Raw genomic sequence first — 115,343 nt, forward strand, 5'->3', positions numbered from 1 at the left:
CCGGAGCCGGTGGTGACAGCGGCAGCGGCGGCGGTGGCAACACCGGCGGCGCGGGCGGCAGCGCTGGCACCACCAGCGGCGGCATGGCCAATGGCGGTGCGGGTGCGGCAGGCACCGGCGGCATGGGCGGCACCAACAATGTCAATGCCGGCACCTTCAATATGTCCAACACGATGAGCAATGTCGGCCAATCGGCAGCGGGCATCATGGTCATCAGCCAGAACAACGGCTTCTCCTCGCTGATCCAGCAAAGCGTCAACGTTCAGGCCAACCTGGCAGTTGGCAAGTAAGGGTAAGTAAGGGCAAGTAAGCCTCAGCAACCAGGCGGCCTGCAATGGGCTGCCTGGCACAGTAATGAACGGGAGGACACCATGCATCAATTGATCTACCGTGGCTGTATCGCCATCGTTGTGGTTGCCGTACTGACGGGAGCCAGCGCGCAGGCCGCCGAAACGGCGGTGCCGCCAGCCGAGGCTGCGGCCGACGCCAAGCCAATGCCAATGACAACAGCCGACAGCAAGGCCACCACCGCGCCATTTAGCGTCACACCGCGCCAGGATGAGCGGCGGCTGGAACAGCTGCGCGGCGGCAGCGAGCCGGTCTGGAATGACATGAAACTTAACGGTACAGTAGGCGCCAACAGTGCGCAAAACGTGGTCACTGGCGCCAACACCATCACCGATGGCGCCTTCGCCAACGCCGTCGGCCTGCCGACGGTGATCCAGAATTCCGGTGCGAACGTTCTGATCCAGAACGCCACCATCGTCAACGTGCAAATCCGATGAACGCGCTGGCGCCAGTCCTGATGGTGGCACTGGGCGCAGGCACGCCCTTGGCTGCCGGCGCCGCCGACATCATGGGCCTGGGCAACGCCAATTTGCGGGTGCACGTGACCAGCCTCAAGGAGGCCCGTTTCGCCGCCACCATCCGCCAGCAGTATGACTTCAGCTGCGGCTCCGCCGCGCTGGCCACCCTGCTCACCTATCACTACGGCTATGCCCTCACCGAGCAGCAAGCCTTTGAAGAGATGTTCCGCAACGGCGACCAGCAAAAAATTCGGCGCGAAGGTTTTTCGCTGCTGGACATCAAGCGCTTCCTCGAACGGCGCGACTTTCACGCCGACGGTTTCGAACTGCCGCTGGAAAAACTGCGCAGCGCCGGCTTTCCAGCAATTGTCCTGTTGGAGGAAAACGGCTATCACCATTTCGTGGTGCTGAAAGGCGTCGACGACACGCGAGTACTGATCGGCGATCCGGCTGGCGGCACCCGCGCCATGAGCCGCCCGGCATTCGAGGCACTGTGGCGCAGCAAGCTGCTATTCGTGATTCATGCGGCGCCCCGGTCCGCCCAATTTAACGATCCCAATGAATGGCGCGTGGCGCCGCGCGCAATGCTGGGCAGCGCGGTGTCGCGTGACAGCCTGTCCACGCTGACCATGGCCAAGAATGGCCTGGGCGACTACTGAATAAAATCAAGGAGACTGGCATGCACAAACTCATGTGGTACCTGGCACTGCTGCTGGCCATGCCGGCCCGTGCCGCCGAGATGCCGCCGGACTGGCAGCCGGTGGAAGAAATGGTGCTGGCCAGCCTGCGCGGCGGGCTGGACACGGGCCAGGGGCTGATGGTGTCGATCGGCATCGAGCGGCTGGTATCGATCAACGGCAGCACTGTCTCCAGCGCCAGCTTCAGCGTCGGCGCCAATGCCCAGGCGGACGCGCAAACCCAAGGTCTGCTGCCCTCGAACTACACCGTGGTGCAGAACGGCGTGGGCAACCAGGCCATGCCGGGCGCGATGCCAGGTGCGATGGCCGGGCTGGTGCTGCAGAACAGCGCCAACGACCAGCTGCTGCGCAGCCAGACCACCATTAGCGCCTCGGTCAACAGCTTGTCGGCGCTACGCAATATCAATTTCGAAGGAAGCTTGCGCCAGGCCTTGGCGTATGGAGTCGGGCCGCATTGACGCGCCCGCATGACAAAGGACATCACTATGGCGCTTACCCGACCATTGTGCACTGGGGCAGCGTTGCTGCTGTTGACCAGCTGCGCGGCACAGGCCCAGGAGCAACCCATCGCCATCGACGCCCTCAGGGCGCGGCTGGCAGCCATGCAGCAGCAATTGGACGAGCAGCAGCGCCTGCTGCAACAGCTCGTCGCGGCGACACCGGCCGCGCTGGCCAAGCAGCGCGGCGCCGGCCAGGCCAGTGACACGGTCGGCCAGGCGCCGCCGCGCGACAGCCGGCCGCCGGAAGTGGCGCCCTTGTTCGAGCAGCCTGGGGTGCTGACCGCTAAAGGCCAGTTCGTGCTGGAGCCCTCGCTGCAGTTCGGCTACTCGTCCAGCAACCGGGTCGCGCTGGTCGGCTATACGATTATTCCGGCACTGCTGATCGGCCTGGTCGACGTGCGTGAGGTCAAGCGCAACACGCTCACCGCCGCGCTGACCGGGCGATATGGCCTGAACAGCCGCACCGAGATCGAAGTCAAACTGCCGTATGTCTACCGGTCCGACACTACCATGAGCCGTGAACTGTTTACCGGCACCGCAGTGGACCAAGTATTCGGCACCAACGGCAAAGGCGCCGGCGACCTGGAACTGGCGTTGCGGCGCCAGCTCAACGAGGGTGGTCCCGACAGCGCCTACTATGTCGGCGGGCTGCGTCTGAAAACCCGCACCGGCCGTGATCCGTTCGAAGTGGTCACCGACTGCACCCAGCGCTGCGTGGGCGATAACGCCACCGGCACCGGCCTGCCGCTGGACCTGCCGACCGGCTCGGGCTTCTATGCCTTGCAGCCCAGCCTGACCTGGCTATTCCCGTCCGATCCGGCGATTTTCTTTGGCAGCGTGAGCTACCTGCATAACTTCAAGCGCAACAACATCGGCCGCAAGGTGCTGAACGGCGAAATGGAATGGCTGGGCACCATTGCGCCGGGCGATGTGATCGGCTTCAACTTCGGTATGGGTCTGGCGTTGAATGACAAGGCCTCGCTCAGCCTGGGCTATGACCATAGCTCGATTGCCCGCACGCGCCAGAACGGCGTGCCGGTGCCGGCCTCGGTGCGCACCCAGCTGGGCACGCTGGTGACCGGCTTCTCCTACCGCATCAGCGCTCAGCGCACCATCAGCGTGACGGTGGGCGCCGGGCTGACCCGCGACACACCGGACGTTTCCTTGTCCGTGCGGCTGCCAGTGACGCTGTAGGCTGCGGCGAAAAAAAAACCGCCCGCCTGAACGCGCTCAAGATCGCGCTCAGTGCAGGCGGTTTTTTCCATTATTGCTGCGCCAGTTTGGTTGGCGGCGCATCGCCCCAGCCGCCACCCAGTGCGCGAATCAGCGCCACGGTGGTGACTGCGCGATTGCCACGCAACTGCACCGCGCTGCGTTCCACCGCAGCCAGATTGCGCTGCGCGTCCAGCAGATCGAGGTAGCTCGAACGGCCAGCCGTGTACAGCTTCTGCGCCAGATCAGCGGAGCGGCGGGCCGACACCACGGCATCATCAATCTGTGCCGTCTGGCCAGCCAGGATACGCAGGCCTGCCAGGTTGTCTTCCACTTCCGCAAACGCCGTCAGCACGCTCTGACGATACGTACCAACCGATTCCTCCAACGCTGCTTCGCTGCGGGTGATGTTGGCCTTATTGCGGCCACCATCGATCAACGGCATCGACAACGCTGCGCCCAGCAGCCACGAACGGCTGCTCCACTTGAACACATCCGCTACGGTGCCAGCCGAAGTGCCGCCCGCATTCGCGTTCAGCATCAGCGACGGGAACATGGCCGAACGCGCCACACCGATACGCGCATTCGACGCTTCCATCGAACGCTGTGCAGCAGCGATGTCCGGACGACGTTCCAGCAGCGTCGATGGCAGGCCGGCAGGAATCACCGGCAGCAGCGTGGTGTCCAGCAGCGGGCTCGCGCCGGCCGTGTAGCTGGCCGCCGGTTTGCCCAGCAGGACCGCCAGCGCATGCTCGGTGGTCACGCGTTGACGCTGCAGGCCAATGGCTTCGGCTCGCGCCGTCGCCAGTTCGGTCTTGGCACGCGACAGATCAAATTCGCCGATATCGCCCAGGTCAAAACGACGCTGGTTGACTTTGACGTTTTCTTCACGCGTCTGCACCGTGCGGTTCAGCGTTTCCAGTTCCGCGTCGGTGGAACGCAGGCGGAAGTAAGTCTGCGCCACATCGGCTTGCACGGCCAACAGCACCGAGCGGTAGTTGGCTTCAACCGAAGCCGCGTCACCACGCGCCGCTGCCACGTTGGACGATACGCGGCCGAACAAATCAACCTCGTAGCTCGCCGTCAGGTTGGCGTTGAACACCTTGCCCGGCGCTACCGGCGTACCGGCAGGCAGGCCAAGCGCCACATCCGACTGCTGCACGCGCTGCGCACCGGCAGCGATGCCGACTTGCGGAATGCGGTCCGCTTCAGCGATACCGGCAATGGCGCGCGCCTGCTTGACGCGGGCCGCAGCCACGGCCAGGTTGGCGTTGGCGCGGGTGGCTTCGTTGACCAGCTCATTCAAGGCCGAGTCATTGAAAGCTAGCCACCACTCGCCGCGCGGTTGCGCTTCGGCGGCCTGCGCCTGCTTCCAGGTGCTGCCGTCAGCAGCGGTCTTGGTGGCCGCTGCGTCAGGAGCTTGCGATTCTTTGAACGCGGTCGGCACGTCCATCGCAGGCTGCTTGAATTCCGGTGCAGCGCACGCGGTCATCAGCAAGGCCGCGAGAATCGGCGCGACGCCTTTTGCGATCATATGCAGCTTGTTCATATCAGTGGGTCCCTTCCAGTTTTGCCGGGGCGGCATCGCCAGCCACGGCAGGTTTTTTCTCCATGCGCACCGCCAGGGTACGCAGCAGGACGTAGAACACCGGCGTCAGGAACAGGCCGAAGAAGGTCACGCCCAGCATGCCGGCAAACACCGCCACACCCATTGCATGACGCATTTCGGCACCGGCACCGTGCGAGAACACCAGTGGCAGCACGCCCATGATGAATGCGATCGACGTCATCAGAATCGGACGCAGACGCAGGCGGCAAGCTTCCAGCGCGGCTTCTACGATGGTACGGCCATGGTGTTCCAGCTCCCGCGCAAACTCTACGATCAGAATCGCATTCTTCGACGCCAGGCCAACCAGCACGAACAGCGCAATCTGGGTGAACACGTTGTTATCGCCGTGGGTCAGCTTCACGCCAATCAGCGCGCACAGGATCGACATCGGTACGATCAGGATCACGGCCAGCGGCAGGGTCCAGCTTTCGTATTGCGCAGCCAGTACCAGGAATACCAGCAGTACGCACAGTGGGAACACGTAAATCATGGTGTTACCCGACAGGATGTCCTGATACACCAGCTCCGTCCATTCGTAGCCTATACCCTTCGGCAGGACTTCGTTGACGATCTTGGTCATCTCGGCCTGTGCTTCGCCCGACGATACGCCAGGAGCTGGAGCACCGTTGATCTCTGCGGCCACGTAGGCGTTGTAGCGCTGTACGCGATCCGGGCCATAGCTGTCTTTCACGCGCATCAGCGAGGACAGGGGAATCATCTCGCCCTTGTCGTTGCGGACTTTCAGCTGGGCGATATCTTCTGCGTGCGAACGGAATTGCTGGTCAGCCTGCACACGCACCTGATAGGTACGGCCAAACTGATTGAAGTCGTTCACATACAGCGAGCCCAGATTGATCTGCAAGGTCTGGTAGATGGTATTCAGCGGCACGCCCAGTTGCTTGGCCTTGGCGCGGTCAATGTCAGCGAACAGCTGCGGCACGTTGATCTGGTAGCTCGAGAAGACGCCGGCCAGTTTCGGGTTCTGCCACGCTTTCATCTGCACCGCTTGCACGGCTTTGTACAGCGCGTCGTAACCCAAGTTATCACGGTCTTCGATCATCAGCTTGAAGCCGCCGGTGGTGCCCAGGCCATTGACTGGCGGTGGTGGCAGCACCATCACAAACGCGCCTTCAATCGCGCCCATGCGCTTGTTGATTTCAGCGGCAATCGCTTCGGCCGATTCGCTAGGCTTGGTACGCTGGTCGAATGGTTTCAAACCAGTGAACACGATACCGGCGTTAGGCGCGTTGGTGAAGCCATTGATCGACAGGCCTGGGAAGGAGATTGAGTTCTCCACGCCCGGGATTTCCTTGGCGATGTCCGACATCTTGCGAATCACAGCATCGGTGCGGTCCAGCGACGCTGCGTCAGGCAGTTGTGCGAAACCGATCAGGTACTGCTTGTCCTGCGCCGGTACGAAGCCAGGTGGCACCACTTTGAACATGAAGCCCGCAGCAACAGCCAGCACGGCGTACACCACCAGCGAACCACCTTTGCGTTTCAACACGCCGGTCACGCCGGCTTCATAGCTGTGCGATGCGCGGTTGAAGAAGCGGTTGAACCAGGCGAAGAAGCCGCCGAAGACTTTGTCCATGCCACGGGTCAGCGCATCTTTCGGTGCGTTGGTCGGTTTCAGCAGCGATGCCGCCAGCGCAGGCGCCAGGGTCAGCGAGCTGAATGCCGAGATCACGGTCGAAATCGCGATGGTCAGTGCGAACTGCTTGTAGAACTGGCCGGACAGGCCGGAGACAAACGCGATCGGTACGAACACGGCGCACAGCACCAGTGCAATCGCGATAATCGGACCGCTTACCTCTTTCATCGCCTGGATGGTCGCTTCGCGTGGATTCAAGCCGTCGTGAATATTACGCTCGACGTTTTCCACCACCACGATCGCATCATCGACCACGATACCGATAGCCAGCACAAGGCCGAACAGCGACAGCGTATTGATCGAGAAGCCAAAGCCCAGCATCACGGCGAAGGTACCCACCACCGACACAGGAACGGCCAGCAGCGGTATCAACGATGCACGCCAGGTTTGCAGGAACACGATCACCACCAGTGCCACCAGGATGATAGCCTCAACCAGAGTGTGGATCACGGAGCGGATCGATTCACGCACGAATTGGGTCGGGTCGTACACAATGCTGTATTCGACGCCTTCCGGGAAATCTTTCGACAGGCGAGCCATGGTTGCACGCACGTCGGACGACAGTTGCAGCGCGTTGGCGTTCGGAGCTTCGAAAATGGGAATCGCGACTGCCGATTTGTTGTTCAGCAGCGAGCGCAGTGCGTAGGAGTTCGAACCCATCTCCAGGCGCGCCACGTCCTTCAGCAGCGTTACCGCGCCGTCAGCGTTGGTCTTCAGGATGATGTTGCCGAATTCTTCTTCCGACTGCAAACGGCCTTGCGTGTTGACGGTCAGCTGGAAGTCCGCGTTTTTGCTTGGGCCTTGGCCGATTACACCGGCAGCCACTTGCACGTTCTGCTCGCGAACAGCATTGACCACATCACCTGCGGTCAGGCCGCGCTGCGCCACTTTCTGAGGATCGAGCCAGACGCGCATGGCGTAGTCGCCCGAACCAAACAGCTGTACCTCGCCCATACCGGGCAAGCGTGCCAGTTGGTCTTTGATGTTCAGCACCGCGTAATTGCGCAGATACAGGTCGTCGTAACGGCCGTTCGGCGAATTCAGGTGGACCACCATGGTCAGGTTAGGCGAAGCCTTCACCGTCGTCACGCCGATCTGGCGCACTTCTTCCGGCAGGCGTGGCAGCGCGCGTTGGACGCGGTTCTGCACCTGGGTTTCAGCTTGCTCGACGTTGGTGCCGATCTTGAAGGTGACGGTCAGCGCCAGCGCACCGTCCGAGGTATTTTGCGAGGACATGTACAGCATGTTCTCAACGCCGTTGATCTGTTCCTCAAGCGGCGCGGCCACGGTTTCGGCAATGATCTTCGGATTCGCACCCGGATACTGCGCGCGCACCACCACCGATGGCGGCACCACGTCCGGATACTCCGAGATCGGCAGCTTGAAGATGGAGATCAAGCCGGCGACAAAGATAACGATCGACAGTACCGCCGCGAAGATCGGCTTGTCGACGAAAAATCGAGAGATGTTCATTTAATTATTCCTTGGAGGTGCCCGTTTTGGCAACGGCTACTTTCTCTTCTTTCTTGGCCACGTTGGCTGCCAGCGGATCGGAATCCATCGGCACCACGGTCGGGGTCAGCGGCGAACCTGGCTTCACGCGTTGCAGGCCGTTGACGACGATCTTCTCGCCCGGCTTCAAGCCATCGCGCACCACGCGCAGGCCGTCGATTTGCTGGCCCAGAATGACCGGACGGTATTCAGCCTTGTTGTCCTTGTCGACTACGAACACGAACTTGCGGTTCTGGTCCGTGTTGACGGCGCGATCGTTGATCAGCACTGCGGCCTTGGCGCCGGTGCTGCCTTCCAGCTGCACGCGGGCGAACAAACCTGGCACCAGGATGCCGTCCTTGTTGGCAAGGGTAGCGCGCATGCGCACCGAGCCACTACGGACGTCGAGCTGGTTGTCGACGAATTCCAGCTTGCCTTCATGCGGGAAGCCGGTTTCGTTGGCGAGGCCGATCTTCACGGTGGCTGGCTTGCCTTGGTGGGCAGCGGCGCCGACGCGCAGGTAGGTGTCTTCGTCACCATCGAACGATGCGTAGATCTGGTCCAGCGACACCACGGAGGTCAGCACGGCCGATGCGTCGACCAGGTTACCCAGCGTGATTTCCGCTTTCGATACACGGCCGTTGATCGGCGAAGTCACTTGGGTGTAGCTCAGATTCAGCTTGGCTGCTTCGTACTGCGCTTGTGCGGCGCGGGCGTCGGCGTCCAGCTGCTTGTAACCCGATGCCGAAGCGTCATACTCGCGCTGCGCGATGGCTTTATCGGCCAGCAGTTTTTCGGCGCGGACCAGTTCCACTTTCGCCAGGTCGGCCTTGGCGCGCGCCGAGTTGGCGGCGGCTTCGGCACGGTTGGCTTCAGCCTGGAACGGACGCGGATCGATGACGAACAGGACGTCGCCCTTCTTCACTTGCGAACCCGGTTTGAAGTTGATCGCGGTGATGAAGCCGCCAACGCGCGGACGAATCTGCACTTGCTCGATGGCTTCCAGACGGCCCGAGAACTCCTGCGTCTCGATGATGGTTTTCTCGACCACGGCTGCTGCCGAAATTGGAGGACCGCCCGCACCTGCCGGTGCTTCTGCTGCCTTGCCGGTGGCTTCGCCACAGCCGGAAAGTGCAATTGCGGCCAGGCCCGCCAGCGCCATAGCGGCGACCAAAGGTCGGGCTACGACAGTCATTGATTTAATGTTTTTCATTTTAAATCCTTTTTGTATGAAAATTATTAATAGAAAAGGCGGCACCGGGCGGTCTCAGGAAAATCGAGAAAACACGGTACTAGCGCCCCGCTGGCAAGCCAATGGGGACGTGACTCTTTACTGCTTTAGGGTTGGGGAATCCTATGCGGCTGGCGGTGTCTCAGACCGGTCCAGGCCGGCGATGAAGCCGGCGATTTCTCCCAGCGCTTGACATCGGCAAGCGCATTCGTTGCGTGCCTCTAAATCGTTCAGAGGCGCCGGCTGCATGCGCCGGACAGTGGTTTTGACGCCGCACGAAATCAGCTTGGCGCCATATTGTTCCGCTTCGTCGCGCAGCGGATCATCTTCGGTCGACAGGATCAATGCCTGCGGCAGGTTTTTCAAACGGCTCGATTGCAGCGGCGAGGCGTATGGGTGCGTGCGGTCGGCGGCATTCGGCAGGTAGCCGCGGTAGGCTTTCGCGCAAGCGTCGGCCACGTCCAGCAATTCCGGTGCGGCCTGCATCTCGCGCATCGAGCAAGTGGTCAGGCCTGGATCAAGCATCGGCATGATCAGGATTTGGCCCGTCAGTGCTGGACCGCCGCGATCACGTGACATCAGCGCTACCACTGCTGCCAGGTTGGCGCCCGCTTCAATGCCGGACACCAGCAGCTGCTTGCCGGTCCAGCCCAACTTGGCCTTGTTCTTCTTGGCCCACAGCAGCACTGCGTGTGCATCTTCGACCGCCGCCGGAAACGGCTTTTCCGTCGCCAGCGTGTAGGCCGAGGCTAGCACGCTGACGTGCGGGCTGTCGTCTGCCAAATGGCGCAGGAAAATATCCGCGTCTTCCAGGTCGCCGCCGACAAAGCCGCCGGCGTGAAAGAAGACCAGCAGCGTGTCGCGTTTGATGGCGACTTCACCGCTGGTGTAGAGACGCGCCGCCAATGGACCTTCCGCGCCTTTGACTTCAAGTGCGCGGATTTTTAGTTGGTCCGACAGCGTCGGCAGCTTCTCTACTGGATTGTTCATTGTTGCACCGTACCCGATTCATTGGAGGACAACATGGTAACAGGATCACAAACGATCTCGTCACCGCTGGCCACCAGCGTGAGGGCGCGAACGCCACGAACTTCCGCTTTCGCGGTATGAGAATAGGCGTCGGTATATACCACGCCTGCCAGTGCTACCGACGTTGCCGCCAGTGTGATCGTTGCAAAAATTGCATCCCGATATTTCATGATAAGTCCTCCTTTCTTCGTCTGTATTTTGTGCAATACGTTTGTGCAGTACAGCAATCTTAAACTTGTTCTACAATCCGATAAATACGGCAAAGATGAATTGATTGTTCAGAATCCCGAACAATGAGGGTGAAAGATGAATAAACTTCAAGCGATGGAAGTGTTTGTACAGGTGGTGGACGCCGGCGGCTTCACGCGCGCAGCGGAAAATATGAAGCTGCCCAAGGCGACGGTGTCTACCCTGATCCAGGCCCTGGAGACGTCGCTGGCGGCCAAATTATTGCATCGGACCACGCGCCACGTGAGCGTGACGGCTGATGGCGCCGCCTATTATGAGCGCTGTTTGCGGATTTTGTCGGACGTGCGCGAGGCCGAGGAGTCGCTGTCGCGCACCCGGCTCAGTCCTTCCGGGCGGCTGCGGGTGGATGCGCCGACTGGCTTGTCGAGCGAGGTGATTGTGCCCGCCCTGCCGGACTTTTTCGAGCGCTATCCGGATATCCAGCTGGAGCTGGGCGCCAGCGACCGTACCGTGGACCTGGTCGAGGAAGGCGTGGACTGCGCGGTGCGCGGCGGGCAGTTGGGCGATTCGAGCCTGATCGCGCGCCGGGTCGGCATCCTGCACTTTGTAACCTGTGCCACGCCCGGCTATCTGGAACGCTACGGCCGGCCGGCGCATCCGAACGACTTGCTGCGTCACCGCTGCGTGAACTATTTTTCTTCGCGTACCGGTAAAATCTTCGACTGGGACTTCACGCGCGACGGCGAGCGCGTACAAGTCGCCCTGCCCGGCCTGATCGCGGTGAACGACACCAACTCGTACACGGCGGCGGGACTGGCGGGACTGGGCATCGTGCAGATGCCGAACTTCCTGATGGAGCCCATGATTAAAGACGGCCGCTTTGAAATCATCCTGGACGAATGGATCAGCGACGCGCTGCCGGTGCACGTGGTGTATCCGCAGAACCGCCACCTGTCGGCCAAGGTGCGCGTGTTTGTCGAGTGGATAGCCGAACTGTTTTCGAATCACCCGGCGATGCGCCTGCCGAAAGGGCCAGCGCGCACGCCATCGATGGAGATAACCATATGACCCAACGCATCGTCTTTCTTGACCGCGATAGCGTAATCGCCAATGTGCGCAAGCCTTCCTTTGCGCATGAGTGGATCGACTACCCAGGCACACGCGCCGGCGATGTCGCGCAGCGCCTGCGTGATGCACGCGCTACCGTCGCCATCACCAACAAAGTGCCCATCTCGGCGGACGATCTGGCGCAGCTGCCGGACTTGAAACTGATCGCGGTGGCGGCTACCGGCGCCAATATGATCGACCTGGCAGCGGCAGCGCAGCGCGGCGTGGTGGTCTCCAACATCCGCAACTACGCGGTGCACACACTGCCCGAGCATACCTTTGCACTGATCCTGGCGCTGCGCCGCCAGCTGGTGGCCTATCGCGCCGATATCGAAGCGGGGCTGTGGCAGCAGTCTGAGCGCTTCTGCTTATTGGGTCATCCGATTTCCGATTTGGCGGGCAGCCGTCTGGGCCTGTTCGGCTACGGCGCGCTGGGCAAGGCAACGGCGCAGATCGCGCGCGCGTTCGGCATGGAAGTCATCGTACACAATCGCTCCCCACTGCCGGATGCAGCTGCGGATGGCGTGCGCGAAGCCAGCTTCGACGAAGTGCTGGAGACGTCGGACGTGGTGAGCCTGCACCTGCCACTGACCGACAAAACGCGCAACATGATCAGCGCCAAAGAGCTGATACGCATGAAGCGCAACGCCCTGCTGATCAACACCGCGCGCGGTGGGCTGGTAGACGAAGTGGCGCTGGCAGACGCGCTACGCACCGGCGTAATCGCCGGCGCCGGCTTCGATGTGCTGATCACCGAACCGCCACCAGCCGACAACGTCCTGCTCAACCTGCGCCTGCCCAACTTCATCCTCACGCCACATTCGGCATGGGCCAGCACGCAAGCGATGCAAACGCTGGTTGATCAGCTGATCGATAACATTGAAGCCTGGGCCGCCGGCTCGCCACGTAACCTCGTATAAAAATCCATGAAAAAAATCTCGATCCCGTTCGCCCTCCTGCTGGCCAGCGCCAGCATTTACGCAGCGCCGCCGGCTGGACAAGACGCTCTCGCCGGGCCGCAAATCAAAGTTGATGTGGGTGGGCGCAAGCTCAATATGTACTGCGCCGGTAAAGGCTCGCCGACCGTGTTGTTCGAAGCCGATACCGGCCGCGCGGGTTGGGATTGGTCGGCCGTGCTGCCGGAAGTGGCGAGGCGTACGCGCGCTTGCGTGTATGACCGGGCCGGCCTCGGTTCCAGCGATCCGATCATCCGCGCATCGACCGTCGCCAACGCCAGCAAGGATTTGAATTTCCTGATCAAGAACGCGCACATCGAGGGTCCGTTCGTGCTGGTCGGCGCAGGTTATGGCGCGATGGTGGCGCAGCATTTCGCCCTGCGCTCGCGCGGCGCCAATGTGAGTGGCTTAGTGCTGGTAGAGCCGATGAACGAAGACGCCCTGCCCGCCGACCGCGCTGCGAAACTGGACGCAGTAGTCGCCTGCCTGACCGCCGTCGAACAAGGCAAGAGAGGAGCCGGTTGCGACTATCCAACGACCAGCATCAACGGCGACATCGGCCCGGCGCTGGCAGCGGCACAAGCAGCGCAAACCGCCAAGCTAACGTACTGGCGCGCCCGCGCTTCGGAACTGGATAGCCTCGACACCAGCGCCGACCAGCTACGCAAAGCCCGCAAGCCCTTCGGCGACATCCGCGTGACAGAAGTGCCACAAGCAGAACCGGCAGTAATCACCGCCGCCGTGCTGCAAATGCTGGAAGCGCGCTAATTTAGTTTATCGACTACGAGGTGATGGGCGTCATCGAACACCCACACTGGCTCATAGTCAACTTCAAACAGGTGACCATCGGGATCCTTGAAGTAGCCGGCAATGCCCCAGTTGGTGCGGGTGGCGTGCTTGACGATCACCCCACCCGCCGCTTCCGCTTGCGCCAGGATGCAGGGCACGTCCTCCGGCTTACGCGCCATGTGAATCAGCGCAACGCCGGAGAAACCAGACTTCTCAGCAGTCGGCTCTAGCGCATCGTTGGCAAGATCGCTGCGGTTGATCAGGCTAATCGCATAGCCGCCCATGTTGAACTTGACGAAGCCGTCGCTGCTGGTCGGCGAGCGTTGCCAGCCCAACGCTTCATAAAACCGCGCCGCCTTCGCGACATCCCTCACGCCGAGCAGCACCATCTGCATGCGCTGGCTCGGCGCCTGTGTTTCACCAGAAATGTAGGTATGTCCTACTGCTTGATCCAGCATGGTCAAAAACTCCCCGGCAGCAGGATATTTTTATCCACCTTGCGTACGTCGCGCAGGCCGCAGAAGGCCATAGTCAAATCCAGCTCGTTGCGAATAATGTCTAGGCACTTGCTAACGCCTTGCTCGCCCATCGCGCCCAAACCGTATAAGAAAGGACGGCCGATGTAGACGCCTTTCGCGCCCAGCGCCAGTGCCTTGATGACGTCCTGGCCCGAGCGAATGCCGCCATCCATATGGACTTCAATCTGATTGCCGACTGCATCGGCGATACGCGGCAACGCGCCGATTGAGGACTCGGCGCCGTCGAGCTGGCGGCCGCCGTGGTTGGAGACGATCAGCGCATCCGCGCCACTTTCCACGCACAGGCGCGCATCTTCCGCATCCATGATGCCTTTGATGATCAGCTTGCCGCCCCAGCGCTGCTTGATCCACTCCACATCTTTCCACGACAAGCTGAGATCGAACTGCTGCGAGGTCCACGAGGACAGCGAGGACATGTCCGACACCGATTTGGCATGGCCGACGATATTGCCGAAGCTGCGGCGCGGCGTACCCAGCATGCCGAGGCACCAGCGCGGCTTGGTGGCAAGGTCGATCAGGTTGGCGATGGTCATTTTCGGCGGCGCGGACAGGCCGTTGCGCAAATCCTTGTGGCGCTGGCCCAGCACTTGCAGGTCCAGGGTCAACACCAGCGCTGAACAGTTGGCGGCCTTGGCGCGGTCGATCAGGCGGTTGATGAAATCGCGGTCCTTCATCACGTACAGCTGGAACCAGAACGGCTTGCTGGTATGGGCGGCGATGTCTTCAATCGAACAGATGCTCATGGTCGACAAAGTGAACGGTACGCCGAATTTCTCGGCGGCCTTGGCCGCGAGGATTTCACCGTCAGCGTGCTGCATGCCGGTCAGGCCGGTGGGCGCGAGGGCGACTGGCATGGCAACGTCCTGGCCGATCATGCTGCTGGCCAGCGAGCGGTTTTCCAGGTTGACGGCAACACGCTGGCGAAATTTGATCTTGGTGAAGTCTTCGTGATTGGCGCGGTAGGTGGATTCGGTCCAGGAACCAGCATCAGCATAATCGTAAAACATGCGCGGCACGCGCTTCTTGGCCAGTACGCGCAGGTCTTCAATATTGGTGATGATGGTCATGCCGTCTCCCTTGGTGATTATCAAGAGATAATCGGGCATTTTTAAGAAAATGCCAACAGGGAAATATGCGGCAGTGCGGCTAGCGCGGGTGGGTGTACCACTGGAAGAAGACCATTTGCATGGTGAACTGCAACGCTGCGAGAGAGAGGCCGACACTAATCACCCAATTGCGCGAATACGTTATGGTGTTTGCCAGGTCTTCCTTGGTGGCGTAATGAGTAAGCAATTGGCCGATGTATTCCCTCATGCCGCCCCTCAGGCCACCCAACTCTTCTTTGAAATCATTACGCAGAGTGACAAGCGCTGCGTTGAAATCGCTACGCTGCTCGGCAAGTGCTTCCTTGAAGTCTGTACGCTGGGTGGCTAGCGCGCCATTAAAATCGGCGCGCTGCTGAGCCATCGCTGCGTGAAAGTCGACTTTTGTGACGTAATTGGCACGGATTTCTTCGACAATCTCCACCAACGTTTCCATTTGAGGCTCCTGCAACGAGACACGTAGCTCAATGCTCTGATCATTCGCCATGACAGCCGCCCGGTCAAGAGAGTCAGTCTATCGTGCGTACTTGAGTACGGTATTTGAGGAATCTCAAGGCACAAAGCAAAAAGGCCTGAAGATTTCTCTTCAGGCCTTTCTACATATTTGGTGCGGCTGGCAGGAATTGAACCCACGACCCCTTGGTTCGTAGCCAAGTACTCTATCCAGCTGAGCTACAGCCGCTTAACTTTTACATCTACTGCTATCAAACAGACTCGACAGTCTGCCCAACTAATAAATCTGGTGCGGCTGGCAGGAATCGAACCCACGACCCCTTGGTTCGTAGCCAAGTACTCTATCCAGCTGAGCTACAGCCGCGCAAAACAAGAAGATTATAACAGCACTTTCTTGTAGAAAACAGAAGAATCTTCCAACTCCTCTGGCAAAACTAGTGGTGCGGCTGGCAGGAATCGAACCCACGACCCCTTGGTTCGTAGCCAAGTACTCTATCCAGCTGAGCTACAGCCGCACTGTGCAAGCATTATAAAGCATTAATTTTGTTTTGCAAAGTTCGATATTTTCTATCGTTTAGTTGGTTCAGCGCACGAACCGCCAAATCAACCCATTTACAAAACTGCTCTGCTGCATCACTTTCAAACAGCGTGCCGTTCGAAAGAAGCAGCATTATAGGGACACTCCTCTAGCTTGTCCAGCACTGTCTGCGAAGCAATGTTTTTTAAGTGCCAAATTCCGCCGCCGCCTTGGCCGACCACAAGGCTTCGTTATAGGAGGGATACGGATCGCCATAACAATCCACATGGCCGTCCGCCCCGACAAACTTGATCCACCAGCCGGCGTCGTCTGTCAGGATGGCAATATCACCCTCGCGGCAATGGCCGCCAATTTCTTCGCCCTGTTCCAAAACGACTATATTTACTTTCCGATGTTTTACAACCGTGACCATTACCCCTCCTTGCTAGCTTCATTCATGCCAGTGATTACGCACATTATGAATATAAATTTGCTTTCCATGGCGCATTGCAGCATCATTCACCTGTCTCCTCTATTCCCCTCCAAGGAAATAGATTTAGCCCGCTCACTGTAGCGGGCTTTTTTTTTCCCGTGTACGATGCACTCACAATAACAGAGAGCGCCAGTACCGCATGAATTCTCCCGCCGCCGTCACGCCGCCCGCCCCAGATTGGCCGTCCACCGCTCTCGGCGACCAGGCCCATTGGCCGCCCAGCCTCAGGCTGGCCGTCGATATTATGCTCAATTCGCCGCAAGCCATGCTGCTGATGTGGGGCGAGCAACATATCATGGTCTACAACCCCGCTTACGCCGAGCTGATCGGCCTGCCCGGCCTGCATGCGCCCGGCGCGCAAGTGCCATCGGTGCAGCCGGCCGCCTGGAGCTGGAACAGCGGTGCCATCGCCGAGGCGCGCGCTGGCCACAGTCTCGCCTATCGCGGCTGCAGCCTGCCGGTCTGCCGTAACGGCGGTATCGAACAGCAGGCACTGGATCTGTATTACACGCCGGTCCGCGTCGACAGTGGCGTGGCCGGCATCCTGTGCACGCTGACGCCGTCCGCCGTGGCGCCGCTGGCGGCCGGCGGTGCGCCGTTGCGCCTGCTGGTGGTGGAAGACAATGCCGACGCCCGCTATCTGGTGTGCGAAACCCTGCGCGCGCTGGGCCATGAGGTCGAGGCGGTCGCTAGCGGCGAGGAAGCGCTGCCGCAGCTGGCCTCGCAGACGTTTGACGTGCTGTTCACCGATGTCAGCCTGCCCGGCATTTCGGGGGTCGAGCTGGCGCGGCGCGCGCTGGCGCAGCGGCCGCAACTGGCACTGATGTTCGCGTCCGGCTACGGTGACGAGTTGACCCGCCGCCTCGAATTCCCTGCCCGCTCCTTGCAAAAACCTTACGATATCGAGCAGCTGCAAGTGATGCTGGAACAGATCGCCGCCGAACAAACTGCGCGCTGACGCGACAAACGGTGCCGCCCGTCAACCGTGCGGAGCAGGCACAGGCCTTGGGGCTAAAATAAAACCATGATTCCGAACGCCCCTATCGCCACCTCGCCTCTCGCGCCGGACGCGCACCAAGAGCTGTTGCGCGCCAGGGAATCCTTGCGCCAAAGCGAGCTGGAACTGCGCGCATTGGCAGATTCCATGCCACAACTGGCATGGATCGCCGAGCAGGACGGCGCACTGGTCTGGTACAACCGGGGCTGGTACGAGTACACCGGCACCACGCCCGAACAAATGGCCGGCAACGGCTGGCAACGCGTCTATGCCCCCGACTGCCTGGATGCAATGGCCGCGCACTGGGAGCACTCGCGCCGCACCGGTACACCGTTTGAACTGGAAATCCCGATCCGCAGCGCCAACGGCGAATTCCGCTGGTTTCTCACCCGCGCCAATCCGGTGCGCCGCAGCGACGGCAGCGTACAGCGCTGGTTCGGCACCAGCACCGACGTCGACCAGGTCAAGCGCGCCCAGGAAGCCTTGCGCGATGAAACCGCCCTGCTCGAACTACTCAACCGCACCGGCGCCATGCTGGCCTCGCAGCGCGACCTGCGGCCGCTGTTGCAAGAAGTGACTGACGCCGCCACCAGCATCAGCGGCGCGCGCTTCGGCGCCTTCTTCTACCACACCACCAACAGCGCCGGCGAGGCGATGGTGCTGCACACGCTGTCGACCGGCGCCCCGGCCGCCTTCTCGCAATTCGGCCAGCCGCGCGCCACCGCCCTGTTCGGCCCCAGCCTGCGCGGCGAGGGCACCATCCGCAGCGACGACGTACTCAAGGATCCGCGCTACGGCCACAACGCGCCCTACCACGGCCTGCCAGCCGGCCATCCGCCAGTGCGCAGCTACCTGGCGGTGCCGGTGGCGCTGCGCAACGGCGTAGTGATCGGCTGCCTGTTCTTCGGCCATCCGCAGCCCGGCATGTTCAATGAGCGCACCGAGCGCATCATCGGCGGCATTGCCGCCCAGGCCGCGGTGGCGATCGACAATGCACGCCTGTACGAAGCTTCGCAACAAGCGGCTGAAGAACGCAAGGTGCTGCTCGACCGCGAGCGCCAGGCGCGCGCCGAAGCCGAACGCACCAGCCAGCTCAAGGATGAATTCCTGGCCACCCTGTCGCACGAACTGCGCACGCCGTTGACGGCCATCCTGGGCTGGGCCCAGGTGCTGCGGCGCGGCAGCCGCGACCAGGCCGACCTCGAGCGCGCCCTGCAAACCATCGAGCGCAACGCGCGCGCACAGGCGCAGCTGATCGAAAACTTGCTGGACATGAGCAGCATCGCCTCCGGCAAGGTGCGGCTGGAGATGCGGCCGCTGGCGCCGGCCGCCATTGCTGCCGCCGCCATCGAGTCGGTACGGCCGGCGGCGGACGCCAAGCAAATCCGCATCGACAAGGATTTCCAGTCCACCCCCGGCATGATCGCCGGCGACGCCAACCGGCTGCAGCAAGTGCTGTGGAATTTGCTCACCAACGCCATCAAATTCACGCCGCGCGGCGGCAGCGTGACGGTGGCCGTGCAGCGCGACGGCGAGCAGATCGCCCTCAGCGTGCGCGATAGCGGCATCGGCATTGCGCCGGCCTTCCTCGACCACGTGTTCGAGCGTTTCCGCCAAGCCGACTCCACCACCACCCGCCAGCACGGCGGCCTCGGGCTGGGCCTGGCCATCGTCAAGGACCTGGTCGAGCAGCACGGCGGCACCATCAGCGCGGCCAGCGACGGCGAAGGCAACGGCGCCAGCTTCACGCTGCGCCTGCCTGCCCACAATAGCCCGCCATTAGCGCAAGCTGTGACCGCCGAACCGCCGGCCCAGCCTGCCGCCACCCATGACCTCAGCGGCGTGCAAGTGCTGGTGGTGGACGATGAAGACGATGCGCGCGAACTGATTAAACGCATCCTGAGCGATTGCAACGCTGAGGTGCTGACGGCCGCCACCGCCAGCGAAGCGCTGCACTTGCTGCAGCATAAGCGGCCCGACCTGATGGTCAGCGACCTCGGCATGCCGGAGGTGGATGGTTTCGGCCTGCTGGACCGCATCCGCGCTCTGGGACCGTCACGCGGTGGCGACCTGCCCGCCATCGCCCTGACCGCCTTTGCCCGCTCAGAAGACCGGATCAAGGCGCTCTCCAGCGGCTTCAAGGCCCACATCGCCAAGCCGGTGGAACCGAACGAACTGATCGCCAAAGTGGCCGCCATGAGCGCCGCCCATCGCCACGTATAAGTTTCCACAAAGGAAGTATTTCATTCCTACTTGCAGACGCGGCAATGTCCTACAAGCAATTTGCAAATCGCTTGATACACTACAATAATATAAAAATAGGCGTACAATAGTTTCCACATGGAAATGCGTAGCACTTGTGTGCGTCGCAACACTGACGCCTGGGATATTATCGAATTATTATTCCGTACCGAGACAGACCGAGACCATCATTATGCCAAGCCGAGACGAAATCCTGAGCGCCAAGATCCTGGTGGTGGATGACAGCGCAGACAACGTCGAATTGATGTTGGAGATCCTGCGCGAGGCCGGCTACACCAATGTGAGCTCGACTATGCTGCCGGAACAAGTGTGCCCGCTACACCGCCAGCATTGCTACGACCTGATCCTGCTCGACCTGCAAATGCCGGGCCTGAACGGTTTCCAGGTCATGAAGGGCCTGAAGGAAATCGAGCAAGGCGGCTACCTGCCGGTGCTGGCACTGACCGCACAGCCGAGCTTCAAGATCGCTGCACTGGAAGCTGGCGCGCGCGACTTCATCAGCAAGCCCTTCGACCTGCTGGAAGTGCACAAGCGCATCCACAACATGCTGGAAGTACGGCTGCTGTACCGCGAACTGGCGCAATACAGCAAACAGCAGCAGGAACTGGCGCTGCACGATCCACTCACCGGCCTGCCTAACCGCCGCCTGCTGGAAGACCGCATCGCCAACGTGCTGCAGCACGCCTCCCGCCAGCAAAACAAGGCGGCCGTGATGTACCTCGACCTCGACGGTTTCAAAGCCATTAACGATACCCACGGCCATGCCTACGGCGATGAAATCCTCAAACAAGTGGCGCAGCGACTGATTGGCTGCGCGCGCAAGGAAGACACTGTGGCGCGCGTCGGCGGCGATGAGTTCGTGATCGTGATGGGCGGCATCGCCACCGTGGCTGATACCCAGGAACCGTGCGGCAAGCTGATCGATGCCGTTTCGCAGCCCTACCAGATCAACGGCGTCACCCTCAAGCTGTCAACCAGCATCGGCGTTGGCATCTTCCCGGATGACGCCCACGAAGTAGCGGCCCTGATCGCCGCTGCCGACGGCGCCCTGTACGAAGCCAAACGCTCGGGCAAGAACCGCTGCTGCACGGCGCAGATGCTGCCAACTCCGCCGCAGCAGCATCACGCCATGTCGGCCGCGCCGGCTTAATGCGGCGCCGAGATGGCGACCGGGTCGCTGGCCGGGAAGCTCATTTCAACGCCGTCGTCCAGCTGTGCCTCCTCGGCTTTTTCGGCCGGCGTTTCCTGCTCCTGCGCAGCCAGTGTAGTGATCGCCGCAGCCCACTTCACAAACTCCAGGTTGGCCAGGTCGCGCACCGTGTGCACGTTGAAGGCTTGCGCCAGCGCCTTGGCATCCTTGGCGCTGATGCCGCGTAGTGCACTGATTGGCGCGTCGGCCAGCGCGCGGAAGCTCAGGCCCACATACTCTTTGTCTACGACAGTATCGATGTTCATGATGACGTCCTTTCGGTTAAATGTCCTGTTTCACTGTGCCAGCATTGCCGCATGCGGTCTGTGCGCAAGCGAACTCCCCAATAGCCGCGTTCGATTGAACATAGTCTTTTGACATTCATATATGTGCTTGCTATCATCGATCGATGCTTCCCCATACGGCAGAGCGACCTGTGCCCAAACTCGATAATCCGAAGATCCTGGTCGTCAATGACGACGCCAATAGCCTGTTCGCGCTGACGAGCCTGCTCGCCCAATGGGCAGAACAGGAAGGCTACGAAGTGCTATCGGCGCCGTCCGGCCAGGACGCCTTGCGCCAGGTGCTGATGCATGACTTTGCCGTAATCCTGCTGGACGTGAACATGCCCGGCATGGACGGCTTTGAAACCGCCGCCGCCATCCATGCGCGCGCGCGTTCGGCCGACATTCCCATCATCTTCATCACGGCCTTCCTCGCCGACGAATTGGACCGCCTGAAGGCTTACCAGCACGGTGCGGTCGACTTCCTGTTCACGCCGGTGATCCCGCAAATCCTGTACGCCAAGATTTCCGTGTTCGTGGCGCTGGCCATGAAGAATGAGGAACTCAAGCAGCAAGCCCGCCAGCTGAGCCTGCGCACCACCGAACTGATCGCCACCAACAAGCACCTGACGCGCGAAATCGCCGAACGCAAGACGGTGGAACGGCAAAACCACGCCAAGGACGAATTCCTCGCCATGCTGGGCCACGAGCTGCGTAACCCGCTCAGCGCCATCAGCAGCGCCGCCTCGCTGATCGGGCTGCCCGGGGTTTCGCTGGACGGCGTGCAGCGCGCCAAGAAAATCATCCAGCGCCAGAGCCAGCACCTGGGCCGCATCGTCGATGATTTGCTGGACTTGTCGCGCGCCATGTCGGGCAAGATTTTGCTCAGCCGCGCGCCGTTGGAGCTGTCCACGCTGATCGCACAAACGCTGGAAACCTACCGCGCCACCGGCCGCAGCACGGACTACGAACTGGACCAGGACCTCATGCCCGGCTGGGTCGATGGCGACAGCACGCGGCTGGAACAAATCACCAGCAACCTGATCGACAACGCCCTGAAATACACCCCACCTGGCGGCCGCATCGCGGTGCGTACCTGGACCGAACACGACGACGTGGTGCTCAGCGTGAGCGATACTGGCGTCGGCATCTCGGCCGAACTGCTGCCGCATGTGTTCGACGTATTCGTGCAAGGCAGCCGCACGCTGGACCGCGCGCAAGGCGGCCTGGGCATCGGCTTGTCGCTGGTGCGCCGGCTGGCCGAACTGCATGGCGGCAGCATTGCGGCCGAGAGCGCCGGGGCCCAGCAAGGCAGCACCTTCACGCTGCGCCTGCCGCGCATCAACCACCAGCTGGAAGCGCCGGCCGCTACGCCTCAGCTGGGCACGCACGGCAAGCCGCGCGTGCTGCTGATCGAAGATAACGAAGATGGCCGCGAAATGATGACCATGATGTTGGGCGGCTACGGCTACGATGTACAATCGGCCGCCGACGGCCTGCAGGGTCTGGACGCCGCACGCACGCACCAGCCCGACCTGGCGCTGGTCGACATCGGCCTGCCCGGCATCGACGGCTACGAAGTGGCGCGCCGCCTGCGCGCCGATGCCGCCACCAGCGGCATCAAGCTGGTGGCGCTCACCGGCTACGGCCTGGCGGATGACTTGCGGCGCGTGATGGAGGCCGGCTTCGACCGCCACCTGGTCAAGCCAGTCGATATCGACCAGCTGATGGAGGTGATCGACAGCTGCGCCCGCGTGCCGGTAAAACAATAGCCGTGCGCCCCATCCGGCGAAGCTCGGTTATGATCGGAGCAAACCTGTCTTTACAGAGAAAAACATGTCCGTACCGGCACCACAAGACCAACAACCACTCCAGCAAGAAGCACTGCGCAGCGCGGACCTGAGCGAGCTTTTGGGCCATGTCCACACCTGCTGGGACAATGAGCGGCGCTCGCTATCGCGCCAGCTACATGATTCACTCGGTTCCTCGCTGACCGCGCTCACCATGCACCTCGGCCTGCTGATGCAAAAGCTGCCGCCCGACCCGGCGCTGCAGGACCGTGCCGGCAATATGAAAAAGCTGCTGGGACAAATCGTCGAGACCAACCGCCAGATGCAGCTGAAGCTGTGGAATGACAAGCTGGAATTCCTTGGCGTGCGGGTAGCGCTGGATGAGCTGGTGACGCAGTTCGGCGAGCAGCAAGGCCTTGCCGCCCGCTGCAGTCTGCCGGAAGAGGAACTGGACTGCCCGCGCAGCCACGGCATTGTGCTGCTGCATACGCTGGAAGAGGCGCTGCGCAACATCACTATGCACGCGCAGGCGACCGAGGTGGATGTCATCGTTGACGACAACGAAGATGAGGTAATGTTGACGGTGAAGGATAACGGCGTCGGCCTGATCGGCCCGGTGCCGGCGGGACAAGCGGCCGGCAAGTTCGGCCTGCGCATGGCGCGCGAACGTGCGGCCTATCTCGGCGGCACGCTCCTGCTGTCGGCCGGGGCTGAGCGGGGCGTCACGTTGACCATGATCCTCCCGAAGCCCAACGGCGCTGCCTGATTAGTCGCGACGTTCATGGCCACGGCCGTGGCCATTGTCGTGGCCAGGGCCGCGATCATCGTAGCGGCCATCACGGTGATCGTCATGATCGTCACGGTTGTTACGACGATCACGATGGTCATCCCGGTGGTCGTCGCGGAAATCACGGCGCTCCTCGCGGCGCACTTCACGGTAGTCGTGACGCTCCGGACCGCCATGGCGCTCGCGGTAGCGCGGCACATACTCCCGGTTGTACCAGCCATCCTGCACAAAGTACACACGTTGGCCGCAAGCGTGGTAAGCATAGCAATGCTTGCCCCAGTTTTTCGCATGGCCCGGCGGTACACGCAGATAAATCGGCGCCGTCTCGACGTAACGCACCGGACGCTCGATGATCACCGGCTGGCGGTACAGCAGCTGCGGCGCCGGATAGTCGCCGATATCGAGGCGGCCATAAAAGCCGGGCTGGCCGACACTGATGGACACGCCCACATCGGACGCAAAGGCGGAGGCAGACAAGGCCAGCAGGCTGGCGGCGAGTAACTTGGCTTTCATGATAAGTCTCTGTTTTTAGTACGAGCGAAGATGCTCAGCCTGGATCATAGCGGCCGCCCCAGCAACTTTCCGTGCGCTAGCGAACACAAATTGCTTGTGCTAAACTAATAGTTCGATATCTAACCATTAGCCGTAAAATCATATGTCTTCTATAGAAGAACGCTTCTCCGCCGCGCTGCACGGCTCCGCCCGCGCGTGGCGGCTGGCCATTGACCGCCGCCTCAAGCACCTGAACCTGAGCCAGGCCAGCTGGATGGCCATCGCCCTGACCGCCAAGGAAACCGAGCCGCCGTCGCAAACCAAGCTGGCCGCGCGCGCCGGCGTGGAAGACCCGACCATGGTGGCCACCGTCGACCGGCTGGTAAAAGCCGGCTACATGGTGCGCACGCCATCCGCCACCGACCGCCGCGTCAAGCTGCTGAGCCTGACGCCGGCCGGGCAAGACATCTACCACAGCGTATGGAAGGAAGCCGACGAGCTGCGCCGCGAGCTGCTCGGCAACGTCGATCCGGAGATGCTGCGCACCGTCACCGCCTTTCTTGAAACTCTGCAGGCCAACGTCGAGTCACAAACATGAGCATCGCGAATGATGGCCTGAACCGCCGCATGATCACCGTCTCGATCATGCTGGCAACCATCATCCAGGCCCTGGACGGCACCATCGCCAACGTCGCGCTGCCGCATATGCAGGGCAGCTTGTCGGCTTCGCAGGACCAGATCACCTGGGTGCTGACCTCCTTCATCGTCGCCGCCGCGATTGCCACGCCGCTGACCGGCTGGCTGTGCGACCGTTTCGGCCAAAAGAACATCTTCCTCGCCTCGGTGGCCGGTTTTACCGTGGCCTCGGTGCTGTGCGGGCTTTCCGGTTCGCTGACCGAAATCGTGATCGCGCGCCTGCTGCAAGGGATCTTCGGCGCGGCGCTGGTACCGCTGTCGCAAGCCACCCTGCTCGACATCAATCCGCGCGAGAAGCACGGCTCGGCGATGGCGGTATGGGGCATGGGCGTGATGATCGGCCCTATTCTCGGCCCCACGCTGGGTGGCTGGCTGACTGACAGCTATGACTGGCGCTGGGTGTTCTTCATCAACGTGCCGGTGGGCGCGATGGCGTTCTACGGCATCTGGCGCTACATCAAAAAGACCGATGCGCCACGCAAGATGCAGTTCGACGCCTTCGGCTTCGCGACACTGAGTCTGGCCATCGGCGCACTGCAAATGCTGCTCGACCGCGGTGAGCAGAACGACTGGTTCGCATCTACTGAGACCTGGGTGGAAGCCATTATCCTCGCCCTGAGCTTCGCCTACTTTGTCGCTCACACGGCCACCCGTCCGGCCGGAAAATCCTTCTTCGACTACCGGCTGCTGCGCAATTCCAACTACGTCAGCGGCCTGTTATTCATCTTCATCGTCGGCCTGGTGCTGTACGCGACGCGCGCGCTGACGCCTTCGATGCTGCAAAGCCTGATGGGTTACCCGGCCAAGATCGCCGGTCTGGTGACCGCACCGAGCGGCATCGGCACCATGGTGGCAATGATGGTGGTGGGCCGTTTGGTCGGCAAGATCGATCTGCGCGTGCTGCTGGCCACCGGCTTCCTGATCACCGCCTTCTCGCTGTGGCAGATGACCCAGTACACGCTGGTGCTGTCGCAAAGCGATATCGTGTGGCCGGGCGTGATCCAGGGCCTGGGCCTCGGCCTGGTATTCGTGCCACTGAGCGCCGCCACCTTCGCCACCCTGTCGCCGGAGATGCGCGCCGAAGGCACGGCCATCTACAGCTTGATACGCAATATCGGCAGCTCGATTGGCATCGCGCTGGTGCAGACGCTGTTGGCGCGGAATACGCAGACCGTGCACGCCTCGCTGGTCGAACACGTCACCATCGCCAATCCGGCGCTGCTGGACAACCTGGCCACGCCACAGGCGGCGGCCTCGCTGAATAACGAGATTACCCGCCAGGCCTCGATGATCGCCTACGTCGACGACTTCTGGCTGATGATGATAGCGACGCTGTGCGTGATCCCGCTGCTGTTGCTGATTAAACCGCCGGCGAAAACCGCGCCGGCTGCAGTCGATCACGCTGCGATGGAATAAGGAGAACATGAAGTGAAAACACCTACCGTATCAACCATGGTCGCAGCCGTGGCGCTCGCACTGGCCGGCTGCGCCAGCGTGCCGCCCGACAGCAACGCGCTGGCCAAGCGCGATATCGCCGGCGCCGAACTCTCGTCCAGCATCAAACTGGCCAACGAAGGCTGGCCGCAAGCGCAGTGGTGGACCGCCTACCACGACGAGCAGCTCAACGCCATCATCAAGCAAGCCTTGGCCGGCGGCCCGTCGCTGGAAGTGGCGGCAGCGCACATCGGCAGCGCGCGTTCCTCGCTGTCGCGCAGCGTGGCCGATTTGGGCGTTGACATCAGCGCCTACGCCAACGCCAACCGTCAGCGCTACTCGGGCACCGGCTTGTTCCCAGCGCCGATCGGCGGCGCCTACTTCACCGACGAAACGCTGCGCCTTGACCTGCGCTACAACTTCGACTGGTGGGGCAAAAACCGCGCGCAAGTGGCGGCCGCCGTCGGCGAACTGAATGCCGGCCGTGCCGCCTACGCGGAAGCCGAGCAAGCGCTGGCTGCCTCCATCGCCCAAAGCTATTTCCGCCTGCAAGGCGCGTGGGCGCGATTGGCGAACACCGAGCAATTGGCGGCCACGCAGGACGCGCTGGTGCAGGACAAAGCCAAACGCATCGCGCGCGGGCTGTCCAACGCCGACGAACAACGCGCCGCCCAGTCGGAGCTGAACCTGATGCGCAAACAGCAGGCGCAACTCAAGGCCGATATCGAACACGAACGCGAAGCCCTGCGCGCGCTGGCCGGCGCCGACAACACCGCGCTGGCAGACCTAAAGCCGGTGGCCGTGTCGCCCGCGCCGCACGCCCTGCCCGCGCGCCTCGGCATGGAACTGCTGGGACGCCGTCCAGACCTGCAGGCAGCGCGCTGGAAGCTAGAAGCTTCCATCAGCAAAATCGACGCCGCCAAAGCCGCGTTCTATCCGGACCTGAATCTAAACGCCTCCATCGGCCTCGATACCGTCAAAGTCGAAAACCTGCTGCAGGCAGCCAGCCGCACCGTGTATCTCGGCCCGACGCTGACACTGCCGCTGTTCGACAGCAAGCGCCTCGACGCGCAGCTGGATGGCGCACGCACCAGCCGCAATGAGCGCATCGCCGAATACAACCAGACCATCATCGAAGCCGTGCGCGAAGTCGCGCAAGGCGGGGCGCAACTGCAAGGCATCGAGCAGCAGATCGTGCAGCAAAGCGCAGCGACCACGCTGGCACGCGCGCAACTGGCGTCGGCGCAATCGCGCATGGATCATGGGCTGACGAATAACAGCAGCGTACTGAATGCGCGCCTGTCCCTGCTCAAGCAGCAGGACGCCGACCTGTATCTGCAACAAGTACAACTGCTGGCCGAAGTGGCGCTGACCAATGCGCTGGGCGGCGGCTATCACGAAGAAGCGCCGCTGGCGACTGTCACCAAATAGGATCACATCATGAGCACTGAAACCACCAAACCAAACGACAACAAGCGCAAGACCGTGCTGGCGGGGATCACGCTGGCCTTCGTCGCCGCCGGTGCAGCGTACGCGGTTTACTACGAGAGCGTGCTGTCCAAAGTGCAGGAGACCGACAACGCCTACGTGGGCGGCAACCTGGTCAACCTGTCGTCGCAAGTGACCGGCAACGTGACCGAGATCCGCGCCGACGAAACGCAGATGGTGCAAGCCGGCGCGCCGCTGATCCAGCTCGATGCAGCCGATGCTGACATCGCGCTGGCACAAGCCGACGCCAAACTGGGCGCCGCCGTACGCCAGCAACGCCAGCGTTATGCGGACGTGGCGCAGTACGACGCCACCATCACGCTGCGCAAGCTGCAATTGAAAAATGCCGAAGACGATTTGGCGCGCCGCAAGCCGCTGGCCGCCGACCACACCGTGTCGGGCGAAGAAGTCGAACACGCACGCCAGGCTGTAGACGATGCGCGCGCTGCGATTGCGGTGGCGATCAAGCAGGAAGAAGCGGCCAAGGCTGGCGTCAACGGCGTGAGCGTGGCACAGCACCCGGCGGTGCAGGCAGCGAAAGCGGACTATGTGCAAGCGTGGCTGGCGTCGCGCCGCAATACCATTTTGGCCCCGGTGTCGGGCTACGTCGCCAAGCGCAGCGTGCAGATTGGCGCGCGCGCCACGCCGGGCACTTCGCTGATGGCGATTGTGCCGCTGGACCAGCTGTGGGTGGACGCCAACTTCAAGGAATCGGAACTGAAGAACATCCGCGTCGGCCAGGCGGCCAAGGTGGAAGCGGACATGTACGGCAGCAAAGTGGAATTCCACGGCCGCGTGGTGGGGCTGTCGGCGGGCACCGGCAGCGCGTTCTCACTGCTGCCGGCGCAAAACGCCAGCGGCAACTGGATCAAGGTGGTGCAGCGCCTGCCGGTGCGCATCGCGCTCGATCCGAAAGAGCTAAAAGACCACCCGCTGCGTATCGGCCTGTCGACCACCGTCTCGGTGGACATCAGCAAAACCGACGGCCCGGTGCTGGGCGCAGCGATGCCGCAAACGCCGGTCTACACCACGCAAGCGCTGACGCAGCCGCTGCAACAAGCCGCCACCGCCGCCGACGTCATCATCGCTAAAAATCTTTAACGCAGCTCGGCGTCCAGCTGGCGGATCGCGGCTTGCGCTTGCGTGATGACGCGGTCGGCGATGCGCTGGCGCATGCCGGGCACGCGGCCGGCCGCTTCGGCTTCCAGCAAAATCGGCGTCAGCAACTGGACGGCAGAATCGCGGAAGCCTTCCGCCACCTGGTCCAGCTGCGCGTTGAAGGACTGTTCGGCGGCAACCAGCTGCTTGCGCAGCTCTGCTTCAAAGGCCATGCGCTTGTCGCGGATTTCGGTGCGTTTGCGCTTGCCGCCGTCGGTGAACCATTTGAACGCACCAGCCAGCAGCACCGCGCCGCCCACAAACGGCGCCACCGGCGCCACCACTGGCAGCACCACGGCCGCACCGATCAGATAGGCCGCCGTGCCGGTGCTGGCCGCCACCGCCGCGCCGCCTGCCAGCGTGATATTCGCCGCCGTATCGAGCTTGTTGACGATGCGTGTACCGATGCGCAGGCGCGGCATCAGCTTGGCCAGCGCTGCGTGGTGCTGACGCTGGAACACGGTCGCCTGCCCCAGCTTCATCCCCGACTGGAACAGCCGCAGGTCTTCCTGCAGCAGGTGCAAAGCCTGTTCCTTGCGCCGCACGATGCGGTCCAGCCTGCGCTCCATCTCTTGCCCGAACTGGTTGCGGCCCATGCTGGCCCACACGTCTTCGTCTTTCCATTGATCGGTGTTGAGACGGTCCGTCATCGCCAGTTCGATAGCGTTACCGGCGTCGTGCACGGCGTCGTCGATTTCTTCGACCATCAACCCGCGCTCATAGGCGATGCGTTGTTCGACCAGTACCAGCCGCTGCGCCACCTGGCTTCTCAAATCGCTGGCCGCACTAACCAGCGGCGTGGCCGCGACATCGCCCGGCGTCAGCAGGCGTAGCTGCTCCTGGTAGATGCTGATGTTTTGCGTGATGGAGGCAGTGGTGGTGCTAACCAGCTCCCGCAGCGCAACCTGGTCAATCTCCCCGGCCTGGAAATGGCGCGCGTGGTCGATCAGTTCCAGTTGGCCGGCCGTGCGGCCGAAGTCCGCCACCGCGTCGGCCAGCGAACGGCCGCGCACCAATCGGCGCGCCTGCTCGCCAAGATTGGCGAAGATGCCGCGCTCTTCGGCCGGCGGCAAGCGATTCAGATCTTCCGGCGACAAGCGCACCGACAGCACTTTCGCCAGCCGCTGCGCCAGCGCGCGCGCCTCGGCGCCGTGCAGCGCCAGCAAAGGAATTGCCATGCCCAGCGCCTGCTCGCGCGCTTGCTGCTCGATGCCGGTGCAGCTGCGGCCAAGCGCATTCAGCGCCCAGTCGACTTCCACGCCGGACTCAATGGCGTTTAAAACCAGTGCGGTGAAAACGGCGGAGGATTGGCCGTCGCCAGCGATGTCAGTGACGGCGGCGAACTGGGCCAGCGTGAGGCTGCCCTCGTGACCGGCGATCGCGCCCACCGCCCGCGCGTAGGCGGAGCTGAAACTCTGGTCGGACGACAAATGCTCGTCCAATGAGCGCACGACGAGCTGCGAGGAAGGATGCACACCTGCTCCAGTTGGTTGTGATGCCATTATGGCATTGTAACTGAAGCGCGGCTTAGTGCGGCAGGTAGCGCACGATGGCAATCACAGCGCCAATGGTCAGGCTAGTCTGTGCGATGAACAAGGAGATCATCCATTTCAGCATGTCAAACTTGAGGTCTCCTAATTGTTGCGCGAGTTCGGCCTTCACCCACGCCTTAGAAGCAAGACTTTCCAAGACCTCGCCCAGCGCATCAGCATGCGCAGTCGCCTGTTCGGGCGGCACACCGGCCGTTTCAAGCGTCTTGCGGTATTTGGTGGATTCGACGGAATTCATGGGAACAGTATGCACCGCCCTCCACCGAATGCAAACGACACACTTTGATTTAGATCATCCCTGCACTACTTCGGTCGACAAAGTCAGTGTTTCCTTGATCTCCTCCATCACGACATAGCTTTTCGACTGCGCCGCACCGGGCAGGCTGAGCAGCATTTCGCCCAGCAGCTTGCGGTACTCGGCCATTTCGTGGATGCGCGCCTTGATCAGGTAGTCGAAATCGCCCGACACCAGATGACACTCCTGCACTTCGGGAATGCGCAGCACCTCGCGCCGGAACTGCTCAAACGCCGGCCCGGACTTCTGGTTCAGCGTGATCTCGACAAACACCAGCAGCTTGGCCCCCAGCGAGGGCGGATCAATCCGCGCATGATAGCCGGTAATCACGCCATCGCGCTCCAGGCGCTTGACGCGCTCGATGGTCGGTGTGGTCGACAAGCCCACCTGCTCGCCCAGGTCTTTCATCGAGATGCGCCCATCCTCCTGCAGGATCTGCAATATCTTTCGATCAAGCTTGTCCAGCCCGCGGACCGATTCTTTTTGAATTCTCATGAAAATCCACTGTTTTTAAGAAAATATACAGTAACAAACACTGCGATAACGAGAATACCATAGCGGAATATCTGGTCAATAAATAATCGGGGGCAAAAATGCGTGTAGTGATCCTGGGCAGTGGTGTTATTGGCGTCACCAGCGCCTACTATCTGGCCAAGGCCGGCCACGAAGTAACCGTACTCGACCGTCAACCGGGCCCCGCCCTCGAAACCAGTTTCGCCAACGCCGGCCAGATCTCGCCCGGCTACGCCTCGCCGTGGGCCGCGCCTGGCATCCCGCTGAAAGCCATGAAGTGGATGCTGCAGCGTCACGCCCCGCTGTCCATCACGCCCGACGGCACCCTGTTCCAGCTGCAATGGATGTGGCAGATGCTGCAGAACTGCAATGCCGAACGCTACGCCGTGAACAAGGAACGCATGGTGCGCCTGGCTGAATACAGCCGCGACTGCTTCAAAGCCCTGCGCGCTTCCACCGGTATCGAATACGAAGGCCGGCAGCAAGGCACGACCCAGCTGTTCCGCACCCAGGAACAAATGGACGCCGCCGCCAAAGACATCAGCGTGCTGGAAGAAACCGGCGTGCCGTATGAGCTACTGAGCCGCGAACAACTGATCAATGCTGAACCGGGCCTGGCCCGCAACAAGCTGGTCGGTGGCCTGCGCCTGCCGAACGATGAAACCGGCGACTGCCAGCTGTTCACCACCCGCCTGACCGCGATGGCCCAACAACTGGGCATAAAGTTCCGCTACGGCGTCGACATCACCGGTCTGGTCAGCGATGGCGATGCGCTGAAAGGCGTGCAGTGCGGCGACGAGCTGGTCACTGCCGATTCCTACGTGGTGGCCATGGGCGCCTACTCGACCGCGCTGCTGAAACAGCTGGTGAAGATTCCCGTCTACCCGATGAAAGGCTACTCGATCACCGTACCGATCGTGAATGCCGACGCTGCACCAGTCTCGACCATTCTGGATGAAACCTACAAAATCGCCGTCACCCGTTTCGATGACCGCATCCGCGTGGGCGGCATGGCCGAGATCGCCGGCTTCGACCACACCCTGAATCCACGCCGTCGCGAAACGCTGGAGATGGTGGTCAACGACCTGTTCCCTGGCGCCGGCAACACCGCCCAAGCCAGCTTCTGGACCGGCCTGCGTCCTATGACGCCGGACGGCACGCCGATCGTCGGCCGCACCGGCCTGCGCAACCTGTTCCTCAACACCGGCCACGGCACGCTGGGTTGGACCATGTCCTGCGGCTCGGCGCAATTGCTGTCGGACCTGATCTCGTCGCGCCGCCCGGCCATCCGCGCCGACGACCTGTCGGTCAGCCGCTACAGCAAAGAACACGGCGCGCGCCAGCCTGAACTGGTCAACGCCTGAGTTAGCTTTACCCCGTTCGCGGCGCCCCATTCCGGCGCCGCGAACGTCTCCCCTCTTCCCTCCTTACACATCTTCGCGTCACATCTGTCTCATTGCAGACGACAAGCGACGCATAGCGTTGAGATTGACGCCAAGCCTGCGTATAATTTTGACCATGAATAAACTCGAAGCATACGGCCACATCGCGGCCCTGGCCATCCGTGGCGAACTCGTCTTTCCAACCAGCGTCAATGCGGCGCTGCGCGTGCAACTGGCACTGGATGATCCTGACTGTCCGATCGACACCGCCATCAGCCTGGTGCTGGCCGAGCCGCTGCTGGCCGCCAAGACCGTGGCCATTTCCAACTCCGCCATGTTCAACCGCGCCGGTGCGCCGGTGGTGACCAATGTGCGCGGCGCCATCATGCGCATCGGCTACCAGAACCTGTTCGCGCTGGCAGCGGCCATGGTGGTGCGCCAGTTCGGCAGCAAGATCTCCGATCCGGCGCTGCGCAACAAGGCAGAAAAACTGTGGGACCACACCATCGCCGTCGCCGCGCTGGGCCGCCTGATCGGGCGCTACGTGACTGGCGTGAATGAAGATACCGCGCTGTTTGCTGGCATCGTGCATGAGGTGGGCGGCTTCTACCTGCTGTCGCGCGCCGACGAATTCCCCGGCCTGCTGGATGAAGATCCGGAAAACTGGCACTCGGCCAGCGAAGAAATCATCACCCGCGAAGTGATGCGCAAGCTGTGCATCCCGGAGCCGGTGGCCGACGCCATCGAAGGCCTGCGCGACAGCTTCATGTCGATCCCGCCGGATACCCTGCTCGACACGCTGCTGCTGGCCAACCACCTGACGCCGGTGAAATCGCCGCTACAGGAACCGCAGCGCGACCTGCCGCCGCATTCCGATTCGGCGATTGACCTGTTCATCGATGAACATAAACTGGCCAGCATGCTGGAAGAGGCCAAACGCGATGCGGCCGATATGAGCGCCGCGCTGCTGGTCTAGTTCACGATGCAGAGCACGCCGCAGTCCTACGGTTCCGATCAATCCGGCATGGTATGCGGCTATCTGTTTGGCCGTAGCGCCGACGGCAAAGGCCAGCCACTCGATACCGACTCCGCCTGTACATGGATGAAAGAACGCGAGCAACATCCGCAGGAATTCATCTGGTTGCATTACAACCTGGCCAACACCGCTAGCGAAAAATGGCTGCACGAGCACACCTCGCTGCCGGAAGAGTTTTACGAAAGCCTGCACGAAGGCCCGCGCTCGACGCGCATCGAACTGGCGGACAACACCCTGATCGCGGTGGTCAACGATGTGCTGCACGATTTTTCGTTCGAGCCGTCCGACATCTCGACGTTGTGGCTGGGCGTGGACAAGCAGATCGTCATCAGCGCGCGCCGCAAGCCGCTGCGTGCGGTGGACAGCTTGCGCAACGCCGTGCGCAATGGCGAGCCGATCCGCTCATCGGTGGAATTGCTGACCCACCTGCTGCGCGACCAGGCCGATGCGCTGATCAAAATTGTGCGCGACGCGATTACCACGGTCGACAGCATCGAAGACAATCTGCTGGCCGGCAAACTGACCACCAAGCGCGCCAGCCTCGGTGCGCTGCGGCGCGTGCTGGTGCGCTTGCAGCGGCTGCTGGCGCCGGAACCGGCGGCGCTGTTCCGCCTGCTGCAAAAGCCGCCAGCGTGGATGGCGGAGATCGACGCGCAGGAACTGCGTCAATCGACCGAGGAATTCTCGATGGTGCTGGCGGACATGGCGTCGCTGCAGGAACGTATCAAGTTAATCCAGGAGGAGATTGCGGCGCTGGCCAGCGAGGCCAACAACCACAGCCTGTTCGTGCTGACCGTGGTGACCGTGTTGGCGCTGCCGATCAACATCATTGCCGGCTTGCTGGGGATGAACGTGGGCGGTATCCCGCTGGCGCAGGCCGAGCACGGTTTCCTGATCGTGGTCGTGATCGTCGCGAGCTTTACCGTGATCGCCGGCTGGCTGGCCTTCCGCCGCCAGCGCGACGTGAGCTAGCAGCGCCCAGCGCACGCACGCGCCATGCGCCGGCGATGGTGGCAGCAATGCCCATCGCCAGCGCGATGAAATTATCGTGGCGATAATCGCTGCGCACTTGCTCCAGGCTAGCCACCTGCTTACCGCCGACGGCGACCGTGTAAGCCGTATAAAACTCGCCGCTCGCGAAGCCGATGCCAGTTTTCTGCGCGCGTAAAAACTGCACGCTGACTGGATACATGGCCGCATCACGTATCGCTGCGCGCTGCTTGCCATCGGCATCCCCCTTGACATACAGCACCAACTGCTGCTGATCCGACAGCCTGAAATACAGCGCCCCGCGCGTCTCTTGCTGCCAGGTTACGCGCCCTCGCGCCAGCTCCAGCTGTTCCGTTTTCGGAAAACGATACTCAAGCACGCCAAACAGCGCGATCAAGGCGATACCGAGCCAAAGAAAAAAATACGCCCCGCGCTCGCCGGCAAACCAATCCCTCATACCAAGCCCAATCAAAAAAATGCATCATACCCAATTCGGGGTCAGCTCTGTCATTTGGACACGCAGTACAAATCCTTGATCTACCTCAATACGCAAAAACAGACCAATTTGCGTATTGAGATAAGTCAAAGAATAAGTGCGCATGTCCAAATGACAGAGCTGACCCTGAATTTGTAAACTTTTTTGTTTACTTATTATTGGGCCAAGCGTACAGTTGAGGGCATGAAAACTCATCTGCTGATTGCTTCCGCCTGCCTGCTGGCTTTGTTATCCACCATCGGCGCCGCGCTGCCTTATCCGATCTTGCCGCCGCTCTTTGCCGCCGGCGCTACCAACGGCCTCAATACTTTCCTCGGCCTGCCACCCAAGCTGTTGTTTGGCCTGGCGCTGACGATTAATCCGCTCGGCCTGCTGATCGGCTCGGCCCTGCTCGGCCCCATGTCGGACCGCTACGGCCGCCGCCCGGTACTGCTGATTACCGCCGTCGGCGCCGCCATCGGCCACGCCGTCACCGCCGCCGCGCTGATCATCGAGAACTACCCGCTGTTCATCATCGCCCGCTTCGTTACCGGCCTGCTGGAAGGCAGCGGCTCAGTCGCGCGCGCCCTGCTGGCCGACCGTCTCGACGGCGACCTGCGCCGCAAAGCGCTGTCGTGGTTGAACGGCGCGTTCTACATGGGCTGGCTGGCCGGTCCACTGCTGGCTGGCGCCACGCTACAGTTCGGTATCACCACGCCGTTCTGGGTCGCCGTGGCCGCCCTGCTGCTGGTGGCTGCACTGGTCGCCGTCACCTTGCCGCGTGAAGCCGCTTCGCACGCTACCACCTCGTGGTGGCAAGTCGCACGCGATCAGCACTCGCTCAACCTGCTGCGCGAACCGGACCTGCGCAGCCTGTTCATCGTCACGCTGGCCTACACCTGCGGCGTGACGGCGTTCTACGAGTTCTATCCGCTGTGGCTGGTAGAAGTACCGGGCTACGGCGCGCAAGGCATCGCCTGGGTCACTGCTGCCATGTGCGCCGTGATGACGGTCACCACCATCGTCGCCGGCCGTCCATTCACCGGCGAACCACTGCTGCGCGCGCGCCGCTACGCCTTCACCGTGGCCGCCATCATTGCAGCGCTGGCTGCCAGCAACGCCACGCTTGGCCTCGCCTGCATCATCCTGTACGGCATACCGCATTCGTTCTACAACGCCATCGTGCCCAACTACTGCGCCGAACGCTTCGGCGGCACGCACGGCCAAGGCGCCGTGATGGGCCTGATCTCGACCACCTTCTGCCTCGCCAACATCATCATGGCGCTGGCCGGCGCGGTGCTGACGCTGATCGACACCCGCCTGATCCTGCTGCTCGGCGCATCCCTGAGCGCCTGGTCGGCCTGGCGCATGCAGCAATGGCACCGCAGCATGAACACCCGCGTGGAGGGCGCGCTGCCATGAACACCGCCGAACAGACGCTATTCCTGATCAAGACCCGCGGCCCGCAGACCGCCCAGCAACTGGCCGCACTGCTCAACCTGACTTCGATGGGCGCGCGCAAGCAGCTGGAAGCCTGGCAGGAAAAAGGCATGGTCACTTACGAGGACGTGGCCGACAAGCCGGGCCGCCCATCGCGCCGCTGGCTGCTGACCGAGGCCGGCCACGCCCGCTTCCCCGACCGTCACGCCGACCTCACGCTGCAGTTGATCGATCAAGTGCGCGCCCTGTTCGGCGAAGCCGGTCTCGACAAGTTGATCGGCTCGCGCGAAGCGGCCAGCGAACGCGACTATCGCCAGCACCTGGCCGCTGCCCGCTCTCTGCCCGAACGGGTGCAGGCGCTGGTGCAAGCCCGCAGCGCCGAGGGCTATATGGCCGAAATCGAAGCGCAGGACGATGGCAGCCTGCTGCTGATCGAAAACCACTGCCCGATCTGCGCCGCCGCCAAACAATGCCAGCAATTCTGCCGCTCGGAGCTGGACGTATTCCAGCGGGTTTTAGGCCCGGATTGCTCGGTCGGCCGGGTCGAACACATGCTGGCCGGGGCACGGCGTTGCGTGTACGTCATCAAATAACTATAATAAGAATCATTCTCATTCTTATTCAAGGAGTTCTGCATGCCCCGTCACCTGCCTTTGCGCCCGATGTTGCTGGCGCTGTCGATGATTTACGCCGGCCTGTCCCACGCAGCCGACACTCCAGCCGACGCGCCAGAGACCCCAATGCAAACCGTGACGGTGACCGGTAATGCCGACGACACCGCCTACACCACCCGCAGCACCAAATCGGCCGGCAAGCTGGACCTGTCGCTGCGCGAGACGCCGCAATCCGTGTCAGTGGTCACCCGCGCGCTGATGGACGACTTCAAGCTCGATAACATCAACTCGGTGCTGGCCAACAGCACCGGCGTGACGGTGGAAAAAGTCGAAACCAGCCGCACCTACTACACCGCGCGCGGCTTCGACGTGGTCAACTTCCAGTACGACGGCGTCGGCATGCCGCAAGTATTCGGCAACGTCCAGGGCGACATCGACACCGCGCTGTACGAACGCATCGACATCGTGCGCGGCGCCAACGGCTTGATGGCGTCGACCGGCAATCCATCCGCCACCGTCAACTTCATCCGCAAGCGCCCGACCGCTACCACCACGGCCAGTGCCAGCGTCTCTCTCGGCTCGTGGAATAACCGCCGCATCGAGGGCGACGTCAGCACCAGGCTGAATGAAAGCGGCACCGTCAACGGCCGCGCCGTGCTGGTGGGGCAGGACAGCGACTCCTACCTCGACCGCTACTCGCCGAAGAAAACCGTGGCCTACGCCGTGGTCGAAGCGCAGCTGGCCAAGGACACCCTGCTGACCGTGGGCCACAGCTACGAGTCCAATCGCAGCAAGGGCGTGATGTGGGGCGCGCTGCCGCTGTACTACACCGATGGCAGCCCGACCAACTATCCGGTATCGACCAGCACCTCGGCCAACTGGTCGCGCTGGGACACCACCAACAACACCACCTTCGCAGAACTGCGCCAGAACCTGGGCCAGGGCTGGACCGTGCAAGGTACGCTGAGCTACATCACCGACAAATCGGACTCCAACCTGCTATACGTCTACGGCACGCCGAACAAAGTAGTCGGCGGCGGCTTGTACTCCTACCCTTCGCAATACGCGTCGAACCAGAAGCAAACGCTGGCCGACATTTCGGTCGATGGCAAATTCAATCTGGGCGGCCGCCAGCATGACCTGAGCTTCGGCTACAGCTGGTCGCGCTCCAAGCTGGAAGACCTGTCGCGCTACGGCCAGGGCATCGGCACCGAAATGCTGGGCCAGACTGCGTTCGACGGCAGCTATCCTATGCCCTCCTTCGACGCTGGCACTGAAGGCAGCAACTACGAAGACCGCCGCAACACCGTCTATATCGCGGCGCGCTTCAATCTGGCCGACGACGTGAAAGTGCTGACTGGCTTGAACTCCACCCGCGCCAAGAGCAACGGCAATGCCTACGGTGAAAGCAAGTACAAGTCGGCCAGCAAAACCACGCCATACGTCGGCGTGGTGTATGACATCAATCGCGAACTGTCGGCTTACGCAAGCCACACCGCAATCTTCAATCCGCAAAGCGAGGTTGATGCGACAGGTATGCCGCTCGATCCGGTCAAAGGCAAGACCACGGAAGCAGGCCTGAAAGCAGCGCTGTTCGACAACAAGCTGAATGCATCGGGCGCCATCTTCAAGACGCAGCAGGACAACACAGCCGAACAAGCGGGCACGATCGGCGCCAAGGCCTACTACCGGGGCGTGAATGCGGAATCGCAGGGTTATGAGTTCGACCTGTCGGGTGAATTGAGCAAAGGCTGGCAAGCCAGCGCAGGCCTGACCCGTCTGACCTCGCTGAAAGGTGATGATGGCAAGGCAGTGCGCACCTTCATTCCGCGCACCACACTGCACCTGAACACCACCTACCGCATACCAGCCCTGCCGGCGCTGAAAGTGGGCGGCACGCTAGCATGGCAAAGCGAGACCTCGGTCGACCAGACCGACACCATCCGCACCGTGCAGGCTTCGTACGCGACGCTGGGATTGATGGCACGCTATGAGATCGACAAGCACCTGTCGCTGTCGGTGAACCTGAACAACGTCACCGACAACAAGCACCTGACTAGCCTGTACTGGACTCAGGCCTACTACGCCGCGCCACGCAACGGCAGCGCGACGCTGGCCTGGTCGTACTAAGCGGCTTGCATGGCTGGCGCACCTAGCAAGGCCGCCAGCTGTGTCGGAGGCAGTGGGCGGCTGAACAGATAGCCCTGCATTTCATCGCAGCCGTTCTCGCGCAGGAAGCTGCGCTGCTGTTCGGTCTCCACACCTTCCGCAATCACGCGCAAGCGCAGGCGGTGCGCCAGCCCGATGATGGAACTGGCAATCGCCTCGTCGCCGCTGCAGCGTCCAAGATCGCGCACAAAGGACTTGTCGATCTTCAGCGTCGAAATCGGGAACGACTTCAGCGCCGACAGGCTCGAATAGCCGGTGCCAAAATCGTCAATCGACAGCGCCACCCCCATCGCCCTCACCTGCGCCATCTTGGCCACGGCTTGCTGCAAGTCGCGCATGATGACACCTTCCGTCACTTCCAGTTCCAGCCATTCCGGCGCCAGGCCGCTGTCGCACAGCGCCTGCTGCACGCGTTCGACCAAGCGGGCTTCCTCAAACTGGCGCGGCGACACGTTGACCGACACGCACAGCGGCGGCAGGCCCGCATCCTGCCACGCGCGCGCTTGCATGCAGGCGCTGCGCAAAATCCATTCACCGAGTGCGATGATCATGCCGCTTTCCTCGGCCAGCGGGATGAAGCGATCCGGCCCGATGGTGCCGTGTTCCGGATGATCCCAGCGCACCAGCGCCTCCACGCCAAACACGCGGCCCGTGCGCAGGTCCACCTTGGGTTGGTAGACGAGGCGGAACTGGCCGTCGTCCAACGCATTGCGCAAGCCTTCCAGCAGCAACAGCTTCTCTTCGATGCAAGCGTTCATTTCGCGGGTGTAGAACTGGCAGTTGTTCTTGCCCTTATCCTTGGCGCGGTACATCGCCGCATCGGCGTTCATCAGCAGGGTTTCGGCGTCGTTGCCGTCGTTCGGATACACAGCCACGCCGATACTGCAGCTGACCTGCACCTCCTGCCCGCAAAGACTGATCGATTGCAGCACCGACTCGCGCACGCGCTCCAGCACCGGCGCGGCATCGACGCCGGATCCAGGCTCGGTCAGCAGTAGCACGAATTCATCGCCGCCGAAACGGCCCACGGTGTCGGTGGCGCGCAGACAGCCGGACATGCGTTCCGCTACTACTTTTAGCAGCTCGTCGCCAGCGTTGTGGCCCAAGCCGTCGTTCACCAGCTTGAAGCCGTCAAGATCGATAAACGCCACCAGCACCGAGCCGCCGTTGCGCTGCGCCTGTGCGATGGTCATGTCGAGACGATCTGAAATCAGGCTGCGGTTCGGCAGGCCGGTGAGCGTATCGTGATGCGCCAGATGCACCATGCGTTCCTCGGCCAGCTTGCGCTCCGAGATGTCGCGCACGATGGCAACCAGGCCGCCGCGTACTGCCACCACTTGCTGGTGCAGCCAGCGTGCGCGCAGGTGCGGCACGGTACTCTGCCACTCCTGTTCATGCACGCCGCCCTTGCGCATCACGCGGATCAGGTGCTTCAACATGCCGTTGTCGCGCGCTTCCGGAATCAAGGTGCACAAGGTGGCGCCGCACAGGTAATGCTTGCTGCAGCCGGTCATTTGCTCCGCGCGCACGTTGGCGTCGACGATTTTGAAGTCGATGATGTCGCCGGCGTCGTTACGCATCTCGCGCATGACGAAGAAGGCATCCAGGCTGGCGGCCGATGCCGCCGCATAGGTTTCCTGCGCGCGCCGCATATGGGCGCGATTGCGTGCGCCCTGCCAGGACCAAAGCCACAGCAGGCCTGTCACAAACAGCAGCGCAGCACTCAGGATGCCGCCTTCCCACAACTTCTCGCGCCGCTGGCGCTCAAAGCCCGCCATCAATTCCGTTTCATCCAGTCCAATCAGCACATTCAGGCCAACGCCGTGCAACTCGCGCGTGCCGCTGTATTTTCCAGCCGCGCCTTCCAGCCGCTGGCCGAAGGACATCTTGTCGCCGGTGCGCAGCGCGCGCACCACACCGTCCGCGCCCACCAGTCCCAGCATGCCATGTTCGCCAAGGCGGCTGCGTTCATAACTGCTGGTGAAGTAGGCCGGATCGGCTTCTACGATGACGATGCCGTCAAAGTTACCGCCGGCGTCGTCGAGGCGGCGTGTGAAGTGCAAATGCCATTCGCTGTTGGCCGCATCGCGCGTGGCCGGGCTGACGTAGGTGGCGCCGCTGTCGCGCTCCATGTGGAATTTGAAGTAATTCTGGTCCGCCACCGAAATCGGCAGCGCCCTCGGATTGCTGGCCACCGTGATGCCGTTGCGGTCAACAATACTGACCACGAACACCACGCCCGGCGGCAGCAAGCCTTCGCGGCCCAGCTCCGGCAAGGCGCCGAGCGCGCCCTTGCGCTCCACCGCGTACTTCAGCATGCGCAAGGTCTGGTCGATGCCATCCAGGCTACGCGCCACCTGTGCTTCGTAGGTGCCCAGCATTTCCTGCAACGAGTCGGTGGCAGCTTCCTGTGCGTGTTCACGCTCGGCGTCGATCTCGTGGAAAGTCACCACCCAGATCGCCACCAGCAGCAGCAAAGCAAACAGCGGCAGCGATACGTGGGTGTCCAGTCCGCGCCGCAACCAGCGTGCGCGCAGGGTTTCCTTGGCAGGGGTCATGGCGTCACCTGTATGGTTTTGACGCTGGCGTCCAGCGCCGAGCGGTCGATGTAGGCAATCATGGCTGGATTCTCGGCCACCATCCGGCGCACGGCGGCGCTGTTCGGGAGTTCGCGCGGCGGTTGTCCGCGGCCGGTGAACACCATCTTGGTCCAGTAGGCCTTCATCAGCGCCGGCGTGCGCGCTGCGACTTTGTTGTAGAACTCATCGCGCAGCGGGCTGCCGACCGGCAGGTCGAGCGGAGTCGCTTCCTCGCCGCCGGGGAAGCGGCCGGTCTGGCCAAGGAAGATGGCCGCCACCTGCTCTGCGCGCAGCGTGGCCACGGGATTTTTAGCCGAAACCACGACCACGAATTCCGCCGCCGAAGCGCACGCGCCCCACAGCAACGCGCACGCCAGCAGCCCATATCGTAACGATGTGAATAGCTTTTGCATGATCAGAACACGAAGTCGAGGGCTGCACTCAGCACCGTAATCGGCTGGCCTGAACGGAAGCCCGGCTGCACGTTGATCAAGGTGCCGGTCGAACCATGCAGCGGCGTGACGCGGTCGTACTGGAACTTGAGCGCATAGTTCGGGTACAAGTCCCAGCGCAAGCCCAGCGTCACGCTGTTCTGGCGCGGGATGGCGGCCAGCAGCTGGTTCAGGCCCGCGTTCAGCTGCGCGGCCGTTACCGCTTGTGCCGCCGCCAGTCTGCGAACATCAAGGCCGGCCACGCTGGTTTCCATATTGGCGCGCGAAACGGAATACACCGCGTACGGCGTCAGGTCGCCGAAGCGATAGCCGGCGCCAAAGTAGGCTGCGGTTTTGTCGCCGAGGTAGGAGCGCGAATTCATGCGGCCAATCTCGCCCATCGCAAACCACTGGCCCGGATCGTAATTAAATCCCAGCGACGCCACGCAGGCGCGCTTGGACGACAATTCATAACGCTCGACCAGCGCCTCACCTTGCGCGCCGAATTCGCGGAAGCCGTCGAACAATGACCGCGCGATATCCACACTCAGGTCGGCCGTCAACAGGCTGGCGCGCATCGTCAGCGCACCAGCAGTGGTGGTGTTCGACAAGCCGGCCAGGCCGCGTGCCTGCGCATGCGCGCCCGGCGCCAGCGACAGCTCGGTGCGGCCGAGCGACAGCTGCGTCACGTTATTCACATCGCCGATATGCCAACGGTAGTTGACGTCGACACCATCGCTATTGGACAGCGGGATCGCGCCGTACGGCTCGACCGGAGGACGCACCCACGGCAAAGCATAACCGGCCTTGCGATAGTCGCCGGTGAGGAACAGCGGCAGCGCAATACGGCCCACGCGCAGGCTCAGATCCGGCGTGGCTTGATATTGGATGTTGGCCCACTCCACCACCGGCGCATAGCCATCGCGCAGCGTGCGCTCGGACACCAGCTGCAACACCGCCGACCATTTGCTATCCACGATCACGCCTAACTGCACACCCAGGCGGCTGTCGACCGTCGCACTCCAGTCGCGGCTCGCACCAGCATCGCCAGGATTGAGCGCGTTGGCCGTGAAGTCCGCCTGATGCTCGCTACTATGCACCACGCCCAGCGTGCCGAAGCCGCCGATGGTCACGCGCGGCGTGTCCTCGCCTGCCAGGGCAGCGGCGCAACCCAGCATGGAGAAGACAGCCACGGCGATCCGCAGCGATGCAATATTGGCGTTCATACACAAATTCCTTAGGCGCGAGCGTAGCCCACGCAGTGATGCGTTTGGTTAGCGAGAGTGGGAGAAAGTCGGCGCCGGGCACAAGGATGGGGTGCCGGACCGTGGTATTAAACTGGACTCATGAACTTTATACTTCCTTGCGGCAACTGTCGATACTTTGTGGCAAATTCTCACAAAAAATCACACTTTCACATGAAATTAAATTAACTTCCATGTCACCGAGATATCGAATATCGCTTCCATTGCCAAGAAAATAAATTTCATATATAGTGCGAATAGGAATCATTATCATCTAAGAGACACATGGATATCCCACAAGAATTGCGCAAACTTGGCTTGAAAGCCACCCTGCCCCGCTTACGTATCCTGCAACTGTTCCAGGAAACCAAGAGCAAACATTTAAGCGCCGATGATGTGTACCGCCTGCTGCACGACGAGAACATCGACATGGGGCTGGCCACGGTCTACCGCGTGCTGATGCAGTTTGCCGATGCCGGCATCCTGATTCGCCGCCATTTCGAGTCAGTGGCCTCGGTGTTTGAATTGAATGAAGGCGGCCATCACGACCACCTGATCTGCACCAACTGCGGCCGCATGGAGGAATTCCTCGACGCCGAAATCGAGCAGCGCCAGGAAGCCGTGGCAGCGGAGCGAAATTTCGTGCTGCACGAGCACTCGCTATCGCTATACGGTTTTTGCGGCGACTGCGCCGCCACCATCAAGCCGATGGCGGCCAAGAAGCTGCGGCGGACTTGAACACCTCGTCCACAAAGTCGACAAAGACTTTGATCTTGGCGGCGCGCTGGTGACGCTGCGGGTACAGCACCGACACGTCCGGTCCCGCCGCCTGCCACTCTTCCAGAAGTGGCGCCAGCGCGCCGCTGCGCAACTGCGCCAGCAGCGATACCGACAAGTGCTGGACGACGCCACCGCCCTGCACCGCCATTTCAATCAGCGTATCCACGTGATCCATCGCCACCGCACCGCGCGGCGTGGCGGTGAACGGCTGGCCGTCCTGCTGGAAGAGCCAGGGCCGCAGCTGGCGCGCTTTGGGATAGACGAAATTCAGGCACGGCAAGCGGTCCAGTTCATCCGGGTGCGCAGGCTTGCCATGTCGGGCGATGAAGTCCGGCGAGGCACAGCAAATGTAGTGGTTCTTGAAGATGCTGCGGCCGACCAACGAAGAATCCTGCAACTCGCCGATGCGCAGCATCACGTCCACACCCTCGTCCACCATGTCGATCAGGCGGTCGGTGGCGGTGAGGCGCACGCTCAGTTCCGGGTACTGCGCCAGAAAACGCGGCAGTGCTGGCGCCACATAGCGCTGCGCCAGAATGCCGGGCATGTCGACGCGCAGGCTGCCGCGCGGTTCGTGCAGCGATTCGCCCATGCTGGATTCCAGGCCATCCATCTCGTCCAGCAGGCGGCGTGCCTGTTCGACGCAGCGCCGGCCTTCATCGGTGAGCGACATGCTGCGCGTGGTGCGGTTCAGCAGCTTGACGCCGAAGTGCGTCTCCAGCAGGCCGATTTGATGGGTGACCGACGAGGTGGAAATCCCCAGCTTGGCGGCGGCGCGGCTGAAGCCTCCAGTATCCACTACGGCGCAAAACACTTTCAAGGCATCCAACCTGTCCATCGTTTCTCCCCGTTTTTCTGCTGATCGCGTGATTATTCACGATTTCGGGATACTGCGTCCCAGCTTGCCCTGTTTTTTCTGGCGTGCCGCAGGGCCAGAATGGCTCCATTGTTCAATTCCACACAGGAGCCATCATGCAAGCCATCGTTTTAAGCGCCTTCGGCGCACCACTTACCCAACAGGATATCGCACGCCCAAGCGCCAGCCGTGGCCAGGTACTGGTGAAGGTAAACGCCAGCGGCGTCAATCCGCTTGACACCAAAATCGCCGCCGGCAAAGCCGATCACGCACGCGCCGCACTGCCGGCAGTACTGGGCATCGACATGGCCGGCGTGGTGGTCAGTGTGGGTGACGACGTTGACAGCTTCGCTCCCGGCGACCGCGTATTTGGCATGACCGGCGGCGTCGGTGGCGTGGCCGGTTCGCTGTCCGAATACGTAGCCGTCGATGCGCAACTGCTGGCCCACATGCCGGACAGCCTGTCGATGCGCGAAGCCGCCGCCATGCCACTGATCTTCATCACCGCATGGGAAGGCCTGGTAGACCGCGCACGCGTCGGCGCCGGCAAAACTGTGCTGGTGCAAGGCGGTGCAGGCGGCGTTGGCCACATGGCGGTGCAACTGGCAGTGGCGCTGGGCGCGCAAGTCTACGCTACCGGCAGCGCGAGCCAGCGCGCCACCATCGAAAACATGGGCGCTACCTTTATCGACCGCGAATCGGAAGTCGAAGACTACGTGCTGCGCCATACCGGCGGCCAAGGCTTCGACGTGGTCTACGACACCGTCGGCGGCGCAGTGCTGGATGCATCGTTCCACGCTGCGCGCCGCTACCACGGCCACGTGGTGAGCTGCCTTGGCTGGGGCACGCACGCATTGGCGCCGCTGTCGTTCCGCGCTGCGACCTACTCCGGCGTATTCACCCTGCTGCCGCTGCTGACCGGCGAAGGCCGCGCCCACCACGGCGACATCATGCGCGAAGCCGGTGTACTGGCCGCAGCCGGCAAGCTGAAAGTCATCCTCGATACAGGCCGCTACACGCTGAACGCGGATAGCGTCACCGCCGCCCACCGCGCCCTGACGGAAGGCACAGCGCGCGGCAAAGTGGTGATCGATCTTACGGCGTAAGCGTTTCCGCATCACCAAACGATGCGGGTGGCGTGAACTGCATACCCGGATTGGTGAACATTTTCACCGGCCGGGTTTTGTCGTCTTTGATGAAACCAAACTGCCCGGTATCGTAGCGGAACTCGCCGGCGCCGTTGACGATGGAAATCCCGCCGGTGCTGACGTGAACGTGCAGGCCCGGCTCCAGCCCAGGCGATGCATCCACATCGCCTTTGCCGGTCAGGTATTCGAGGAAGAAGGTGGTGCCGCGGATGCCGATGGTGGCACTGGGCGTTTTCATCGCAAAGCGTTCTTTGTTACGCTTGCCCAGCAAGCCGGTGATGGAACGCAGGCCGCCCTTCACCAGCGTGTAGGCGGCGTGGTCGGCTTCCGGCTTGGCTTCATCGAACGCAAACTGGTCGATCTTCACCGTGGTCCCCGGCTTCAGCGCCAGTTCGCTGTTATCGATGAAACGCACCACCGCGTAAGCGCCGGCGGAAGTGACCAGCGTATCGCCGCTCTCCACTTCCGACTTCACCAGCAAAGCCTTCACCGCGCCGGAAGGCGACCGCGCGCTCATGGCGCCGCTCACCTGTACCACCACGCCCGCCACCTGCGCTGCTTGCGTGCATGCGGCGCACAGCATCAGGAATAAACTCAAAAAGATATGCCGCATATGCTGTGGCTCCGTTACCGAAACCGCAAGCATACATCAAGTAGCTTCAGACCAGTCCTGCCACATAATTAAGGCCAGCGCCGGCCGATACAGGGCGCACTTTCGGCCTGTGGGTGGTGACGGCCGGCATGTCGATCACGCTAAGCTCCTCATGCGGTGCAGCGGCCAGCTTGAACACGCTGGCGCTGAGGGCCAGGCGCTCCGCCTGCTCTTGCAGTGAGACGATGGCGGCCAGCGACTCCTCCACCAGTGTGGCGTTCTGCTGCGTCACACCGTCCATCGCGGACAGTGTGCGGTTCACCAGTTGCAGGCCAAGGCTTTGCTCGCGCGTGCCGTTGCTGATGTCGCCCATCAGCGTAGCGCCACGCACCACGCCCTGTACCACATCGTCGATGGTGGCGCTGGCGTCTTGCACGGCGCGGCTGCCGCCGCCGACATCCTTCAGCGATTGCGCGATCAGGTCCTTGATCTCCTTGGCCGATTGCGCGCTACGCTGGGCCAGCGCTCGCACTTCGCCGGCCACCACCGCAAAGCCGCGGCCATGTTCACCAGCGCGCGCCGCCTCCACTGCCGCATTCAGCGCCAGCAAATTGGTCTGGAAGGCGATGCTGTCCATCAGGCCGACGATGTCGCCGATGCGGCGCGACGAGGCGGTGATACGCTCCATCGTTGCCGTCACCGTCGATACCGCGACTTCCGCCTCACGCGCCACCACTGCGGTTTGATCCATCAATTGGTGCGCCTGCTGCGCCTTACCCGCGTTATTGGCGACGGTGGCGGTCAGCTGCTCCACCGTGGCGGCAGTTTCTTCCAACGTGGCCGCCTGGCCTTCGGTGCGCTGCGCCAGGTCACCAGTTCCGGCCGAAATCTGCGCCGCAGCCGTGGCAATGGTGTCGGTGCCGCTGCGTACTTGCGTCACCATGCGCTGCAGGTTGACGCTCATCTGGTTCATGGCGCGCAGCAGATCGGCCGTTTCGTCCTTGCCCACAGTGTCCGCCTCTACGCGCAGGTCGCCCGCCGCCACACGGCGTGCTACCTCCACCGCACGGGCCAGTGGCGCCGAGATCAGGCGCGCCACGCGGCCTGCCAGCAGCAAGCCTAGCACCAGCGCACCCGCCATGAAACCGAAGATCAGGTGGCGCGCATGCAGATAGGTGCGGTCTGCAGATTGCGCTGCCTGTGCGCTGCCTGCCTCATTGATGGCGACCAGCTTGTCGATCGCCGCCATCGCCTCGAAATCGTATTTTCGCGAGACGCCGCGTACCACAGCCAGCGCACCGACATCGTCACCGCTGCGCGACAAGGCCACTACCTGCCGCACCGCGCCACGGTAAGCCGCCAGCGAGGTTTGCAAACGGCCGATAATCTCGCCCTCCTCGCTGCTGCGCGGCTGCGATGCATACGCCGCCAGCGATTGCTCCACCTGCTGCATCTGGCTTTCCATATCCTGCTCGTACTTGCGCAGAATGTCCGGCTCCGTCGACACCACATGGAACAGTTCAAAGGTGCGGAAGCGCGTCAGGCCGTATTTGACATCCAGCGCGTTGCGCACGCCAGGCGCCCAGCGGTGGTCGATTTCGTTGGTCACGCGGTCCAGCTCATACAGCTGGAACACGGAGAACACGCCCAGCGCCATCATCAGCACCAGCACAGCGGCGACCACCGCGTTCAGTTTATTGGCGATCTTCAGGTTGCAGAACCAGTTCATGGCAATCTCCTAATTAATCTATGCAGCCTGCAGCTGCAGGCTTCCTTCGAGGAAGTTCAATGCGGATGCCGCCGGCAAAGGACGGCTGTAGTAATAACCTTGTATTTCGTCGCAGCGCCAGTTGCTCAACATGGCGCGCTGGGTTTCGGACTCCACGCCTTCTGCGATCACGGTCAGGCCCAGGCTGTGTCCCAGGCCAATCGTGGCCTGTACGATCGCACCCTGCTCGCGCACCGCGTGCATATTGCGGACGAAGGACTGGTCGATTTTCAGTTTGTGGATCGGGAAGCGCGACAGGTAAGCGAGGCTGGAATAACCGGTGCCGAAATCGTCGATGGCCAGCTTGAGGCCCAGTGCACGCAGGCGGTGCAGCAAGGCGATGGCGATTTCCGCATCTTCCACCATCACGCTTTCGGTAATCTCCAGCTCAAGGCTGGCCGGGTCGATGTGGGTGGTTGCCAGCAGGTCCTCCAGATGCGACAGGAAGCCCGGCGCGGCGAACTGGCGCGGCGAGATATTCACCGCCACCACTACGCGCTGGCCGGTTTCCGCCTGCCACACACTGATCTGGCGGCAGGCTTCCTCCAGCACCCAGCTGCCGATCGAAACGATCAGGCCCGACTCCTCTGCCATCGGAATAAATTCGGCCGGCGAAATCAGTTTGCCGTGACGGCGCCAGCGCAGCAGCGCCTCGAAACCGATCAAGCCACCGTCAGCCAGCGCTTGCTGCGGTTGATAATGCAGTTCCAGCTCGTCGCGCTCCACCGCATGGCGCAGCAGCGACTCCATATCCAGCCGCTCTCCGGCTGCGGCGTTGAGCTGCTGCGAATACACCACCAGCTGGTCGCCGCCGGCCTTGCGTGCCGACTGCAGCGCGGCGTCGGCATTGCGCAGCAAAACATCCGGCGCCTCGCCGTGCAACGGGAAGCTAACCGCGCCGAGGCTCAGGGTGGCGAAGATTTCGTGGCCTTCGCAATCGTAAGGGCTGCGCAACTCGTCGCGCAGGCTGGTGAGCGCTTCGGCAAACTCCGCCTCCTCGCAGTCCATGCGGTACAGGATAGCGAAGTTGGCGCCGTCAAGACGGAATACCTCGCCGCCGCTGTGTTCCGCCGCAGCGCGTATGCGCCCTGCCAGTCCTATCATCATGCGGTCACCAAAGGCGTGGCCAAAGCCGCCGATGATGCGCGAGAAGCGGTCAATAGTGCCCAGCACCACCACGTGCGGCAGCTGCGGCAGCGTGGCCAGGCGCGCCTCGAAGCTGCGGCGATGCGCCAGGCCGGTCAACGGATCGTGCCGCGCCTGGTGGCTCAGTTCATCCTCAACGCGCACCCGGGCCCGCACGTGATACAGCAGGAACACGCAAGTCACCAGCGCCAGCACGTCGAATACGTGGACCAGTCCCGTAATCCACTCAATGGCGCGGTTGGCCATGGTGCCGTTGCTGTAGATCGCGTCTTCCACCTGCTGCTGCAGATCGTCGATGCGCTTGCGCAGCAGTTTGACCTCTTCGTTCATCTTGATCAGCACCGTCCGTGCCGCAGCAGGATGGCTGGCCACGTTGCGCTCAAACTCCGGCGTCAATTCCACGATGTGCTGGTAGCTGTCGCGCAATGCATCCAGATCCGGGCCATCACCCAGGCTGGAACGCAGTTGCACAATTGCCGCTTCCAGTTCGCCACGGCCCATGCTTTCCAAAAACTGGAAACGGTCCGGGGTGATCGAATCGGTGAAGCGCTTGTCGAGCGCCAGCTGATAGCGCAGCAAGGCGCTTTCAAAATCGCCGAGATAGCGCATCTGCGGAATGGTGCTGTTCAACAGCGGCGTTTCGTTGCGGCGAATATTGCGCGCCACATTTTCCATCACGATCGATAGCGCTACGCTGGCGGCAATCACCAGCAGTAGCAAGATGTAAATCAATCGACGCGAACTGCTGGTGTTATGTGTCATGGCCTGGCTCCTTAGTTTGCGCTTGCCTGTTTCAGGCAAAGCAGCAAGTCATTCGCTTCAAAGGGTTTGCTCAAAAAGCAGGATGCGCCGCTTTGGAATGCGCGTTTGCGCAAGGCGGCTTCGGGGAAGGCTGTCATCAGGATCACCGGTAGCTGGCTACCGTCGCGGCGCAGCTGTTCCAGCAGTTCGATGCCGCTCATGCCCGGCATTTGCAGGTCGGTGATGATGCAGTGGTGTTGATTGAACGCGCCGCCCGCCAGCAGGGCTTCTGCGCATTCGTAGACGTCAACCGTGTAGCCATAGGAGCGTAACAGGCTGCGCAAACCGACGCGGACTGCGGCGGCGTCGTCAACGATGGCAATGCTGGAAAATTGTGGATCCGGATAAGACACAGGCGACTCCCTTGTTCGTATGGGAGAACGATACCGCCTGCTGCCAAAGAAAAAAATTATACGAGGGTATAGGTCAGGCTAAACCCAAGGCTTCGGCCATGCGCACCAGGTCTGCAAAAGTCTTGGCTTGCATCTTGCGCATGGCGTTCCCACGGTGGATTTTGACCGTGATTTCGCTGGTCCCCACCTCGCCGGCGATTTGCTTATTCATTAGGCCACGCGCGGCCAGCGCCATGATTTCTCGCTCGCGCGGCGTCAAGGTGGCATAGCGCGCAGTAACGCCGTTGCGGGCTTGATCGCGCCCGCGCCGATCGCGGTCGGCCGTCAACGCCGCGTGGATGGCGTCCAGCAGGTCTTGATCGCGGAATGGCTTGGCTAAAAAATCAACCGCGCCGGCCTTCATGGCCCGTACCGACATAGGAATGTCGCCATGCCCCGTCATGAAAATGATGGGCAGCGCCACACCCTCGCGATTCAACTCGGCCTGGAAATCCAGTCCGCTCACACCCGGCATGCGCACGTCCAGCAGCAAACAGCTGGTTACTTCCTTGCGCGGTTCGGCCAGAAAGGCTGCCACCGAGGGGAAACTGGCGACCTGCATGCCGACCGAGCGCAAAAGGCTGGAGATGGCGTCGCGCAGCGGCGCCTCGTCGTCGACGATGTAGATCAGCGAGTCGGAATAATCAATTGGGTTCATGGACGGGCAGCGTGAAGAAGATGGTGGCGCCGACCATCGGACTATCCGGCGCGGCCGGCTTGACCCAGATACGGCCGCCGTGGTTTTCAATGATGGAGCGGCAGATCGGCAGGCCCATACCCATGCCGTCTTCCTTGGTGCTGTAGAAGGCCTCGAACAAGCGCGGCACCGCTGTCGCAGGGATGCCAGGGCCGGAATCACCGACGCAGACTTGTAGCGCACCCTCTGCATTCAAGTGGGTTTGTACCGTCAGCACCGCTTGGCCGGGCGGGCATGCGGCCATGGCCTGTATCGCGTTCATCAGCAGGTTGATGAAAACCTGCTGTAGCTGCACGCGGTCACCCAGCACCGGCGGCAAGTCAGGCACCAGGCCTAGCATCAGCGCCACATGATGGTTATTCAGCTCACGCCGGACCAGGTCCACGCTCTCCTCCACCACCGACTTCAGGTCGAGTTCCGCCTGCTGCGGCTCGCTGCGGCGCGCCAAAGCGCGTATGCGCCGGATCACGCCAGTGGCGCGGACGCTGGACTCCAGGATATTGGTCACGGTGCTGCGAGCCTCGTCCAGATCCGGCTCCGGGCGATTCAGCCAGCGCAGGCAAGCCTCGCCGTTGGTGGAGATGGCGGCCAGCGGCTGATTGACTTCGTGGGCGATGGATGCGGCCAACTCGCCCAGCATGGTGACCCGGGTGGCGTGCGCCAGCTGGACCTGAGAACGATGCAGCGCCTGTTCAGCCATCACCGCCGCCGTCACGTCAGTCAGCGCGCCGAGGTATTCAATCTCGCCGTCCTTGGTGTGGCGCGGGCGCGCCAGCACGTGCACGTATTTGAGCTCTCCGTCCGGCATCAGCAGGCGGTGACGCACCTCCACTTCGCTCTCGCCGCGCAGCGATTGCTCCATTGACGCTTGCACGATGCCGCGATCTTCCGGCGCGGTATGGGCCATCACCAGTTCCATGGTCGGCGTCAGGTCCAGCGGATAGCCGTAGATGCGGGCTGCTTCGTCCGACCAGTACATTTCGCCGCTCGGCGACTTGAAACTGAAACTGCCGGTTTTGCTGATACGCTGGGTGCCGGCAAGGAATGCCTCGCTGCGGCGCAGCGCTTCCTCGCGCGCCAGCAACGCGTTGGTAGCGGCCTGCCCGCGCAGCACCAGCACGCAGGTGACGCTAATTGCCAACAGTCCGACCAGCAAACGGCCGGAAGCCGCAGCCGAAAATGCCTCGGTGTGCGTCACCGCGTAAGACAGCAAAGTCAAGACGATGCAGCTGGCCGTCGCTTGCAGCACGCCGCGCCTTCCCCATATGCTGGCGGAGATAAGAACCACCACCACGTACATAACGGCGATCGCCATATCGAGCGGCGAGAAGGTGTCGATCGCAAAGATCAACAGCATGAGGCTAATCAGCAGCGCAGACATCCAGGGAGTGCGGGGTACCCGTAACATGCCTATCCTTATGGGTTATATTGGCAACCTTCTTAATTATAGTGTGGTTTGCAGGGCTTGCATCCTATACTCAGGTATGGGTAACGCATCACCGGGGAGAGCGAAAGTGAAATTGTATGAGACGCTGGCCGCCGATATCGCCAGTCAAATCGCCCAAGGCGTGATCCGCGAGGGAGAGAAAATTCCTTCCGTGCGCCAGACCAGCCAGCACCACAACCTCAGTGTCTCGACCGTGATCCGCGCGTTTCTGCTGCTGGAAAGCCAAGGCCTGATTGAAAGCCGCCCGCAATCGGGCTACTTCGTGCGCCGCAAGCCTACTGTGCAAGCCAGCGGCGCCGCCGAAGAGCCGACCGCACCGGCCGACATGGCGCGCGGCGAAACGCTGGACACCAGCGAATTCGTACTCACCACCCTGCGCTCGATCAATCAGGGCAGCGTGCCACTGGGCTCTCCCTATCCTGATCCCGCTTCCTTCCCTTGGTCACGCCTGAACCAATATGCTAACTCGCTGGCGCGCCGCGTCGGCCAGACGGGCATGACCGCCGATCTGCCGCCGGGGAATCCAGAGCTGATACGCCAGATCGCGCGCCGCCATCTTGAAAACGGCCTGTCGGTGGACGCCAGCGAAATCATCGTCACCACCGGCGCTACCGAGGCGCTCAATCTATGCTTACAAGCGGTAGCGCCACCGGGCAGCGTGATCGCGGTGGAGTCGCCGACTTACTACGCCTTGCTGCAGGCGATAGAGCGGATGCGCATGCACGTGGTGGAGATAGAAACCGATCCTGCGCAGGGCATCAACCTGGAAGCGCTGGAGCGCGCCATCGTCGAACAAGGCGTAGTGGCCTGCATGGTCATGCCCAACTTCCAGAATCCGCTGGGCTTCCAGATGAGCGATGAACGCAAGCGCGCCATGGTCGAGATGCTGGCGCGCCACGACGTTCCGGTGATTGAGAACGATGTCTATCACGAGCTATATTACGGCGACGTTCACCCAACCTCGCTCAAGAACTACGATACGCGCGGCCTGGTCCTGCACTGTAACTCCTTCTCCAAGACGCTGAGTCCCGCCAACCGCATCGGCTGGGCCCTGCCCGGCCGATACAAGGCGCAAGTGGAGAAGCTCAAATTCCTCAACACACTGAACACGCCGGCGCTGCCGCAGTTGGCGATTGCCGAGTACTTGAAGAACGATGGCTACAACTACCATCTACGCAAGGTGCGCAAGGCGTATGCACAGCAGGCCAACATCATGGCGGCAGCGGTGCGGCGCTTCTTCCCGCCGGGGACCAGCGTGTCGACGCCGGTGGGCGGCTACGTATTGTGGGTGAATTTGCCGGTCGGCGTGCGGGCGCTGGAACTGTATGCGCGGGCGCAGGAGCGCGGCATCAGCGTCGGCGCCGGGAATATCTTCGCCACCGGCGACGCTTTCCAACACTGCATTCGCCTTAACTACAGCTATCCATGGACCGCCGAAGTGGAAGCGGCCGTGCTTACACTGGGCTTGCTGGCCGGTGAGCTGACCAACTGTACTCCCCGCAAAGAGGCCAATCTGTAGCCGTTGACCGCGCGCGGCGTCCCTTATTCTGACAGCATGCCACTCACTGGGGTCAACTGTCATGAAAACCGCTCGCATCAAGGTCGCCAATCTCCTGCTCACAGGCTTTGGCCTGATCTGCCTATTCCTCGCCGCCTTGATTGCATTGGGCCTGTCGGAACAGGCCAAGCTCAATGCTGCCACTGCCGCCATGGCAGATGACCGCTGGCCGAAGATCGAATTAGCTACCGACGTGCGCCTGCGCGTGACCGATATCGCAGTCTCGCTGCGCAATGTGATGCTAACCACCGATTCCAATGTGCGCGCGCACCAGATCGAGAGCATCGAAGGCTATCGCCGCGACGCTGAAGCCAGCATTGCAGCGCTTGACCACCGCGTCATCACGCCCAACGGGCGCGCCGCGCTAGAGAAAGTGGTGGCGGCCTACAAGGATTACACGCTGGGACAGAATAAGCTGATCGCGCTGGTGCAGGCTGGCCGCGATGAAGAGGCGCGCACCTATCTGAATGAACAGGTGAAGCCCATGCTGGCAGCCTGTCGCGAAACGCTGGCTGCGCAAATCGGCAACGAAGTTTCGCTGATGCGCGACGCGCGCGAACAAGCAGCACAAGCCTATATCGTCACCCGCATCAAGATGCTCGGTTTAGGTGCGGCAGCGATGCTCATTTCGATTGCCGTGGCAGCGTCCATCATCCGCCGTTTGCGGCGCGACCTTGGCGGTGAGCCTGATCACGCAGCGCGCACTGCGGCTTGTATTGCAGATGGCGACTTGACGCGCGTGATCGCCCTGCGCGACGGCGACCGCAGCAGCATGCTGTACGAAATGGAGCATATGCGCGATAACCTGAGCCAGTTGGTGGCGCAGGTGCGTTCGGATACCGAGATGATCGCTTCCGCCTCTAGCCAGATCGCCAGCGGCAATCTGGATTTATCGACGCGCACCGAGCAGCAGGCCTCCAGCTTGCAGGAGACGGCGGCGGCGATGGAAGAATTGACCGTCACCGTGCAGCAGAATGCCGATCACGCAGCGCGCGCCAATAGCCTTGCGCTGCATGCCTCCAGCGCTGCGGACAAAGGCGGCCAGGCCGTAGCCGCCGTCACGGCGCGCATGGAATCGATCCGCGCCTCGGCTGCGCAGATGTCCGACATCATCAGTTTGATCGATGGTATCGCCTTCCAGACCAACATCCTTGCACTGAATGCCGCAGTGGAAGCAGCACGTGCCGGTGACGCGGGCCGGGGCTTTGCAGTGGTGGCTAGCGAAGTGCGCCAACTGGCGCATCGTTCATCGGATGCTGCGCGTGATATCGGTTCGCTGATACAAGCAGCGGTTGCGCAAGCGGGCGTCGGCGACCAGCAAGTGCGCGAGGCGGCAGCGGCGATGCAGGACATCGTCGATAGCGTCGCCCGCGTGGAAGAAATCATGGCGCAGATTAAGCACGCCAGCGCCGAGCAGCACGCCGGCATCGTCGCCTGCAGCCAGGCCGTGATGCAGATGGATCAAGGCACGCAGCAGAACGCCGCACTGGTCGAACAAGTGGCCGCCGCCGCACACGCCCTGCAAGAGCAATCAGGCCAGCTGGAAGATGCGGTCTCACGCTTCAAGATCAATGCGGTCGCCGCATAAGCATGGGCGCTCACCACGATGCTGTCCCTGCCCTGCGCGCCGTCCTGATTGACGGCAGCGGCGCTGATCTCGACGCCGCCGTTGCGCAATGCCGCCTTGCCGGCATTGCCGTCAACGGCTGGTCCGATAGCGGCGCCGGCGCGCTGGAACTGATTGAATCGCTGCCGGTGCCGCCGGATCTTGTCATCATGGAGCTCAACCTGCCGGACATGGACGGCGCCGACCTGCTGCAAGCCCTCTCCATGCTGGAGCCGGGCCTGCCCGTCATCATCACCAGCCGCCATAGCACGCGCCTGCACGACGCCGCACTCACGCTGGCGTCCACGCTAGGCCTGGATGCACTGGCCGCGCTGCCCAAGCCCGTGAACGCCCAAGCGCTGCGGGATGCCGCACTAAGCTGCGAAGCAGCCAGCGCCCGCAATGCAGCGCCCACTCGTGCTTATTGCGACGCAGGCCTGCCGCGTCCCGATGCCGGCGAAGTACTGAGCGGCCTGCAGCACCACCAATTTGAACTACATTACCAGCCCAAGGCGTCGTTGCAAGACGGCTCGCTACGCGGCGCCGAAGGCCTGATACGCTGGCGTCACCCGCAACACGGCCTGCTCTCCCCTGCCTGCTTCCTGCCGCAAACCGAAGCCGCCAACCTGGTCGATGTGATGACCGTGGAAGTTGTCCGCATGGCGCTACAAGACTGGAAACGCTGGCACGCCGACGGCTTGTCGCTGCCCATCTCCATCAACTTGTCGCCACTATCACTCACCGATCCGCACCTCGCGGAAGAACTGATCACGACTGTGAACCAAGCCGGCGTGCCGCCGCGCGCCATCACTTTTGAAATTATCGAGCACGAAGAAATCGCCGACCTGGCCACCGCCCTGCGCATCCTCATCAAACTGCGCTTGCACGGCTTCGGCCTCGCGCTGGACGACTACGGCGCCGGCCACGCCTCCATGCTGCAGCTGTCGCGCTTTCCATTCACCGAAGTGAAACTGGATCGCCGCCTGGTACATGGCGCCGCCAGGCGCCCGCATATGCGTCCCCTGCTAAGCCATACCATCGCCGCCGCCCGTGAACTGGGCGTGACCACGGTGGCAGAAGGCATCGAACTGGAACAGGACCGTCAACTGCTGCGGGAATTAGGCTGCGATCTGGCGCAAGGCTACTTGATCGCGCGGCCTATGCACGCGCGTGCCTTGCCGCTGTGGCGGGAAAAATCAGCTGCGGCAGGCAAAGTTACGGGGACGGGGACGGTCATCCAATTGCGGCCGTAAGAATAAGTGCTTCCTTACGAGATGTTATAGCGTTTGCACGGCGCCAGCTGCTCCGGCATCTGTTCGCCGCACTGCTCCAGCAGCGAACGTTCGATATTGCGCGTCATGGCGTTGAGCGCCAGGCAGTTTGGGTCGGTGCCAAAGGGCTCGGAGATTTCCTGCGCAATGGCCTCCAGCGCAAACAAGGTGTAGGCGACGAATACGCACACCAGCGGCGTAGCCATACCCAAATCGCCTACCAGGCCAAATGGCAGCATGAAGCAGTACAGATAAACGGTGCGGTGTACCAGCACGCCATAAGCAAAAGGAATCGGCGTATTGGAGATGCGCTCGCAGCCGCCAACCGAGGCGGCCAGCTCGCTGACTTGCGCATCCAGTATCCACAGCAGCGGCTCGCCTGTACCGCGTTTGCGGCCGGCGCGCGCCAGCATCAGGCGGATGCGGTCCAGCAGCGCTACCGGGATGTACTGCATATCGCGCAACTCTTCCACTTCCTCCTTGGACAGGTAGCGCGCCAGATCCTCGGAAGGATCGGTACCCCGTAGCTGGTGCGTCAGCGCATACACGAATGCGATCAAGCGCTGTACAAACAGCTTGCGTTCAAAGCCGTCGCCATCTTCCGGGAGATAGTTGATGACCTGCGAGGTCAACGCCCGCGCAGCGATCAGGATTCGGCCCCAGATCTGGCGCGCCTCCACGTAGCGGGCATAGGCTGCGTTGTTGCGGAAGGCGAGAAAAATCGCCAGGCTCACACCAATCAGCGGAAACGGCACCGTATCCAGCGGAATCCTGGCGCCGAAGACATGCCCGTGAGTGACTACCGCCAGCACGCTGATCGCGAGGATCAGCAGCAGCTGCGGCACTATGGTTTTAAGTACGGAGCCATCCCATACGAACAGCATCCGCAACCAGTTGGTTGTCGGACGGATAATCATGATGATTCCGCAAGCGTGAGCAAAACAGGGATGGATTTGGAGGTCGGCGTGCCTGCGCCGTCGGCGACGCTGTTCAGGGGTACCAGCGGATTGGTCTCCGGGTAGTAAGCGCCGATGCAGCCGCGTGGAATGTCATACGCGACCAGCATAAAGCCGCCAGCACGGCGCTGCACGCCGTCTTTCCACACGCTTTCCACGTCGACCCAATCGCCGGCCTTCATGCCCAGCATGTCGATGTCCAGCTGATTGATGAAGATCACCCGGCGCATGCCAAACACGCCACGATAGCGATCGTCCATTGCGTAGATAGTGGTGTTGTACTGGTCATGCGAGCGTGTGGTCATCATCACCATCAGGCGCTTGCCGTACTTGGCTTGCGCGCGGCGGATCGGCGTATCCAGCTCAATCTTCTGCGGCACGAATTGCGCCTTGCCGCTGGTGGTCACCCATTCGCGCTCGCGCGAAGCGACTTTGAGATGGAAGCCACCAGGCTTGGCGACTCGCGCGTTGTAGTCGTAAAAGTCGTCGAACACTTTTTCGATATCGTCGCGAATGCTGGCGTAGTCGTCGCGGTAGGCCTTCCATTTCAACTGATAGCGCTCGCCCAGCGTGGCCTCGGCCATGCGCGAGACGATGGCGATTTCCGACAGCAGCTCCAGCGAGGCCGGCTTATTTAAGCCGAAGGAGATATGCACCATGCTCATGGAGTCTTCCACCGTCACACCTTGCGGGGTGCCGTTTTGCAGATCAATCTCGGTGCGGCCCAGTGTCGGCAGGATCAGCGCCTTGCGGCCGTGGATTAAGTGGCCGCGATTCAGCTTGGTGGCGATTTGCACCGTCAGCGCGCAAGATTGCAGCGCCTTGAAGGTCAGCGGCGTATCCGGCGTGGCCATGGCGAAGTTACCGCCAAGGCCGATGAAAACCTTCACCTTCCCTTCGGCCATGGCGCCGATGGTGGCCACCACGTCATAACCGTGATGGCGCGGCTGCGCAAAGCCGAACACGCGCTCCATGCGGTTGAGGAAAGCGGCAGTCGGCTGTTCTTCGATACCCATGGTGCGGTCACCCTGCACATTGGAGTGGCCGCGCACCGGGCACAAACCCGCACCGCGCTTGCCGATCTGGCCGCGCATCATCATCAGGTTGGACAGCATCTGCACGGTCGGCACCGAGTTTTTATGCTGGGTAAGGCCCATGCCCCATGTGGCGATGACGCGTTCGCCCTTGATATAGATATCCGCAAGTTGATCGATTTGCGAGCGCGGTACGCCGGAATCGTCAATCAGCAGCGCCCATCTTTCCGCGCGCAGGTCGCGTGCAAACTCGGAGAAGCCGATGGTGTGCTCGTTGATGAATTCCATATCCAGTATGCGCGGCAAGCCAATCAGCACTGCGCGGTCATCCAGTTCCAGCACGCGCTTTGCCACACCCTTAATCAGCGCAAGGTCGCCGCCCAGTTTCGGCTGCACGAACAAGGAACTGATCGGAGTACTGGACATGGTCAGCATTTCCAACGGATGCTGCGGGCTGGTAAAACGTTCCAGGCCTCGCTCGCGCAATGGATTGATGGAGACAATGGTGGCGCCACGGCGCGCACATTCGCGCAACTCGCCCAGCATACGAGGGTGATTGGTTGCCGGATTCTGGCCGAAAATCAGCAGCGTGTCGGCGTGCTCGAAATCGTCCAGCGTGACCGTGCCTTTGCCGATACCGACAGTGCCTGGCAGGCCGCGGCTGGTCGCCTCATGGCACATATTCGAGCAATCCGGGAAATTGTTGGTGCCGTAGGCGCGCACGAACAGCTGGTACAGGAAAGCGGCTTCGTTGCTGGCGCGGCCGGAAGTGTAGAACGCAGCTTGATCCGGATCGTCCAGCGCATTCAGTTCATCGGCAATCAGCTTGAACGCCTGGTCCCATGCGATGGGTGCGTACTTGTCGCTGACAGAATCGTAGACCATGGGATGCGTCAAACGGCCATGCTGTTCCAGCTCATAGTCCGACTGCATCAGTAATTCCGCAACCGTGTGTTGGGCAAAGAAATCGGGCGTTACACGCTTGCTGGTCGATTCCGCCGCGACGGCTTTGACACCGTTCTCGCAGAATTCAAAGGTGGAAGCGTGTTCGCGATCCGGCCAGGCGCAGCCGGGGCAATCGAAACCGTCCGGCTGATTCTGTGCAAACAGCGACTTGTAATTGACGCCGCTGACGCGTTCCTTGAGCAGGTTGATCGCCACATATTTCAATGCGCCCCAGCCTGCGGCAGCGTGGTGATAAGGTTTGATGGCCATGCGTATGCTCCTTATATCGACATGTCCAGCATAGCGGCGCGCTGCCTTGAAGAAGGAGTACAGTCCATAACGCCGTCGGGGAGTACAGCCAGTTCAAGCTCCGTCACCGGCGTCGCGCGGCCAAACAAAAATCCCTGAAAAGCGTTGCAGCCAAAGGCTTCCAGCGCCTTCCACTGCTCGCTGGTCTCCACACCCTCCGCCACCACGGCGAGGTCCATGCTGTACGCCAGCGTGATGATGGCGCGCACAATGCTGGACGCGTGGCGCGTGTGCAGCATGTCGTGCACGAACGAACGGTCGATCTTCAATTGATCGATAGGCAGCAGCTTCAAATAGCTCAGCGAGGAATAGCCGGTGCCGAAATCGTCCAGCGCAAAGCCCACGCCGTGGGCTTTCAAGGTTGTCATCTTTGCGATCACGTCATCCATATCGGTGAGCAGCATGCTCTCGGTCAGCTCCAGCTTGAGCAGGCGCGGATCGGCGCCTGTGCGTTCCAGCACGGCCAGCACTTGATCGACAAACACCGGCTGCCGAAACTGGCGGGCGCTGACGTTGACGGCCATGCCAAGGTGCGCGTTGTCGCTGTTGCCGGCCCACTGCGCCAACTGGCAGCAAGCCGCATCCAGCACCCATTCGCCCAGTTCCACGATCAGGCCAGACTTCTCGGCCTGTGGGATAAAGTCACCCGGCGGGATCAAGCCGCGCTGCGGATGCTGCCAACGCAGCAACGCCTCCACGCCGGTGATGCTGCCGCTGTGATCGACCACAGGCTGGTAGTACAGCCGTAGTTCGTCGCGCTGCAAGGCGAAACGCAGGTCTGCCTCCAGCGTGGCGGAAGCGTCCAGCGCCACTTGCATGTGCGGATCGAAGAAACGGAACGTCGCGCGGCCGGCGGCTTTGGCTTCGTACATCGCCATATCGGCCTGCCGCAGCAGATCGTTGATGGTGTGGTGCTCAGCGCCGAACAGCACCACGCCGATGCTTGGAGTGCTGCGCAGTTCATGCGCTTCCAGCGTGTAGCAACGGCTCAGGGAATCGAGCACCTTGCCAGCGACTGCGGCGGCGTTGCCCATGGCTTGCTGCTGGTCGTCGCCCAGGTCTTCCAGCAAGATGACAAATTCATCACCGCCGAGGCGCGCCACGGTGTCGGTTTCGCGCGTGACTTCTGTGAGGCGGAACGCCACCATCTCCAGCAGGCGATCGCCCATGTCATGGCCCATGGTGTCGTTGAGTGATTTGAAGTTATCAAGATCGACAAACAGCACCGCACCGTGATTGCCGCCGCGCGCCGCCTTGGCGATGGCATGATGCAGGCGATCCAGCAGCAGGCGGCGATTCGGCAGATTGGTCAAGCCGTCGTAGAACGCGAGATGGGCGATTTCGGCTTCGGCCAGCTTGCGCGCGCTGATGTCCATGCGCGTGCCCAGCATGCGCATCGGTGTCCCGTCGGCGCTGCGCTCCACCACCCTACCCCGGCTCTGTACCCAGATCCAGTGGCCGGCGCGATGCCGCATGCGGTACTCGGCCTCGAAGGAACGCGAGTTGTCGGCAAGGTGGGCGGCCAGCGCCGCCTCAATGGCTGGAATGTCCTCGTCTTTGACCGAGGTGCGCCAGTCGATGGCGCCGGAATTAAGTTCATCGCGCGTGTAGCCCAGCATGGCGGCGGCGCGTCCGTCTACCGTACGCACGTCTTCCACCATATGCCACTCCCATAAGCCCAGGTTGGCGCCGTTCAGCGCCAGTTCCACTTTTTCCGCTGCAACCGCTTGCTCGTTGGCGCGCACTTCGGCCAGGTCTTCCAGCATGCCACGGCGGCGCTGCACCAGCGCCAGCGTGCCGCTGGAGGTCAGGCCGAACATCAGCCACGCCACGCCGCAGGTCCACGCCATGCTATGCCAGCCGACCGCCATCAAGGCCTGGTTGCGGCCCAGACTGACCACCAGCGTCTTGTCCAGTCCCAGTCCACGCAGCAGCATGGTGCGTTGGACCACCAGCCGTTGTTCACCGTTGGCAGCCAGACCATCCAGCACTGTCTCGCTGTGGCGACTGCGTTGATGGCGCACGAAGAATGGATCGGGAACGGCGCTGGTATTGCGCATGGCGGCGGGATCTGCCGGCACGAACAGGATGCGGCGGCCACTGTCTTCGGTAATGGCGCTGTTCATGTCCGGCGCATACAGGGCCGAACGCATGACCGCGTCAAAGTATTCGGGGTTGAGGATGGCGCTGACGGCACCATCGTTGGCACCGTTCGCGCCGATTACCGCCATCGATAATTTGATGTTAAAGACGCCGGGCGTATTTTCGTAGGGCTGCGACAGATACATGGTGTCCGGGTCGCGCATACGCTCGACGCGGCTGGTGTAATCGTGATCGTCAAGGCGGCGGTCACGCAGGTCATCGTCAGAAAGCACGATATCGCCTTTGCGGTCCAACACCAGCAAGGCGCGCACGCCGGGCATGGCACGCTTGAGCGATTGCAGCAAGGTACGGCGGCACTCGGCGCCGCAAGCGCTGGCGCCGTGCAGTGTGGCGCGCATGCTATCCAAGGCGCTGCGTACGCCTTCCAGCTGGTGGCTCAGGTTTTCGTCGATGATGAGCGTCTGCAAGCGCATGCGCTCAATATTGGACGCCATGATCAGGCTACGTTCATTCCAGACGAAATAAACGATCAGCAAACCGCTGAGGGCCAGCACAAAACCCAGCATCAGCCATTCGGCCGTCATTTTTTTGTAGTGTTGGATGAACATATGCCCTCCCGGTTTGACTAGTCGTCAATATAATTTCCGGAAGCGCTAAACGAAATTGCACCTTGGTATACCAACCTATACCAAGGTTTAAGATCTCTACAGCAAAGCAATCAGGCGGGTCAAATCAATAGGCTTAGTCAGGTGCTGTTCAAAACCGGCTGCCATGGCTTGCTGGCGGTCGGCATCCTGTCCATAGCCTGTCACAGCGAACAGACGCATGGACTGTGCGCCATCCAACTCGCGCAAGCGCATTGCCAGCTCATAGCCGTCCATGCCCGGCAGGCCGATATCGAGCAGGCCTACATCGGGACGAAACTGCGGCGCCAGCATCAGCGCCTCAGGTGCGCTAAACACCACCCTGACCTTGTACCCAAGCAGTTCCAGGCCGTCGCCCAGTGCGCGGGCGGCGTCCTCGTTATCGTCCACCACCATGATCGCCAGGCCACCCGGCGCCGCCTCGTAAGGTTCCTGGGGCGCCACGCTCACCGAGTGATGTGCGGACTGCTGCAGCAACGGCATGCGCACGATAAAGGTGCTGCCACAGCCGATGCCACCGCTGCGCGCCTCGACGCTGCCGCCATGGAGCTCCATCATGCTGCGCACGATTGCCAGGCCAAGCCCCAGCCCTCCCTGCGAACGGCTCAAGGCCTGGCGCTCCTGCGTAAAGCGCTCAAAGACTGGTTTCAGCATCTCGGCCGAAATGCCGATGCCGTTGTCTTCCACCTCCACCACCACGTGCCCGCCATCGCGCCGTGCGCGCACGGCAAGCTGCCCGCCCGGCTCCGTGTACTTGGCGGCGTTGGTCAACAGATTGGATAGCACCTGCGCGAAGCGCACCGGATCGGCCAGCACGGTCAGGCCGGATGGCGCGACATCCAGCGCCAGTTGATGCCGCCGCTGGGCGATCAACGGGCTGGCAGTTTCAATCGCGCGCGTGACCACTTCGGCCATTTCCACCGCTTTGCGCTGCAACTGCACCTTGCCTTCGGCCACCCTCGATACGTCGAGCAGATCGTCCACCAGCGCCACCAGGTGCTTGGTCTGGCGCTCAATGACGGCGCGCTCTTTCAGCGCGGAGTCGCTGCCGCGCAAGCGCATCAGCTGCAAGGCGGTGACGATGGGCGCCAGCGGATTACGTAACTCGTGGCCCAGCATCGCCAGGAATTCATCCTTGGCACGATTGGCCGATTCCGCCGCGCGCTTGGCCGTAGCCAGCTCCGTCACGTCAAATGCCACCACCGCCACGCCATACGGTTTGCCGGCATCGCCAAACAAAGGCTGGTACACGAAGTCAAACCAGCACTCGCTCGGCGCCTGATCCGGCTGACGGCACATGAGCAGATGTACCGACCGGCCGACAAACGGCTGGCCGGTCGCCAGCACACCATCCAGCAATTCGTAGATGCCCTGCGACGCCAGCTCCGGGAACGCCTGGCGTATGGTCTGCCCAAGCAGGATACGCGGGCCGACCAGCTGTTGATAATAGTCGTTGGCCAGTTCAAACACGTGGTCCGGTCCATTCAGGATGGCGATGGCCACCGGCGCCTGGCTGAACACACTGCGCAAGCGGCGCGCCGCCACGCCTTCCACCACCCGCATGCGCTGGCGCAGCCGCAGTACCTCGATGCGCGCTGCCAGTTCTCGGCCGGAAAACGGCTTGACCAGGTAATCATCGGCGCCGGCCTGCAGGCCTTCAAGCCGCGCTTCCTCGCCGGCGCGCGCCGACAGCAGCATGAACGGAATGTCGCGCGTGGCCGGATGCGCGCGCAATGCCGCCAGCAAGCCAAAGCCGTCCAGCTGCGGCATCATCACGTCCGACAAGATCAGGTCTGGCGGATGACGCTCCACGATGGCCAGCGCTTCGACGCCATTGGTGCAGACCTCCACCTGCCATTGCGGCTGCAATAGCCGTTGCAGGTAGTCGCGCATGTCGGCGTTATCGTCGACCACCAGCAGGCGGCCACGGAGCGCGCTCGCCGCAGCTGCGCCGGCATCCGCCTCATCGCCGGTGAGCGGCACCCCGCGCGGCTGCGTCCAGCTTTCCGCTTCCGCGACATACGCTGCCACCGTTGAGGTGTGCGACGCCGGCGTGCCTAGCTGCGATTGCGGCAAGTGCGCAGATCCCAGCGGGATGGTAACGCGGAACACCGTGCCTTCCCCGACGACACTCTCGACACCAATCCGACCGCCATGCAGCACCACCAGATCGTGCACCAGCGCCAGGCCGATGCCGGAACCCTCGTGGGTCCGCGAGCGCGCGCCCTCGACCCGGTGAAACCGTTCAAACAGCTTAGGCAACTGCTCTGGCGGAATGCCGGTGCCGGTATCCGCTACCTCCAGCCGCAGTTGTCCTTCAGCGATCTGCTGGCGCACCTTGATCTCGCCTTCAAACGTAAACTTGAACGCGTTCGACATCAGATTCAGCACAATCTTTTCCCACATCACCGGATCGACATACACCTGCGCCTCCAGCGCCGGACAGTCCACCGCCAGCCGTATGCCGGCGCCTTCAATCGCCGAGCGGAAGCTGCTGGCCAGATCCGCCGTCAATCCCGCCAGGTCGATAGCGGCAAAGCAAGCCTGCGCCCGCCCGGCCTGCACGCGCGAGAACTCCAGCAGCGTATTAACCAGTTTTTGCAGCCGCAACGCATTGCGCTGCATGAGCTGCAAGCGCTCGTGCTGCACCGGCGGCAATGGTGCGCGTTCGTCCTGCAGCGCATCGTTGACGGGCCCCAGCAACAGCGTTAGCGGCGTGCGGAATTCGTGACTGATATTGCTAAAGAATTGGGTCTTGGCCTGATCCAGTTCCGCCAGCATGTCGGCACGCAGGCGCTCGTCCTCGGCGGCGCGCGCCTGCCGGATGGCGTTGGCGGTTTGCGTAGCGATCAATTCGAGGAAGCCACGATAGTCCTCGTCCAGCCGCCGCGCCGCGCTGACGCCCAGCACCAGCGCGCCGGTCGCCGTCCCCGGCGCGGAATCCAGCAAAGGCAGCACCAGCGCCTGGCGCAATGGCTGCTGCGCCAAACCGGGCGGCAGGCCGCGCACCGGGGCGCTATCCAATGCCACGACGCGTGGCACGGCGTCGGCGATCACCGCGTCTATCGCAAACAGTGCGCGCGCATCCTCAATATCCGGGTGAGTGGCTTGCAGCAGTTGCGCCGGATTGGCGTCACTGGCCAGATACAACTGCGCAAACGGCAGGTCGTTGGGATTCTCGCTAACGACAGATAGCGCCATCGTGCAGGCGCCTTGTACGGTTTTTTCCTGCAGCGTCCTGCTACTCATATCCGACACGGTGTGCAGCCGGCGCGCGTTCAGGTGGCGGCTGGTGACATCAAGGTTGGCGCAAAACAGGCCAGCCACGTTGCCCGATTCGTCGCGTACCGGGCTATAGGAAAAGGCGTAAAAGCGCTCCTCCAGAAAATCGCCACGGTTCATGAACAGGCGCACGTCGTCGGCCATGGTGGCCTCGCCATAAGCGAATACACGTTCGGCCAGCGGGCCGCAGATATCCCATATCTCAGCCCACACTTCGCCAGCCGGCCGCCCCAGCGCCCATGGGTGCTTGGCCAGACTGAGGACGTTGATGTAAGCGTCGTTGTACAAAAACGTCACTTGCTGGCTCCAGCCCATCCACATCGGCTGCGGCGAGTTAAGCATCAAGCTGATGACGGTCTTTAAACTGTGCGGCCACATAGCGATGGGCCCCAGCGGCGTGCTGGCCCAGTCATGCGCCCAGATACGCGCGCCCATCTCGCCGGGCGCAGTCAGAAACCGTGGAATATCGTGCGGCGCAGAGAGGGACATGACAAGTTTGCTTCATGATTTACAATGTTTCCAAGCTTATCATGCTTGCTAACAATTTCACGTTTGATTGATACCCTATGAATGACGCCTTGCATGCTGGCGATCCGTATCACTTCCACCCTGCGGTGGCGGCGTGGTTTGATGCGGCCTTCCCCGGCGCGACAGAGGCACAGCGGCGCTCCTGGCCGTTGATCCAGTCCGGCCACACCACGCTGATCGCTGCACCGACCGGCTCCGGCAAGACCCTGACCGCCTTCCTCGCCGCCATCGATGCGCTGGTGACAGAGAGCGGCAGTACGCCACTGCCGGATGAAACGCGAGTGCTGTACGTGTCGCCGTTAAAGGCGCTGTCCAACGACATACGCGTCAATCTGCTGGCGCCATTGGAAGGCATAGGCCACGCACTCGAAGAAATGGGCCTGCCGCCGCATGGCATCCGCACCGCTGTGCGCACCGGCGATACCACGCAGGCAGAGCGCAACGCCATGCGCAAGCGCGCGCCGCACATCCTGGTCTCGACGCCGGAATCGCTGTATGTGCTGCTAGGGTCGGACAGCGGCCGCGCCATGCTGTCCAGCGTGCGCACGGTGATCGTCGACGAAATCCACGCGGTGGCGGGCGGCAAACGTGGCAGCCATCTGGCGTTGAGTCTGGAACGGTTGGATGCTCTGTGCGCACAGCCGCCAGTGCGGGTCGGCTTGTCTGCCACGCAGAAGCCCATATCGGCGGTGGCACAGTTCCTCGCCGGGACCGGGCGTCCATGTGCGGTGGTGGATGTGGGCCATGTGCGGGCGCGTGATTTGAATCTCGAACTGCCGCCGGTGCCGCTGGAAGCGGTAATGCCGAACGATGTATGGGACCGCGTCTACGACCGGCTGGCCGAATTGACCGTCATGCACCGCACCACCCTGGTCTTCGTCAACACCAGGCGCATGGCCGAACGCATGGCGCGCCATCTGGCGGATCGTTTGGGCGAGGAACACGTAGCAGCGCACCATGGCAGCCTGGCCAAGGAATACCGGCTGGATGCCGAGCAGCGCCTCAAGCGCGGCGAGTTGCAGGTGCTGATCGCTACCGCGTCGCTGGAACTGGGCATCGATATCGGCGACGTGGATCTGGTATGCCAGATTGGCTCACCGCGCAGCATTGCGGCTTTCCTTCAGCGCGTAGGCCGCTCCGGCCACCAGGTTGGCGGCTTGCCCAAGGGACGTTTATTCCCTACTTCGCGCGATGACTTGATTGAATGCACGGCGCTGCTGGACTGCGTGCGCCGCGACGAACTGGATGCACTCCACATTCCGCCCGCACCGCTGGACGTGCTGGCGCAGCAAATCGTTGCGGAAGTGGCGTGCCGTGAGTGGAGCGAAGAAGGCTTGTACACCATGCTGCGGCAAGCATCGCCTTACGCACAGCTGGAACGCAAGCAGTACGACGACGTGCTGCACATGCTGACCGATGGCTACACCAGCCGCCAGGGTATGCGCGGCTCCTACCTGCATCGCGACACGGTCAGCGGCACGCTGCGCGGACGGCGCGGCGGCAAGATGACGGCAGTGATGTCCGGCGGGACCATACCGGATAACGCCGATTACACGGTGATACTGGAACCACAAGGCCACAACATCGGCACGGTGCACGAGGATTTTGCGGTGGAGAGCCTGGCGGGCGACGTCTTTCAGCTTGGGAATACCTCGTATCGTATCCAGCGCGTGGAAGCGGGCAAGGTGCGCGTTGAGGATGCACACGGCGCGGCGCCGAATATCCCGTTCTGGCTGGGCGAAGCACCGGGCCGCAGCGATGAATTGTCGCAAGGCGTGGCGCGCTTGCGCGGCGAGATGGACCGCTTGCTGGCATCTGCGGAGGGCGAGGCCGGGATTGAGGCGGCGGTCGATTGGCTGGTCCAGCATCTGGGCTTGCAGGATGCGGCGGCGCGGCAGATTGTCGACTATCTGGCGCGGTCGCGTACCGCGCTGGGTGCGCTGCCGACGCGCGATACGCTGGTGATGGAGCGCTTCTTCGATGAATCGGGCGGCATGCAGCTGGTGGTGCATGCGCCGTTCGGCAGCCGCGTGAACCGGGCGTGGGGACTGGCGCTGCGCAAGCGCTTCTGCCGCACCTTCAATTTTGAGCTGCAGGCGGCGGCGACGGAGGATGCGATTGTGCTGTCGCTGTCGCTGTCGGACAGCCATAGTTTTCCGCTGGACGAAGTGTGGCGCTATTTGAAGTCGAATACGGCGGAGCATGTGCTGGTGCAGGCTTTGCTCGACGCGCCGCTGTTCAATGTGCGGTGGCGCTGGAATGCGACCGTGGCGCTGGCCTTGCCGCGCTTTGCCGGCGGGCGCAAGGTCGCGCCGCAGCTACAACGCATGAAGAGTGATGATTTGCTGGCCGCAGTGTTCCCGGACCAGGCGGCGTGCCTGGAGAATATCGTCGGGGAGCGCGAGCTGCCGAGCCATCCGCTGGTGGACCAGACGCTGGATGATTGCCTGCATGAGGCGATGGACAGCGAGGGCTGGCTGGCGCTGTTGCGGCGCATGGAGGCTGGCGAAGTGCGTTTGCTGGCGCGCGATTTGCCAACGCCCTCGCCGCTGGCGATGGAGATCCTGAATGCACGGCCGTATGCGTTCCTGGATGATGCGCCGCTGGAGGAACGGCGCACGCAGGCTGTCATCAACCGACGCTGGACCGATCCGGCGTCCACCGACGATATGGGCGCGCTGGATGTAGGCGCGATTGCAGCGGTGGCGGCCGAGGCGTGGCCTGTTGTTCGCAGCAGCGATGAGATGCACGAGGCGCTGATGTCGCTGGCTGTCATCACGCCACTCGAAGTGGCGCGCGAAGACGGCTGGCAGGAATGGATAGACGGCCTTGCCGCCGGCGGCCGCGCCATGCGCCTGCGTGACGCACGCTGTGGAGCCGACCTGTGGGTGGCCCGCGAACGCCTCCCCTGCGTCCAAGCCGCCTGGCCCGGTGCGGAGCCATTGACGGCTGCGGATGAAGAATGGACGCAGGATGCAGCGCTGGTGGAGGTTTTGCGGGCGCGCTTGAGTGGCTACGGGCCGCAGACGGTGGCAGCGATTGCGGAGCCGTTGGCGTTGAGCGCGTCCAGCGTCGCCATCGCGCTGGCGCAACTGGAGAGCGAAGGTTATGTGATGCGCGGCCGCTTCACGCCCGGCGCGACAACGGAAGAATGGTGCGAACGCCACCTGCTGGCGCGCATTCATCGCTACACCATCAAGAGCCTGCGGCGCGAGATCGAGCCGGTCGGACGGCAGGACTTCATGCGCTTCCTGTTCGAGTGGCAGCATCTGGCGCAGGACGCGCAGCTGCAAGGGATCGACGCCCTGCCCGAGATTCTGGCGCAGCTGGAAGGCTACGAAGCCGCCGCCGGCGCCTGGGAAAGCGAGTTGCTGGCACTGCGCCTGCGCGACTACTCCGCCCTGTGGCTGGACGATTTGTGCCGCGCCGGGAAAATCGTCTGGACGCGCGTCGGTGCGCCGGCCAGCGCGGCGGGTGGTCCGGTGCGCAGCACGCCACTGGTGCTGCTGCCGCGCCGCCAGTTGGCGTTGTGGCACGCGCTGCCCGCCGTTGCCGCCGAAGTGGAAATCTCGCCGCGCGCCGCGCGCGTGCTGGACGCGCTGCGCCGCGACGGCGCCATGTTCTTCGACGAGCTGTCACACGACGCTCGCCTGCTGCCGGTGGAACTGGAGAACACCCTCGGCGAACTGGTGGCCACAGGCCTGGTCAACGCCGACAGCTACGCCGGCCTGCGCGCCATGCTGATCCCAGCTAACAAGCGCGCCAGCAACGACAAGCGCCGCCGCCGGGGCGCCGGCCCGACGATGGAAGAAGCCGGCCGCTGGGCGCTGGTCCGCCGCAGCGATAGCGTAACCATCACCGTCCGCCCGATCGAAACTGCTCTAGCGCCAGCTGCGGCAGACGCGATTCGCGGCGTGGTGGTGGCCGGGCGCGCCACCGCCAGCGGACGCAAGCCGCGCACCGATCCCGCAACGCTGGAACACATCGCCATGACGCTGTTGCGCCGCTACGGCGTGATGTCCTGGAGGCTGCTGGAGCGCGAGGCGGCGTGGCTGCCCAACTGGCGCGAGCTGCTGCCGGTCTACCACCGCCTCGAAGCACGCGGAGAAATTCGCGGTGGCCGCTTCGTCTCCGGCATCTCGGGCGAACAATTCGCCCTGCCCGAAGCCATCCCGCTGCTGCGCGAAATGCGCCGCCGGCCGCACGATGGCAGCTACGTCTGCATCTCAGCCGTCGATCCGCTCAACCTTTGCGGCACCCTGCTGGCCGGCGACAAAGTCCCGGCACTGGCCGGCAACCGCATACTATTCCATGACGGCGTTCCGATTGCCACACAGGTCGCCGGCAAATTCCACTATCCTCCCGGCGCGGAAAATCGCGAACTGCTGCACGCCCACCTGCTCGGCAAGCCGCCCGTTTAACCCTACCGTGGCATACCGCACATAAGATCAACCGCGTGCGGCGTAGCATGGGCAATCATGAAAAGATCACGCCCACTGAACATCGCGCTTGGCCTGCTCGCCACACTATTATTGCTACTGGCGGCACTCGTCGTATTCGCGCTGACCTTCGACTGGAACCGCGCCCGCCCGTGGATTAACCACCGCGTTTCCGACTCCATCGGCCGCGAATTCGCCATCAACGGCGACCTGCGCGTGCGATGGGAACAAGGTGATGACGCCGGATGGCGGCGCTACGTCCCTCGTGCACGCATCAGCGCCAATGATGTCAGCATCGCCAATCCAGCATGGAGCACCAGCGGCCCGCAACTCGTCAACGTCGGCAGCATCGTCGTGGCGATTCATACGCTACCGCTGCTGCACAAGGAAGTCGCCATCACCGACCTCGCCGTCGACAAAGTCAATCTCGCCGCCCAGCGCCGCGCTGACGGCAGCAACACCTGGACCTTCAAGGACAACGGCCCGGCAACATGGAGCGTCGACATCCAGCGCCTGACACTGGGCGAAGGCAAGCTGCGCTACCTCGACGACACCATCAAACTCGATCTGCGCGCCGACGCCAGCGGTATCAACGAAGGTGCGGACGCCCAGCAGTACGGCCTGCGTTTTGACCTCAGCGGCAGCTACCGCAACGCCCCGGTTACCGGCGGCGGCAAAGTCGGCAAAGTGCTGTCCCTGCGCGACGCCCACGCTAACTTCCCAGTACAAGCCGCCGCCAATCTCGGTAAAAACAAAATCGCCATCGAGGGCATGATCACCGATCCACGCGCTCCAGCCGGCCTCGATCTCAAACTGTCGCTGGGCGGCGCCAGCATGGCCGATCTATATCCGCTGACCGGCGTGCTGCTGCCCGAAACGCCGCCTTACGCCATCACCGGCCATTTGATCGGTAAAAAGTCAGGCGAGGAATGGAACTGGGCCTATAAAAACTTCACCGGCACCGTCGGCGGCAGCGACCTTGAAGGTACGCTGGCCTACACGCCGCGCAAACCGCGCCCGCTATTGGCAGGGTCGATCACGTCACGCCAATTGCGGCTGGAAGACCTCGGCCCCACCATCGGCACGAACACCACCAAGGAAGGCAAAGCACTCCCCGCCGAACAATTCAACACCGCCAAGTGGGACGCGCTGGATGCAGACGTCAAATTCTCTGGAAAAAAACTGATACGCACGCACGACATTCCGCTGCAGGATATCGACACCCACATCCGCATGCACGACAAAGTACTGACCCTCACGCCGCTTAACTTCGGCATGGCTGGAGGCAATGTCACTTCCAATATCAAGCTCGATGGCCGAGAAAAACAAATCGACGCGCAAATCCGCATGGCCGCGCGCCACCTGAAAATCCGCCAGCTGTTCCCTAAACTGGAATCGATGCAGGCCAGCGTGGGTGAAGTCAGCGGCGACGCCGCACTGGCCGGAAAAGGCAACTCCGTTTCCGACATGCTGGCGACATCCAGTGGTGAACTAGGCATGACCATCAGCGAGGGCTCGGTCAGCAAGTTCGTGCTGGAGGCAGCGGGCCTGAACATCGCTAACGTGGTTTTCGTCAAACTATTCGGCGACAAGCAAATCCAGTTGAACTGTCTGGCCGGCGACTTCGTGGTGGAGCGCGGCAAGGCGCAAACGCGCCGCTTCGTGATCGACACGCAGGAAGCCGTCATTAACGTGAGCGGCAATGTTGATCTGGCCAAGGAGACGCTGGACCTGGACGTGCGCCCGCAAACCAAGGGGGTACGCATTATCTCGCTGCGCACACCGCTGTACGCCAAGGGCACTTTCAAGAATCCAGACGTGGGGCCGCAGAAAGGTCCGCTGGCGCTGAAGGCTGGAGCGGCCATCGCACTGGCGACCATCGTCAATCCGGTCGCAGCGATTATCCCGTTGGTTAATCCCGGCAAAGTCGATCCGGTGGACTGCGCTGCTGTGCTGGCGGAAGCGACGCAAACGCGCACGCAAGCCAGGACGCAGCCTGCGCCAAAACCGGCGACTAAGCGTTAGGCCTTGTAGCCATCAGCAATCAGGCCGTACTTTTGCAGCTTGTAGTACAGCGTTTGTTTCGGCACGCCCAGGGCCAGGCTCACCGCTGTTACACTGCCGCCGGCCTTGCGCAATTCCTGCTCGATGACGGCGCGTTCGAAAGCGCCGACCTGCTCTGCCAGCGGCATCGGCGCCATGCTGCGCTCCGACAGCAAACCATCCGAACCACTCGACAAGCCAAGCACGAAGCGCTCGGCGATGTTGCGCAGTTCGCGGACATTACCCGGCCAGTTGTGCGCCATCAGCGACTGCATCAAGGCGCCCGGCACCGGCGGTGCTTCACGCTTGTAGCGCGCCGCCGCACCGAGCACGAAATGCTCGAATAGCAGAGGGATATCTTCGCGCCGTTCGCGCAACGGCGGCAAATTCAACACGATGAGATTCAGCCGGTAGTACAAATCGCTGCGGAACTTCTGCTGGTCCGACCATTCCTTCAAATCGACCTTGGCGGCGGCGATCACGCGGACATCCACTGGCACCGGGCTGTTGGAGCCGAGGCGCTCGATGTAGCGCTCCTGCAGTACGCGCAGCAGCTTGACCTGCAACGCCATCGGCAGGCTCTCAATCTCGTCAAGAAACAAGGAGCCGCCATCCGCATGCTCAATCTTGCCGATCTGCCGCTTGCCCGCGCCGGTGAAGGAGCCAGATTCATGGCCGAACACCTCACTCTCGAATATAGTCTCCGGAATTGCGCCGCAATTCAGCGCCACGAAATGGCGCTTATGGCGGCGGCTGTACTGGTGCAGGCAGCGCGCCACCATTTCCTTGCCGGTGCCGGTTTCACCGTAGATCAGCACATCGGCTGGTTCGTCGGCCAGATCCAGGATGGTGTGGCGCAAGGCGCGCATCGGCGCGGAGTCGCCCAGCAGCGTGGCCTCGATGCCCTCGCCATGCTCGATGCGATGGCGCAGTGCCGCCACTTCCAGCATCAGGCGGCGCGTTTCCTGTGCGCGCTGGACCACCTCGGCCAACTGCTCCGACGAATAAGGTTTGGCGATAAAGTCATACGCGCCGTTGCGCATAGCCCCCACTGCCATGCTGATATCGCCGTGGCCCGTCACCAGCACCACCGGCAACTGCGCGTCGATGGCCTTGGCGGCGGCCATGAATTCCAGCCCGCTCATGCCGGGCAGGCGCACATCGCTGACCACCACGCCGGCGAAACCGGGCGTAATGCGCGCCAGTACCGGTTCGGCGGAGGCAAACGCCTCCACCTCAAAACCGGCGAGATCCAGCGCCTGCGCGCTGCCTGCGCGTACCGCGGCATCGTCTTCGATCAATAATACTTTCATGCTGTTCCTTGCTGCGCTAGTGGCAATTCAATGATAAACCGGGCGCCCGGCGTAGCGGCTTCAACTCGCAGTTCGCCGCCGAATTCGCGGATGATCTGCTCAGAGATCGCCAGCCCCAGTCCCAGTCCCTTGCCCTGCGGCTTGGTGGTGAAAAACGGTTCGAATAAATGCGCGCGCACGGCTGCCGGCAATCCCGGTCCGCTATCCTGTACGGTGATCACGGCGCGTCCGTTCGCGCTGCCGATGTTGACGCACAGTTCGCGCAACGCGCTATTGGGCATGGCCTCCATTGCATCGAGCGCATTGGCGAACAGGTTGACCAGTACTTGCTCCAGCCGGTTGCTGTCGCACAGCGCGTGCACATCCTGCTCGCGTATCGACATCCGGAACGAAACGCGCTCCTGCTCCATGCGGCGCTCAACCAGAAACAGCGCTGCGCTGATAGCAGCGGCTACCGGCACCGCCGTCAAACTCGCATCGGCCTTGCGTGCGAACTGGCGCAACTGGCCGGTCAACTCGCCCATGCGCGCCACCAGCTGCGAAATGGTGGACAGGTTGCTGCTGGCATCTTCCAACCGTCCGCGCTCGATCAGCACCCGCGCGTTGTCGGACATGGTGCGCAAGGCCGTCAGCGGCTGGTTCAATTCATGCGTGATGCCCGCTGCCATCTGGCCTAGTACCGCCATCTTCCCGGCCTGCACCAGCTCGCGCTGCGCTTGCCGCAGTTTTTCCTCAGCCTTGCACCGCACGCGGATTTCTTCGCTCAGGCTCTGCGTCATCTGCTGCAAGCTGGCGGTGCGTTCGGCCACCATGACCTCCAACTGGCTGTGCGCGCGCCGCCGCTGCCGCGCATACAACACCAGCATCAGCAACAAGGCTTGCAGCAGCAAGGCAAAAGCAAACGTATTGCGGGCACTGGCGCGTGCGCTGCTCAGGTCCGACAGGTAGATAAAGCTCCATAGTCGCGGCGCCAGCGAGCGTTTCTGGCTTAGCACCGGCGCGCGCTCATCCTGCGGCAAGGTGACGATGGATGCCCTGTCGTCCAGCCGCCGCAACTCGCGCAGGCCCAATGGTGACAGTGCATGCAAAAAATACTGGCGCGACGCGTTCAATTCTCGCAGCACTTCCGGTGTGAGCGGCGCCAGCGTGCGGTACTTCCACTCCGGGACGGAGCTGAGCAGCACCACGCCATGCGCATCGGTCAGCAGTACCTGGTCCGCGCCGGGCTCCCAGCCTTTTTCCAGCTGTTCGATATTGACCTTGACGGTGGCCACGCCAAGCATGCGACCCTCGTAAAATATCCCTTTCGCGAAAAAATATCCGGGCTCGCCGCGCGTGGTGCCGACACCGTAAAACATGCCGGGCACGCCGCGCAGGGCATCGCGCACATACGGCCGGAAGGCGACGTTGTCGCCCACAAAACTGTCGGCGGCACGCCAGTTACTGGCCGCCTGCGTTACGCCTTGCAGGTTGACGATGTAGATGGTGGTGGCGCCGGAGCGGCGATTGAGCTGCTCAAGGTAGGTATTGACTTCGTTGCGCAGCGTCCCGTCATCGGGACGCTGCAGCAGCGCGATCACATCCTTGTTCAGCTCCAGCGTCCCTGGCAGGAATTCATACTTGGACAGCAGGTTGTCAAGACTGACCGCGTAGCCGTCCAGCCGTTGCGCACCGGCCTCGCGCAGCTTGGCGGTGGCAGCATCACCGGCCCAACGCCCTGCCAGCCCAGCCAGCGTCAGGGCGACGGCCAGCAGCACCGCGCCCAGCGCCATCCGGCGGGCTCGCCGTGGCGGCGCTGCGCTGTGCGATGTTGCCATAGTCTCCCCTGCGTGTTTTCATCTGTGCTTAGCATTAAAACACATGGCGTACACCTAAGTTAACTCCAGTGGTGCCGGAACCACTGTCCGCCGCCGTACCAACGCGGAACAGCGCACCATTGCTGTTGCGGATATGTCCATACGCTGCATACAGGTCGGTGCGGCGTGACAGCGCGTGGCTGTAGCCGATAGCCGCCTGCCGCGCGTGCTGCTGCGCCGCCGATTTGTCGTGATGGTCGATGAGGGAAAACAGCAGCTTGTCGGTGGCGCTGAATTGGGCCGTCATACCGAGCAAGGCATCACGGCTTTCAATGCCCAGCAGGTCGCGGTTGCGCGCCAGCGCAGTGTGGCCGGTAATGGCGCCGAAGCGGTAGCGTGCTGCCAGCATGGTGTTGTGGCTATGCGCGGTGCCGGCTGGGTTGTCGCGCTGCTGGTGGGCCAGCACCACGGTCAGCGCACCTTGCTCGTAGCTGCCGCTGGCACCGATCGAGCGGCTCTTGCTGCTGTCACCCGCCGTTTCGCCGAAGCCGTACTGCACGTCGGCAGCAAAGCCGGCCACGCGCGGCGTGATGTATTCCACCGTGTTGTCGATGCGGGTGGTGCCGTCGAAGATATTTTGCGTGTTGCCTGCCATGCCAGTGGCAAATGGATCGGCCACGTTGTTCAGCGCCTTGTAGAACGGCGTGTATTGGCGGCCGATGCTGAACGAGCCGGCTTCACCGCTCACGCACAGCAATGCCTGCCGGCCGAACAGCGCGCCGTTTTGCTTGGTCGCGCCGGTGTCGATTGAGTAGCCGTTTTCCAGCACAAAGGTCAACGCCGTACCGCCGCCCAGGTCTTCCCTGCCTTTGAAGCCAAGGCGTGAGCTGGATGCGACACCGCTGCCGATTTTCTGCACTGCGCCGCTATCGCCACCGTGCTCCAGCACCAGGCCTGCGTCGGCCACGCCGTACACGGTCAACGAAGATTGGGCCGGGGCGGCCGGCGATACGACGGCCAGCGCCAATGCACTCATCATATATTTCTGCATTTTTGAGTCTCCCGTTTCAAGCTGCGCGCGCGGCGGCAACGGCAGGTACAGGCGCCTCATCGGCGAGCGCGCCCTCCCACTTGGCGACTACCGCCGTGGCGACGGCGTTGCCAACGGCATTGGTGGCCGAGCGGCCCATGTCGAGGAACTGGTCGATGCCCATCAACAGCAGCAGGCCTGCTTCCGGAATGTGGAACTGGTTCAGCGTGGCGGCAATCACCACCAGCGACGCACGCGGCACGCCGGCAATACCTTTGGACGTCACCATCAGCAGCAGCAACATGGTGAGCTGAGTACCCAGCGAGAGTTCAATGCCGTAAGCCTGCGTGATAAACAGCACGGCGAAGGTGCAATACATCATCGAGCCATCCAGGTTGAACGAGTACCCCATCGGCATGACGAAGCTGGAGATCTTGCGCTGCACGCCGAATTGGTCCAGCGCCACCAACAGCTTCGGATACGCAGCCTCCGAGCTAGCCGTGGAAAACGCCAGCAGGAACGGTTCGCGGATCAGCACAATCAGGCGGAACACGCGCTTGCCGATAAAGGCAAAGCCACCGAGGATCAGCAGCGCCCACAGGCACACCAATCCAAAATAGAAACCGCCTATGAATTTGGCAAAGGTGCCGAGGATAGCCAGTCCGTTAGTGGTGATGACCGAAGCCATTGCCGCAAACACGGCCAGCGGCGCGAGGTTCATCACGGTGCTGGTAATGCGCAGCATCGCCTGCGCCAGCTGGTCGATCACCCTGGTCAGCTGCGCGGCCGATTCGCCCAATGCGCCGAGCGCGCCGCCGAAGAACACGGCAAACACCAGCACCTGCAGGATTTCGTTGTTGGCCATCGCCTCGATCGGCGACTTGGGCACCATGTGCGCGATGAAGTCTTTCAGCGTGAAGGCCGCAGTTTTCAGGCCAGTCGCCGCATCCACGGGTGGCAGCGGCAGGCCAAGGTGCGCGCCGAGCTGCATCACATTGGACAGCACCATGCCGAGTAACAGCGACACCAGCGACGCGACCACGAACCACGCCATCGCCTTCATACCCACGCGGCCAGCGGATTTGCCATCGCCCATGTGCGCGATACCCACCGTCAGCGTTGAGAACACCAGCAGCGAGATGATCATTTTGATCAAGCGAAGGAAAACGTCGGTGACGATGGAGATATGCGCCGCAATATCGGCGCTGAGTTTTTTATCGGGGATGACCTCATGACAGATGTAGCCGACCACCACACCAAGTACCATCGCCAGCAGGATATACAGCGTTAACGGACGTTTCTTTTTCATGGGCTCCTCCAGTTTTTTTATCGTTGTATCCTCGGCGAGTGCCGAGACTGGGGGCTTGAATAGCAATGGCTATGCCAGCGCCAGGCGGCGCGGCAAGCCATTGATCAGAAAAGGGATTTTTTATAAAGATTGACGTTACTGCAAAAAATCAGCTCGAAATTCTGGATGCTTCGGCAGCGGTTTGTATGAAAAGTTGGACGCCGAATACCGGCCCCGCCGTGTGGCCCGGCTCCGGATCGAAGCGCACTACCACGCTGCTCTTGCCGCTGGTGAGACGTTCCGGCACCGCATACTGCTGGTCGATGAACACACCCGGATTACTGCCATCGAGCTTGACGTGCGCAATGCGCTCGCCATCGATACTGATGTAGAAATCGCGATTGCGCTCCTCGCCCCAGTAGCTGGCCTGCAGCATCAGCGGGCCGCTGGTGCACTTCATGTGGAAGCTGAAGAAGCCACCGGTGCGCGCATCGCGGCCGTTGCGGCCACGGTAGGACACTGGATACGAAATGTCCGATTGCAGGTCGTGATCGCGCTCCGGCTGCATTTCGCCCAAGTGCATGATATCGACCGAGCGCTCGGCCAGATCCTTGAGCCGCGCCTCTTCCTTGCGGAATGCGACTTCCGATGCCGCCCATTCGGCCTCACTGTAGGTATTGAAGTACACCGCCGCGCGCCGCTCGTACTGCGCGAAGAATGGCGTGAACTTCATGTCGCCGGGGCGTCCGGTGCCCACGCTACGGTAAACGGCTTTGCCTTTGTCCGACTCTGCAAACGCGCTGAGGATGTTGGCGCCCACCAGCGCAGGCGCCAGTCCGCTGAACGGCTTGTCAGCCGCGCCAAGATCGGCGGCCAGCACCATCGGCCCGCGCAGCAGCGCCACCACGTGATCATTGCCGGCGGCGGCTTCAAGACGCAAGTCCAGCGGCAGCGACAGGCGCACTGTGTCGCCAGCCTTCCAGCGGCGGCGTATCAGCACATAGCCCTTGTCCTTGCTGGCCGTATGCGGTTTTCCGTTGACCCGCACCGTATATTTCGATGCCCACGCTGGAATGCGCAGCGCTAGCGTGTAGTAGCGCTGCCCGGCCAAGCGGCGCACCTTGATGTCGATATCACCCGCGTACGGATAGCCCGTGTTCAGCTCCAGCCGCACGGCGGCTGCCTTCCACTCCACGCTCGACGGGATGTAAAGGTTGACGAACAGCGTGTCACCGTTTTCCCAGTAGATGGAGTCGCCGTGCTTGGCGTGGCTCTCCATGCCGGACACCACGCAGCACCAGAAATCGTTCTCCTCGCTGGAGAATTCACGCGCTACGCCGGACATCAACGGTGTCATGTAAGTGAACATGCCGGTGCGCGGGTTCTGGTGCGCGAGGATGTGATTGAGGTGCGTTCGCTCGTAGTAGTCGAAGTAGGCTGCATCCGGCGCCCAGCTATACAGGTGGCGCGTCATCTTCAGCATGTTGTAGCTGCAGCAGGCTTCGCAGGTTTGCTCAGTGATGTGGGCAGCGATGCTGTCCGGCGCGGAGAAGTATTCGCGGTCACCGTTACCGCCAATGACGTAACTGTGGTGCTGGGTGACGCGCCTCCAGAAGAAGTTAACCGCATCGGCATCGCTTTGGCGGCCTGTCAGTTCGTGCAGGCGCGCGAGGCCAATCAGCTTGGGGATCTGCGTGTTGGAGTGCAGGTTGGCCAGTTCATCACGGCCTTGCGCCAGCGGCGTGAGGACCTTGGTGTGATACAGGCGCTGCGCCAACGCCAGCCAGCGCTTGTCCTGCGTGCGCGCATACAGCTCGGCAAAGCTTTCGTTGATGCCGCCATGTTCGCAGGCCAGCACTTGCTGCACCTGTTCGTCGTTCAATGCGGCGAACACTTTGTCGATATAGCCTGCGAGGCCCAACGCTACCTGCAACGCCTGCTCATTGCCCGTGTAAGTCTGCGCGTCGAACAGGCCAGCGAATACCTTGTGCCAGTTATACAGCGGTACCCAGCAGCCGTTCAGGTCAAAGCCCGCTGAGCGGATTTCGCCTCGCATGATTTCAGGGAAGATCTCCTTGCCGTCGACCACCTGGCCATCTTTGCGCTTGCGCATAAAGCCAGCCACGTAGCCATCGCCCTGCGCCTGCTGCACGCGCGCCAGTTCGGCCACGATGTAGTCGATGCGCGGTTTGAGCGCGGCGTTGCCGGTCTGCGCGTACATCAGCGACAGCGCGGACAGGTAGTGGCCCAGCCCTTCGCCGGCGATGGTGTCGGCTTCCCAGCCGCCGTAGATGGCGCCCTTGGCCGGCAGGCCTGCGAAGCGGTGATAGTTGTGCAGGAAGCGGTCGGCGCTCAGGCGCAACAGGTAGGCTTGATTGGCTTGCAGCGCATCGGCATAAACGGAGGGCAGCAAGCGCACCGACGATAGCGGCAATGCGCGGGCGCTGGCCGGAACCGCGCCGCCGCTGGCCACGGCCAGGCTCGCGGCGGCATTGGCCTTCGCGCTCCATCCGGAAACCAGTCCCAGACCAACGGCGCCCTTCAATATCTGTCGGCGTTGCATACGTACCCTCTTGGTGAATGTTCAACCAATAATGTACGTCCGCAAACGCCGCGCGTCTTGTTTCAGCGCCGCGAAAAGCGTGACGAAATCGGCACAATCACCAGCCAGCCTTCTTGCGGATAAAGTCGGTCAGCAGCGCTGCATTGGCTTGGTGCTGCTTCACGCGCGGATGGCCGCCGAAGCCATTCCAAGGAAAGATGATGGTGTCGATGCGCTGGTCGCCGCCGTCGCGCATCTGGTCCACTGCTGTGCGCACGTAGCCTGGCCACTTCGAGCCTTCCTGCACCGCATCCATGCTGCCCAGCGCACAAACGATGTAGGCACGCGGGTACAGCGCGCGGATCTTTTGCACGAAGGTGCGGTAGGCTGCGATGCGTCGCGCGTCATCCGGCATCGGCGACAAACGCTTCTCCCGATCGATCAGCCAGCGGTCGTTCTGGAACAGGTTGACCACCACCACGTCCGGCGTCCACGAGCTGAAGTCCCAATGGCTGTCGTTGTTGCCGACGGCGCTCAGCTGGTCGTAGAAGTCCGGCATGGTGAACGGGAACCAGCTAATCATCACACCGATGCCGCTCTGCGACGTGATGTGCGCTTCTGCATCCAGCGCGCGCGCCGTGATGGCGGCGTAGGACAGGTAGTTGTTCTTGTCCTTTAGCAGATGATCGGGGCCGTCATCCGGCGACTCGTTGCCCATGCCGCTGGTGATGGAGTCGCCGAAGAATTCAATGTGGCGCTGCTTGCGCGGCGGTGGCGGCAGCAGCTTGCCGCCGTCGGCCAGTTCCAGGCCTTTGAACACGGTGCCGCCCTCCTCGCCCTCGGTGCGCTTGGTAATCAGCAGGCGGTGCGCGCCTGCTTGCAGGCCGCTGGCTACAGCGTATGTCTTGCTGCCCTGCGCCGCCTCGATCACCACCGGCTTGTCATCGATGAAGACGTTGAAGAAGTTCTTGCCCAACTGGTCGTCCAGCGTAACGGACAAGCTGCTGCCGGTGAAGTTGGCGGCGATGCTGGTGCCGGGCCACGACAGCACAGGCTTCGCGCGGTCGGCGAAATCGATACGCCCTGTGTACTGTAATTGCGCGTTGTCTGCGCCTACCATCACGCTTGAAAACGTTTGCCCACTCAGTAATAACGCTAGCAGTCCAGCTTTGAACTTCATCGATTCGTCTCCTTTTTAGTGTTGGCGGAAGCGCGCAGCGTGGCCGCTGGCGCGGAATTGCTCCACCATGAAATCCACAAACACCCGTACCTTGGCCGGTACCAGCTTGCGGCTTGAATAGTAAATCGACAGCGGCCGTGTTTCGGCGTGCCAGTCGGGCAGCACGCGCACCAGCTCTCCGCTATCGAGCAAGGGCACGGCGTGCGGCAAGGGTAGCATGGCGATGCCCATGCCGCAGGCGGCTGCGCGGGCGATGGCTTCCGGATCATCCAGCACCGCCACCGGTCGCACGCTGGCCACCACTTCCTCGCCGCCACGGTGCTTCAAGGTCCACGGCACCAATCGGCCGGTGCTCAGTGAACGGCGCAGCAGGCCGCGATGGCGTGTCAGGTCCTGCGGCGTCTCCGGCGCGGCATGCGCTTTCAGGTAGGACGGCGACGCGGCCAGCACGATATCAACCCGCGCCAGTTCGCGTGCGATCAGCGCGTCGGTCAGCTCAATGCCGCCGCCGATGGCGACGTCGAAGCCTTCCGCGATCAGGTCCACTTGCCGGTTATCGAAATACAGGTCCGGCACCACGTCCGGATAGCGGCGCGAAAATTCTTCCAGAAACGGCACAAAATACTGCCGTCCCACGGTGTAGGCCAGCGACACCTTGAGCGTGCCGGCCGGCTTGCCCGCCCCCTGGCTCAGGTCCGTGAGCGCGTCGCCGATCTCGCTCCACGGCAGGCGCACCTGCCCGTACAGACGCTCGCCATCGGTGGTCAGCGCCAGGCTACGGGTGCTGCGCTGGAACAGGCGCACGCCAAGCCGCAGCTCCAGCCGGTTGACGCTCTTGCTCACCGCCGCCGGCGTCAGTCCCAGGCGACGGGCGGCCGCCGAGAAGCTACCCTCGTCGGCAGAGGCAATGAATGCATCGAGATAGCTGCTGAGTTCGGTAAGCATGCGCCCATCTTATACCAATAGTTGAAACTGTACACGCAAATTCATGACTACAAAGACAAGCTGGGGAAGACCATACTGTGTTCATCAACCAACCCGAAAGGAACACATCATGAACACCAAACTCAACGGTCAAGTCGCTTTCATCAACGGTGGTTCGCGCGGCATCGGCGCTGCTACCGCCCGCCGCCTGGCGAGCGAAGGCGCCAAAGTCGCCATCGGTTACGCTGCCTCGGCCATCGCTGCCGAAGCGCTGGTAGAAGACATTAAAGCCGCCGGCGGTGAAGCTTTCGCCATCAAGGCCGACGCCTCTGACGCCGCTGCCCTGACCAAAGCCATCGACACCGTGGCCGATCGCTACGGCCGCCTCGACATCCTGGTCAACAGCGCCGGCGTGCTGCTGCTGGGCCCAACGGACAGCTTCTCGCTGGAAGACTTCGACAAAACCATCGCCGTCAATGTGCGCGCCGTGTTTGTGGCGTCGCAAGCTGCAGCCAAGCATATGAAAAACGGTGGCCGCATCATCAACATCGGCAGCACCAATGCCCAGCGCATGCCGTTTGAAGGCGGCGCGGCTTACGCGATGAGCAAATCGGCACTCACCGGCCTGGTGAAAGGCATGGCGCGCGACTTCGGTAGCCGCAACATCACCGTCAACAACGTGGCACCTGGCCCGGTCGATACCGACATGAATCCGGCCGACAGCGATTTCGCTACCGGTCTGCACGGCCTGATGGCGCTGAAACGCCACGGCAAAGCCGAAGAAATCGCCGCGATGGTGTCCTACCTGGCCGGCCCTGAAGCGGGCTTCGTCACCGGCGCCGACCTGCTGATCGACGGCGGCTTCGCAGCTTAAGTGTTACTGCTTACCGGCTGCTTCGACATAGATTTCGTCGGCGCAGCCGGACGTACGCGACGGCGCAGGACGCGCATTCGCTACCAGCTGCGGCAAATCGCGGTCGGTGGCGAAGTCCAGCGCCAGCGATATGCGGATCTCCTGCAGGTATTTGTGCTGCACGCAGACCAGCGTGATGGTGTCCGCCACCTTGTCGCCGTAACGCTTCTTGACGCGATCGAAGAAATCGCTCACCTTGATGGTCTTGCCAGTATTCCCCAGCACGATCTTGCCCACCTCCGATTCGTTCACCACCCGCACTGCCGACACCGCTTTGATGAAATACTCGTCCGGCGGCAGCGACTGGCATTTTCCATGCTTGTTCCACTCGTACGCGCCGAAGCTGCGCTCGTAGAAGAAGTTAGGCATCCACGGCGCGATTTTTTCGATGGTGTCTTTGCTCAGCTCAAATGGCTTGCCGCTGCAGCTGCCGTACTGGATGCCGCATTCCTGTTTGTTCGGCCACAGGCCATGCAGGCTCAGTGTCTTGGCTTCCAGCGTGCCGTTGCTGAGTGCATCGCACTCCGGTTTCTTGCCGTTGTACTTGGCGTGTTCGCAGAAGCCTGGCTGCCAGGTGATGGCCAGCACGTAGCTGTCCTGCTGGTTCGGCAGTGAGCACATCGGGCCGGCCGCATCAGCGGATGCACGCGTTGCTGGTTTGTTCTCATCCAGCGCCGGTGTGCCGCACTCGCGCTGCACCCAGCGCAGCTGCGGCTGTGCGCTCGGCACATCGACACGCAGCCAGTCGTAGTCGACCTTGTTGATTTCGCGAACCGTGTAGGAAGTGCCGGCGGCGACTTTCACATCGCCGGGATTGGCGCGCTTGGCGAACGAGGAAAATGCTTCACAGCTTTTGGTGGCGGTAAAACTGCCGGTGGCGGATTCACTGGCGCTGCAGTCCAGCGCGGCAAAAGCGAGTAGTGCAACGGCAATCGAACGACGCATGAATTCCCCCAGGGTTAAACTGAATTTCGCCATTTTACACAGGAGGAATCCATCATGAAACAACTCCATCTCGCTGGCAAGTTTGCTTGCGCACTGATCGCCACGGTAGCCGTCATCAGCGGTTGCCAGAAAAAGGAAGTCGTACCACCGCCGGTGCCGGAAGCAACGCCTGCTCCAGCAACGACACCCGCACCAATCACCAATACGCCAACCACCGACGGCGGCACGGCCACTCAGCCAAATCCAAACGCGCCAGCATCAAGCACACCACCAGCTACCACCGAACCACCACCGGCCAACCGCTAAGCCAGCGCTGCCTCCACCCGGTTGCGGCCATTGGCCTTGGCGCGGTACAGCGCATCGTCGGCGCGCTTGCAGATGAGTTCAAGCGTGCCGGCCAGCGCGTCGTACGCCGCCACGCCAATGCTGATGCTGGGCTTGAGCTCCGGTGCTTGATCGCGGCAATCGACTTCCGCCACGGCAGCGCGTATGCGCTCCGCTGCGCCCATCGCTTGCTCCAGCGTGGTGCCGCGCAGTAGCACCAGGAATTCTTCACCACCGATACGGCCAATCACATCCCCCGGACGCAGCGCAACGCGCGCTGCATGCGATATGCGTTGCAGCACCACGTCGCCCACCGCGTGGCCGTAGGTATCGTTGATGCGCTTGAAGTGATCGATATCCAACGCAGCAAATGCCAACGGCGTGTGATCGCGCTGTGCTTGCGCCAGCGCGGTGTGCGCCAATTCAAGAAAGTGGCGGCGGTTGGGCAAGCGGGTCAGCTCGTCGGTCAAGGCCAGGTCACGCATACGGCGCGCTTGCGCAATCTGCCGCTTCATCATTACGCCCAGCGCAGCAATGGCCAGCAGGCTGAGCACCAGCGCTGCGTATTGCCAGCGGCGGATGGTGTCGGCGGCTTCCAGCGCACTGGCCAGCGATGCATTGTTGCGCTGCGCCTGCTCGGTGTGGAACTGGACGCGCAAGCGGCTGCTCCGTTCGTCCAGCAATTGCTTCTCCAGCGCTTGCTTGACGCGCATCTGCTCGCCGCGTGCAATATAGGCTTCATGCCAGTTGCCGTTGCCCGCTTGCGCCAGTCCCAGCTCTTCGTAGATTTTGTCGAGGTAGCGCAGATTGTCGTGCTGCTGGAAGTAGGTGCGCGCCGCATCCAGGTCTGCCAGCGCTGCTGCGTTACGGCCAGCTCGCCGCAAGGCCGCGCCGCGTGACAGCTGCACCGTGGCGACACCCTCCTCGTCCTGGTCGCTGCGGTACTGCTGCAGAGCGTGATCCAGCAGGCGCAAGGCCGCTTCATGCTGGCCGCGCTTGGATAGGACCACCGCCAGTGCACGTTCGTCGTAAGCGATATCGCTCCCCACATTACGCTTGTGGTCGATGGCCAGCGCCTGCTCGAATTGCTCCTGCGCTGCCGGCAGCTGTTCCATCTTTTCCAGCGTGCTAGCAATATTGAAATAGGTAGTGGCCGTATCCTGCTCCGCACCTTTGGCCAGGTGTGCAATCAGCAGCTTGCGGTAGTACTGCAAAGCCTGCTCGTAGTCTTTGACGTTGCTGTCGGCGTACAGGTTGGCGATAGCGTTGAGGGCGTAATTCTGGTTGAGGACATCCCCCCGCTGCACCATCAGTTCGTAACCGCGTTTGAGGTCGGCAATGGCGTCGGCATACTGGCCATCGTAACCGCGCTGTTCGCCGCGCAGCAGCAAGGCCGCCGCCAGCAGGGAGTTGTCGCGCAGGCGCTCGGCTTCGGACACGGCAAACTGGAACTCATCCACCGCCTGCTCGCGCTTGCCGCTCAACAGCAAGGCATGGCCGCGGCACAGGCGCAAGCCAGCGATGGCGGCGGCGTCCTTCTGCTGCGGCAGTTCGTCCTGCACTTGCTTCAGCGCAGCAGCAGGATTGGTGGCGCTGAGCGATATGCAGCGCTCAAATGGCGTGTCGGCGGCCCATGCCGCAGCGGTCGCCAGCAAGCCGGACAACAGTAGCGAGATACGAAGCTTCAAGCAGTACTCCCTTTCTTAGTGCAACAATCATACGGCAAGCCACTTGGCTACCGCAAGAATCGCAAGGGAGAGAGTGTCAATGCCGCGCAACGCGGCGCGCGCGGTAGCGGCGCAGCCAGATCAGCACACCAGTAACTGATAGTAGAGCAACCACGATACCCGTGATACTAACTAGCAATTGCACCAACATGCCGCCAGTGGTGACGGTGTGCAGCGCCATCAGCCAGGCAGTGATGGTGTTGCCAGCGTGCTCGCCGGTCGGGAATTTGCGCTGCACAATGTTGCCGCTGTAAGCATCCAGCAGCAAGGTGGTGTTGCCCATGCGATCACCGGGATCGAGTGTGCTTAACACGCGGTATTCGTAGATGCCTTGCTCGGGCGAGTAAAACATCAGCCGCTCGCTGCGCACGGTGAAGTGCTGCTGCGCCGCCAGGCGCGCCATTTCCTGCCGCATCACATCCAGTGCCAGATACCAGCCCAGCGGTTTTACGCCAGCCGGTGCCACGCGTGGCGTTGGCCGGTCTGGCTCCGGCTGGTAATCGCTGAACAGCCGCATCACCGGCGTGTAGACCGGCGCCAGATTGAACGCCACACTGGACCACGCCAGCACCAGCAACATGCCCCAGAACCAAAGCCCGGCTGCGCGATGCAGATCGAACGTCAGCTTGGCCGCACCGGCACGCCAGCGCAGCAGCCACGCCGGTTGCCAGCGCTGCCAGTACGAGCGCTGGCCAGGTTGGCGTATCGCCAGCGGCAAGGTCAGATAAAAGCCGACCACGCAATCGAGCGTCCACAGCAAGGCTACCACGCCTAGCACCAGCGTCCCAACCTCGCCCAAGGCCAGCGAGGTGTGTAGCTCGTTCACGAACGGCATCAGGCTGCGCGTGCCCTGGCTCAAGTCACCGGAATGGCGCGTACCCAGCACGCTGGCGTCGTAGGGATTGACGAACCACTGGTCAGCCTCCGGCGAACCCTCGACACTCATCAGCATGGCGTGACCAGGCTGCGTGGTGAAGTCGATGCCGTTGAACGCCAGTTGCGGATGGCGCTGGCTAAGCCGCTCGCGCAGCTCCAGCGGGTCCAGCATGGCCGCAGCGGGCGACGGCGGCGTCACATAAAACAACTGCGGATTGAGCCAGCCTTCGATCTCGTCGTTAAACGCCAGCAGCGTGCCGCTCACACCGGCCAGCAGCAGGAATAGCGCGATACACAATCCCACCCAGCGGTGCAACAGCACTGCCACCCGGCGCATGCGGTGGGACGGCTTCATGTCAGAAGGTGTAAGCCAGGCTACCCGACACGTTGCGCGGCGCTTGCGGCATCAGGCTCCAGCCCTGACCGGTATAGATCAGCTTGTCGGTCAGGTTGTGCAGGTTGATCTGCGCGCGCCACGGGCCGTTGACGTAGTAAGCCGCAGCATCGTAACGTACATAGCTGCCCAGCTTGATGGCGATGTTGGGCAGTTCGGCTTCGCGGTTGCCGCTGGCGACGACGCCCAGACCGGCGCTCCAGTGAGGCAAGCCGAATTGGTCCAGCGCCAGCTTGTTCCACAGGCTGCCCGAGTTACGCGCCGCGCCGACCAGGCGCGAACCAATCGCCAGCGTGTTGTCTTGCACCACTTGCGCATCGAGGTAGGTGTAAGCGCCCAGCACCGTCCACGCTGGCGTCAGGCGGCCGACCACATCAAGCTCGGCACCACGTGCCCGCTGGCGGCCGCTAGCGATACTATAGTTGCCGCTGGGGTCGCGCGGGTCGGCACTCAGCACATTGCTGCGTGCAAGATTGAACAGCGCGGCCGTCACATTCAAACGCTGCGCCAGCAAATCCTGTTTGATGCCCAGCTCGTACTGCACGCCACGCTCGGCCTCGAACATCTTGCCATTGATGTCGCGCGCGCCGGTATTCGGCGAGAACGAACGGGCCCAGCTGGCGTAAAGCGCGGTATCGGTCCACGGCTGGTACACCACCCCGAGGCGCGGCGACAGCGCATGTTCGGTCTGCTGCTCATCGACTGAACGGGTGTAGGCATTGCCGTTGTCGCTACGCACGCGGTCGTAGCGTAAGCCGGCCAGCACTTTCCACCGCTGGCCCAGTTCGATGAAGTCCTGCACGTAGGCTGCCGCCGCGATGGCACGGTTGTAGTTTGCCGGACCGTTGGCCTGGAACGGCCCCAGCTGCGCGCCGTTGTAGTTGGTGTTGATTAAATCGAACGGCGTGGCGGCTGCGTGAAAGAATGCGTACTGGCCGTAGCTGCGATTCCACTCCACACCGGTGATCAGGCGGTGGGTGGCACCGGCCAGTTGGAACTTACCGCGTAATTCAGCCTGCGAGGTGGCGTTGCTGGAATATGCGCCGACGTACTGCGTATAGCGCTCAATGGTGTGGCCATCAGCAGAAATCTCCGGGTCATTCAGGGCGTACTGCTCCGTACGGTTGGAATTGGCATGGCTGAGGAAGCCTGCCACACGCACGCTCCAGTCGCTATTCAAGGCATGCTCGACTTCCAGCCGCGCCGAGTAGGTGCTCTGATCAGCGTGCGCCAGGCGGTCGCAGACGATGCGCTTGCGGATCGAAATCGCCAGCAGTTCCGGCACCGGGTCGATGCTGTCGCAACGGCCGCCATACTGCGTGGCGACGGCCGACAGTTCCATTTCGACCTTGGTGTCGCGGTCGATCTGCGCGGTGACGATGGGCGAGACCGCCAGCAGGCGGTTGCTGCGGCCGCCGGCAAAGCTGGCGTAACCACGGCTGCTTTCCGCCGCGATGTTGACGCGGCCCAGCAAGGCATCGCTGCCCAGCGCGTGGTTGGCATCCAGCGTGGCGCGGCCGTAGTTCCACTGGCCGGCGCTCAGTTCTGCCACGTTGAAATCGCCCATCGTCGGTCGCTTGGTGACGGTATTGGCGACGCCGGAAATCGCGCTCGATGCGCCGTACAGCACCGCCGCCGGGCCTTTCAGGAATTCAATACGTTCGATGGCTGAGGTGTCGGTCGCGCCCAGGAAACCATCCTGACGAAAACCGTTCAGCGTGCTGGCCGAACCATAAGTGCTGAAGCCGCGTATGTAGAACGACTGCCCCCACGGCGAATAGGCCGTGGTTTCGCGCGCCACGCCGGCCACATAATCGGCCACCTCGGTAGTGTTGCGCACGCCGAGGTCGCTCAGCACTTCCGCCGGAATCACCTTGACTGACAGCGGCTGGTCTTGCAGCGCCACGTCGAGCCGGGTGGCAGTGGCGCTGCGGCGCGCCTTGTAGCCATCCACCGGACCGTTGGCATTTTCTTGCGATGCACCAGTCACCGTGACGGTCGGCAGCTGGGTGTCGGATGCGCCGCCTTGCAGGCGTAAAGTGTAGCCCTCCCCATCTGCCTGCGCCTCCAGTCCGTGCGCGGCCAGCAAGATATTCAACGCTTGCGGCACCGTGTAATTGCGTTGCAGCGCAGGGGCGCGCTTGCCCGCCACCAGCACCGGATCGAACAGCAGCGTGATGCTGGCCTGGCGCGCTAGCGCAGTCAGCGATTGCTCCAGCGTCCCGGCCGGCAGGTTATAGGTTTGCGTGGACGCGGCGGCAGCATACAGAGGCGCCGCGCACAGCAGGATGGCTGGAGCAAACTTCATCAGGTTTTCCTTTCAGGATGTCAATTACCTGTTTGCCGTACCAAGCCGGAAAAACCCGTAAATTATTTTTTAATGTGGGCGCGGGACCAGCCGCAAGCCGCCGTCCGCCGTCTGTTCTATTCGCAGCGGCCAGCCGCGTGACAGAGTTTTCAGCGCGCGCGGCACGGGATTTTTATCGTCTAGCTGAAACACGCCGGAGACCCGTAAATGCGCTGCGGCCGGATCGCAGTCCAGCCGCTGCTCGGTGTAGCGCGCCAGTTCGCGCACGAAGTCGGCCAGCGGCATGGCGTGCGCCACCAGCGCACCCTGCGCCCACGCACTGGCATCCAGCGCCGGCTCGACTTGCAAGTGCGGCACGCCGCCATGCACCATCCACGTTTCACCGGGACGGCCGATGGCCGCTGTGCCGATGATCGCCACCGCGCCTTCGGTCACGTGCAGGCGCACGCCTTGCGGCGATTGGTAGACGGCAAAGCTTGTGCCCAGCGCCTGCAAGCGCACTGCGCCGGCCTGCACGTAGAACGGCCGATGGCCAGTCCACGCGCGGGCATCGGCGCCAGTGTCGACGTGGATTTCGCCGTGCAGCAGTGTGATTTCGCGCCGCCACGGCGTGATGGTGACAGCGGCGTGGGTGTTGGTGTTCAGCACCAGCAGCGTGCCGTCCTCCAGCACCAGCTTGCGGCGCTGGCCGATGGCGCTGGCGTATTGCGTGGTGGTTTGCCACGGCTGGCTCAGGCCAAGTGCGCCCAGCGTACCTGCGCCCAGCGCCGACAGCACCGCAATCTTGATCGCGCGGCGCCGGCCAATGCGCTGGCGCGACGCTGCGTCCAGCGTACGATGCGCCACTTGCGGCGGCAGCCCGCTGAATACTTGATCGACTTTCTGCAATAACTGCCATGCGTCGGCATGGTCGGGATCGGCAACCAGCCAGACCGCAAAGGCCGTGCGGTCAGCCTCGGTAGCGGCGCCCGATTGCAGTCGCACAGCCCAGTCAATGGCCGCTTGCAGCAGCGCGTCGGGAATCTCGTGCGCTGACATCAAGCCGCCAGTCGAAGTACCAGATGGCGCAGCGCGGTCGCCATGTATTTTTCGATAGCGCTCAATGACAGTTGCATCTGCAGGGCGATGTCGGCATAAGTGAGCCCGTCCAGCCGAGACATCAGGAACGCGGTGCGCGCCCTGGATGGCAGGCCGTCCAGCAGCGCATCCACCTGCACCAGCGCTTGCAGGATTTGCAGGCGCTCTTCCGGCGACATCACCTGCGCTTCCGGCACCACAGCCAGCGCATCGAGATAAGCGCGCTCGACATCCTGCCGCCGTACGTGATCGACCAGCAAACCGTGGGCGATGGTGGTCAGCCACGCACGCGGCTGGCGCAGCGGCTGGCCGGCAGGCTGCGCCCGGCCCGACATCAGGCGGACAAAGGTATCCTGTGCCAGGTCTTGCGCATGCTCGATACAACCGATGCGGCGACGCAGCCATCCCACCAGGTATTGGTGGTGATCGCTGTACAGGACATCGATTTCGCGGTGAGCATGCATGATGCAGATGGAATGCTAATAATAATCATTCTCATTATAGCGATATCATCAAGCTAACGCAACGCCACCGAAACTGGTGGCAAAAGCGTCGCGCGCAGCGTGCTGGGCGATGTCGCGGCGCCAGATCATCATGGTCTGGACTTGCGCCACCTCTGGCGGCAGCGTATGGATGCGCACCGATTTGGCCAACTCACGCAGCTTGAGCACTTCGCGCGGCATCATCGCCACGCCCATGCCAGCCGCCACGCAGCCGATGATGGCCTCGTAGGTACCGAACTCCGCAATCCGCGCCGGCGACACGCCGCCCTCGGCAAACCAGCGCTCCAGGCGGCGGCGGTAAGAGCAGCCGCTGCGGAAGCCCAGTAGCGTGCGGCGCGCCACGTCAGCCGGCGAGGTGACCGGGCCGTGCAAGCTGTCGGTCAACAGCACCAGTTCTTCGTCGAACACCGGCAGCTGCACCAGCTCGGGACGCTCGACTGGCGCAGCTACCAGCGCCAGGTCGATCTTGTGGTTAAGCACAGCCTGGACCAGGTAGTCGGTAGGGCCGGTGTCAAGCAGCAGGTCGACTTGCGGATACTGTCGGTGGAACTGCCCCAGCAACTGCGGCAAGCGCGCGGCAGCGGTGGTTTCCATCGAACCTATCCGCAGCGGGCCGGACGGCTGGCGGTCGCCGCGCATGGCTTCCTGCGCCTCGTCGGCCAGTTGCAGCAGGCGCTCGGTGTAGGCCAGCAGGCGCTCGCCCTCCTCGGTGATCAGCATGCGGCGGCCGGAGCGGTGGAATAGCGTCACGCCCAGCGATTCTTCCAGCTGGGTCAGACGGGCGGAAACGTTGGATTGCACCCGGTTCAGGCGCGCGGCGGCTTGCGTCACGCCGCCCTCTTCGGCCACGGTTTTGAAAATGCGCAGGGATGAGAGTTCCATGATCAATTCTCTTATAAAGAACTATTGATTCAGTATAATTCATTTTTCATGATGCGTGATACGGCCTATAGTGGCACTATCGAATTCAGGAGCAGCATCATGAAATCCTCTCCGTCATTGGCCATTCTGCTGGCTTGTAGCTTTGCCTTCATCATCGTCCAGCTGGACGTTACGATCGTGAACGTCGCCCTGCCGGAAATCGGCCGCGAGCTGCAAGCCGGCGTGAGCCAGCTGCAGTGGGTGGTCGACGCCTACACCTTGGGCTTTGCCGTGTTCCTGCTGTCGGCTGGCGCGATGGGCGACCGCTTCGGTTCGCGCAGCGTTTTCCTGGGCGGCTTTGCCTTGTTCACACTTGCCTCGCTGGCTTGCGCCATGGCGCCGGATGCGCTGTCGCTTAACGTCGCGCGCGCAGTGCAAGGGATTGGCGCGGCCTTGCTGGTACCGAGTTCGCTGTCCATCCTCAACGCCGTCTATGCGGAAGACCGTAGCAAGCTGGCCAAAGCCATCGCCTGGTGGACAGCGGCAGGTGGCGTCTCGATCGCGGCCGGGCCGGTGCTGGGCGGTTTGCTGATGTCGATGTTCGGCTGGCGCAGCATCTTCTGGGTCAACATCCCGATTTGCGTACTGGGCTTCTGGCTGACCTTGCGTGTGGTGCCGGTGCTGCGCCACAGCGGTCCAGCACGCAGCTTCGACGTTCCGGGGCAACTGCTGGCCGTGATCGCGCTGACCGCCTTTATCGGCGCGGTGATTGAAGTACATGCACTGGGCTTGACGCATCCGGCCGTGCTGGCGGCGTTGGTAGTGGCCGTGGCCGCAGGCATGTGGTTCATTCGCGTCGAACAGCGCAGCGCTGGGCCGATGCTGCCGCTGCAGTTGTTCAAGCTGGCTGGCTTTGCACAGGCGGTGCTGTTCGGCGTGTTCGTCAATTTTGCCTACTATGGTGTGATCTTCGTGCTGAGTTTTTACCTGCAAAAAGTGCGCGGCTTTTCGGTGCTGCATGCGGGCTTGATCTTCCTGCCGCTGACCGGCACCTTCCTGTTTGCGAACATCACCAGCGGCTGGCTGCAGGCCCGCGTCGGCTCGCGCCTGCCGATGATTATTGGCGGCTTGATCGGCGGTAGCGGTTATGCGCTGCTGGGCCTGTTCGGGATTTCAGAGAGCGCCAGTTTCTGGGCTATGCTGCCGGGCTTGGCGCTGATCCCGGCCGGCATGGGCCTGGCGGTGCCGGCCATGACCACCTCAATCCTGGCGTCGGTCAGCAAGCAGCAAGCCGGCACGGCGTCGGCGGTATTGAACACAGCACGCCAGGTTGGCGGCGCAATGGGCGTGGCGGTGTACGGGGCGCTGGTTGCCACGCCGGCCACGGCTGCTATTCTTGCCGGCATTGACGCGGCAATGGCCGTCTCGACGGCATTACTATTAGGCGGCGCACTGCTGGCCTATCTGACGATTTTTAACCAAGGAGTAAAACTATGCCATTCGTAAATATCCGCATCACCAATGAGGGCGCGACTGCCGAGCAAAAGCAGGAGCTGATTCAAGGCGTGACCGACCTGCTGCAAAAAGTGCTGAACAAAAATCCTGCAACGACTTTTGTCATCATCGATGAAGTCGAGACCGACAACTGGGGCGTGGCCGGCACCGCCGTCACCACCCTGCGCAAGCGCGCCGCAGAAGCCGCAGCCAAGTCGTAAAAACTTCGCGGGAACCACTATACCCGAGCTGCGGCGCACGTATAATCTGCACGTTGTAGTCCATCCAGAGGATACCGTGCGCCGTCTGTTCTTCCTGCTGACTTTACCGCTGTCCATAGCCGCCCATGCGGAGCGGCCTATCGAGAACTTCGTTTCACCACCCCAGCTCTTTCCGGAAGAAGGCACGCCACGCGCGCCCTATGTGCCGTTGCCTGCCTATGACCGTCCCGGCGGCAAGGTAATAGGCCAGGTTACCGCCAATCTCACGCCTTGCGCTCCACTCAAAGAAAACGAAGAATGCGACATCGCCCCCAGCTGGCATCTGGAGCGGCGCGATGGTACGCGCGTTGAGCTGGCTCACGACATGGTTGGGTATGAACAAGAAGCGCTGTTGTCTTATCAACCTGCGCGGATTGAGAATGGCAAAGCCTGGGCTTACATCGAAGCCGATGGCGGTGGTTTCTGGACCAATACGCTTGTCCAGGAAGTCATCAACTACGAAGCACGCGCCACGTGGGTGCTGGACTTCGACAGTTGGTGCAGCCAACCGGGAAAATGTGCGCCGCTGTCAGCTGCGATGCGCAAGGAGCTGGATCGGATGCTGGCCGGTGAATACAATCTGGAGCACCTCAGCAGCGAGACCTATGCCATCGAAGGCATCATCCAGCAAGGCGGAAAGCGCTACTACAAAGTCAAGCAAGTAGACACCCAAGCCGGTTCGGTGCAGCCGCAGTTACCCAAAATCGGCTGGATCCCAACCCGCCGCAGGGACGGCACGCACACCGGCGTGTTTTATCCAAAAGGCTGTTAACACCGTACACATATGAGCAGCGAAATTTGCAAGCAGATACTTGAGAAGCTCGACCACGGCTTGGCCTCGCAGGCAGCCAAAATGCTCATCGAGGAATCCCGGCGACAGCTTGATGGAGAGCCTGGCGACCAACGCTTCGCGTACTCTGATGCCCTGGCCAGGCTCGGCGTCCGCCTTCATTTGCGAGGCGACGATCCTGAGCGCAAGAAATATCAAAGGGAATTGGCAGCGTATCAAACTGCCGACAGACATTTGCAAAAGGTCTACCAGCAACTGCTGAAGACCGTAGAACGTTACGTCACGATACTACAGCGACTGCCGCCCCTGATCGAAGACTGCTCACTCTCGATGCGCTTTCCTTCGCCATTTGAGCGCATGATACTTGGCCTGGAACCGGCTTTCGATGGCAAAATGCAGGATTATGTACTCGGTGCTTTCCATGCGGACTTAAAGGAGTTCCTGCGTTATACCTACGATTTCTCAAATGAGATAGCGATAATGTTCACTCGACGCTCCATCAAGCCGGGGCTATACCATGCTTACGCGGAGATTTTGCTCGACCTTGGCAACCCCGATGCAGATCTGCAAAAAATTGAGATCTTGCAGAAACGCGTACTGGACCTGCTTGAAAAACAGCGCTCGCGTCCTTTCCGCCCCTTAATGACCGCTCACGACAACGAATTATGGGACTGCGTGGAACACGTGCTGGCTTCTCGACCTGAGGCAAACAAGCAGCCTGCCAGCTTCTGATGTACTGGCAGGCCACTCTGCTTTCAGGCTGCGCTGAAGCTTGCCAACGCCTGTTGTAGCTGCTGGTGTAGCTGTGCCCCATGCGCATAACCGCCGCTGATTTCGATGATGCCTTGGTCGGTATCAAGCAGCAGCGCCGGGAAGCTACGCACGCCCAGCGCGCGGGCGCGGACGAAGTCGGCTTTGGTGAACACGATGGTGTCGCTGTCTTGCCAGACGTTCAGCACCAAATCCACATCTAGCTGTAACTGCGACGCTACGACCTCGGCCAGCACGCGGCCGCTGGTGGTGTCGCGGCCATCAACATAAAACGCATGCTGCAAGGCGCGGAATACCGCCAGCAGATCCGCCTGCGGCGCCAGTTTGCGCGCCGCGACCACAGCACGGCACACCGGCTCCGTGTTGTAGACGAAATTTTCGCGCGCCATCAAGGCCGCGCGATTGAACGGCAGGCCGCTCTGCGCTTCCACGCGCGCCCAGTGCCCAAGGCGAAATTCTTTCCCCGCCTGGTCGAGCACGTCGGTCGCGCCGGCGCGCACGCCACCCACAATGATTTCCAGATCCAGCCCAGAGTGCATGGCCATCAGCTCGGATAACTCCTTGCCGAAGCCATAGCACCACGAGCACATGGGGTCGCCCACGTACAGTAATTTCATGCGGCCGCCTTTACCAGGTACCAGCGCTGCCGCCGCCATCCACCGGCAAGATGGTGCCGGTGGTGAAGCTCGACTCGGTCAGGTACAGCACCGCATTGACCACATCATCGGTCACGCCGAAAGTACCGGTTGGCGCCAGCGTGCGGAAGAAGGCTTGCGTGGCTTCGTCCTCGCTGTGCATCGGCGTGGCGATGATGCCGGGTGCGACTGCATTCACTTTGACATTGGACGCCGCCAGCTCAATCGCCAGTCCGCGCGTGGCGTTGTTGAGGCCGCCCTTGATCAGGATCGGCAGCAGCGCCGGCACTTTGGCGGTCGGCTGCATGGCAATGCTGGCGGTAATATTGACGATGTGGCCCGACTTGTTCGCGCCCATGTGCGCCGCCGCTTGCTGCGATGGATAGAACACGCCTTTCAGGTTGGTGTTGAGCAGTTCGTCCAGATCCTGCTCGGTGTAATCGGTCACCGGCTTGGCGATGAAGATGCCGGCGTTATTGATCAAAATATCGACCTTGCCAAACGCCGCTACCGCGCGCTCAAACAAGGCCTTAGCCGTTTCTGGCTTCGAAATATCGCCCGGCACCAGCACGAAATTGGCCGGATTGCCCAACTTGTCCGCTGCCGCTTTCAAACGCTCGATGGTGCGCGCATTGCCGACCACGTTGTAGCCGCGTTTCAGGTAAGCCTCGGCGACGGCAAAGCCAATACCGCTCGATGCGCCGGTCACAATAACAGTCTTGTTCATGATGTTTCCTTTCAGGGTTTTAAGAAGGTGTAGCCACTATACTTTTGCTCGCCACCTTGACAAACAGCCTGAAACACAAGACAATTGATACACCATGTAATTAATAGGCCACCATGAAACGCCAATTCGACGATGTCCTGCTCGGCAGCATCGAGCTGTTCTGCTTGGCTGCCGAGCTGTCCAGTTTTACCGCCGCCGCCACCGCTGCCGGGGTGACGCCGGCCGCCGTCAGCCGCTCTGTCTCGCGATTGGAAGAACGGCTGGGCGTGCGCCTGTTCGTGCGTACCACACGCCAGATCCGCCTGACCGACGGCGGCCGCGTCTACTTCGAGCAATGCCGGCAAGCGCTGTCCCAATTAAGCGAGGCGGAGCGCCAAGTCACCGGCGCGCAAGTGCAGCCGTCCGGGCCGCTACGCATCAGCGCGCCGACGCCTTACGCGCACTATCGCCTGCTGCCGCTGCTCGGCGAATTCCGCCGCAAGTATCCCGACGTGACAATCGACATCCACGTCAGCAACCGCAACATCGACTTCGCCGATGAAGGCTACGACCTGGCCATCCGTGGCCGCGATCCGGCCGACTCCAGTCTTATCGCACGCAAGCTGGAAGATGCGGAACTGGTGCTGGTGGCCGCTCCCGCCTACCTGAAACGCGCCGGCAAACCAAAATCGCTGGCCGACCTCGCCAGCCACGAATGCATCCAGTTCGACCTGCCCAGCACCGGCAAGCGTATTCCATGGCCTTTCTTGCAAGACGGCGTGGTACTCGATGTGGTCACCGAGGGTGGCCTCAGCTGCTCAGAAGACGTGCTCGGCATCGTCACGCTGGCGCGTAGCGGCGCCGGCCTGGTGCAGACTTACCGCTTCATCGTCGAGCAGGACCTGGCCAGCGGCACGCTGGTCGAACTGCTGCCGCAGCACGGCGGCGCCTCCCGCCCGTTCATTTTGTTGTATCCGCACGCCCGCCACCTGTCGCTGCGGGTGCGGACCTTTGTCGATTTCCTCGTGGCCAAACTGGGTCCGTCGCGACCTATGCGCAATTGATATTGATCTTGGCGTTTTTGGCATTGGAGATCGCTACGGCACTGAGATAGCATAACGGGTTAAGAAAACTACCAGAGACACAACCAATGCCAGCCCCAATGCCCAGCGCGACCAGCGCCCTGCCTTCGCAGTCCCATTCCACTAGCTCCCGCGCGGTCTTGTCGCTGTTGACCAGCCTGTTCTTCACTTGGGGCTTCATCACTGTGATCAACAATACGCTGCTGCCGCACCTGCGCAGCGTGTTCGATTTGAACTACACCCAGACCACCCTGATCGAGTCAGTGTGGTTTATTGCCTACTTTTTTGCCTCGATTCCATCGGCGCGCCTGATTGAGCGCATCGGCTATCAGAAATCGATGGTGTTCGGCCTGTGCATGATGTCGGTCGGCGCCCTGCTGATGATTCCGGCCGCCCGCCTGCCATCCTACGGCGTGACGCTGGTGGCACTGTTCGTGATCGCCTGCGGCATCACGCTACTGCAGGTGTCGGCCAATCCGTACGTGGCCGTGGTCGGCTCGCCGGAGACCGCCTCCTCGCGCCTGAACCTGGTACAAGCCTTCAACTCGCTGGGCGCGACGCTGGCGCCGCTGTTCGGCGCTTACCTGATCCTCGGCCGTTCCGCCTCCGGCACCGCCGAAGCCGGCCACATCCTGACCCAGGCTGAAAAATTGGCCGACGCCCAAGCCGTACAACTGCCTTACCTGATCGTCGCCGGCGTACTGGTGGTGCTGGCACTGGTGATTTCCCGCTTCCCGATGCCGGCCATGCACCACGCCAGCCGTCGCGTATCGGAAGGCGAGCGCGCCAAGCTGTCGCTGTGGAAGCACCGCAACCTGGTGTTTGGCATTCCGGCCATCTTCATCTACCTGATCGCTGAAATCGGCGTAGCCAACCTGTTCATCAACTTCACCGCCCAGCCGGAAATCGGTAACCTGAACCACGAGCAAGGCGCGCATTACCTGTTCCTGCTGTGGGGCGGCATGATGGTCGGCCGCTTCATCGGCAGCTGGGCGATGAACAAGACCTCGGCCGAGCGCGTGCTGGCCTTCTGCGCCATCGGCGCCTGCATCGTGATGCTGATCGCGGCGCTGGGCACCGGCAGCGTGGCCATGTGGGCACTGATCTCGGTCGGCCTGTTCCACTCGGTGATGTTCCCGACCATCTTCACGCTGGGCATCAAGGGCCTGGGCCCGCTGACCGAAGAAGGCGCCGGCCTGCTGATCATGGCAATCGCCGGCGGCGCGCTGGTGGTAGTGCAAGGCTGGCTGGCCGACACCGTCGGCCTGCAACTGTCCTTCCTGCTGACTGCGGTCTGCGAACTGTACGTACTGTTCTACGCTGTCTGGGGTTCAAAAACCACCAACGCCTTCCCCGACGAACAAATCAGCTAACATCAGTGCCCGCTCCGAGCGGGCATTTTTTATTGTTGGAACAGCGAAAAGTCCGGCAGTTTGTCCTTCCCTTCTCCAAGGCGGACGATGGAGGCACTGGAGCCGTCATAAGCAGGCCAGTCCGGCAGGCTGCCGGTGCGGGCGAATTGCACCCAGGTGTCGGCCAACCGCGCCGCCATCTGGCGGTCGGCAACACTCCACTGGCGGCTGTCCTGATCGAGGTTGTCGAACACGTAGCGGATTTCCGCGCCATGGCCTGCACCGCAGCCGTAGCCGCACGGTGTCGACGGCTCCGCAGGACGATGCGTAAAGTAGTAGGCATACGCTTTGGACTGGCCGTACTTCGCTTGCAGCCCCGCCCAATAGACTTTGCGCCAGCCCCACCAGTCGGTAGTCAATTGGTCGAGCGAGGCTTTGGCTTGCGCGTCGCTGGCGCCAGGATAGGCGGCTAACAGATCTTCAGATGGCGCGTGTCCCAGCAGTTTGCTGACCAGTTCTTTGTAGCGTGCGGCGGTGAACTCGCCGGTGTTGAGGATTTCCGGCGCCAGATCCTTGCCCTCTTCCGCATTCCAGCCCACCAGCAGCGGCACGTCGTTCTGGCGATGGTTGAGATACAGGCTGGTTTGGTCTTCGCGCAGCACATGGCCATCGACGCTGACGCGCGCGCTCCACGACTGCTTGTGCAAGGTCTCCACGCTCATAGCGCGCAGCGCCGCCAGGTTCTTCGCGCCGACGCTGTGGGCAAATGCTACGCCGGTGGCTTCAACGCGTTTTTGATCGTAGGCGCTGTACTCATCGGGATTCATCGGCCAGCCGGCGTTCCCGCTTTGCGCGATGGCGCGCTGGAACAGGCCTTTGGCCATCGGCGATGCCGTCAGGATGCCGACTGAGATCGCGCCGGCGGATTCGCCAAAGATGGTGACGCGGCCGGCGTCACCGCCAAAGGCCGCGATGTTGTTCTTCACCCAGCGCAGCGCGGCGATCTGGTCGCGCAAGCCCTGGTTGCCTGATTCCTCCTTCAGCTCCGGGTGGGCGAAGAAGCCGAAGATCCCCAGGCGATAGTTAATCGTCACAACGATGGCACCGCGCTTCGCCAGATTGGCGCCGTTGAAGCCCGGCTGCGAACCAGTGCCGCCGTAATAGCCGCCACCATGTATCCACACCAGCACCGGCAGCTTCTCGGCCTTTTCCGGCGCCCACACGTTCAGGTACAGGCAATCTTCACTTTTGGGATCGGTGATCCACACTGCGGTCTGGGCGCAAGCGGCGGAAAAGCTGGTCGCCTGCCGCACGCCTTTCCACGCCACCACCGGCTGCGGCGCGCGCCAGCGCAGTTTGCCGACCGGTGGTGCAGCATAGGGAATGCCGAAATAGGTGTCCACCGCATCTGCATGCGCGCCGGCGATTGCGCCGCCGGAGACCTTCACTGGATTGGTGGGCTGCGCTTGCGCTGCAAAGCCAGCGATACACATTACGATCAGCGCGACCGCGCGAACTAGCGTCATGAAGTCTCCTCTGTTATAAAAGATATCGTTCCTTCATGACATTATGCTTCGAAAAATCCTGGCCGGCGCGTTTACAGCGTAAAACGTCCTACCGCGCCAGCCAGCGCCACGGCTTGGTCTTTCATGCTGTCCGCGGCAGCGGCGGCTTGCTCGACCAGCGCCGCATTCTGCTGCGTGACTTCATCCATGTCGCCGATGGCGCCATTCACTTCGGCGATGCCAGCGCTTTGTTCCTGGCTGGCGGTGCTGATCGCGCCGATCAGATCCGCCACCTGATGCACGGAGCCGACCAGGCGCTCCATGTGCTGGCCCGCATCCGCCGCCAGCTGGCTGCCCGCTTCCGCGCGCTGCCGGGCCTCGACAATCAGCACGCGAATTTCCTGCGCCGCCATGGCCGACGACTGCGCCAGCGTGCGCACCTCGGCCGCCACCACCGCGAAGCCACGTCCCTGCTCACCAGCGCGCGCCGCTTCCACCGCTGCGTTCAGGGCCAGGATATTGGTCTGGAATGCCAGCGCGTCAATGGCGCCGATAATGTCGGCCATGCGGCGCGAACCATCCCGGATGTGGTCCATGGTCTGGACCACATTCAGCACCACGCTACCGCCGCTGCTGGCCGCGTGCGAAGCCGATACCGCCAGCTCGCTGGCCGCCCGCGCGTTGGCCGCCGTACCCTGCACCGTGATAGTCAGCGACTGCATCGCGCTGACGGTCTGCTCCAGCGAACTGGCTTGCGCCTCCGTGCGCGCCGACAGATCACCATTGCCGCCGGCGATGTCGGCCGCCGCCATCCGCACCGTTTCGCTGGCGATGCGGATTTGCTGGAGCACGGCGCTGATCTGGTCCGCAAAATGATTAAAGGCGCGGCTGATCTGCGCCAGTTCGGTGGGGCCGCTGTCGTCGAGACGACGCGTCAGGTCGCCGTCGCCATCGGCGATATGCGATAGCGCGTCGCGCACCAGTTGTAGACTGCGCAATTCGCGGGCGATCAGGATGGAGAGCGCGGCTACCGCCGCCAGTCCCAGTACCACGGCGGTGATGGCGGAAGTCAGCAACATGGCGCCGAGTCCCGCCGTGGCTTCGGTCTTGTCCAGCACCAGTGCCAGCAGCCAGCTAGTGCCGGGGACTGCGGTGGCAAACAGAATGCCATCGCGACCATCTAGCGCCAGTGCTGTGCTGCCGCCGGAGGCTTCCAACGCAGCCAGGTGTTCTTGCGACAAGCCGCCGCCCAGCGTGTCCACCGTTTGCATGGTGCGGTCTTTTTGTGGATGAGCGATTACGCGGCCGTCATGATCGATCAGGAAGGCGTAGCTGTGGGGCGTAGGCCGCAGCGCCAGCACTTGGGCGACCACTTTGGCCAGCGAGACGTCGGCGGCCAGCACGGCATCGGCCACGCCGACGGCGGGCGGCGCTGGCTCGGCAAACGTCACTACCAGTTCACCGCGCCCGGCATCCACATAGGGCGCCGTGATGATGGCGCTACCCGCTTGCATCGGCTTGCGGTACCAGGCGCGCGTGGTGGGATCGTAGTCCGCTGGCGGCGGCTCGTCGCGCGACGAGGCGATGCGCTTGTCGGCGTAGCCGATGTAGACATTGTCAAAGCCGCCCGCCTGCGCTGCAGCTTTCAGCAGCGGCTGCGGCGCCGGCAAAGGCACTGCATGACGCAGTGACGACACCAGCGAACGGCGCGCCGCCACCCAGTCGCCTATCGCCGCCGCCTGGCTGCCCGCCAGCTGGCGCATTTGTCCGTTCATCGTTTCCAGCGTGCGGGTGCGCGACGATGCGTAGTTGGCAGCGGCCACCGCCAGCATCGCGAGGACGACCACGGCCACGCACAGGCCGATCAAGCGGCCGCGCAGTGTAGAAAACATGGGGATTCCTTAGCGTGAAAAAAAACGGCCGGCAGGACGCCGGCCGCAAAGTGCTGAAGTTACTTCTTGGGCGGCATGCCCATCACAGGATTACCCAGTACCGAGGTAGACAGCGTGTAGATACCGTGATTCGAGAACACCCAGATCAGGTTACGATCCCATTCGACGAAGATGCTGTGCACCGGGTTAGGCAGCGCGCGGATCGACAGAGTCTGGCCGTCGGTGGTCTTGCGGCTGGCGTCGATCATCTTCGGCACGAAGTAGGCGGCGATGGTCGGATTCAGCGGGTCTTTCACGTCGAAGATCTGCATGCCGGCGTTGTAGTACGAATAAGGCATGTAGCGTGGGCTCGGCGTGCCAGGCTGGATCTGCGCATAGCCACTGCGTTTCGGACCGAAGCTGCCGCGACGCTGGCAGAAGTCGGTGAACGGTGCATCCTTCGGCGGCGTTGGCGTCGGCAGCGTGTTGACGATCTTCGGATGCAGCGGATCGCGGACATCGATCGAATAGATCGCTTTCAGCGGTTCATAGCAGTCTTCCGACATCGGGTAGCCGCTGTAGTAGACCATGCCGGTCGATTCGACTTTGCTGACGTCGATGTTATCGCCCTCGGTGCCAGTCACGCTGACCGGCATGTCGATGTGCGCCACCGCATGCAGATTGGCCGGATTCGAAATATCGATCACGTAGAAGCCGAAGCCACCCATCGCGGCATAGCCGTACTTGCCACCCTGCTCCACCGACTTCGGAATGAACAGCGGCATGCGCGCGCCCATCCACGAAGTCTTGTTGCCGGCGCGTGGATTCTTCTTGTACTCCTCTTCCTCGCCCAGACGCGAGCCCGGCGCCCACCAGGTCGACAAACGTTTTGGATGCGCTGGATCGGAGACGTCGAACGCCAGCTGCGCACCAGCGTACAGATAGGTCTTGTACTCGGTGTTGACGAAGGTGTCGTCCGGCGCGCCCGCTACGAACAGGTACTGGCCACCGTCATACGCCGGCACGTCCTGACAGCCGGAACCCTGCTGCGGCTGTTCCTGCGCCGAGTGGTAAGGATCGAGCGAGGTTTCGGACAGCAGCTTCCAGTCGGTCCACTGCGGGCTGGTTACCTCGTAGATGCGGAAGCCACGCAGCATCTTGCGGTCGCGCGCTTTCTTGATATCGTCGGGATTGGTGTACTTGTTCTGCACCAGGCCATAGCGCGAGATCTCGTAGCACTGTACCGCGATCATCTTGTCCAACTTCTTGTTGTACTTGACGTTGAATGGGCCGAATTGGTGCTCGCCACCCTTGGTGTTGAAGGTCTTCTGCTGTACCACCTTGATGTCGCGCGGATCGGTGATGTCGAACAGGTTGTACATCCAGGTTTCATAGTCGTACAGATAGCGGCGGCCGTTGAAATCGAAGCTGGCCTGCCAGCTGTGGCCCGCACCTGCCACGTATGGCGAGAAGTTCTCGACCTTGACATTCTTCAGGTACTGGTTCTGGTCCAGGTAAGGCAGGCTGCCTTCTACCGGGTGGGCGCCGTAGGCGTCTGGCGTGGCGTCCGGGCTTTTGAATTTGCCGGTCTTGGCGTCGTAGCCATACGAGCCTGGCGCCGGCACCGGTGGTTCGCCCGGCAGCAGCTCGCTCTTCTTCTGCATCGGACCTGGCGCATCGGGTGCGTTCAGATTCAGGCCACTGCGCGGCGCTTGCGCCAGCGCCGTGCTGCTCAGGATCGCTGCGCCGACAGCCAGCAGCAGCGGGGATACAAGCTTGGTGGTTTTTTTCATATCAGTCTCTCAGTGAATCAGAAGGAATGGCGCAGGCCTATCTGGGTTCCGCGTTCCGGGTTGCCGCTGCCGTTATAGTTAAACGTCAGTGGATACGGTACTTTCGGGCTTCCCTTGGTGTACACACGGCCGTAGTTGACGTAAGCGTCGGTGCGTTTCGAGAAGCGGTAGCTATAGCCCATCAGGATGCTACTGCCGTTGGTGAGGTCTTTGCCGATATCGTCATGGCGGCTCACGGCGCTGGCGTAAACACTGTGGGTAGTGTCAATCTTCCAGCGCGCACCCAGCTGCACATCCCAGCCCTTGGTCTGGAAACCCACATACGGCGGATAGGCGTAGTAGCCGTTGTAGGTGTGATAGATGAAGGTCGGCTCGAAGCCGCCGAAGCGGTACACCGCCGAGATATAGTTATCGCGCGACGACTCCAGCTTGGGCGTGTACAGGTTCTTGATGTCCTTACGGTCGGTGACATAGCCCAGGTACAGCGGGCCGTTGCGGTATTCCACGCCAGTGCTGTACACGCGTCCATTGTGGTCCGCCGTCTCGTTGCCGGCGGTGACCATGAAGCGGCCTTTGAAGCCATTCATCGATGGCGTAGCGTACGACACCGCATTACTCTCGCGCCATGGCGCGTAGAAGAACACGCTGTTACTCACGCGACTATAATCGCCGGACCAACCCGGATCGGCGTAACCGACGATCCAGTACGACGGCGTGTTCTGGCGGCCGAGCGCCAGCGCGCCCCAGTTGCCACGGATACCGACGTAGCTTTCACGCGGCGTCGGACCGACGCCGGTATCGGCCGAGAACTGCATCTGGTGTAGGAAATAAGCCTGGTTGCCATCACCCAGATCCTCGGTCGCGCTGAACTCCAGGCGCGACTGGCTCAGGCCACCGCTGGATACGCGCGTCACCTTTTCCTTGGTAGTCGCCAGGCTTTCGACGTTGACGTCGATAACGCCGGAAATCATAACGCCGTCTGCCGCCGCATGGCCTGCGGCCATGCACGCCAGCGCTGCACTACAGATCAAACCTTTCTGCTTCACTTTCATGTCTCCACTCCCTTTTTAATATTTGAATCATTGGTGTCAAATCTTTTTTTATGCGGGGCTTTTTTGCTTGGTGCTGCCTTGTAAGGTCAGGTCACCGCCTTCCTGGTCAGGAACTGCTCCTGATTCCATTCACCGGACGCCATGATCTGGGCCAGCACGTCCACCGTGTGATACACGTCGATATAGCGCACATACAGCGGCGCAAAACCGAAGCGCAGGATGTCCGGCATGCGGAAGTCGCCGGTGATGCCGCGCGCAATCAAGGCCTGCACAATGGCGTAGCCTTGAGGATGGGTCAGCGCCACCTGGCTGCCGCGCAGTTCGCGCTCGCGCGGCGAACCGATGCCGAAGCCGTATTCGCCCAGACGTTCGTCCACCAAGCGGATGAACAGGTCGCACAGATCCTGGCTCTTCTTGCGCAGTTGCGCCATGTCGACGCCATCGAATACATCCAGCGCCGCATCCAGCGCCAGCATCGACAGCAGCGGCGGCGTACCGCACTGCATACGATTGATGCCCGGCGCCGGCTGATAGTCCTTCACGAAAGCGAACGGCTGCGCGTGGCCGTGCCAGCCGGACAAGGGCTGGCGCACCTGCTCTAGATGGCGGCGCGCGACGTAGACGAAAGCCGGCGCACCAGGACCACCATTCAGATATTTGTAGCCGCAGCCCACCGCGAAGTCAGCGTTGCAGGCATCCAGTTCCACGTGCAGTGCACCAGCGCTGTGGGCCAAATCCCAGATGCACAGTGCACCGGCGGCATGCGCCTGGCGCGTGATGCCGGCCATGTCGTACACGCGGCCGCTGCGATAGTTCACGTGGGTCAGCATCAGCACTGCCACGCTATCGTCCAGCGCATCGGCGATGGCGGAAGCGTCGGACGGCACATAGCGGATCTCGGCGCCAAACAATTCGGCGACGCCTTGTGCGATATACAGGTCGGTCGGGAAGTTACCTTCTTCGGTGAGAATCACTTTGCGGCCTGGGTTCAGGCGCAGCGCGGCCGACAGGGCCTTGAACAGATTGATGGAGGTGGAATCGCCCACCATCACTTCATCCGCGTCGGCGCCGATCAAAGCTGCGACTTTGGCGGCGACACGTTGCGGCAGGTCGATCCAGCCAGCGTCATTCCAGGAACGAATCAGGCCCATGCCCCATTCACCGGCGATGGCTTGCTGCATGCGCGCAGGCAGATGCGCAGGCATGGCGCCCAGCGAATTACCATCCAAATAAACCTCGCCCTCGGGCAGCGTGAATCGCTGGCGGGTGGTGGCCAGCGGGTCGCGCTGGTCCATATCGATGCAGTCTTGTTTCGTGAGTCTCATGCTTTTTTTCCTTGATTTACTTGTGTCGCTGAACCCAGTATGCATGGGTGTTGCAATAAGCGAAAATGAATAGTTAGGCTCCAGATATTCCGTTTTCTCATATCCAAATACGACGGACGGAGTCCTCCCCTGCGGGGTCAAAAACCGCTTAAAAGACCGTGTGATTTAGCGCTTGCGGTACCAGAGGAAGTACATCGCGCTCAGGGCCAGCATGAAGGGCAGGCCTGTCATGAGTGTCATTGCAAACTCTTTGGTGAAGGCAGTGGTGACCATGATCGCCAACATCAAGCCAGCGCCCAGCATCGTCAGCCACGGGAAGGCCCAGATGCGGAACGGCAGCGGCGCGTGGCCTTCGCGCGTCCACTGGCGGCGGAAGAAGTAGTGCGTCACAAAGATCATCATCCAGGTGAACATGGCGCCGAACATGGAAATCGCCATCATCAGCATGAAGGAGCCGTCCGGGAACAATACGCTCAGCACCGTCGCCAGCGCGATACCGATACAGGACAACATCAGCGCCGCCACCGGCACACCGCGCTTGCTTAACATACCGAAGCGCTTCGGTGCCTGCCCTGCCCGCGACAACGAGAACATGGTGCGGGTGGTGATGTACAACTGGCTGTTCATCGACGACAGCGCCGCCACCAGAATCACAAAATTAATCACGCCAGCAGCGCCGGGAATGTGCAGCGCCTGCATCGCCAGCACGAATGGGCTGTTGCCGTTGCCCGCCGTCGCCCATGGCACGATGGCCAGCATCAGGCCAAGCGTCAGCATGTAGAACATCACCAGCCGCAGCATGGTGGTGCGGAAGGCACCGGTAATAGCTTGCTGTGGATCGCGCGCCTCGCCGGCGGCCACCGCCACCATCTCGATGCCGAGATAGCTGAAGATGGAGACGATCACGCCGGTCCACATGCCCGCGCTGCCATGCGGGAAGAAGCCGCGGTCCTGCACATAGTTCTTGAAGCCGATCGGGCCAGCCTCCGGCGCCGCGTACACCATGTAAGCGCCCAGCAGGATAAACAAAACGATCGCGGCGATTTTGACGGTCGAGAACAGATACTCAACGCTGCCGAAGATATTCACGCTCATGGCGTTCACCAGGATCAGGCAGGCCGAGAAAAGCACGATCCACAACCATGCGGGCGTGCCGGGGAACCAGTACTGCATGTACAGCGCCACCGCCGTGACCTCGGTGCCCACCGCCAGTACGATGGACGACCAGTAGCAATAGCGCACCGAGAAGCCGGCCCACGGTCCGACATAGTGCTCGGCGTAGGAGCCGAACGAACCCGAAGTCGGATGCGCCACCGTCATCTCTGCCAGGCAGCCGATCAACAGCATGGCGATCAACGCGCCGATGGCATAGCTGACCAGCACACTCGGACCGGCAAAGCCGATGGCAAAACCGCTGCCGAGAAACAGGCCGGTACCAATCGCGCCGCCGATTGCAATCATGGACATCTGGCCGCTGGTCAGGCCGCGCTGCAAGCCCGTCTCGCGTTCCACGATGGCGGCAAAGCCGCTCTTGTTGTGATTCATTTTGTCTCCTGTGATGCTTTTTTCAGATGCCGAAGAAGGCTTGTGCATTGCCACTCAACAGTCTTTGCTGTCGTTCGGGCGTGAAGTCTGCTTCTTTGATGAGCCGTCCCACTTGCTGTTCGCCGAGCGGATACGGGTAGTCCGATCCCAGCATCACACGCTCCTCGCCCATCACATCGACCAGCAGCGACAGCGCGCGTTCATCGAAAACGGCCGAGTCAACGTAGAAGCGGTCGACGTACGACGATGGCGGATGCGGGCAGTCTTCACGCACGATGTCGCGCTGGTGCCACGCATTGTCCACACGTCCCAGCAGGAAGGCGAAGCTGCCGCCGCCATGGGCAAAGCAAATCTTCAGCGATTTCGGCAAGCGCTCGAAGGCGCCGGACATGATCAGCGACAGGATGCCGAGCTGCGTTTCGGCCGGCATGGCGACCAGCCATGGCAGCATCCATTTTTTCATGCGCTGCTCGCCGCCCATCATGTCCCATGGATGCACTAGCAGCGGGATGCCTTCGTTGGCGCAGTGGGTCAGGAAGGTCAGCAAGCCTTCGTCATCCAGATCCAGGCTACCCAGGTGGTTGCCGATCTGGACGCCGAGATGGCCGGTGGCCTTGGCGCGGCTGGCCTCACGGCAGGCCGCATCAATGTCCTGCAGTGGCACCTGCGCCAACGCCTTCAGGCGCGCCGGGTTGTGGGAGCACAGTTCGAGCGCATAGTCGTTCATGCGCTGCGCCCACGGCAAGGCCTGGGCGATCGGGTAGCGGTAGCCGAACATCACCGGCGTCGCCGACATCAGCTGGATATCCACGCCCGAACGGTCCATCTCCTCGATGCGGCGCGCAGGGTCCCACAGCGCCGAATACACAGGACGGAACGGCTGGTCGCCGGTCATGATCATGCCATGTTCGCTGTCGCGGACTTCCAGCCACGGCGCGGCCTGGGCATCCAATGCAGCTGCTTCCGCGCGCGTAATCGGCGGGAAGAAGTGCGAGTGAATGTCGATGACCGGGCTGGCTTTCGGCGCGGCGCTCATGCCGCGCTCCCAAGTTTGCCCGGATGGACGGTCTTACATTGCGGGCAGACCCGCAGCGCCGGATCGCCGTAGAAGCGCTGGAACAGCGGCGGCAAGTCGTCAACGATGCTTTGCAGCTGGACCTCGATGCGGTGCACCAGATGATTGCACTCCAGGCAGTACCACTCGAAGGCGTCACGCATGCCCTCTGGACGTTTACGTTCAAGCACCAGGCACAGGCTGTCGGGATCGGGACGCTGCGGCGAGTGGCGCACATGTGGCGCCAGCAGGAAGATGTCGCCCTCCTTCAGCTCCAGCCGTTCCACGCGGCCGTTGTCCATGATGTTTAAATACGCATTACCCTTAAACTGGTAGAAGAATTCTTCCAGCGGGTCGTCGTGATAGTCGGTGCGCTGATTCGGACCGCCGACCACCGTAACAATGAAATCCGCATCCTGCCAGATCTGCTGGTTGCCCACCGGTGGCTTGAGCAGATGCGCGTGTTCCGCAATCCACTGCTGGAAATTAAAAGGCTTGCCATATTTATACATTATTGTCTCCAGCGTTTATTTTAAAGGGTGCCAGGCGATGGCCTTGATTTCGATGAGCAGATGCGGGTGCGGCAGTTGGTGAACCGCCACAGTGGTGCGGGTCGGGCCGTCGTAATCGAAGTACTCACCATAGACCTCGTTGTAGCCGCCGAAATCGTTCATGTTGACCAGGAAGGTGCTGATTTCAACGATGTCCGACAGGTCGGCGCCAGCGCTGCGCAGGATGTCGCGGATGTTGTCGATGACGGCGCGGGTCTGTGCGCGGATGTCCAGCGCAGTGGTGCCCATCGCGTCCACTTCCACACCAACCAGCGTATTGTCCGGACGGCGCGAGCTGGTACCGGAGACGAACAGGAAATCGCCGGCACGTTTCAGGTGCGGGAATTTGCCGCGCGGCTGGGCCTTGCCCTCTACCAGTGTTGCTTCGGTCGTCATGCTCAGCCTCCCGTCAGGAATTCAGCGCGACCGAGGCCGCCGATGTCGACGCTGACATGCAGGCCGGGCTTGAACGCCTCGGCGGCGGTGGCCGCGCCAGCCATGATCAGCGAACCGGCCGGCAGCACCATGCCGCAATCGCTGGCTAGCTGCGACGCTTGCACCACGCTGCGCAACGGGTTGCCGAGGATGGCACCGGTGCTGCCCAGCGCCACCGGGCGGCCGTTGAAGCGCATGGTCACGCCGAGGTTATTCAAGCGTGACAGGTCGGCGCAAAACTCGCCCACCACCACGCCGGCCGACGAGCAGTTATCCGCCACCACGTCTTCCAGGCCGAATTTGAAGTTGCGGTAGCGCGAGTCGATGATTTCCATGGCCGGCGCCACGCCTGCCAGGTAACCGGCAGCTTCCAGCAAAGTGAGTGGACGGTCGATGGCGCGGCTAGTGAGGAAGCACAGCTCCGGTTCCACGCGCGGGTGAATGAAGTCGCTGAGACTCACGACGCCGCCCTCTTCGTACAGCATGGCGTCCGTCAGCAGGCCCCAGATCAGGCTATCGACGCCCATCTGGATCATCTTGGCGCGGCTGGTGAAACCCAGCTTGACGCCGACCGGCTTTTCACCGCGCGCATGGCGCAAGGCGATGGAGGCATGCTGGATGGCGTAGGCCTGTTCCAGGTTAAAGCCATGCTGCGGCGTTAGTGGGTCGATCTCCCCGCGCTCGCGCGCCGCGCTGTCCAGCAGCTGCGCCAGCGCAGCGATGTCGGTGCCAGGCATGCTCGCCACGTCAGTCAGGTGCCACGTTCCCGGATTCATGCTGCCTCCTTCGCACGGCGCTGCTGCACCAGATCCAGTGCGACATCGACTATCATGTCCTCTTGTCCGCCCACCATGCGCCGGCGGCCCAGTTCCACCAGGATGTCGACGGTAGCGATGCCGTAGCGCGACGACGCGGCTTCCGCGTGGCGCAGGAAGCTCGAATACACGCCCGCATAGCCCAGCGCCAGCGTTTCGCGGTCCACGCGCACCGGCCGGTCCTGCAATGGCCGCACCAGGTCATCGGCGGCGTTCATCAGCGTGAACAGATCGGTGCCGTGCTGCCAGCCGAGGCGATCGACGGCCGCAATGAACACCTCCAGCGGCGCATTGCCCGCGCCAGCCCCCATGCCGGCCAGCGAGGCGTCAACGCGGTCGCAGCCATGTTCGACGGCGACGATGGAGTTGGCCACGCCCAGCGACAGGTTGTGGTGGGCGTGCATACCGGTTTGCGTTTCCGGTTTCAGCACATCCTTGAAGGCCTTGAAGCGCTCAGCCACATCGCGCATCGACAGCGCACCGCCGGAATCGACCACGTAGACGCATTCCGCGCCGTAGGATTCCATCAATTTGGCCTGCTGCGCCAGCGCTTGCGGCGTCGTCATGTGCGACATCATCAAGAAGCCGACGGTATCCATGCCCAGCTTGCGCGCATGCTCGATGTGCTGGCGCGAGATGTCCGCTTCGGTGCAGTGGGTGGCAATGCGCACGGTGCGTGCACCGGCCTTATATGCCGCGTCCAGATCGTGCAGGGTGCCGATGCCCGGCAACAGCAGCGTGGCGATACGCGCGTGGGTCAGCACATCGGCCACCGCTTCGATCCATTCCAGATCGGTATGCGCGCCGAAGCCGTAGTTGAAACTGGAGCCACGCAGGCCATCGCCGTGCGCGACTTCGATGCTGTCCACTTTCGCTGCATCCAGCGCGCGGGCAATGGCTACCGCCTGCTCCAGCGTGTATTGGTGGCGGATGGCGTGCATGCCATCACGCAGGGTGACATCAGATACATAAATCTTTTTGCTCATGGCGTGTTCCTTATTTTGCCAGGGCGCTGGCGGCGATCTGCTCGGCCGTGGCCAGCGCGGCCGAGGTCATGATGTCGAGATTGCCCGCGTAGGCAGGCAGGTAGTGGGCCGCGCCCTCCACCTCGATGAAAATGGAGACCTTGAGGCCATGCATCTTGCCCAGGCCCGGAATATTCAGCGGGCGCTCCGCCGGAATGCGTTCGAACTGCACCTGCTGTTTCAGGCGATAGCCCGGCACGTAGCTGGCGACACTGGCCGCCATTTCTTCGACCGAAGCACGGATCTGGTCTTCGTTGGCGCCCTCCTCGGCCAGGCAAAATACGGTGTCGCGCATCATCAGCGGCGGTTCGGCGGGATTCAGCACGATGATGGCTTTGCCATGCGCGGCGCCGCCGACACTGACAATCGCCTGCGACGTGGTCTCGGTGAATTCATCGATATTGGCGCGCGTGCCCGGCCCCGCCGACTTGCTGGCGATGGAAGCGACAATCTCCGCGTAGTGCACCTTGGCGATGTGCGACACTGCGCGCACCATCGGAATCGTGGCCTGGCCGCCACAGGTGACCATGTTCAGGTTAGGCTCATTCAAGTGCGCCTCCAGATTCACGACCGGCACCACGTAAGGGCCGATGGCGGCCGGCGTCAGATCGATCACGCGCACGCCATGCCATTGCAGCAAACGGTTATGCTCCGCATGCGCGCCGGCCGAGGTGGCGTCGAACGCCAAGCGGATCTGCTTGAAATTCGGCAGCGCCGCCAGCCCTTGCACACCTTCGTGCGTAGTCGGCACGCCAAGCCGCGCGGCACGCGCCAGGCCATCCGAGTTCGGATCGATCCCCACCATGGCGCCCATCTTCAAGTGGCGCGCATTGCGCAGCACCTTGATCATCAGGTCCGTACCGATATTGCCGGAGCCGATGATGGCGACCTCCCAGCGATCTTGTTCTGTGTGTTGCATGAAATCTCCCTTGTTTTATCAGGCGCCGAAGGCGGCACGTACGCTGCCCAAACCCTCGATGCTCGCTTCGAATACGTCGCCGGGACGGGCCAGCGCCATCGGCCCCAGTGCGCCGGTCAGCACGATGTCGCCCGCCTGCAATGGGCTGCCGAGACGCGCCATGGTGTCGGCCAGCCAGACGGCGGCGCGCAACGGATTGCCAAGACAGGCCGCACCGGCGCCGGTCGACACCTGTTCGCCACGCTTTTCCATCACCATGCCGCAGCCCATCACGTCAAACTCGGACAGCTTGACGGGACGCGAACCAAGCACGAACAAGCCACTCGACGCGTTGTCGGCGATGGTG

The 115,343-nt window shown here is 62.2% G+C and carries 96 protein-coding genes, 3 tRNA genes and 1 pseudogene (1 of these 100 running past the window's edge); 38 read left to right on the forward strand and 62 right to left on the reverse strand.

Going from position 1 to position 115,343, the window contains the following annotated elements; genetic code table 11:
- From GTP46_RS19605 to GTP46_RS19625, 5 genes and pseudogenes are all read left to right on the forward strand, one after another.
- Positions 1-290, forward strand: a pseudogene (locus GTP46_RS19605) (hypothetical protein); the annotation flags it as partial.
- 81 nt (positions 291-371) lie between these two features.
- Positions 372-785, forward strand: a complete 414-nt coding sequence (locus tag GTP46_RS29510; RefSeq protein WP_202414355.1) for a hypothetical protein — start codon at positions 372-374, stop codon at positions 783-785.
- Positions 782-1,465, forward strand: coding sequence for a C39 family peptidase (locus GTP46_RS19615; RefSeq protein ID WP_161008320.1), 684 nt, complete (start codon positions 782-784; stop codon positions 1,463-1,465). Before GTP46_RS29510 ends, GTP46_RS19615 begins: the two co-directional genes overlap by 4 nt.
- Before the next feature lie 20 nt (positions 1,466-1,485).
- Positions 1,486-1,962, forward strand: a complete 477-nt coding sequence (locus tag GTP46_RS19620; RefSeq protein ID WP_161008321.1) for a hypothetical protein — start codon at positions 1,486-1,488, stop codon at positions 1,960-1,962.
- A 27-nt stretch (positions 1,963-1,989) separates the two neighbouring features.
- Positions 1,990-3,198 carry a type IV pilus assembly protein FimV gene (locus tag GTP46_RS19625; RefSeq protein ID WP_229259030.1) on the forward strand — a complete coding sequence of 403 codons (1,209 nt, stop codon included), beginning with the start codon at positions 1,990-1,992 and terminating at the stop codon, positions 3,196-3,198.
- Positions 3,199-3,268: 70 nt separating this feature from the next.
- Here GTP46_RS19625 and GTP46_RS19630 read toward each other — a convergent pair whose 3' ends face one another.
- The 5 genes from GTP46_RS19630 to GTP46_RS19650 form a co-directional block, all read right to left on the reverse strand.
- Positions 3,269-4,765: an efflux transporter outer membrane subunit gene (locus tag GTP46_RS19630; protein WP_161008322.1), complete on the reverse strand. Its 1,497-nt coding sequence runs from the start codon at positions 4,763-4,765 to the stop codon at positions 3,269-3,271.
- 1 nt (position 4,766) lies between these two features.
- A complete protein-coding gene (locus GTP46_RS19635) occupies positions 4,767-7,952 on the reverse strand; it encodes an efflux RND transporter permease subunit (protein WP_161008323.1) in 3,186 nt (1,061 codons plus the stop codon).
- 4 nt (positions 7,953-7,956) lie between these two features.
- Entirely contained in the window at positions 7,957-9,183 is a 1,227-nt protein-coding gene (locus tag GTP46_RS19640; protein ID WP_161008324.1) for an efflux RND transporter periplasmic adaptor subunit, read from the reverse strand.
- 141 nt (positions 9,184-9,324) lie between these two features.
- Positions 9,325-10,191 (reverse strand): alpha/beta hydrolase, encoded by an 867-nt coding sequence (locus GTP46_RS19645; protein ID WP_161008325.1) that lies wholly within the window; start codon positions 10,189-10,191, stop codon positions 9,325-9,327.
- Positions 10,188-10,400: a hypothetical protein gene (locus GTP46_RS19650; RefSeq protein WP_161008326.1), complete on the reverse strand. Its 213-nt coding sequence runs from the start codon at positions 10,398-10,400 to the stop codon at positions 10,188-10,190. The genes GTP46_RS19645 and GTP46_RS19650 overlap by 4 nt, the downstream gene beginning before the upstream one ends.
- Before the next feature lie 136 nt (positions 10,401-10,536).
- Between GTP46_RS19650 and GTP46_RS19655 the strand changes: the two genes are divergently transcribed.
- The 3 genes from GTP46_RS19655 to GTP46_RS19665 are packed head-to-tail and all read left to right on the forward strand — an operon-like array spanning position 10,537 to position 13,250.
- The gene (locus GTP46_RS19655) at positions 10,537-11,487 is read left to right on the forward strand and encodes a LysR family transcriptional regulator (protein WP_161008327.1); all 951 of its coding nucleotides are present in this window, start codon (positions 10,537-10,539) and stop codon (positions 11,485-11,487) included.
- Positions 11,484-12,446, forward strand: coding sequence for a D-2-hydroxyacid dehydrogenase (locus GTP46_RS19660; RefSeq protein ID WP_161008328.1), 963 nt, complete (start codon positions 11,484-11,486; stop codon positions 12,444-12,446). The genes GTP46_RS19655 and GTP46_RS19660 overlap by 4 nt, the downstream gene beginning before the upstream one ends.
- 6 nt (positions 12,447-12,452) lie before the next feature.
- Positions 12,453-13,250: an alpha/beta fold hydrolase gene (locus GTP46_RS19665; protein WP_161008329.1), complete on the forward strand. Its 798-nt coding sequence runs from the start codon at positions 12,453-12,455 to the stop codon at positions 13,248-13,250.
- Here the strand turns inward: GTP46_RS19665 and GTP46_RS19670 are convergent.
- The 8 genes from GTP46_RS19670 to GTP46_RS19705 all read right to left on the reverse strand — a co-directional run bounded on the left by GTP46_RS19670 (position 13,247) and on the right by GTP46_RS19705 (position 16,316).
- On the reverse strand, positions 13,247-13,729 hold the full coding sequence (locus GTP46_RS19670; RefSeq protein ID WP_202414356.1) for a VOC family protein: 483 nt from the start codon (positions 13,727-13,729) through the stop codon (positions 13,247-13,249). The genes GTP46_RS19665 and GTP46_RS19670 overlap by 4 nt on opposite strands.
- A 2-nt stretch (positions 13,730-13,731) precedes the next feature.
- Positions 13,732-14,877 carry an alpha-hydroxy acid oxidase gene (locus GTP46_RS19675; protein WP_161008330.1) on the reverse strand — a complete coding sequence of 382 codons (1,146 nt, stop codon included), beginning with the start codon at positions 14,875-14,877 and terminating at the stop codon, positions 13,732-13,734.
- A gap of 79 nt (positions 14,878-14,956) precedes the next feature.
- Complete coding sequence (locus GTP46_RS19680) at positions 14,957-15,400, reverse strand: hypothetical protein (RefSeq protein WP_161008331.1); 444 nt, start codon at positions 15,398-15,400, stop codon at positions 14,957-14,959.
- Positions 15,401-15,518: 118 nt separating this feature from the next.
- A tRNA-Arg gene (locus tag GTP46_RS19685) sits at positions 15,519-15,595 on the reverse strand.
- A gap of 58 nt (positions 15,596-15,653) precedes the next feature.
- Positions 15,654-15,730 (reverse strand) — tRNA-Arg (locus tag GTP46_RS19690).
- 74 nt (positions 15,731-15,804) lie between these two features.
- Positions 15,805-15,881 (reverse strand) — tRNA-Arg (locus GTP46_RS19695).
- Between the two features lie 12 nt (positions 15,882-15,893).
- Positions 15,894-16,037 carry a hypothetical protein gene (locus GTP46_RS19700; RefSeq protein WP_161008332.1) on the reverse strand — a complete coding sequence of 48 codons (144 nt, stop codon included), beginning with the start codon at positions 16,035-16,037 and terminating at the stop codon, positions 15,894-15,896.
- 51 nt (positions 16,038-16,088) lie between these two features.
- Positions 16,089-16,316 (reverse strand): hypothetical protein, encoded by a 228-nt coding sequence (locus GTP46_RS19705; protein WP_161008333.1) that lies wholly within the window; start codon positions 16,314-16,316, stop codon positions 16,089-16,091.
- A 199-nt stretch (positions 16,317-16,515) separates the two neighbouring features.
- Here GTP46_RS19705 and GTP46_RS19710 point away from each other — a divergent pair, with 199 nt between their 5' ends.
- The 3 genes from GTP46_RS19710 to GTP46_RS19720 all read left to right on the forward strand — a co-directional run bounded on the left by GTP46_RS19710 (position 16,516) and on the right by GTP46_RS19720 (position 20,785).
- Positions 16,516-17,334 carry a response regulator gene (locus GTP46_RS19710; protein ID WP_161008334.1) on the forward strand — a complete coding sequence of 273 codons (819 nt, stop codon included), beginning with the start codon at positions 16,516-16,518 and terminating at the stop codon, positions 17,332-17,334.
- 66 nt (positions 17,335-17,400) lie between these two features.
- The gene (locus GTP46_RS19715; protein ID WP_161008335.1) at positions 17,401-19,596 is read left to right on the forward strand and encodes a hybrid sensor histidine kinase/response regulator; all 2,196 of its coding nucleotides are present in this window, start codon (positions 17,401-17,403) and stop codon (positions 19,594-19,596) included.
- Positions 19,597-19,807: 211 nt separating this feature from the next.
- Complete coding sequence (locus GTP46_RS19720; RefSeq protein WP_161008336.1) at positions 19,808-20,785, forward strand: GGDEF domain-containing response regulator; 978 nt, start codon at positions 19,808-19,810, stop codon at positions 20,783-20,785.
- Here the strand turns inward: GTP46_RS19720 and GTP46_RS19725 are convergent.
- Positions 20,782-21,090 carry a hypothetical protein gene (locus tag GTP46_RS19725; RefSeq protein ID WP_229259031.1) on the reverse strand — a complete coding sequence of 103 codons (309 nt, stop codon included), beginning with the start codon at positions 21,088-21,090 and terminating at the stop codon, positions 20,782-20,784. The two genes, GTP46_RS19720 and GTP46_RS19725, sit on opposite strands and share 4 nt — an antisense overlap.
- Positions 21,091-21,260: 170 nt before the next feature.
- On the opposite strand from GTP46_RS19725, the gene GTP46_RS19730 reads away from it, so the two are divergent.
- Positions 21,261-22,880, forward strand: coding sequence for a response regulator (locus GTP46_RS19730; protein WP_161008337.1), 1,620 nt, complete (start codon positions 21,261-21,263; stop codon positions 22,878-22,880).
- A gap of 64 nt (positions 22,881-22,944) precedes the next feature.
- Positions 22,945-23,664 (forward strand): sensor histidine kinase, encoded by a 720-nt coding sequence (locus tag GTP46_RS19735; RefSeq protein ID WP_161008338.1) that lies wholly within the window; start codon positions 22,945-22,947, stop codon positions 23,662-23,664.
- Here the strand turns inward: GTP46_RS19735 and GTP46_RS19740 are convergent, their stop codons facing one another.
- Complete coding sequence (locus GTP46_RS19740) at positions 23,665-24,198, reverse strand: hypothetical protein (RefSeq protein WP_161008339.1); 534 nt, start codon at positions 24,196-24,198, stop codon at positions 23,665-23,667. It lies immediately after the preceding gene.
- A gap of 142 nt (positions 24,199-24,340) precedes the next feature.
- On the opposite strand from GTP46_RS19740, the gene GTP46_RS19745 reads away from it, so the two are divergent.
- From GTP46_RS19745 to GTP46_RS19760, 4 genes are read left to right on the forward strand one after another with little or no spacing between them, the layout of a single operon-like run.
- Positions 24,341-24,775, forward strand: coding sequence for a MarR family winged helix-turn-helix transcriptional regulator (locus GTP46_RS19745; protein ID WP_161008340.1), 435 nt, complete (start codon positions 24,341-24,343; stop codon positions 24,773-24,775).
- A complete protein-coding gene (locus GTP46_RS19750) occupies positions 24,772-26,289 on the forward strand; it encodes an MDR family MFS transporter (protein ID WP_161008341.1) in 1,518 nt (505 codons plus the stop codon). The genes GTP46_RS19745 and GTP46_RS19750 overlap by 4 nt, the downstream gene beginning before the upstream one ends.
- 12 nt (positions 26,290-26,301) lie before the next feature.
- Positions 26,302-27,738: an efflux transporter outer membrane subunit gene (locus GTP46_RS19755; protein ID WP_371869703.1), complete on the forward strand. Its 1,437-nt coding sequence runs from the start codon at positions 26,302-26,304 to the stop codon at positions 27,736-27,738.
- A gap of 9 nt (positions 27,739-27,747) precedes the next feature.
- Complete coding sequence (locus tag GTP46_RS19760) at positions 27,748-28,896, forward strand: HlyD family secretion protein (protein WP_161008342.1); 1,149 nt, start codon at positions 27,748-27,750, stop codon at positions 28,894-28,896.
- On the opposite strand, the gene GTP46_RS19765 is transcribed toward GTP46_RS19760, so the two are convergent.
- The 3 genes from GTP46_RS19765 to GTP46_RS19775 are packed head-to-tail and all read right to left on the reverse strand — an operon-like array spanning position 28,893 to position 31,293.
- Positions 28,893-30,428, reverse strand: a complete 1,536-nt coding sequence (locus GTP46_RS19765) for a hypothetical protein (RefSeq protein WP_371869704.1) — start codon at positions 30,426-30,428, stop codon at positions 28,893-28,895. The two genes, GTP46_RS19760 and GTP46_RS19765, sit on opposite strands and share 4 nt — an antisense overlap.
- A 52-nt stretch (positions 30,429-30,480) precedes the next feature.
- Positions 30,481-30,741, reverse strand: a complete 261-nt coding sequence (locus GTP46_RS19770) for a hypothetical protein (RefSeq protein WP_161008344.1) — start codon at positions 30,739-30,741, stop codon at positions 30,481-30,483.
- Positions 30,742-30,795: 54 nt separating this feature from the next.
- Complete coding sequence (locus GTP46_RS19775) at positions 30,796-31,293, reverse strand: Lrp/AsnC ligand binding domain-containing protein (protein ID WP_135200039.1); 498 nt, start codon at positions 31,291-31,293, stop codon at positions 30,796-30,798.
- Positions 31,294-31,391: 98 nt separating this feature from the next.
- On the opposite strand from GTP46_RS19775, the gene GTP46_RS19780 reads away from it, so the two are divergent.
- The 3 genes from GTP46_RS19780 (at position 31,392) to GTP46_RS19790 (ending at position 34,701) form a co-directional block, all read left to right on the forward strand.
- Positions 31,392-32,675 (forward strand): D-amino acid dehydrogenase, encoded by a 1,284-nt coding sequence (locus tag GTP46_RS19780; RefSeq protein ID WP_161008345.1) that lies wholly within the window; start codon positions 31,392-31,394, stop codon positions 32,673-32,675.
- A gap of 154 nt (positions 32,676-32,829) precedes the next feature.
- Positions 32,830-33,669, forward strand: coding sequence for an HDOD domain-containing protein (locus GTP46_RS19785; protein ID WP_161008346.1), 840 nt, complete (start codon positions 32,830-32,832; stop codon positions 33,667-33,669).
- 6 nt (positions 33,670-33,675) lie between these two features.
- A complete protein-coding gene (locus GTP46_RS19790) occupies positions 33,676-34,701 on the forward strand; it encodes a transporter (protein ID WP_161008347.1) in 1,026 nt (341 codons plus the stop codon).
- Here GTP46_RS19790 and GTP46_RS19795 read toward each other — a convergent pair.
- Positions 34,649-35,176 (reverse strand): hypothetical protein, encoded by a 528-nt coding sequence (locus GTP46_RS19795; protein ID WP_161008348.1) that lies wholly within the window; start codon positions 35,174-35,176, stop codon positions 34,649-34,651. The two genes, GTP46_RS19790 and GTP46_RS19795, sit on opposite strands and share 53 nt — an antisense overlap.
- A 222-nt stretch (positions 35,177-35,398) precedes the next feature.
- Between GTP46_RS19795 and GTP46_RS19800 the strand changes: the two genes are divergently transcribed.
- Genes GTP46_RS19800 through GTP46_RS19810 form a run of 3 tightly spaced genes read left to right on the forward strand, consistent with a single transcriptional unit; the run spans position 35,399 to position 39,378 of the window.
- Entirely contained in the window at positions 35,399-36,616 is a 1,218-nt protein-coding gene (locus tag GTP46_RS19800) for an MFS transporter (RefSeq protein ID WP_161008349.1), read from the forward strand.
- On the forward strand, positions 36,613-37,227 hold the full coding sequence (locus tag GTP46_RS19805; RefSeq protein WP_161008350.1) for a helix-turn-helix transcriptional regulator: 615 nt from the start codon (positions 36,613-36,615) through the stop codon (positions 37,225-37,227). The genes GTP46_RS19800 and GTP46_RS19805 overlap by 4 nt, the downstream gene beginning before the upstream one ends.
- A 42-nt stretch (positions 37,228-37,269) precedes the next feature.
- Positions 37,270-39,378 carry a TonB-dependent siderophore receptor gene (locus GTP46_RS19810; protein ID WP_229259032.1) on the forward strand — a complete coding sequence of 703 codons (2,109 nt, stop codon included), beginning with the start codon at positions 37,270-37,272 and terminating at the stop codon, positions 39,376-39,378.
- Here the strand turns inward: GTP46_RS19810 and GTP46_RS19815 are convergent.
- Genes GTP46_RS19815 through GTP46_RS19825 form a run of 3 tightly spaced genes read right to left on the reverse strand, consistent with a single transcriptional unit; the run spans position 39,375 to position 43,653 of the window.
- Positions 39,375-41,975: a bifunctional diguanylate cyclase/phosphodiesterase gene (locus GTP46_RS19815; RefSeq protein ID WP_161008351.1), complete on the reverse strand. Its 2,601-nt coding sequence runs from the start codon at positions 41,973-41,975 to the stop codon at positions 39,375-39,377. The genes GTP46_RS19810 and GTP46_RS19815 overlap by 4 nt on opposite strands.
- Positions 41,972-42,409 (reverse strand): type 2 periplasmic-binding domain-containing protein, encoded by a 438-nt coding sequence (locus GTP46_RS19820; protein ID WP_161008352.1) that lies wholly within the window; start codon positions 42,407-42,409, stop codon positions 41,972-41,974. Before GTP46_RS19820 ends, GTP46_RS19815 begins: the two co-directional genes overlap by 4 nt.
- A gap of 2 nt (positions 42,410-42,411) precedes the next feature.
- Positions 42,412-43,653 carry a porin gene (locus tag GTP46_RS19825; RefSeq protein WP_161008353.1) on the reverse strand — a complete coding sequence of 414 codons (1,242 nt, stop codon included), beginning with the start codon at positions 43,651-43,653 and terminating at the stop codon, positions 42,412-42,414.
- A 303-nt stretch (positions 43,654-43,956) separates the two neighbouring features.
- Between GTP46_RS19825 and fur the strand changes: the two genes are divergently transcribed.
- Positions 43,957-44,409 carry a ferric iron uptake transcriptional regulator gene (fur, locus tag GTP46_RS19830; RefSeq protein WP_161008354.1) on the forward strand — a complete coding sequence of 151 codons (453 nt, stop codon included), beginning with the start codon at positions 43,957-43,959 and terminating at the stop codon, positions 44,407-44,409.
- Here fur and GTP46_RS19835 read toward each other — a convergent pair.
- On the reverse strand, positions 44,372-45,289 hold the full coding sequence (locus GTP46_RS19835) for a LysR family transcriptional regulator (protein ID WP_161008355.1): 918 nt from the start codon (positions 45,287-45,289) through the stop codon (positions 44,372-44,374). The two genes, fur and GTP46_RS19835, sit on opposite strands and share 38 nt — an antisense overlap.
- Before the next feature lie 134 nt (positions 45,290-45,423).
- Here GTP46_RS19835 and GTP46_RS19840 point away from each other — a divergent pair, with 134 nt between their 5' ends.
- On the forward strand, positions 45,424-46,413 hold the full coding sequence (locus GTP46_RS19840; protein WP_161008356.1) for a zinc-dependent alcohol dehydrogenase family protein: 990 nt from the start codon (positions 45,424-45,426) through the stop codon (positions 46,411-46,413).
- Here GTP46_RS19840 and GTP46_RS19845 read toward each other — a convergent pair.
- From GTP46_RS19845 to GTP46_RS19870, 6 genes are all read right to left on the reverse strand, one after another.
- Positions 46,403-47,068 carry a FecR family protein gene (locus GTP46_RS19845; RefSeq protein WP_161008357.1) on the reverse strand — a complete coding sequence of 222 codons (666 nt, stop codon included), beginning with the start codon at positions 47,066-47,068 and terminating at the stop codon, positions 46,403-46,405. The genes GTP46_RS19840 and GTP46_RS19845 overlap by 11 nt on opposite strands.
- 46 nt (positions 47,069-47,114) lie before the next feature.
- Positions 47,115-48,776: a methyl-accepting chemotaxis protein gene (locus GTP46_RS19850; protein WP_161008358.1), complete on the reverse strand. Its 1,662-nt coding sequence runs from the start codon at positions 48,774-48,776 to the stop codon at positions 47,115-47,117.
- An 18-nt stretch (positions 48,777-48,794) separates the two neighbouring features.
- Entirely contained in the window at positions 48,795-50,723 is a 1,929-nt protein-coding gene (locus tag GTP46_RS19855) for a putative bifunctional diguanylate cyclase/phosphodiesterase (protein WP_161008359.1), read from the reverse strand.
- An 11-nt stretch (positions 50,724-50,734) separates the two neighbouring features.
- A complete protein-coding gene (locus tag GTP46_RS19860; protein ID WP_161008360.1) occupies positions 50,735-51,115 on the reverse strand; it encodes a response regulator transcription factor in 381 nt (126 codons plus the stop codon).
- Positions 51,116-51,188: 73 nt separating this feature from the next.
- Positions 51,189-51,812 carry a response regulator transcription factor gene (locus GTP46_RS19865; protein WP_161008361.1) on the reverse strand — a complete coding sequence of 208 codons (624 nt, stop codon included), beginning with the start codon at positions 51,810-51,812 and terminating at the stop codon, positions 51,189-51,191.
- Positions 51,799-53,208: a sensor histidine kinase gene (locus tag GTP46_RS19870; protein ID WP_229259033.1), complete on the reverse strand. Its 1,410-nt coding sequence runs from the start codon at positions 53,206-53,208 to the stop codon at positions 51,799-51,801. The genes GTP46_RS19865 and GTP46_RS19870 overlap by 14 nt, the downstream gene beginning before the upstream one ends.
- 157 nt (positions 53,209-53,365) lie before the next feature.
- On the opposite strand from GTP46_RS19870, the gene GTP46_RS19875 reads away from it, so the two are divergent.
- The 3 genes from GTP46_RS19875 to GTP46_RS19885 all read left to right on the forward strand — a co-directional run bounded on the left by GTP46_RS19875 (position 53,366) and on the right by GTP46_RS19885 (position 57,715).
- Positions 53,366-54,817, forward strand: coding sequence for an aminotransferase-like domain-containing protein (locus GTP46_RS19875; protein ID WP_161008363.1), 1,452 nt, complete (start codon positions 53,366-53,368; stop codon positions 54,815-54,817).
- A 61-nt stretch (positions 54,818-54,878) separates the two neighbouring features.
- Positions 54,879-56,444: a methyl-accepting chemotaxis protein gene (locus GTP46_RS19880; protein ID WP_161008364.1), complete on the forward strand. Its 1,566-nt coding sequence runs from the start codon at positions 54,879-54,881 to the stop codon at positions 56,442-56,444.
- Positions 56,445-56,446: 2 nt separating this feature from the next.
- Positions 56,447-57,715, forward strand: coding sequence for an EAL domain-containing response regulator (locus tag GTP46_RS19885; protein WP_161008365.1), 1,269 nt, complete (start codon positions 56,447-56,449; stop codon positions 57,713-57,715).
- Between the two features lie 14 nt (positions 57,716-57,729).
- Here the strand turns inward: GTP46_RS19885 and GTP46_RS19890 are convergent, their stop codons facing one another.
- The 4 genes from GTP46_RS19890 to GTP46_RS19905 all read right to left on the reverse strand — a co-directional run bounded on the left by GTP46_RS19890 (position 57,730) and on the right by GTP46_RS19905 (position 67,495).
- Complete coding sequence (locus GTP46_RS19890; RefSeq protein ID WP_161008366.1) at positions 57,730-58,650, reverse strand: bestrophin family protein; 921 nt, start codon at positions 58,648-58,650, stop codon at positions 57,730-57,732.
- On the reverse strand, positions 58,647-60,938 hold the full coding sequence (locus GTP46_RS19895; protein WP_161008367.1) for an FdhF/YdeP family oxidoreductase: 2,292 nt from the start codon (positions 60,936-60,938) through the stop codon (positions 58,647-58,649). Before GTP46_RS19895 ends, GTP46_RS19890 begins: the two co-directional genes overlap by 4 nt.
- Positions 60,939-60,949: 11 nt before the next feature.
- Positions 60,950-63,688, reverse strand: a complete 2,739-nt coding sequence (locus tag GTP46_RS19900; protein WP_161008368.1) for a bifunctional diguanylate cyclase/phosphodiesterase — start codon at positions 63,686-63,688, stop codon at positions 60,950-60,952.
- Positions 63,689-63,784: 96 nt separating this feature from the next.
- A complete protein-coding gene (locus GTP46_RS19905) occupies positions 63,785-67,495 on the reverse strand; it encodes an ATP-binding protein (RefSeq protein ID WP_161008369.1) in 3,711 nt (1,236 codons plus the stop codon).
- A 77-nt stretch (positions 67,496-67,572) separates the two neighbouring features.
- Here GTP46_RS19905 and GTP46_RS19910 point away from each other — a divergent pair, with 77 nt between their 5' ends.
- Positions 67,573-71,955, forward strand: a complete 4,383-nt coding sequence (locus GTP46_RS19910) for a DEAD/DEAH box helicase (RefSeq protein WP_161008370.1) — start codon at positions 67,573-67,575, stop codon at positions 71,953-71,955.
- A 57-nt stretch (positions 71,956-72,012) separates the two neighbouring features.
- On the forward strand, positions 72,013-73,998 hold the full coding sequence (locus tag GTP46_RS19915; protein WP_161008371.1) for an AsmA family protein: 1,986 nt from the start codon (positions 72,013-72,015) through the stop codon (positions 73,996-73,998).
- Here GTP46_RS19915 and GTP46_RS19920 read toward each other — a convergent pair.
- The 7 genes from GTP46_RS19920 to GTP46_RS19950 all read right to left on the reverse strand — a co-directional run bounded on the left by GTP46_RS19920 (position 73,995) and on the right by GTP46_RS19950 (position 84,110).
- Positions 73,995-75,329, reverse strand: coding sequence for a sigma-54-dependent transcriptional regulator (locus tag GTP46_RS19920; protein WP_161008372.1), 1,335 nt, complete (start codon positions 75,327-75,329; stop codon positions 73,995-73,997). The genes GTP46_RS19915 and GTP46_RS19920 overlap by 4 nt on opposite strands.
- A complete protein-coding gene (locus tag GTP46_RS19925) occupies positions 75,326-77,146 on the reverse strand; it encodes a sensor histidine kinase (protein ID WP_161008373.1) in 1,821 nt (606 codons plus the stop codon). Before GTP46_RS19925 ends, GTP46_RS19920 begins: the two co-directional genes overlap by 4 nt.
- Before the next feature lie 34 nt (positions 77,147-77,180).
- The gene (locus GTP46_RS19930; RefSeq protein WP_161008374.1) at positions 77,181-78,176 is read right to left on the reverse strand and encodes a porin; all 996 of its coding nucleotides are present in this window, start codon (positions 78,174-78,176) and stop codon (positions 77,181-77,183) included.
- Between the two features lie 16 nt (positions 78,177-78,192).
- Positions 78,193-79,464, reverse strand: coding sequence for a dicarboxylate/amino acid:cation symporter (locus GTP46_RS19935; protein WP_161008375.1), 1,272 nt, complete (start codon positions 79,462-79,464; stop codon positions 78,193-78,195).
- A 148-nt stretch (positions 79,465-79,612) separates the two neighbouring features.
- The gene (locus GTP46_RS19940) at positions 79,613-82,006 is read right to left on the reverse strand and encodes a glycoside hydrolase family 127 protein (protein WP_161008376.1); all 2,394 of its coding nucleotides are present in this window, start codon (positions 82,004-82,006) and stop codon (positions 79,613-79,615) included.
- A gap of 97 nt (positions 82,007-82,103) precedes the next feature.
- Entirely contained in the window at positions 82,104-83,165 is a 1,062-nt protein-coding gene (locus GTP46_RS19945) for an SGNH/GDSL hydrolase family protein (protein WP_161008377.1), read from the reverse strand.
- A 15-nt stretch (positions 83,166-83,180) separates the two neighbouring features.
- Positions 83,181-84,110, reverse strand: coding sequence for a LysR family transcriptional regulator (locus tag GTP46_RS19950; RefSeq protein WP_161008378.1), 930 nt, complete (start codon positions 84,108-84,110; stop codon positions 83,181-83,183).
- A gap of 109 nt (positions 84,111-84,219) precedes the next feature.
- Between GTP46_RS19950 and GTP46_RS19955 the strand changes: the two genes are divergently transcribed.
- On the forward strand, positions 84,220-84,963 hold the full coding sequence (locus GTP46_RS19955) for an SDR family oxidoreductase (protein WP_161008379.1): 744 nt from the start codon (positions 84,220-84,222) through the stop codon (positions 84,961-84,963).
- 3 nt (positions 84,964-84,966) lie between these two features.
- On the opposite strand, the gene GTP46_RS19960 is transcribed toward GTP46_RS19955, so the two are convergent.
- Positions 84,967-85,947, reverse strand: coding sequence for a ribonuclease T2 family protein (locus GTP46_RS19960; protein ID WP_161008380.1), 981 nt, complete (start codon positions 85,945-85,947; stop codon positions 84,967-84,969).
- Positions 85,948-86,001: 54 nt separating this feature from the next.
- Between GTP46_RS19960 and GTP46_RS19965 the strand changes: the two genes are divergently transcribed.
- Positions 86,002-86,253 carry a hypothetical protein gene (locus GTP46_RS19965; RefSeq protein ID WP_161008381.1) on the forward strand — a complete coding sequence of 84 codons (252 nt, stop codon included), beginning with the start codon at positions 86,002-86,004 and terminating at the stop codon, positions 86,251-86,253.
- Here the strand turns inward: GTP46_RS19965 and GTP46_RS19970 are convergent.
- From GTP46_RS19970 to GTP46_RS19995, 6 genes are all read right to left on the reverse strand, one after another.
- Positions 86,250-87,959, reverse strand: a complete 1,710-nt coding sequence (locus GTP46_RS19970; protein ID WP_161008382.1) for a tetratricopeptide repeat-containing diguanylate cyclase — start codon at positions 87,957-87,959, stop codon at positions 86,250-86,252. The genes GTP46_RS19965 and GTP46_RS19970 overlap by 4 nt on opposite strands.
- 76 nt (positions 87,960-88,035) lie before the next feature.
- A complete protein-coding gene (locus tag GTP46_RS19975; protein WP_161008383.1) occupies positions 88,036-89,229 on the reverse strand; it encodes a PepSY-associated TM helix domain-containing protein in 1,194 nt (397 codons plus the stop codon).
- A gap of 1 nt (position 89,230) precedes the next feature.
- Positions 89,231-91,576, reverse strand: a complete 2,346-nt coding sequence (locus GTP46_RS19980) for a TonB-dependent siderophore receptor (RefSeq protein ID WP_161008384.1) — start codon at positions 91,574-91,576, stop codon at positions 89,231-89,233.
- Positions 91,577-91,645: 69 nt separating this feature from the next.
- A complete protein-coding gene (locus GTP46_RS19985; protein WP_161008385.1) occupies positions 91,646-92,614 on the reverse strand; it encodes a FecR domain-containing protein in 969 nt (322 codons plus the stop codon).
- Positions 92,614-93,117 (reverse strand): sigma-70 family RNA polymerase sigma factor, encoded by a 504-nt coding sequence (locus GTP46_RS19990; protein WP_161008386.1) that lies wholly within the window; start codon positions 93,115-93,117, stop codon positions 92,614-92,616. The genes GTP46_RS19985 and GTP46_RS19990 overlap by 1 nt, the downstream gene beginning before the upstream one ends.
- A 48-nt stretch (positions 93,118-93,165) precedes the next feature.
- Complete coding sequence (locus tag GTP46_RS19995; protein WP_161008387.1) at positions 93,166-94,038, reverse strand: LysR family transcriptional regulator; 873 nt, start codon at positions 94,036-94,038, stop codon at positions 93,166-93,168.
- A 99-nt stretch (positions 94,039-94,137) separates the two neighbouring features.
- On the opposite strand from GTP46_RS19995, the gene GTP46_RS20000 reads away from it, so the two are divergent.
- The 4 genes from GTP46_RS20000 to GTP46_RS20015 all read left to right on the forward strand — a co-directional run bounded on the left by GTP46_RS20000 (position 94,138) and on the right by GTP46_RS20015 (position 97,293).
- Entirely contained in the window at positions 94,138-95,523 is a 1,386-nt protein-coding gene (locus GTP46_RS20000; protein ID WP_161008388.1) for an MFS transporter, read from the forward strand.
- Entirely contained in the window at positions 95,511-95,732 is a 222-nt protein-coding gene (locus tag GTP46_RS20005) for a 2-hydroxymuconate tautomerase family protein (protein WP_161008389.1), read from the forward strand. Before GTP46_RS20000 ends, GTP46_RS20005 begins: the two co-directional genes overlap by 13 nt.
- A gap of 76 nt (positions 95,733-95,808) precedes the next feature.
- Complete coding sequence (locus tag GTP46_RS20010) at positions 95,809-96,543, forward strand: hypothetical protein (protein WP_161008390.1); 735 nt, start codon at positions 95,809-95,811, stop codon at positions 96,541-96,543.
- A 12-nt stretch (positions 96,544-96,555) separates the two neighbouring features.
- Positions 96,556-97,293 (forward strand): hypothetical protein, encoded by a 738-nt coding sequence (locus tag GTP46_RS20015; protein ID WP_161008391.1) that lies wholly within the window; start codon positions 96,556-96,558, stop codon positions 97,291-97,293.
- Between the two features lie 23 nt (positions 97,294-97,316).
- On the opposite strand, the gene GTP46_RS20020 is transcribed toward GTP46_RS20015, so the two are convergent.
- On the reverse strand, positions 97,317-97,949 hold the full coding sequence (locus GTP46_RS20020; RefSeq protein ID WP_161008392.1) for a DsbA family protein: 633 nt from the start codon (positions 97,947-97,949) through the stop codon (positions 97,317-97,319).
- A 10-nt stretch (positions 97,950-97,959) separates the two neighbouring features.
- On the reverse strand, positions 97,960-98,694 hold the full coding sequence (locus GTP46_RS20025) for an SDR family NAD(P)-dependent oxidoreductase (protein WP_161008393.1): 735 nt from the start codon (positions 98,692-98,694) through the stop codon (positions 97,960-97,962).
- Positions 98,695-98,807: 113 nt separating this feature from the next.
- Here GTP46_RS20025 and GTP46_RS20030 point away from each other — a divergent pair, with 113 nt between their 5' ends.
- Together GTP46_RS20030 and GTP46_RS20035 are read left to right on the forward strand one after the other, a co-directional pair.
- Positions 98,808-99,737, forward strand: a complete 930-nt coding sequence (locus tag GTP46_RS20030) for a LysR family transcriptional regulator (protein WP_161008394.1) — start codon at positions 98,808-98,810, stop codon at positions 99,735-99,737.
- 86 nt (positions 99,738-99,823) lie between these two features.
- The gene (locus GTP46_RS20035; RefSeq protein WP_161008395.1) at positions 99,824-101,128 is read left to right on the forward strand and encodes a sugar MFS transporter; all 1,305 of its coding nucleotides are present in this window, start codon (positions 99,824-99,826) and stop codon (positions 101,126-101,128) included.
- A gap of 29 nt (positions 101,129-101,157) precedes the next feature.
- Here the strand turns inward: GTP46_RS20035 and GTP46_RS20040 are convergent, their stop codons facing one another.
- From GTP46_RS20040 to mhpD, 13 genes are all read right to left on the reverse strand, one after another.
- On the reverse strand, positions 101,158-102,633 hold the full coding sequence (locus tag GTP46_RS20040; protein ID WP_202414359.1) for a carboxylesterase/lipase family protein: 1,476 nt from the start codon (positions 102,631-102,633) through the stop codon (positions 101,158-101,160).
- A 71-nt stretch (positions 102,634-102,704) separates the two neighbouring features.
- On the reverse strand, positions 102,705-104,504 hold the full coding sequence (locus GTP46_RS20045; RefSeq protein ID WP_161008396.1) for a methyl-accepting chemotaxis protein: 1,800 nt from the start codon (positions 104,502-104,504) through the stop codon (positions 102,705-102,707).
- A gap of 59 nt (positions 104,505-104,563) precedes the next feature.
- Positions 104,564-106,276 carry an LVIVD repeat-containing protein gene (locus tag GTP46_RS20050; protein ID WP_161008397.1) on the reverse strand — a complete coding sequence of 571 codons (1,713 nt, stop codon included), beginning with the start codon at positions 106,274-106,276 and terminating at the stop codon, positions 104,564-104,566.
- Positions 106,277-106,293: 17 nt separating this feature from the next.
- On the reverse strand, positions 106,294-107,328 hold the full coding sequence (locus GTP46_RS20055; RefSeq protein ID WP_161008398.1) for a porin: 1,035 nt from the start codon (positions 107,326-107,328) through the stop codon (positions 106,294-106,296).
- Between the two features lie 86 nt (positions 107,329-107,414).
- Complete coding sequence (kynU, locus tag GTP46_RS20060) at positions 107,415-108,653, reverse strand: kynureninase (RefSeq protein WP_161008399.1); 1,239 nt, start codon at positions 108,651-108,653, stop codon at positions 107,415-107,417.
- Between the two features lie 165 nt (positions 108,654-108,818).
- Positions 108,819-110,198 (reverse strand): amino acid permease, encoded by a 1,380-nt coding sequence (locus GTP46_RS20065; protein ID WP_161008400.1) that lies wholly within the window; start codon positions 110,196-110,198, stop codon positions 108,819-108,821.
- 22 nt (positions 110,199-110,220) lie between these two features.
- Entirely contained in the window at positions 110,221-111,234 is a 1,014-nt protein-coding gene (locus GTP46_RS20070; protein ID WP_161008401.1) for an amidohydrolase family protein, read from the reverse strand.
- Complete coding sequence (locus tag GTP46_RS20075) at positions 111,231-111,764, reverse strand: 3-hydroxyanthranilate 3,4-dioxygenase (protein ID WP_161008402.1); 534 nt, start codon at positions 111,762-111,764, stop codon at positions 111,231-111,233. Before GTP46_RS20075 ends, GTP46_RS20070 begins: the two co-directional genes overlap by 4 nt.
- Before the next feature lie 15 nt (positions 111,765-111,779).
- Positions 111,780-112,199: a RidA family protein gene (locus GTP46_RS20080; RefSeq protein WP_161008403.1), complete on the reverse strand. Its 420-nt coding sequence runs from the start codon at positions 112,197-112,199 to the stop codon at positions 111,780-111,782.
- A gap of 2 nt (positions 112,200-112,201) precedes the next feature.
- A complete protein-coding gene (locus GTP46_RS20085) occupies positions 112,202-113,014 on the reverse strand; it encodes a 2-keto-4-pentenoate hydratase (RefSeq protein WP_229259034.1) in 813 nt (270 codons plus the stop codon).
- Positions 113,011-114,039 (reverse strand): 4-hydroxy-2-oxovalerate aldolase, encoded by a 1,029-nt coding sequence (gene dmpG / locus GTP46_RS20090; protein ID WP_161008404.1) that lies wholly within the window; start codon positions 114,037-114,039, stop codon positions 113,011-113,013. The genes GTP46_RS20085 and dmpG overlap by 4 nt, the downstream gene beginning before the upstream one ends.
- Positions 114,040-114,049: 10 nt before the next feature.
- Positions 114,050-114,997 (reverse strand): acetaldehyde dehydrogenase (acetylating), encoded by a 948-nt coding sequence (locus tag GTP46_RS20095; RefSeq protein ID WP_161008405.1) that lies wholly within the window; start codon positions 114,995-114,997, stop codon positions 114,050-114,052.
- Positions 114,998-115,015: 18 nt separating this feature from the next.
- A protein-coding gene (gene mhpD / locus GTP46_RS20100) for a 2-keto-4-pentenoate hydratase (RefSeq protein ID WP_161008406.1) crosses the window boundary here: on the reverse strand, positions 115,016-115,343 show its 3' end. Its footprint extends 455 nt past the window's final position; only the last 328 of its 783 coding nucleotides appear in the window; the start codon falls outside the window, past its right edge; it ends in the stop codon at positions 115,016-115,018.

It is taken from the genome of Duganella flavida, from assembly GCF_009857445.1.
Taxonomy (GTDB): domain Bacteria; phylum Pseudomonadota; class Gammaproteobacteria; order Burkholderiales; family Burkholderiaceae_D; genus Rugamonas; species Rugamonas flavida.

Excerpts from the sequence above, each read along its gene's own strand:
- GTP46_RS19805 (WP_161008350.1), top strand. The coding sequence starts at position 36,613 with ATGAACACCGCCGAACAGACGCTATTCCTGATCAAGACCCGCGGCCCG.
- GTP46_RS19810 (WP_229259032.1), top strand. The coding sequence starts at position 37,270 with ATGCCCCGTCACCTGCCTTTGCGCCCGATGTTGCTGGCGCTGTCGATG.
- GTP46_RS19945 (WP_161008377.1), bottom strand. The coding sequence starts at position 83,165 with ATGAAGTTCAAAGCTGGACTGCTAGCGTTATTACTGAGTGGGCAAACG.
- GTP46_RS19825 (WP_161008353.1), bottom strand. The coding sequence starts at position 43,653 with ATGAACGCCAATATTGCATCGCTGCGGATCGCCGTGGCTGTCTTCTCC.
- GTP46_RS19720 (WP_161008336.1), top strand. The coding sequence starts at position 19,808 with ATGCCAAGCCGAGACGAAATCCTGAGCGCCAAGATCCTGGTGGTGGAT.
- GTP46_RS19865 (WP_161008361.1), bottom strand. The coding sequence starts at position 51,812 with ATGAACCCAATTGATTATTCCGACTCGCTGATCTACATCGTCGACGAC.
- GTP46_RS20030 (WP_161008394.1), top strand. The coding sequence starts at position 98,808 with ATGAAACGCCAATTCGACGATGTCCTGCTCGGCAGCATCGAGCTGTTC.
- GTP46_RS19625 (WP_229259030.1), top strand. The coding sequence starts at position 1,990 with ATGGCGCTTACCCGACCATTGTGCACTGGGGCAGCGTTGCTGCTGTTG.
- GTP46_RS19950 (WP_161008378.1), bottom strand. The coding sequence starts at position 84,110 with ATGCTTACCGAACTCAGCAGCTATCTCGATGCATTCATTGCCTCTGCC.
- GTP46_RS19995 (WP_161008387.1), bottom strand. The coding sequence starts at position 94,038 with ATGGAACTCTCATCCCTGCGCATTTTCAAAACCGTGGCCGAAGAGGGC.
- GTP46_RS20000 (WP_161008388.1), top strand. The coding sequence starts at position 94,138 with ATGAAATCCTCTCCGTCATTGGCCATTCTGCTGGCTTGTAGCTTTGCC.
- GTP46_RS19965 (WP_161008381.1), top strand. The coding sequence starts at position 86,002 with ATGAAACAACTCCATCTCGCTGGCAAGTTTGCTTGCGCACTGATCGCC.
- GTP46_RS19750 (WP_161008341.1), top strand. The coding sequence starts at position 24,772 with ATGAGCATCGCGAATGATGGCCTGAACCGCCGCATGATCACCGTCTCG.
- GTP46_RS19645 (WP_161008325.1), bottom strand. The coding sequence starts at position 10,191 with ATGAACAATCCAGTAGAGAAGCTGCCGACGCTGTCGGACCAACTAAAA.
- GTP46_RS20055 (WP_161008398.1), bottom strand. The coding sequence starts at position 107,328 with ATGAAAGTGAAGCAGAAAGGTTTGATCTGTAGTGCAGCGCTGGCGTGC.
- GTP46_RS19660 (WP_161008328.1), top strand. The coding sequence starts at position 11,484 with ATGACCCAACGCATCGTCTTTCTTGACCGCGATAGCGTAATCGCCAAT.
- GTP46_RS20035 (WP_161008395.1), top strand. The coding sequence starts at position 99,824 with ATGCCAGCCCCAATGCCCAGCGCGACCAGCGCCCTGCCTTCGCAGTCC.
- GTP46_RS19650 (WP_161008326.1), bottom strand. The coding sequence starts at position 10,400 with ATGAAATATCGGGATGCAATTTTTGCAACGATCACACTGGCGGCAACG.
- GTP46_RS19795 (WP_161008348.1), bottom strand. The coding sequence starts at position 35,176 with ATGAGGGATTGGTTTGCCGGCGAGCGCGGGGCGTATTTTTTTCTTTGG.
- GTP46_RS20080 (WP_161008403.1), bottom strand. The coding sequence starts at position 112,199 with ATGACGACCGAAGCAACACTGGTAGAGGGCAAGGCCCAGCCGCGCGGC.
- GTP46_RS20005 (WP_161008389.1), top strand. The coding sequence starts at position 95,511 with ATGCCATTCGTAAATATCCGCATCACCAATGAGGGCGCGACTGCCGAG.
- GTP46_RS19835 (WP_161008355.1), bottom strand. The coding sequence starts at position 45,289 with ATGGACAGGTTGGATGCCTTGAAAGTGTTTTGCGCCGTAGTGGATACT.
- GTP46_RS19785 (WP_161008346.1), top strand. The coding sequence starts at position 32,830 with ATGAATAAACTCGAAGCATACGGCCACATCGCGGCCCTGGCCATCCGT.
- GTP46_RS19905 (WP_161008369.1), bottom strand. The coding sequence starts at position 67,495 with ATGTCCCTCTCTGCGCCGCACGATATTCCACGGTTTCTGACTGCGCCC.
- GTP46_RS19740 (WP_161008339.1), bottom strand. The coding sequence starts at position 24,198 with ATGAAAGCCAAGTTACTCGCCGCCAGCCTGCTGGCCTTGTCTGCCTCC.
- GTP46_RS20050 (WP_161008397.1), bottom strand. The coding sequence starts at position 106,276 with ATGAAAAAAACCACCAAGCTTGTATCCCCGCTGCTGCTGGCTGTCGGC.
- GTP46_RS19920 (WP_161008372.1), bottom strand. The coding sequence starts at position 75,329 with ATGAAAGTATTATTGATCGAAGACGATGCCGCGGTACGCGCAGGCAGC.
- GTP46_RS19975 (WP_161008383.1), bottom strand. The coding sequence starts at position 89,229 with ATGAAGCCGTCCCACCGCATGCGCCGGGTGGCAGTGCTGTTGCACCGC.
- GTP46_RS19670 (WP_202414356.1), bottom strand. The coding sequence starts at position 13,729 with ATGCTGGATCAAGCAGTAGGACATACCTACATTTCTGGTGAAACACAG.
- GTP46_RS20015 (WP_161008391.1), top strand. The coding sequence starts at position 96,556 with ATGAGCAGCGAAATTTGCAAGCAGATACTTGAGAAGCTCGACCACGGC.
- GTP46_RS19955 (WP_161008379.1), top strand. The coding sequence starts at position 84,220 with ATGAACACCAAACTCAACGGTCAAGTCGCTTTCATCAACGGTGGTTCG.
- GTP46_RS20070 (WP_161008401.1), bottom strand. The coding sequence starts at position 111,234 with ATGAGCGCCGCGCCGAAAGCCAGCCCGGTCATCGACATTCACTCGCAC.
- GTP46_RS19910 (WP_161008370.1), top strand. The coding sequence starts at position 67,573 with ATGAATGACGCCTTGCATGCTGGCGATCCGTATCACTTCCACCCTGCG.
- GTP46_RS19790 (WP_161008347.1), top strand. The coding sequence starts at position 33,676 with ATGCAGAGCACGCCGCAGTCCTACGGTTCCGATCAATCCGGCATGGTA.
- GTP46_RS19960 (WP_161008380.1), bottom strand. The coding sequence starts at position 85,947 with ATGCGTCGTTCGATTGCCGTTGCACTACTCGCTTTTGCCGCGCTGGAC.
- GTP46_RS20065 (WP_161008400.1), bottom strand. The coding sequence starts at position 110,198 with ATGAATCACAACAAGAGCGGCTTTGCCGCCATCGTGGAACGCGAGACG.
- GTP46_RS19935 (WP_161008375.1), bottom strand. The coding sequence starts at position 79,464 with ATGAAAAAGAAACGTCCGTTAACGCTGTATATCCTGCTGGCGATGGTA.
- GTP46_RS19620 (WP_161008321.1), top strand. The coding sequence starts at position 1,486 with ATGCACAAACTCATGTGGTACCTGGCACTGCTGCTGGCCATGCCGGCC.
- GTP46_RS19710 (WP_161008334.1), top strand. The coding sequence starts at position 16,516 with ATGAATTCTCCCGCCGCCGTCACGCCGCCCGCCCCAGATTGGCCGTCC.
- dmpG (WP_161008404.1), bottom strand. The coding sequence starts at position 114,039 with ATGAGCAAAAAGATTTATGTATCTGATGTCACCCTGCGTGATGGCATG.
- GTP46_RS19820 (WP_161008352.1), bottom strand. The coding sequence starts at position 42,409 with ATGCAAAAGCTATTCACATCGTTACGATATGGGCTGCTGGCGTGCGCG.
- GTP46_RS19890 (WP_161008366.1), bottom strand. The coding sequence starts at position 58,650 with ATGATTATCCGTCCGACAACCAACTGGTTGCGGATGCTGTTCGTATGG.
- GTP46_RS19675 (WP_161008330.1), bottom strand. The coding sequence starts at position 14,877 with ATGACCATCATCACCAATATTGAAGACCTGCGCGTACTGGCCAAGAAG.
- GTP46_RS19895 (WP_161008367.1), bottom strand. The coding sequence starts at position 60,938 with ATGGCCATCAAACCTTATCACCACGCTGCCGCAGGCTGGGGCGCATTG.
- GTP46_RS19780 (WP_161008345.1), top strand. The coding sequence starts at position 31,392 with ATGCGTGTAGTGATCCTGGGCAGTGGTGTTATTGGCGTCACCAGCGCC.
- GTP46_RS19630 (WP_161008322.1), bottom strand. The coding sequence starts at position 4,765 with ATGAACAAGCTGCATATGATCGCAAAAGGCGTCGCGCCGATTCTCGCG.
- GTP46_RS19880 (WP_161008364.1), top strand. The coding sequence starts at position 54,879 with ATGAAAACCGCTCGCATCAAGGTCGCCAATCTCCTGCTCACAGGCTTT.
- GTP46_RS19800 (WP_161008349.1), top strand. The coding sequence starts at position 35,399 with ATGAAAACTCATCTGCTGATTGCTTCCGCCTGCCTGCTGGCTTTGTTA.
- GTP46_RS19855 (WP_161008359.1), bottom strand. The coding sequence starts at position 50,723 with ATGACACATAACACCAGCAGTTCGCGTCGATTGATTTACATCTTGCTA.
- GTP46_RS19925 (WP_161008373.1), bottom strand. The coding sequence starts at position 77,146 with ATGGCAACATCGCACAGCGCAGCGCCGCCACGGCGAGCCCGCCGGATG.
- GTP46_RS19735 (WP_161008338.1), top strand. The coding sequence starts at position 22,945 with ATGTCCGTACCGGCACCACAAGACCAACAACCACTCCAGCAAGAAGCA.
- GTP46_RS19840 (WP_161008356.1), top strand. The coding sequence starts at position 45,424 with ATGCAAGCCATCGTTTTAAGCGCCTTCGGCGCACCACTTACCCAACAG.
- GTP46_RS19745 (WP_161008340.1), top strand. The coding sequence starts at position 24,341 with ATGTCTTCTATAGAAGAACGCTTCTCCGCCGCGCTGCACGGCTCCGCC.
- GTP46_RS20025 (WP_161008393.1), bottom strand. The coding sequence starts at position 98,694 with ATGAACAAGACTGTTATTGTGACCGGCGCATCGAGCGGTATTGGCTTT.
- GTP46_RS19850 (WP_161008358.1), bottom strand. The coding sequence starts at position 48,776 with ATGAACTGGTTCTGCAACCTGAAGATCGCCAATAAACTGAACGCGGTG.
- GTP46_RS19770 (WP_161008344.1), bottom strand. The coding sequence starts at position 30,741 with ATGAATTCCGTCGAATCCACCAAATACCGCAAGACGCTTGAAACGGCC.
- GTP46_RS19680 (WP_161008331.1), bottom strand. The coding sequence starts at position 15,400 with ATGGCGAATGATCAGAGCATTGAGCTACGTGTCTCGTTGCAGGAGCCT.
- GTP46_RS19980 (WP_161008384.1), bottom strand. The coding sequence starts at position 91,576 with ATGAAGTTTGCTCCAGCCATCCTGCTGTGCGCGGCGCCTCTGTATGCT.
- GTP46_RS19705 (WP_161008333.1), bottom strand. The coding sequence starts at position 16,316 with ATGGTCACGGTTGTAAAACATCGGAAAGTAAATATAGTCGTTTTGGAA.
- GTP46_RS19990 (WP_161008386.1), bottom strand. The coding sequence starts at position 93,117 with ATGCATGCTCACCGCGAAATCGATGTCCTGTACAGCGATCACCACCAA.
- GTP46_RS19845 (WP_161008357.1), bottom strand. The coding sequence starts at position 47,068 with ATGCGGCATATCTTTTTGAGTTTATTCCTGATGCTGTGCGCCGCATGC.
- kynU (WP_161008399.1), bottom strand. The coding sequence starts at position 108,653 with ATGAGACTCACGAAACAAGACTGCATCGATATGGACCAGCGCGACCCG.
- GTP46_RS19870 (WP_229259033.1), bottom strand. The coding sequence starts at position 53,208 with ATGCTGTTGATCTTTGCGATCGACACCTTCTCGCCGCTCGATATGGCG.
- GTP46_RS19700 (WP_161008332.1), bottom strand. The coding sequence starts at position 16,037 with ATGCTGCTTCTTTCGAACGGCACGCTGTTTGAAAGTGATGCAGCAGAG.
- GTP46_RS19725 (WP_229259031.1), bottom strand. The coding sequence starts at position 21,090 with ATGAACATCGATACTGTCGTAGACAAAGAGTATGTGGGCCTGAGCTTC.
- GTP46_RS19665 (WP_161008329.1), top strand. The coding sequence starts at position 12,453 with ATGAAAAAAATCTCGATCCCGTTCGCCCTCCTGCTGGCCAGCGCCAGC.
- GTP46_RS20045 (WP_161008396.1), bottom strand. The coding sequence starts at position 104,504 with ATGTTTTCTACACTGCGCGGCCGCTTGATCGGCCTGTGCGTGGCCGTG.
- GTP46_RS20020 (WP_161008392.1), bottom strand. The coding sequence starts at position 97,949 with ATGAAATTACTGTACGTGGGCGACCCCATGTGCTCGTGGTGCTATGGC.
- GTP46_RS20095 (WP_161008405.1), bottom strand. The coding sequence starts at position 114,997 with ATGCAACACACAGAACAAGATCGCTGGGAGGTCGCCATCATCGGCTCC.
- GTP46_RS20085 (WP_229259034.1), bottom strand. The coding sequence starts at position 113,014 with ATGAATCCGGGAACGTGGCACCTGACTGACGTGGCGAGCATGCCTGGC.
- GTP46_RS19775 (WP_135200039.1), bottom strand. The coding sequence starts at position 31,293 with ATGAGAATTCAAAAAGAATCGGTCCGCGGGCTGGACAAGCTTGATCGA.
- GTP46_RS20040 (WP_202414359.1), bottom strand. The coding sequence starts at position 102,633 with ATGACGCTAGTTCGCGCGGTCGCGCTGATCGTAATGTGTATCGCTGGC.
- GTP46_RS19900 (WP_161008368.1), bottom strand. The coding sequence starts at position 63,688 with ATGTTCATCCAACACTACAAAAAAATGACGGCCGAATGGCTGATGCTG.
- GTP46_RS19615 (WP_161008320.1), top strand. The coding sequence starts at position 782 with ATGAACGCGCTGGCGCCAGTCCTGATGGTGGCACTGGGCGCAGGCACG.
- GTP46_RS19760 (WP_161008342.1), top strand. The coding sequence starts at position 27,748 with ATGAGCACTGAAACCACCAAACCAAACGACAACAAGCGCAAGACCGTG.
- GTP46_RS19940 (WP_161008376.1), bottom strand. The coding sequence starts at position 82,006 with ATGCAACGCCGACAGATATTGAAGGGCGCCGTTGGTCTGGGACTGGTT.
- GTP46_RS19885 (WP_161008365.1), top strand. The coding sequence starts at position 56,447 with ATGGGCGCTCACCACGATGCTGTCCCTGCCCTGCGCGCCGTCCTGATT.
- GTP46_RS19715 (WP_161008335.1), top strand. The coding sequence starts at position 17,401 with ATGATTCCGAACGCCCCTATCGCCACCTCGCCTCTCGCGCCGGACGCG.
- GTP46_RS20075 (WP_161008402.1), bottom strand. The coding sequence starts at position 111,764 with ATGTATAAATATGGCAAGCCTTTTAATTTCCAGCAGTGGATTGCGGAA.
- GTP46_RS19640 (WP_161008324.1), bottom strand. The coding sequence starts at position 9,183 with ATGAAAAACATTAAATCAATGACTGTCGTAGCCCGACCTTTGGTCGCC.
- GTP46_RS19655 (WP_161008327.1), top strand. The coding sequence starts at position 10,537 with ATGAATAAACTTCAAGCGATGGAAGTGTTTGTACAGGTGGTGGACGCC.
- GTP46_RS19915 (WP_161008371.1), top strand. The coding sequence starts at position 72,013 with ATGAAAAGATCACGCCCACTGAACATCGCGCTTGGCCTGCTCGCCACA.
- GTP46_RS19985 (WP_161008385.1), bottom strand. The coding sequence starts at position 92,614 with ATGTCAGCGCACGAGATTCCCGACGCGCTGCTGCAAGCGGCCATTGAC.
- fur (WP_161008354.1), top strand. The coding sequence starts at position 43,957 with ATGGATATCCCACAAGAATTGCGCAAACTTGGCTTGAAAGCCACCCTG.
- GTP46_RS29510 (WP_202414355.1), top strand. The coding sequence starts at position 372 with ATGCATCAATTGATCTACCGTGGCTGTATCGCCATCGTTGTGGTTGCC.
- GTP46_RS19930 (WP_161008374.1), bottom strand. The coding sequence starts at position 78,176 with ATGCAGAAATATATGATGAGTGCATTGGCGCTGGCCGTCGTATCGCCG.
- GTP46_RS19815 (WP_161008351.1), bottom strand. The coding sequence starts at position 41,975 with ATGACCCCTGCCAAGGAAACCCTGCGCGCACGCTGGTTGCGGCGCGGA.
- GTP46_RS19635 (WP_161008323.1), bottom strand. The coding sequence starts at position 7,952 with ATGAACATCTCTCGATTTTTCGTCGACAAGCCGATCTTCGCGGCGGTA.